Genomic DNA, 113,532 nt, shown 5'->3' with positions numbered 1-113,532 from the left:
TTGACATTGGACGCCACGGGACGTGCACCTCCGGCTGCCTGCCTGTTGCTTAACACTTTGCGTATCTGCTGTTGAGCAGACTGCCACCAAGGTGCTTTCTACCGCTGGGAAATGGTGGATATGCGGCGCGTACGCGTCAGTTCGCCAGGGAGCGCCACCCGATGGGGTGCCATGAACGCAGTCGAGCGGGGCGGCGAGACCACAGGAGTCTCACCGCCCCGCTCCGACCAGCGGCTCCCGAACCTGGCCGTGGGGACCTGGGTTACGGCTCAGTGGGCCGAGGCGCGTGCCATGGATCCGCGGTGCGGCTGCATCGGAACCCCGCGTGCGGGTTCCGCCGCGGGCCGGGCGCCGGCCGGGCCCTGCCGGCCGGTGGCGGCCGGACCGCGGCGCGGCTGCGCGACCGCACCGTTCTGCACGTCCATCACGGCGTGCGCGACAAGACCGCCCATGGGGTCGTGCCGGATCAGATCCCGCAGCCGGGAGCGCGAGGACCGGCCCTCGTTCCCCGGATACAGGTGCTTGCCGAGTCCGACGGCGTGCGCCAGGGCGGCGAGCGCCGCGGTCCGCGGGTCCGGCGGTACGCCGGTGCGGATCGCGGAATCCAGCCGGGAACGGATCTCCCGGCTGATGGCGGTGTCCGTCGCCTGATAGCGCGTCGTCGGCAGCACCCCGCACATCTGTCCCGGCACGGCGGCGACCATGCCGCACCGCTCCAGATGCGAGAGGTAGACCTGCCTGAGCCCCAGCCGGGGCCCGCCGATCCAGTGGACGGCGCGCACCGGAGCGCCGCGCCTGCGCAGCAGCTCCAACGCACAGTCCAGAGTCGGATCTCCTGTCGGCCGTGGCACCACCACGGCGATACGATCCCCGTCTGGGGCTATCCGTCCGGCCAGCGCCAGCTCCACTAGCTGTGCACCGGCCAGACCGAGGTCGAGCGACTGCGGCTGCGCAGTGGTACCCGTGGCCGGGTCCAGTGCGAGCAGCAGAAGCTCCTCCGGAATTGTTCTGCGGCTCCTGCCCATCCATGCCTCCCCGCGTGGATGAATGACAGGGTGACCCCTCTCACATTGGTCTGTCGAGGGTGCGTGACCGGTTCGTGAGGGAACCGGTAGGTATGTCGTTCTCGTCTTCGGCAGGGGCCAAGCCCTCACACAGGACACTGGTACATGGTTCGGACAGGGCGCGCGCGGGAGCGTGCGGCGCATGGAGGAGGCATCGGTGGCGGGCGAGTCCCCCGACAAGTCGAAGCAGCGCGAGTCGTCGGCAGAACCGACGTCGGGGAGCGCGGGTCCGGTTCCCGAGGCGCGCGATCCGCGGGTCACGGTCGCCCGCGAAAAGGATTCCTCGCCGGGGGGCGTGGACACCTCGACGAAGATCCTGTCGATACGTGATGCGCGGACCACCGCGAAGACCGACATGCCGGAGCCGGAGGCCGGGGAGACCCCGGCGGAGGACGCGGCGCTCCGCGAGGCGGTGTCGGCCTGGGTACGCAGCGCCGACACCACCGGCCCCGCAAACAACTCCGACACGTCTGCAAACACCGGCGCGGAGGGGGAGACCGCGCCGGCGGCGACGAACGCCGACGCGGAGGTAGAGGAAGAGGAACAGGCCGAGGCCGAGGAGAAGCCGCCCGCGGCCCCCGAGACCAACGCGGCCGCGAAGCCCGAATCCGAGTCTGCCGCTGCGGCTGCGGCTGCGGCTGCCGCCGAGGCGAAGACCAAGGCCGCCGAAGCCGAACCCGAGGCACCGGAAACCAAGGACGAGCCGAAGGCCGAGGACGGGTCCAAGACCGAGGGTGCGCCGAAGGCCGAGCACGAGCCGGGGGCCAAGGACGAGCCGCAGGCCGAGCACGCGCCGAGGACCGGGAACAAGCCGCAGGCCAAGGACCAGCCGGAAGCCAAGGACGAGCCGAAGGCCGACAACGGGTCCAAGACCGAGGGTGCGCCGAAGGCCGAGCACGAGCCGGGGGCCAAGGACGAGCCGGAAGCCAAGGGCGAGCCGCAGGCTGAGCGTGAGCCGAGGACCGGGAACAAGCCGCAGGCCGGGGGCAGGCCGCGGGTCGAGGACGGGCCCGCGGACGCCGATGGTGGGGACGCCCCACAGGGGCCACCCGCAGCCGATGACGAGAGCCGCACGGGTGGTGCGGGTGGGGACGACGCGGACGCCGACGGCGAAGCCGAGGCGGACGCCCCCCGCGCCAAGACACCGCCGGCCCCCGTCGATCAGCCCACCGCCATCTTCAAGACGCTCAAGCCCAAGCAGGTCGACCAGCCGACGACCATGCTCAAGCTCGGCGGAGCCTCGGCCACCCCCAGGGCTCCGGAGTCCGACTCCGAGCGCACCAGCAAGTTCGTCGCGCTCAAGAACGACATGGCGCCGGCCACCAAGCCGGCTGCCAGGCCGAGCGCCAAGCCGACCGACAAGCCGGACGTCACCACCCCCGTCCCCCAGGTCGGCCCCGAGCGCACCACCCAGCAGCCCCTGCCCCCGAAGCCCCCGCTGGATCTGCTGGCGGAGCTGACGAACACGCCCCCGCCCCCGGAGACCGCGGTCCGCACGGCCGTGCGCCGGGTCAAGATCTGGACCCCCCTGGTCCTGCTCCTGGTGATCATCTTCGCGGTCGTACAGGCGGTGCGCCCGCTGCCGTCCCCCACCCTCGTGCTGTCGGGCAAGGACACCTACGCCTTCGACGGCGGCAGCACGAGCCTGCCCTGGCCCGGCGAGGGCCAGGGCAGGATCGACGCCGACGGCATCGGCACGATCGGCGAGTTCGGCAAGCAGACGCCCGTGGCCATCGGCTCGGTCGCCAAGACCATGACCTCGTACATCGTCCTCAGGGACCACCCGCTCAAGCCGGGGCAGGAAGGCCCGAAGATCAAGATCGACTCGAAGGCGGAGACGGAGGGCGGCTACGACAAGGACGGCGAGTCCACGCTGAACACCATCAAGGCCGGCGACTCCCTCACCCTGAAGCAGGCCCTGTCGGCGGTCATGATCCCTTCCGCCAACAACATCGCGCGGCTGCTCGCGCGCTGGGACGCGGGGTCCGAGGCGGCGTTCGTGAAGAAGATGAACGCCACCGCCAAGGAACTGGGGATGGCCCACACGACGTACACCGACCCCTCGGGCCTGAAGGAGACCACCGTCTCCACGGCCGCGGACCAGGTGAAGCTCGGCCGCGCCTTCGTCAAGGTCCCGGCCCTGGTCGCCATCACCAGCGCGGCCAGCTGGACCGACCCCTCCGGCCACTACTGGAACAACTACAACGAGCTGCCGTTCAGCATGGGCGCGATCGGCATCAAGACCGGCAGCACCACCGCGGCCGGCGGCAATCTCCTCTTCGCCTCCCGCAAGCAGATCGGCGGCCAGACGGTGACGATCGTCGGCGCGGTCCTCGGCCAGCACAAGCCGAAGATCCTCGCGACGGTCAACAAGGTCAGCAAGACCGCGCTGCTCGCCGCCCAGTCCGCGCTGACCTCGGCGAAGATCCTGAAGAAGGGCGATGTGGTCGGCTATGTGGACGACCAGCTCGGCGGCCACACCCCGATCGTGGTCACCAAGGACGTCGTCGCGGCCGGCTGGGCGGGGCTGAAGGTGAAGCTGTCCTTCGCCGGGGGCGAGGTGCCGCACACCGCGAAGGCCGGCACCCAGGTGGGATCCCTCACCGTGGGCGACGGCTCGGCCGGTGCCGTGAAGATCCCGGTGGCCCTGCAGAAGGACCTGGCCCAGCCCGGATTCGGCGCGAAACTGACCCGTCTGGGCTGATCGCCGCGGCCCCGCCGCACACCCCGCGCACCCCGTCGCCGAAGGCCCCACCCGGGAGCCGCGCGACGGGGTGCATGCTAGCGTCACGAATCGGGGCAGGTCGCCGGTCACGGGGCATGATCGCGAACTGGACGGGAAGAGGCCGGGAACACCGTGGAAAGCGGCCGAGAACAGAAGACGGGATACGGGGAGTGCCTTCAGGTGGCAACAGTGGAGCCGACACGCGCGGACGACACCGATCCGGGCCCGGGAGCCGGCCCTCGAATACGCCTGCCCGAATCCGGTCCGCAGGCTCGCACCGGTAACACCGGCGGCGCTGACCCCGACGACCGCTCTGACGACGGCCCTGACGACCGCCACGACGACCGTCCCGACGCGCCTCCGAGCCGGCTCGCGCGGCTCCTCGCCGCCGCCGAGCCCCTCCGCCGGCGGCTGCTGCGGCACCCCGTGCTGTCCATAACGGCCCTCGCCGGGGTCCTGCACATCATCTGGTTCTTCACGTTCGCGAACAGCGGCGGCGATCTCGCGGCGCAGGACGCCTGGGCGGAGTTCGTCGGCCGGCACCCGGACTCGGCGTACAACCTCGCCTGGTACGGCGGCATGCACCCGGTGTCGTACAGCGTGGTGTCGCCGTATCTGATGGCCGTCCTCGGCGTCCGTACGACGATGATGATCGCCGGCACGGTGTCGGCGGGCCTGCTGACGCTGGTCCTGATCCGCAGCCGGGCGGTGAGGAACCCGCTGTGGGCGTCGCTCGCCGGGGTCGTCGCGCTGCTGTGCAACGCGATCTCGGGCCGGGTGACCTTCGGGCTCGGCACGATGTTCGCGCTCGGCGCCGTCGCGGCCGTCTTCTGCTGGCCCTACCGCTGGCGGCACAAACGCTGGGCGAAGGCGGCGGTGGCGGGCCCGCTGGCCGGTCTGTCCACCATGGCCTCGCCCGTCTCGGGGCTGTTCGTCGGCCTGGTCGCGGTCGCGCTGTTCCTGCAGAAGCGGCGGCCGGGCGCCTGGGCGCTGGGGCTCGCCCCGACGGTGGTGGTCGCCGCCTCGTACTTCCTCTTCCCGTTCTCCGGTACCCAGCCGATGACGATCGGCTCGGTGATCCTGCCCCTGCTGTACGGCCTGCTGTGCCTGTTCCTGGTCCCCAGGGAGTGGGTGACGGTCCGGCTGACGGCCGCCGTGTACAGCGTCGGCGTGGTCCTGGTGTGGCTGATCAACTCGCAGATCGGGTCGAACATCTCCCGGCTGCCGATGGTGTTCGCGGGGGCGACGCTGCTGGCCGCGCTGCCGTTCACGGTGCGCAAGTCCCGCAAGTGGTACGTGGCCGTGCTGGCGCTGGCCGGCTTCACCGGCTGGGTCGGCTTCAAGACGGTGGACGACATCATCCATACGACCCCGGCCGCGTCCTGGGCCCGGGAACTGGCCCCGCTCGTCCACCAGCTGCAGAAGGCGGGCGCCGAGAAGGGCCGGGTCGAGGTCGTCCCGGCGCGCTCGCACCGCGAGGCGTCCGCGCTCGCGCCGTACGTCAATCTGGCCCGCGGCTGGAACCGGCAGGCCGACATGGAGCGCAACCCGCTCTTCTACGACGACACCCTCAACTCGGCGAACTACCACGAGTGGCTCCAGCGCTGGGCGGTGCACTTCGTCGTCCTGCCGAAGGACAACCCGGACGGCGACGGCGGCCAGCGCGAGCGGGAACTGCTGCGGCGCGGGATGCCGTATCTGAAGCAGGTCTGGGGCGACAGCAACTGGCAGCTGTTCCAGGTCACCGATCCGACGCCGCTCGCCGAGCCCGACGCGGTGGTGGACCGCGCGGGGCAGGGCGAGATGACGCTCCAGGTGCGCAAGGCCGGGCGGATCCTGATCAGGATCCCGTACTCGCCGTGGCTGAGCATCGTCGACGAGCACGGCAAGAGCCTGAAGGCTCCGCAGCAGACGTCGGCGAAGACGTACGTCAACACCAACGGCTGTCTGATGGAGACGCCGCAGGACGCCAAGGGCGACAAGTGGACGATGCTGGTGGCGCCGAAGGCGGGCACCTACCGGCTGGCGGCGCCGTACCAGTTCCCCCGGGGCACGCCCTGCCCGGACGCGTTCAAGACGCGCTGAGGCCCGGGGCCGACAGGACCAGCAGGACCAGCGGGGCCTGAGCCTCAGCGGAGCCGGTCCACATAGGTGTCGGTGCCCGGGATCGTCGGGATGAACGGCGCCACCAGCTCCACCCTGCCCAGCCCGGCGTCCGAGACATCCGCGGCCGGCGCCGCGAAGTGCTCCGCCCAGCACGCCCGCGGGTCGCTCTCCAGGAACCACAGCAGGGTGAGCCGGGTGTCCACGCCCTCGACCTGTTTGACGTAGGTCATGCGGTCGCCGGGCAGCGGGGTGGGCCGGAAGACGGTCACCAGGGCGGCCGGGGAGCCGGCCAGGCGGCGGCGCAGCCGCCGGTCGCGCAGCCACGCGAGCAGTTCCGTCCGCTGTGCGGCCGACTCGCTGTCGATCACCTCCAGGACGAGCCCGGCGTAGGGGTGGTCGAGGGCGTGGAAGTCCCGGGGGCCCGCCGCGCCGTCCCGGTACACCGTCGTCTCGTGGTCCTGGAAGGACGTGAAGACGTGGGTGCGTTCGTGGTGGACGCGGGCGTCGCGGCCCAGGCGCTTGTTGATGGCGACGGTCCACTTCATGTGGTCGTCGTAGCGGCCGTCGGTGATCCAGTAGGTGGAGAGGTAGCAGCCGGCGGTGACCGGCTGGGCGACGGCCGACTTCTCGGGATAGCGCAGGAGCTGCAGCTCACGGGTCGCCACCCAGCGGCGGCCGGCGTACATCCAGGGCATGGCCATCGCGCCGGCGTAGTAGTGGTCGTCCTCGTACCAGCGGTTGTAGGCGTACTCGTGGCCGGGGTGCGGCTCGACCATGGTGATCAGGGCGTGGCCGGGGCGGACGCCGTACGGTCCTACGGCGGCCAGTTCGGCGTACGTCTCACTGCGGGTGTCCTCGCTCATACGGTTCCCCTTCCGTCCCCTTCCGCCCTCCGGCGGACGCGCATACTCTGACGCTCCGTCAGATAATTCGCCAGACTCCGGGAGGCCGCCTTCATGTCACCGCTCACCGGAAAGTCACCGCTCACCGGAAAGACCGTCGTCGTCTCGGGGGTCGGCGCCGGACTCGGCCATCAGGTGGCCGCGGCCGTCGTACGGGACGGCGGGAACGCGGTGCTCGGGGCGCGCACCGAGGCGAACCTCGCCAAGAGCGCGGCCGAGATCGACCCCGAGGGCACACGGACGGCGTACCGGGCGACGGACATCACCGACGAGGGCCGGTGCGAGGAGCTGGCCGCGCTGGCGCTCGACCGGTTCGGCGGTATCGACGCGGTGGTCCATGTCGCGGCCTGGGACTCCTACTTCGGCGGGCTCCAGGACGCGGACTTCGCGACCTGGCAGTCGGTCATCGACGTGAACCTGCTGGGCACCCTGCGGATGACGCGGGCGTGCCTGCCGTCGCTGAAGGCGGGCGGGGGCGGTTCGGTGGTCCTCGTCGGGACACAGTCGGCCGTGGCCGCGCCCTCCCAGGTGCGGCAGGCCGCGTACGCCGCCTCGAAGGGCGCGCTGACCAGCGCGATGTACTCGATGGCGCAGGAGCTCGGGCCGTACCGGATCCGGGTCAACACCGTGCTGCCGGGCTGGATGTGGGGACCTCCGGTGCAGGCGTACGTCCAGTTCACCGCGCATACGGAAGGGGTGCCGGAGGAGGAGGTGCTCGGGCGGCTGACCCAGCGGATGGCACTGCCGGACCTGGCGACGGACGGGGATGTGGCGGATGCGGCGGTGTTCCTGGCCTCGGACCGGGCGCGGGCCATCACGGGGCAGTCGCTGCTGGTCAACGCGGGGGAGCTGATGCGGTGACGCCCGCTCGGGCACCTCTCCGGATGTTCAGGTGAGTGAACTATGGCCATCAAGTCGAACACCTTTGCTTTGACTTGACCTTACGCTTGCTTGTCGCGTTCATGTGACCGCACTCACGATCGAGCACATGAACAGTCTCGACTGGGCCGTACTCATCGGCTACTTCGGTGTGATGGTGGCGATCGGCGTCTGGTCGCACAAGCGCGTGGACGACGTCTCGGACTTCTTCACGGCCGGCGGCAAGATGCCCTGGTGGCTGTCCGGCATCTCGCACCACATGTCGGGCTACAGCGCGGTCATGTTCACCGGGTACGCGGGCATCGCCTACACCTATGGCGTCACCTCCTTCGTCACCTGGTCCTTCCCCATCGCGCTCGGCATCGCCATCGGGTCGAAGCTGTTCGCGCCCCGGATCAACCGACTGCGTTCCCGGCTCCATGTGGCCTCCCCGCTGGAGTATCTGAAGAACCGTTACAACCTCCCGACCCAGCAGGCGCTCGCCTGGTCCGGCATGATGCTGAAGATCGTGGACGTGGCCGCCAAGTGGGCGGCGATCGCCACGCTGTTGTCGGTGTTCACCGGGGTCACGCTGAACCAGGGCATCCTCATCACCGGCGCGATCACCGCCGTGTACTGCACGATCGGCGGCCTGTGGGCGGACGCGCTGACCGAACTCGGCCAGTTCGTCATCCAGTTGCTCGCCGGCGTCTCGATGTTCGTGGCCGTCGTACTGAAGCTGAACGACAAGCACATCGGCTTCTTCGACGCCTGGAACCAGCAGGCGCTGCACGGCCATGGCAAGCCGCTGGTCGGGCCCTACGGCACGGTCTTCCTCCTCGCCTTCCTGTTCATCAAGCTCTTCGAGTACAACGGCGGCATGCTCAACCAGGCGCAGCGGTACATGGCGACGGGCAGCGCGCACGCGGCGGAGCGCTCGGCCCGGCTGTCGGCGGCCCTGTGGCTGGTCTGGCCGGCCGTCCTGTTCTTCCCCATGTGGATGTCCCCGCTCCTGGTGCACGCCCAGAAGCCGGACGGCTCCGACTCCTACGGCCTGATGACCGAACAGCTGCTGCCGCACGGTCTGCTGGGCCTGGTCGTCGTCGGTTTCTTCTCGCACACGATGGCCATGTGCTCCTCCGACGCGAACGCGATCGCGGCGGTGTTCACCCGGGACGTGGCGCCGGTGCTGTCCGCTCGCGCGCGGGACTGGAACCAGCGCTCGGGCCTGATCGCGGCACGGGTGACGACGGTGGTCTTCCTGGGTCTGTCGATGGCCGTGGCCACCCAGGTCAACTCGCCCACGTTCAAGGACATCATCACCGTCGTCATCAAGTGGGTGGCCGGGCTCATGGGTCCGATCGCGATCCCGATGATGCTGGGTCTGCTCCGCCCGCTGCGCCGCTCCGGCCCTACGGCGGCGCTGACCAGCTGGGCGGCCGGCCTGCTGGCGTTCTGGCTGGTCAACTACCCCGTCGACGAGAACATCTCCGGCGGAGTCCCCCTCCAGTACCAGGTCTCGATCCCGCTGGCGGTCTCCCTGGTCCTGTACATCGTCATCGGCTGTGTGAAGCCGGAGGCGACACCGGAGCGACTGGCGGTCATCGAGAAGGTCAACACCGACGGGGACGCGGCGGCCGCGGTGCCGGTACCCGCCAACGCAGGCGACGACGTGATCGGGACACCGGCAGTGGACTAGGGCACGCGCCGGGAGTGCGCCTAGCGCGGATAGCGTGTCAGCCAGCCCGGGGCGGAGCCCGCGGGGCCGTGCAGGGCCGGGCCCTGGGTCATTTCCATCGCGAAGTCGTCGGCGAGTTCCAGCAGCGTCGGGCGGCCCTCCAGCTCGGCCAGCCAGCCCGGCGGGAGGGCCGTCTCGCCGTGCAGGGCACCGAGGAGCCCGCCGGTCAGCGCGCCCGCCGCGGCCGAGGGCCCGCCCTGGTTGACCGCCAGACACAGTCCATGCCGTACGTCCTCCCCCACCAGCGCGCAGTACACGGAGGCCGCCAGCAGCCCGTCCGCCGTACCGTCCCCGGCCAGCTCCTCCACCCGTGTCGGGCTGGGTATCCCCTGCCGCACCGCCCCGAGGGCGTGCTGCAGGGCGTCCGAGACGGGCTGGTGGCCGGGGCGGGCGGCGAGCAGGGCGAGGGCCCGCTGCACGGCACCGTCCAGGCTCTCGCCCCGGGCCAGCGCATGCACGATCACGGCGTACGCGCCGGCCGCCAGATAGGCGAGGGGATGGCCGTGGCTCTGCGCCGCGCACTCCACCGCCAGCTGCACGACGAGCTGCGGCTCCCAGCCGACCAGCAGCCCGAACGGCGCGGAGCGGGCCACGGCCTCCGGGCCCAGCTCACCGGGGTTCTTCGGGGACTCCACGGTGCCCATGGTCTCGTCGCCGAACCCGACGAGCAGGGCCCGGGTCGGCTCACGGCGGGCGTAGAGCCACTCCTCGCGGGCGAGCCAGCCGTCGTCCTTGCGGCGCTCGTCGGGCCCCCAGTCCCGCTGGGTGGCGGCCCAGCGCCGATACGCCCGGTGCAGATCGGTCGGCGGATGCCAGGCGCCGGTGTCGCGGCGCACCTGGGCGCGTATCAGGCCGTCCACCGTGAACAGCGTGAGCTGGGTGTGGTGGGTGACCGTGCCGCGCCGGCCGTGGCCGAAGGCCAGGTCGAGCAGCCCTTCGGGGCCGTAGGCGGCCCGGATCTCCTCCAGGGACAGCGCGTCGGCGGGGCCGCCGAGCGCGTCGCCCACGGCGATGCCGAGCAGGGTGCCGCGCACCCTGCTGCGGAAGTCCTGCTGTTCGGCTCGACCCCAGACGGCGCCGGATGTCGCACCCATCCAGACCTCCTCACGGCACCGTCCGTCCGTACGACGCTCAGCACTGTAATCGACGGCGAACGGTCCGTTCACGGGGGCAAATCGTCCTCCATGGGTCATTCCCGCCCAGCCGTGAGCGCTTCGACCCCGTCGAGAATCCGGTCGAGCCCGAATGTGAGCGAATCGATCCCGTTCGGTGCGAAGGCACCCTCGGCGACGGCCTTGGTGAGGGCCGGGAAGCGGTCGGCGTGCCGCGCGAGCACGTCAGCGGCGAGCCGGTCCCACTCCCGCTCCTGCTCCTCGTCGTAGTCGTCGCGCTGCTGGGCGAGGTTGCGGACGAGCCCGATCAGGAGCAGGAAGACCTGGTGGCGCCGGGCTCCGTCGAGACCGGTCGGCTCCAGCGCGGCGAGCGCCGCGTCCAGCCAGGCCAGCTGGCAGGGCCCCATGAGCCGGCGGCGCATCGCGGTGGCGTGCAGCAGCCAGGGGTGGGCGGCGTAGACACGCGCGCACTGCCGGGTCCACTCCCCCGCGGCCGCCCGCCAGTCCCCTTCCGGCACCGCGGTGAGGTCCGGGCCCTTTGCCAGCACCGCTTCCACCATCAGCTCGACCAGTTCGGCCTTGCCGGGGACATACCGGTACAGGGCCATCGCCGACACCCCGAAGCCGCCCGCCACCTTGCTCATGGAGACGGCCTCCAGGCCCTCCGTGTCGGCGAGTTCGGCGGCGCTCGCGGCGATGCGCTGCGGGGACAGCTTCGGCTTGGGCCCTCGGGTGGGCCGCTCCTGCTCGCCCCACAGCAGCGCGAGACCCGCTCCCGGGTCGCGCGGTACGTCCTGCTCCTTGCTGGTCCGCCCCGCCATGGCGGCCCCCCTTCTACGTCGGTTCCGCGAAGCCCGTTGACTCCGCCGGACAACTGTATATACCGTAAACCCACCAGAACAGCTGACGGAATAAACAGTTTAGGGGGAACGCCATGCTGCTGACCTACCGCGCCCTCAAGCGCCGCGCCCTCGCGAAGAAGCTCGCGATCACCACCCCGAACGGCATCGGCGAGTCCTCGTACGTCCGTATCGGCGGCATCGACCAGTGGATCTCGGTGCGCGGCGAGGACCGGGCGAACCCCGTGGTCCTGGAGCTCCACGGCGGCCCCGGCGCCTCCAACCACGTCTTCGTGCCGCGCACCCGCGCCTGGGAGCGGCACTTCACGATCGTCCGCTGGGACATGCGCGGCGCCGGGAAGACCTTCGCGGCGGGCGGCCCCGAGGGCCAGGGCGAGATGACCCTCGACCGCGTGTACGCCGACGCCCTGGAGGTGACCCACCACATCCGCACCCGCCTCGGGGTGGACAAGCTCCTCCTGGTCGCCAACAGCTTCGGCACCGTCACCGGCCTGCGCCTGGCCCGCAACCACCCCGAGCTGTACTCGGCGTACGTCGGCACCGACCAGAACATCATCGGCGGCGGCCGGGACACCTCCGCCTACGAGGCGCTGCTGGCCCGGCTGGCGCAGGCCGGCAAGAAGAAGGAGCGGGCGAAGATCGCGGCGATGGGCCCCGACCGTTCCGCCTGGAGCGCCGGGCAGTGGTCCGAGTACGCCAGGACCGTGGTCACGACCGACCCGCTGACCTACGACACGATGAAGACGGTCGTGATGCGCTCCCTGTGGTTCTCCCCGTCCCACAACCTGCGCGGCCTGCGCGCCTACCTGAAGGGCATGACCTTCTCCGAGCAGCTCGGCCCGCAGGCCATGACGGTCGACGAGTACGCCGAGGGCACCGCCTTCCGCCTGCCCTTCTTCGTCTTCCAGGGCGAGAGCGACGTCCTCACCCCGCCGGAGCCGGCCCGCCGCTTCCACGACGACGTCACCGCCCCGGTGAAGGGCTTCGCCCTCATCCGGGAGGCCTCCCACTTCGCGGCGTTCCGCCACCCCGACCGGTTCCTGGACCTGATGCTGACGAAGGTCCGGCCGGTGGTGACGGGCGCGGCCGCCGGACGCTGAGGGGAGATCATGACCCGCGCCCGACGGCGGACGTTCCACTCCCGTTCGCGCACCCGCCCCATGGCCACCGAACGATCTCGGCCATGCCGAACAGGACACGTGTCAGTGCCGCCGTCCGCACCCTGGCGGCCGCCGCCCTGTTCACCGAGAGAGCTGCCCGCTTCAGTTGACGGAGGACGGGTGGTGGCGCGGGGGCGGGGGTGAGGGTGCGGACAGCCGGGCGGCGTGTGTCTCGTCCGCCGTGGCCAGGTCCTCCGCGCCGAGCCGGCGGTGCACGGCCGCCCGCCGCTCCAGCGCCCACACGTACACCGGGTTGAGCAGCAGCGCGCGGTCGAGGTCGGCGAGGGCCTCGGGGAGCCGGCCGAGGTTGGCCCGGGAGGCACCCCGGCTCGCGTAGGCCCCCGCGTAGTCGGGGTCCAGGGCGAGCGCCCGGTCGTAGTCGACGAGGGCCTCCTCGTCCCGGCCGGCCCGCCGGAGCACGTCACCGCGTTCGCAGCGGCCCCAGGCCCAGTCCGGGTGCAGGGCGAGGGCCCGGTCCAGATCGACGAGCTGCCGGGTGCGGTCACCGCGGGCCCGCCACAGCCGGCCGCGCCGGGCGAGCGCCCACGCGTAGTCGGGGTCGAGGTCGAGCGCCCGGTCCAGATCGGTCTGCGCCTCGTCCAGCTCGCCGCGCGCGAGGCGGGCGGCCCCCCGGGAGGCCCAGGCCGGCGGCTGGGCGGGGTCGAGCCCGACAGCGCGGTCGAGCTCGGCCAGCGCCTCCGCGTACCGGCCGAGCATCCGCAGTTGCTCGCCCACCAGGAACAGGTTGTAGGCGCTGTCCGGCTCCAGCTCCAGCGCCCGGCACAGACCCTCCAGGGCCGCGCCGTGGTCCCCGAGCGAGCTGCGCGCCAGGGCCTCGCCGCGCACGGCCCGCACCAGCGAGGGGTCGAGCGCCAGGGCCCGCTCGTACGCCTCCCGCGCCCCCTCGTGGTCGCCGCCGCGGGCCAGGGCGTCGCCCCGCACCGCGTACGCCGTCGCCCGCCAGGGCTCCTCGGCCCGCGCCCGGTCCAGCAGCAGGGCCGCCACACCGGCCGCCGCGTCCGCCGCGAAGTCCTCCGTGAGCGCGCTCCCCCAGCCCTCCGGGTTCCGCGCGCCCGTGGCGCCCGCGTCCTCGCCCGCCTCGACCAGCAGCCGCACCCAGCGCCACAGCACCTCGTCCCCGTGGTCGCAGGCGGCGACGACGTCGGCCAGGACGCCGGGCAGCGCGGTGCGGGGATCCGCGCACAGGCGGTGGTAGGACTCGGCGAGGCGCAGCTCCCGCCAGCGCTCCTCCTTCCAGAACTCACCCGGTTCCAGGGCCGCTTCGGCCTCCGTGCGCCACCGGGCGAAGGTCTGCGCGAGCCGCCGGTGCCGCTCGGCCCAGCCCCTGGGCGACTGCCGGCGCTGGAGCCGCAGCATCGGCGCCCGGACGAGATCGTGGTAGCGCATCCGGTCCCCGCGCTCGCTGACGAAGGGCAGGCCGCGCAGCCAGGCGTACAGCCCGTCGAACTCGTCCTCCGGGCACTCGGCCACGGCTCTGCACACGTCCGCGTCCAGCGTCCGGGGCAGCGCACAGGCCAGCGCCACCGACCGCCGTACCGGATCCGGCTCCCACTTCAGGAACCGCTCCACCGCCGTGGCGCTCGGGTCGCCCACATCGTCCGGGTCCGCCGGGCGGGCCTCGGCCAGGGTCGAGACGAGCACCGGCAGGCCCCCGGTCAGCCGCAGCACCTCGGCGACGACCGGCTCGTCCCGGACGCCCCGGTCCGCGAGGAGTCCGCGCGCCTCCGCCTCGGTGAACGGGCCGAGCGGCACCTCGGCCACGAAGTCCGCGAATCCGCCCCAGCGGGCCGGGGCGAGCGGGAGCTGACCCGCGGTCACCAGGACGACGTTGGCCGGCAGGGTGCCGTGCCGGTCGGTCGTCATGATCTCGTGCAGCCAGCCGTCCAGGAAGCGGCCGGTACGTTCGTAGGTGTCGAAGAGCAGCACGATCCACGGTACGGCGCCGGCGGCGGCGGCGAGTTCGCCGAGCAGCGTCGGCGTCAGGACCCGCTCCGGCGACAGCACCAGGTTCACGTCCTCCTGGGTGCGCAGCCGCGCGCTCAGCCCCGCCCGCAGCCGGTCGGCGCCCTCGGCGAGCCGGTCGGCGTCGAGCGCGCCCGCGAACGGTCCCACGCCGGGCACCATGCCGAGCCCGACGAGCCCGGCCCGGGCCGCGGCCAGTGCGCCCGCCGAGGGGTGCGGCGCCGCCTCCGGGTCGAGGGCGAGGGCCGCGGCCTCGGCCTCGTGCCGCCGCTCGCGGTAGGCGGCCAACTGCCGCTCCAGTTCCCTGCACCGGTGGCCCTGCCGGGCGAGCCGGCCGCCGATCGCCGCCAGCGCCTCCGGCACGCTGCCCGCGCTCTCGTCGACGTAGGCGGTCAGCGCCCCGCGCTCGCGCGCGAGCTGTTCCAACTCCCGGACCAGGAAGGTCTTTCCGACGCCGGCGTTGCCGTGGACATGGAAAAGGAAGCGGTGGCGTTCGTCCTCGGGGGACAGCTCCAAGTTCTCCCGGAACGCGGCCCGTTCCGCGGCGCGGCCGACGAATCCCGCCCGTCTGCGCCGCGCGATCAGCTCCTGCATCGACTGCCGTGCCCGCGCCATCCCCACGCCCCTCCCGCACCCGACTTCTCATTCTGGCGCAATGCCCACGCGATAACCGGGTCTCGGGCAGGAGAGAATCCAGCCATGACCACCACCCCCACGCGTCACACCGGCCTCGCGCTTGCCGCCGGCGTGCTCACCGGCATACTCGCCCTCTACATCGCTCTCGTCGCCTTCGGGAACATCACGGACTTCGGGACGAACCAGCAGTTCGTACGGCATGTGCTGGCGATGGACACCACGTTCAAGGACGACAGTCTGATGTGGCGGGCCATCACGAGCACCGCCCTGCAAGACACGGCCTACGTCCTGATCATCGCGTGGGAGACACTGTCCGCACTCGTCCTGATCTGGGGCACGTATCTGTGGGCGCGGCGCCGGGGCGACCTCGCGCGGCGCGTTTCCACCTATGGCCTGCTGATGCTGTTGCTGCTCTTCGGTGCCGGGTTCATCGGGATCGGCGGTGAGTGGTTCTCGATGTGGCAGTCCAAGGCGTGGAACGGCCTGGAGGCCGCGACCCGGATCTTCACGCTCAGCGGCATCGCCCTGATCGTCAACCAGCTTCCCCGCCAGAGAGACGACGTCAGCTGACGACCGTCACCCTGATGCCCTGATCGCCGAAGGACCACAGGGCGGCGCCGTCCTCCTTGTGCATACGGATGCCGCCCAGCTTCTTGCCGTCCGCCGGCGGCGGCGAGGAGCCGTCCAGGGCGTTGGAGAAGGCTATGTTCACGCCGGACGCGACGGTGAAGTACATGACGTGCTCGATCTCCACGCCGTCCGAGCCCTTGAGGGACTGGATGCGCTTGATGACCGAGTAACGGCCGGGCCGCGGGCCGACCGTGCCCGGCCACACCGCGAACGTGCGCGACGCCTTGCCGGTCGCGTCGACCAGCCACAGCCGCTTGGCGCCGAGCGAGTAGACGATCCGGCGGCCCTCGCCCGACGCGGCGGGCACCGCGGGCGCGGCCGAGGGCTTCGGGGCCGTGGACGCGTGGGCGCCCGCGGACGCCGACGCGCCGGGTTTCGCCACGGCGGCCGTGGGATGCGGCCCGTGGTCCGCCTGGACGGCGAGGGCGACGACGGCCGCGGTCGCTCCCGCCGTCAGACCGGAGACCCAGGCCCACGAGGGCAGTCGGGCAGCCACGGGTACGCATCTCCTCCGCTAGGGGGCGCTAGGGCCCTTCTTTCGGACCTTGCCGGGGTCGCAGGGTCTGGCACGCACATCTGCCGCGTTGTCGTCGGTCGCCGACGCGCCGCGTCGACTCTCTCCTCCGCCTTGCATCTGCACGCACCAGACCCCGCTCGGGTCGGCCGCAAGGCGCTGTCGCCTGAAGCCGGCCCGATCCGAAAGAAAGGCCCTGGTCCCCTTCTCGGTACGGGGTCGGATCATCGTACTCAGTCCAGGACCGGCAGCAGTTCCGGCAGGTGCCCGTCGGAGGCCCGCGCCGCCCGCTGCCGCTCGGCGGGGACCTCGCCGTAGAGCGTGGTGCGCGGCTTCGCCGGACGCCCGGCCGCCTCGGCCACGGCCACCAGGTCGCGGACCGACTTGTACGAGCCGTACGACGAGCCCGCCATCCGGGAGATCGTCTCCTCCATCAGCGTGCCGCCCAGGTCGTTCGCGCCCGAGCGGAGCATCTCCACCGCACCCTCCGCGCCCAGTTTGACCCAGCTTGTCTGGATGTTGGGGATCCAGGGGTGGAGGAGGAGACGGGCCATCGCCGTCACCGCGCGGTTGTCGCGGGTCGTCGGGCCGGGCCGGGAGATGCCCGCCAGGTACACCGGCGCGTTCGTGTGGATGAACGGCAGCGTCACGAACTCGGTGAAACCGCCCGTCTCGCGCTGGATGCGGGCCAGGGTACGCAGATGGCCGAGCCAGTGGCGGGGCTGGTCGACATGGCCGTACATCATCGTCGAGGACGAGCGGATGCCCAGCTCGTGCGCCGTCGTGATCACCTCGATCCAGGTGGCCGCCGGCAGCTTGCCCTTGGTCAGCACCCAGCGGACCTCGTCGTCGAGGATCTCCGCCGCCGTGCCCGGAATAGTGTCCAGGCCCGCTTCCTTCGCGGCGGTGAGCCACTCCCTGACCGGCATACCCGTACGGGTGGCGCCGTTGACGACCTCCATGGGCGAGAAGGCGTGCACATGCATGCCCGGGACCCGCTCCTTCACCGCCCTCGCGATGTCGAAGTACGCGGTGCCCGGCAGGTCGGGGTGGATGCCGCCCTGCATGCACACCTCGACCGCGCCCACGTCCCAGGCCTGCTGGGCGCGGTCGGCGACCTGTGCCAGGGAGAGGGTGTAGGCGTCGGCGTCCGTGCGGCGCTGGGCGAAGGCGCAGAAGCGGCAGCCGGTGTAACAGACATTGGTGAAGTTGATGTTGCGCGTGACGATGTACGTCACCTCGTCGCCGACCGCCGACTTCCGCACCTCGTCGGCCACCCGGCACAGCGCGTCCAGCGCCGGGCCGTCCGCGTGCAGCAGGGCGAGCGCCTCGGCGTCGGTCAGCCTCGTGGGGTCGTCGGCCGCGGTGCGCAGCGCCTGGCGCACATCCGTGTCGATGCGCTCGGGTGCCATGCCGGGGGCGGCGGCCTCGCGCAGCGCCTCCCAGTCGCCGTACACCTCGTCGAAGTCGTCCCGCCGGTCGCCGCTGCGCCCCTCGGTGTCGATGGTGCGGTGCAGGTCCGTGCGGCCGGCCGGTACGAAGGCCTCCTCCGGCTCCTGCCACGGACGGCCCTCGACCACCGCGTCCGGGAGGGCCAGCCCGGTCTCCGGGTCGGCGAGCGCGGCGACGTGCGGGCGCAGCCGGGGGTCCAGCCAGGGTTCGCCGCGGCGGACGAACTCGGGGTAGACGCAGAGGCGTTCGCGCAGCTCGAAGCCGGCGGCGCGGGAGCGCTCGGTGAGTTCCTCGATCTGCGGCCAGGGGCGCTCGGGGTTGACATGGTCGATGGTCAGGGGCGACACCCCGCCCCAGTCGTCGATGCCGGCGCCGATCAGCCGCTCGTACGCGGAGTCGACCAGGTTCGGCGGGGCCTGCAGACAGGCGGCCGGGCCCATGACGTGCCGGGCGACGGCCACGGTGGCGACCAGGTCGTCCAGTTCGGCGTCCGGCATGCCGCGCATCGCCGTGTCCGGCTTGGCGCGGAAGTTCTGGATGATCAGTTCCTGGATGCCGTGGTAGGCGCGGGAGACCTTGCGCAGGGCGAAGAGGGACTCCGCGCGCTCCTCGTAGGTCTCCCCGATGCCGATCAGCAGGCCCGAGGTGAAGGGGACGGAGGAGCGGCCCGCGTCCTGAAGCACCCGCAGGCGTACGGCCGGTTCCTTGTCCGGGGAGCCGAAGTGCGGGCCGCCGGGCTCGGACCAGAGCCTTTCGGCCGTCGTCTCCAGCATCATGCCCATGCTCGGCGCCACCGGCTTCAGGCGCTGGAAGTCCGTCCACGTCATCACGCCCGGGTTGAGGTGCGGGAGCAGGCCCGTCTCCTCCAGGATGCGGACGGAGATGGCGCGGACGTAGGCGATGGTGTCGTCGTAGCCGTGCGCGTCGAGCCATTCGCGCGCCTCGGGCCACCGGTCCTCCGGCTTGTCGCCGAGGGTGATCAGGGCTTCCTTGCAGCCGAGGACCGCGCCCTTGCGGGCGATGTCCAGCACCTCGTCCGGGGACATGAACATGCCGTGCCCGGCCCGCCGCAGCTTGCCGGGGACGGTGACGAAGGTGCAGTAGTGGCATTTGTCCCGGCACAGCCGGGTGAGGGGGATGAAGACGCTCTTCGAGTACGTGATGACACCCGGCCGGCCCGCCTGTTCGAGACCCGCGTCGCGCACCCGGCCGGCCGACGCGGCGAGGTCGGCCAGGGCCTCGCCGCGGGCCTGGAGCAGCACCGCCGCCTCGGCGACGTCGAGGGCGACGCCGTCCCGGGCGCGTTTGAGGGCGCGACGCATGGAGTTCTCGGTCGGGCCGGTCCCAGGGGTCGCGGAAGTCGTCATCCCACCACCATACGTTCGGCGTGATCAGTGCTTACGGCTCCATCCGGCCTACAGGAACCTCGCGTATTCATCCAGCATCCCCAGCACCTCCTTCTCCCCCGCCGACGGCAGTTGCAGGACGGCCTCGTCGATGCCCAGCTCGGTGTAGTGGGCGAGCTTGCCCGGGGTCGGCAGGACCGCGTACGGGACCACCTGGAGGGCGGCCGGGTCGCGGCCCGCGTCCGCCCACGCCGTGTGCAGCACCGGCAGGGACTCCGTCAGACCGCGCCCGCCGATCGGCAGCCAGCCGTCGGCGTACTCGGCGATGTGCGCGAACAGCTTCGGCCCGGCGGCGCCGCCGACGAGCGTGCGCGGGCCGGTGACCGGGCCGCGCGGCCGCTGCGCCGGCTTGGGGTGGGCGTGGCTGGCCCGGACCGCGCCGAACTCGCCGTCGTAGGCCGTCGGTTGCTCGGCCCACAGCGCCTGCATCAGCCGCATCCGGTCCCGGACCAGCTCCCGGCGGGCGCGCCAGGTGACACCGTGGTCCGCGGCCTCCTCGACGTTCCAGCCGTAGCCGAGGCCGAGCGTGAAGCGGCCCTCGGACAGATGGTCCAGGGTGGCGATCTGCTTGGCGAGGGCGATGGGGTCGTGCTGGGCGACCAGGGTGATGCCGGTGCCGAGCGTCAGCCGCTCGGTGACGGCCGCCGCCTGGCCCAGGGCGACGAAGGGGTCGAGGGTGCGGCCGTATTCGCGGGGGAGGTCGCCGCCGGCCGGGTACGGGGTCGTCCGGTCGACGGGGATGTGGGTGTGCTCGGGCAGATAGAGGCCGCTGTAGCCGCGCTGCTCCAGTTCGCGGGCGAGTCGGACCGGGGTCACGGTCTCGTCGGTGAGGAAGATGGTGACGGCGATACGCATGGATCATCTGTACCGGGTGCGGCCCCAACCGTCCATACCAACCGGTCGGCAGGATCTCGGCAGGTTCCTGACTGGCTGAGAGACAGCTGCCGATTCCCTTGTGGTGTACGGGAGTTCACTCATGAGGGGAAGGGTGGCGGTATGTGCGAAGACACTCACGACACCGGACACGCTCCCGCCAGACGCGCCGTGCTCGTGACGGGCGCGGCCGTCGCGCTTACGTTGGGAGGCGTGACCTTCGCGAGCGGCGCTCGGGCCGCGGACGGCGAGCAGGAGACCCGGACGGTGGGCGCAACGCTGCCGCCCGGCTCCCCCGACTTCGTGTACGTACCGGTCGAAGTCCCGGCCGGCGTGCAGGAGATCAAGGTCTCCTACACCTACGACAAGCCCTCGGTGCCGCTCGGCACCATGGGCAACGCCCTCGACATCGGCCTCTTCGACCAGCACGGCACCGAGCTGGGCGGCCGGGGCTTCCGCGGCTGGTCGGGCGGAGCGCGTACGGAGTTCTTCGTCCGCGCCGACGACGCCACCCCGGGCTACATCCCCGGCCCGGTGCGCGAGGGCACCTGGTACGTCGCGCTGGGCCCCTACACGGTGGCGCCGCAGGGGCTGACGTACGAGCTGACGATCACGCTGACCTACGGCGCGCCGGGCCGGACCCCGCACCCGGTGTATCCGCCGTCCCGGGCGAAGGGCCGGGGCCGGGACTGGTACCGGGGCGACTGCCATCTGCACTCCTGGTACTCCGACGGCCGCCGCACCCCGGCCGAGATCGCGGCCCTGGCGCGGGCGGCGGGCCTGGACTTCATCAACTCCTCGGACCACAACACGCACTCCTCCCACCCCCACTGGGCGGACCAGGCGGGCGACGACCTGCTGATCATGCTGGGCGAGGAGGTCACGACCCGCAACGGCCATGTGGTGGCGCTCGGCACGGAGCCCGGCACGTTCGTGGACTGGCGCTACCGCGCCCGGGACAACCGCTGGGCCCGCTTCGCCCGGGACGTCCGCCGCGCCGGGGGCCTCGTCGTCCCCGCCCACCCGCACGCCACCTGCGTCGGCTGCGGCTGGAAGTTCGGCTTCGGCGAGGCGGACGCCGTGGAGGTGTGGAACGGCCCGTACACCCCGGACGACGAGGTGACGCTGGCCGACTGGGACAACCAGCTGGTCGCCGCCGTGCGGCAGGGGCGGGACTGGCTCCCGGCGATGGGCAACAGCGACGCCCACCGCGACCCGGACCCGGTCGGCAGCCCGCAGACGGTCGTCCTCGCCGACGATCTGACCCGGGAGGCGATCCAGGAGGGCATCCGCGCCGGGCGCTCGTACGTGGCCGAGTCGAAGAACGTCGTCCTCGGTTTCACGGTGACGGGCGGGCGCGGGCAGCAGGCGGGCATCGGGGAGCGGCTGGAGGTGGCCGCCGACACCCCGGTGACCGTGCGGCTGGAGGTCGCGGGCGCCCCGCGCTGCTCGGTCCGCTTCGTCACCGACCAGGGCGTGCTGTTCACCAGCGATCCGCTGCCGGTGTCGGGCGCGGGCACGGTCGAGTGGCGTACGACGCCCGCCTACGCGGCGTACGTGCGCGCCGAGGTCCGGCACGAGACGGCGCTCGGGCCGGTGCCGGGGGCACTGACGGCCTTCACCAACCCGGTCTTCCTCGGCACCAGGTGACCGGGGCCGGGTGACCGGCGCTACTTGATCTGCTGCGCCGCCCACTCGGCCCACTCCCGCCGCATCGCGTTGAAGCGCAGCCCGTACTCCAGCGCGATGCGGCCGTACACCGACAGGTTGCCGTCGTCCCAGTCGATGGAGTCGTGCAGCTGCCGCAGCTGCTCGTACCCCGACTGGGACATGTCGACCAGGTCGGTCAGATAGGCGCGCGCCTGCTCGGGGCTGAGCACGCCGAGGAAGAAGACGCGCAGCAGGACATCGCTGCGGATGACGCGCTGCGGTGTCACCTCGGTCAGCCAGTGGCGCAGCTCCGCCAGGCCCTCGTCGGTGATCTCGTACTCCTTGCGGCCGCGCGGGCCCTCGGCAGCGACCGTGATCAGCCCGGAGCCCGCCAGCTTGGTCAGCTCGGTGTAGATCTGGCTCTGGTTCGCCGGCCAGACGTTGGCCAGTGAGGTCTCGAACGTCTTCAGCAGGTCGTAGCCGCTGGCGCGGCGGTCCGAGAGCAGGCCGAGCAGTGCGTGTTTGAGGCTCATGACCCCCAGCCTACATTCCACTGTTGACATGTCGAGAGCCGACCTTCTACTTTTGACATGTCGAAACCGGAATCCACATCCAGACCGGAATCCACATCCAGACCGACCGGGGGTCCCCATGTCGTACCTGCGCACGTTCCTGCCGTGGATCGTCTTCGCCGTCATCCCCTCCGGGGACTGGCAGTGGGGCGCGCTCGCCGCCCTGATGCTGGCCATCGGGGTCATCGCGCAGCAGTTGCGGGCCGGCGCGGGCCCCGACGCCCTCGTCATCGAGGCCGGCTCGGCGGTCTTCTTCGCGGTCCTCGCGGCCATCGCCTTCGCCGACCCGCACTCGGGTGTGCACGACTACTCGGCGGCCCTGTCCTCCGGCATCCTCGCCGTGATCGCCGGTCTGTCGCTGGCCGTCGGCCGGCCCTTCACGCTGGGCATCGCCAAGCGCACCACCCCGCGCGAGTACTGGACCATGAAGCCGTTCATCCGGGTCAACGTCGTCCTCACCGCCGTGTGGACCGCGGCCTTCGCCGTGACGGCCGTCGTCCTCACCGTGCTGGACCACGCCGGACACGCCCACACCACGCCCGCGACCGTCGTCCAGATCGCCGGCTTCGCCGTCCCGATGGCCTTCACGGTCCGCTACGTCGCCCACGTCCAGGCGAAGGCCCGGGCCGCCGCCGGTCAGATGCCCCGCTGAACCCCGCCTCCTACACTGCTGCCACAGCTTCCACCCGAGTTGGGCCCGGCACCGAGAGCAGGAGACATGGCAGGCAGCAGCGACCTCAAGCACCGCCTCGTGACCCGTTTCCAGCGGTATGTCGCCAATCCGCTGAACCGGCGGCTGCCGTTCCAGACCCTGCTGGAGACCACCGGCCGCACCTCCAAGCTGCCCCGGCAGACACCGGTCGGCGGGCGCCGCGACGGCGACTCCTTCTGGCTGGTCTCCGAGTTCGGCGTCAAGTCGCAGTACGTGCGCAACATCCAGGCCGACCCGAAGGTCCGCGTCCGGATCGCCGGCCGCTGGCACCAGGGCACCGCGTATCTCCTGCCCGACGACGACCCGGTGGCCCGGCTGCGCTCCCTGCCCCGCTTCAACAGCGCGGCGGTACGGGCGTTCGGCAACAACCTGCTGACGATCCGGGTGGACCTGGAGAAGTGACGCCGGACCCTCACCCCGGCCAGACGAGGGCCTGCACCTCGCTGTAGGCGTGCAGGGCGTAGGAGCCCACGTCCCGGCCGACACCGCTCTTCTTGAACCCGCCGAACGGGGCCTCCATGTTGCGGCCGACGGTGTTGATCCCGACGCCGCCGGCCCGCAGCCGCCGGGCCACCCTGAAGGCCCTGGACACATCGCCGGACCAGACGTAGTCGATGAGTCCGTAGTCGGAGTCGTTGGCGAGGGCCACCGCCTCCTCCTCGTCGTCGAAGGGCACGACCACGACGACCGGCCCGAAGATCTCCTCCCGGACCACCCGCATGTCAGGGGTGCAGTCGGCGAGGAGCGTGGGCGGGACATAGAAGCCGGTGTCCTGCGCGGGGCGTTCCCCGCCCGCGACGAGCGACGCGCCCTCCTTGCGGCCGAGTTCGACGTACGACTCGACCCGCGCCCGGTGCTCGGCCGAGATCACCGGGCCGACGACCGTGTCCGGCTCCCTTGGGTCCCCCACCTTCAACCGGCTCGCGTATCCGGCCAGTTGCTCGACCAGCCGCCCGTACACCCCGCGCTGGGCCAGCACCCGTGTCGGAGCCGTGCAGATCTGCCCGCTGTAGAAGGAGAACGTGGTGCCGATGCCGGCGACGGCCGAGGAGAGGTCGGCGTCGTCGAACACGACCGCCGCGCCCTTGCCGCCGAGCTCCATCAGCTGGCGTTTCATGTCCCGCCCGCACACCTCGGCGATCCGCCGGCCGACGGCCGTGGACCCGGTGAAGCTGACCATGTCGACGTCGTCGCAGGCCACCACCGCCTCGCCCACGGCCGCGTCCCGCCCGGAGACGACGTTCACCACGCCCGGCGGCGCCCCGGCCGCCTGAAGCGCCTGCGCCATCTTGTACACCGACAGCGGGTCCTGCGGCGCGGGCTTCACGACCACCGTGTTGCCCATGGCCAGGGCCGGGGCGACCTTGCCGGCCGGGTTGGCCCACGGGTTGTTGTAGGAGGTGACGCAGGCGACGACGCCGACGGGCTGGCGCACCGCCAGCGCGCCCATCACGGCGGCCCTGCCCATCGGCCCGGCCTCGTTGATCTGCGGGGCGATCGCCCACTCGGCGCTCTCCACGCTCGCGTACCGGCGGAACCGGGCGACGGCCACCCCGACCTGCATCGCCCGGGCGGTCCCGGTGGTCGCGCCGGTCTCCGCGCGGGCCAGCTCGGCGTACGGCTCGATCGACCCCCGGATGATGTCGGCGGCCCGGCCCAGTACCGCCGCCCGCTCCTCGGGCCGGGTCCGCGACCATGCCGTGAACGCCTCCCGGGCCGCCGCGCAGGCCGCCCGCGCCTGGTCCGGCGAGGCCTCGGGCGCCCAGCCGACGGTCTCCTCGGTGGCCGGGTCGGTCACCGGGTAGTGCCCGCCGTCCGGCTCCGCCCAGGCGCCGCCGACGAACAGCCGCTGCCCCTCGCTCACCGCGTGCTCACCGTGCGGGTGTCGGTCCCCGAGCGCAGCACCTTGCCCGGTACGGCCCCGGTCACCACGTCGTCCCGGATCGCCTCGACGCCGTTGACCCACACCGCCCGCACCCCGATCGCCGCCGAGTCCAGGCGCGGACTGTCACCCGGCAGGTCGTGCACCAGCCGGGCCTGTCCGGCGTCGATCCGCTCCGGGTCGAACAGGACGAGGTCCGCGTGCCAGCCCTCCCGCACCTGCCCGCGCTCGCGCAGCCCGAAGAGCCGGGCCGGATCGTCGGTGAGCATCTTCACCGCCTGCTCCAGACCGACGAGTTTCCGCCTGCGCAGACAGTCCCCGAGGAACCGGGTGGTGTACGGCGCCCCGCACATCCGGTCCAGATGCGCGCCCGCGTCGGACCCGCCCAGCAGCACGTCCTCGTGCTGCCAGGTCTCCGCGCGCAGCGCCCAGGACGCCGGGTCGTTGTCGCTGGGCATGGGCCACAGCACCGTACGCAGCCCGTCGCTCGCGCAGATCTCCACCAGGCAGGCGAAGGGGTCGAGACCCCGCTCCTCGGCGATGTCCCGCACCACCCGGCCGGTCAGGCCCTCGTTGGCCTCGCTGTAGGTGTCCCCGATGACATAGCGCCCGAAGTTCGCCAGCCGCCGGAAGACGCCGGCCTCCTTGGACTGGGCCCGGCGCAGCATCTCCGCCCGGACGTCCGGGTCCCGGAGCCTTTCGATCCGCTCCGGCACGGGCAGCGAGAGGACCGGCCCCCAGCCGGGGATCAGGTTGAGGGCGCAGAAGGTGCCCAGGGACATGTTCATCGGGGTGAGGATGGGCATGGTGAGCGCCACGATCCGCCCGCCGGCCTTGCGGGCCCGTTCGCTCGCGCCGAGCTGCCGGGGTACCCGCTCCGGAACGGCCGCGTCGACGGTGAGCACGTTCCAGTTGAGCGGCCGCCCGGCCACCGCGCTCATCTCCACCAGCAGATCGATCTCGTCGTCGCTGAACTGGTCCAGGCAGCCGGCGACGATCGCCTCGATCTGGGTGCCCTCGTGCTCGCCGACGGCCTTCGACAGCGCGAGCAGCTCCGCCGGCTCCGCGAACCGCGAGGCGACCGGCTGTCCGTCCCCGTCGTTGTGGGTACGGGACTGGGTGGTGGACAGCCCCCAGGCCCCGGCGTCCATGGCCTCGTGCAACAGCCGTACGATCTCGGCCAGTTGCTCCGCACTGGGCTGTCCGCCGATGGCCTCTGGCCCCATCACGTACCGGCGCAGCGCGCAGTGGCCGACCATGAAGCCCGCGTTGACCGCGATGCGGCCGTCGAGGGCGTCCAGATAGTCCCCGAAGGAGCTCCAGTTCCAGGGCGCCCCCTCCTCCAGCGCCACCAGGGACATCCCCTCCACCTTGGACATCATCCGCCGGGTGTAGTCGGCGTCGTCCGGCCGGGAGGGATGCAGGGGCGCCAGTGTGAACCCGCAGTTCCCGCCGGCCACGGTGGTCACTCCGTGGTTCAGCGAGGGCGTGGCGTACGGATCCCAGAACAGCTGGGCGTCGTAGTGGGTGTGCGGATCGACGAACCCGGGGGCGAGGACGAGCCCGGCGGCGTCCTCGCTGGTGCGGGCTTGCTCGGTGACGGTACCGATGACGGCGATCCGCCCGTCGCGTATGCCGACGTCGGCGGTGAAGGCGGGTGCGCCGGTGCCGTCCACGACGGTGACGCCCTTGATCAGGTGGTCCAGCATGCCGGGAACCCCCTCAGACAGCCTGACGGAACCGGGACGTCCGATGCACCGGATCCGTGTCGATCTTCGGAATCACCTGCTCGCCGATGAGCCGGATCGTCTGCAGCGTCTCCTCCTTCGGCACCCCCACCGGCAGCCCGAAGCTCAGCTGGTCCGCCCCCGCCTGCTCCCACCGCTTGCACTGGCGCAGCACCTCGTCCGGATCCCCGCAGATGAGGAGTTCCTCCGCGATGAGCAGTTCCACGAACTCCGGTGTGTACTCGGGCAGCGTCTCCGGCCACTCCGGGAAGCCCTCCGGCCGGGGAAACGTGTCGTGGTAGCGGAAGACGAGCGAGGGCAGATAGTGCAGCCCGCCGTTCACGGCGATCTCGATCGCCTCGGCGTGCGTGGGCGCGCAGATCGCCGTGGTCGTCACCATCACGTTGTCGTTGACGAAGTCGCCCACCGGTTCCGCGTTCACGACCGCCGTCTTGTACTGCTCCAGCACCCACTCCATGTCAGAGACCTTCTGGATGCTGAAGCCGAGCACGCCGAGTCCCTTCTTCGCGGCCATGGCGTACGACGGCGGCGACCCGGCCGCGTACCACATCGCCGGGTGGGACTTCCCGTACGGCTTCGGCAGGACCTTGCGCGGCGGCAGCTGCCAGTGCTTGCCCTGGAAGCCGGCGTACTCGTCCTGGAGCCACATCTTCGGGAACTCGGCGATCGTCTCTTCCCAGATCTCCTTGGTGTAGTTCATGTCGGTCACCCCCGGGATGAACCCGAGGATCTCGTGCGATCCGGCGCCCCGCCCGCTGCCGAACTCGAAGCGGCCCTCGCTGAGGTGGTCCAGCATGGCGACCTTCTCGGCGACCTTCACCGGGTGGTTGACCTGGGCCAGGGGATTGAAGATCCCGGAGCCCAGGTGGATGCGCCCGGTGGCGTGGGCCAGATAGCCGAGGAAGACGTCGTTGGCCGACAGATGCGAGTACTCCTCCAGGAAGTGGTGCTCGGAGGCCCAGGCGTACTTGAAGCCGGACTGGTCCGCCTGGATGACGTACTCGGTCTCCTCCATCAGCGCCTTGTGCTCGGCCAGCGGGTCGGTCTCGGCACGCTTGCCCACGTATCCCTGTACAAAGAGCCCGAATTCCAAGGCGGTTCACCGTCCCAGTCCAGGTGGTTCCTTCGCGTCCTATGAACTTTCTGACGTGGCGTCAGATTCGTCAATAGATGACGGACCGTCAGATGATGCTGACACCCGCCAGCCAGCCGCCGTCGATCACGAACGGCTGTCCGGTGATGTACGAGGAGTCCGCCGAGGTGAGGAAGAGGGCGAGGCGGGCCACCTCCTCCGGCCGGCCGATCCGGCCGAGCGGTACGAGCCTCCGGTACAGCTCGTCCAGGGCCCGGCTCATCTCCTCCGGGTCCGCGTCCGGGTCGAGGCGGGCCGGGTTGGCCATCGCGGTGTCGATGGCGCCCGGGCAGATCGCGTTGACCCGGATGCCCCGGTTCGCCAGCTCCAGCGCGGCCACCCGGGTCAGTCCCAGCACGGCGTGCTTGGTCGCGGCGTACGTGCCCACGGCCGCCATGCCGGTCAGCGCCGTGTAGGAGGCGGTGTTGACGATCGTGCCGCCGTCGGCCAGCTCCGGCGCCACCGTCTTCATGCCCAGGAAGCAGCCGACCTGGTTGACCTGGACGACCTGCATGAACTCGTCCAGCGGGGTGTCCACGAGGGCGTTGAAGCGCAGGATGCCCGCGTTGTTGACGAGCCCGTCGAGGTGTCCGTACGCCGCCTTGGCCGCGGCCACGGCCTCCTGCCAGCCCTCCTCGGTGCCGACGTCGAGATGGACGTACCGCGCGCCTATCTCCTTGGCCAGGGCCTCGCCCTGGTCGTCCAGCACATCGCCGATCACCACGCGCGCGCCCTCCGCCCTGAAGAGCCGCGCCTCCTGCTCGCCCTGTCCACGTGCCGCCCCGGTGATGATGACGACCCGCCCGTCCAGCTTGCCCATCAGGCCTCCTCAGCCCAAGAGGGGCGCGACCTCCGCCCCGAACAGCCCGACCTGCTCGACCAGTTCGACCCGGCCCCGACTGCGCAACCACACCTGAACCTGGTCCACACCCATCACCCAGAAGGCCCACAGCGACTCAGCGATCCCCCGCGACGCCCCGAGGACGGCGCCCCGCCCGACCCGCTTACCCATCAGACCCCCTCAACCCAAGAGAGGCGCAACCTCCGCCCCGAACAGCCCGACCTGCTCGACCAGTTCGACCCGGCCCCGACTGCGCAACCACACCTGAACCTGGTCCACACCCATCACCCAGAAGGCCCACAGCGACTCAGCGACCTCCCACGGCACCCCGAGGACGGCGCCCCGCCCGACCTGCCTGCCCATCAGACCCCCTCAACCCAATAGGGGCGCAACCTCCGCCCCGAACAGCCCGACCTGCTCGACCAGTTCGGCCCGGCTCCGGCTGCGCAGCCGGACCTGGATCTGGTCCACGCCCATCGCCCGGTAGGCCCGCAGTGACTCGGCGATCTCCCGCGGTGCCCCGGTGAGGGTGCCGCGGCCGACCTCCCAGCCGGCCCGGCCGACGTACACGGGCTCGGTGATCGCGCCGACCGTGAACGGCCCCTCGGCGCCGGCCTCCGCGCGCAGCCGGCGCAGCCGGGCGATCTGCGCGGGCAGCCGGTTACGCGGGTCGCCCTGGGGCAGCCAGCCGTCGCCCTTCAGCGCGGCCCGGCGCACGGCGGCGGGCGAGGAGCCGCCCACCCACACCGGGACCTCCGGCTGCGCCGGGCGGGGCCGCTGCCCCAGCCCGGCGAAGTCGTGGAACTTGCCGTGGTGCTCGGGGAACTCCTCGGGCCCGAGGGCGGCCCGCAGGGCGTCGATCGTCTCGTCGAGCACCGCCCCGCGCCGCTCGAAGTCCGCCCCGAGCACCTCGAACTCCTCCCGCACGTGCCCGGCCCCGACCCCGAGGACCAGCCGGCCGCCGGAGAGATGGTCGAGGGTGGCGTACTGCTTGGCGGTGAGCAGCGGGTGCCGCAGCCCCACCACGGCGACATGGCTGAGCAGCCGGACCCGCTCGGTGACGGCGGCCAGATGGGCGAGGGTGGCGACGGGGTCGTACCAGACGGTGCTCATCGCCGGGGCGAGCCGGCGCGGGACGCCCACGTGCTCGCAGGCGGCGAGATAGGCGAACCCGGCGGCGTCCACGGCCCGCGCGAGCGCCACCAGGTCCGCGGGACCGGCGTCCGCCTCCCAGCTCTCCGCGAACAGGGCGCTCTGCGCCTGGACGGGCAGCTGGATGCCGTACGCCAGACTCACGTCGCCGCCTTCCACAGGCCGTCCGGCGTCAGCCCCAGCAGGTCGATGGCGTTGCCACGGACGATCCGCTCGACCACGTCGGCCGGCAGATGCCCCATCTGTGCCACGCCGACCTCACGGGACTTCGGCCAGGTGGAGTCGGAGTGCGGGTAGTCCGTCTCGTACAGGACGTTGCCGACGCCGATGGAGTCGAGGCTCTTCAGCCCGAAGGCGTCGTCGAAGAAGCAGCCGAAGACATGTCCGGCGAAGGTCTCGGACGGCGGCCGGGTGACCTTGTCGGCGACCCCGCCCCAGCCCCGGTTCTCCTCCCACACGACGTCGGCGCGCTCCAGGATGTACGGGATCCAGCCGATCTGGCCCTCGGCGTACATGACCTTCAGGTTCGGGAAGCGCTCGAACTTGCCGCTCATCAGCCAGTCGACCATCGAGAAGCAGCAGTTGGCGAAGGTGATGGTGGAGCCGACGGCGGGCGGCGCGTCGGCGGAGGTGGAGGGCATCCGGCTGCTGGAGCCGATGTGCATGGCGACGACCGTGCCGGTCTCGTCGCAGGCCGCGAGGAAGGGGTCCCAGTCGTCGCCGTGGATGGACGGCAGGCCGAGGTGCGGGGGGATCTCGGAGAAGGCGACGGCCCGCGCGCCCCGCGCCGCGTTGCGCCGCACCTCGGCGGCGGCCAGTCCGGCGTCCCACAGGGGTATGAGGGGAAGCGGTATCAGCCGGCCCTGTGCCTCGCGCCCGCACCACTCCTCCATCATCCAGTCGTTGTAGGCGCGCACGCACAGCAGGGCAAGGTCCCGGTCGGCGGCCTCGGAGAAGGTCTGTCCGCAGAAGCGCGGGAAGGTGGGGAAGCAGACGGCGGACTGGACGTGGTTGACGTCCATGTCGGCGAGCCGGGCGGTGACGTCGTACGAGCCGGGCCGCATCTGCTCGTAGGTGATGACCTCCAGCTTCACCTCTTCCCGGTCGTAGCCGACGGCGGTGTCGAGCCGGGTGAGGGGGCGGCGCAGGTCCCCGTACACCCACCAGTCGCCGAGCGGTCCGTCCGTACTGCCCGGTTCGCCCATGACGGGCCGGAAACGCCCGCCCAGGAAGGTCATCTCCTTGACCGGGGCGCGCACGATCCGGGGCCCCTCGTCCAGGTACTTCCTCGGCAGCCGGTCCTGCCAGACGGTGGCGGGCTCCACGGTGTGGTCGTCGACGGAGATGATCAGCGGGAACTGTGTGGTCTCCATACCCCTCACGGTAGCGCCGATCTGACGGTCCGTCAGCTCCCGAGTCGGACACGACCCCGTGCGAAGAGGTGTGAGGGATTTACGGGCCGACGTGTGAGGGGTTTGTGCACTGAATTGCGTCACCCTGTGATCGGCGTCTCCCACGGCTGACGGAACCGGCCGGAACAAGGCAAACTGACGGGGTTGTCCGTAGACGCCGAGGGGGCCGAACGCATGGACGGTGGGCCGCGAGTGCCTGAGCAGCGGCGTCCCGTTTCCGTGACCGACACGGAAACGGAGGCGCTGCACTTCGGCGTGCTCGGTCCGGTACGGGCCTGGCGCGGCGCGGAGCAGCTCAGCACGGGCTCCCCCCAGCAGCGCGCCCTGCTGGCCGCCCTGCTGCTGCGCGAGGGCCGTACGGCGACCGCGGCGGAGCTGATCGACGCCCTCTGGGGCGCCGAACCCCCCTCGCAGGCACTGGCGGCGCTGCGCACCTACGCCTCCCGCCTGCGCAAGATCCTCACGCCCGGCGTCCTGGTCAGCGAGTCCGGCGGCTATGCGATCCGCGGTCTGCGCGACGGCGCGCTGGACCTGGCCGCCGCCCAGGACGTCACCGCGCAGGCCGAGAAGGCGCGGGCCGCCGGCGATCTGCGCCGCGCCCGGACGCTGCTGAACCAGGCGCTGGCCGTGTGGGAGGGCGAGGTCCTCGCCGGCGTCCCCGGCCCGTACGCCGAGACCCAGCGGGTCCGCCTGGAGGAATGGCGCCTGGGCCTGCTGGAGTCCCGCCTGGACATGGACCTGGAGCAGGGCTGCCACGCCGAGGCAGTCTCCGAGCTGACCGCCCTGACCGCCGCGCACCCCCTGCGGGAGCGGCTGCGCGAACTGCTGATGCTCGCGCTGTACCGCAGCGGACGGCAGGCCGAGGCCCTGGCGGTCTACGCCGACACCCGCCGTCTGCTCTCCGAGGAACTGGGCGTCGACCCCCGCCCCGGCCTGCGCGAACTGCAACAGCGCATCCTCCAGGCGGACCCGGCGCTGGCCGAGCCCTCCTCCCCCGCCACCGAACCCGCGGTGCTCCCCGTCCGCCCCGCCCAGCTCCCCGCCTCCGTGCCGGACTTCACCGGCCGCAACGCCTTCGTCGACGAGCTGAGCGAGGTCCTCTCCTCCGCCTCGGAGGCGGCCGGCCGCGTCATGGCCGTCTCCGCGCTCGCCGGCATCGGCGGCGTGGGCAAGACGACCCTCGCGGTGCATGTCGCCCACCGGGCCCGCGGCGCCTTCCCGGACGGCCAGCTCTACGTCGACCTCCAGGGCGCGGGCCCCCGCCCCGCCGAGCCGGAGACCGTACTGGGCTCGTTCCTGCGGGCGCTGGGCACGGCGGACTCCGCGATACCCGACTCCCTCGACGAGCGCGCGGCCCTCTACCGCTCCGTCCTGGACGGCCGCCGGGTCCTGCTCCTGCTGGACAACGCCAAGGACGCGGCCCAGATACGCCCGCTGCTGCCCGGCACGGAAGGCTGCGCCGCCCTGGTCACCTCCCGTGTCCGCATGGTCGACCTGGCCGGCGCGCACCTGGTCGACCTGGACGTGATGTCGCCCGAGGAAGCCCTCGCCCTGTTCACGAAGATCGTGGGCGAGGAACGCGTCGCGACGGAACGGGAATCGGCCCTGGACGTGGTCGCCGCCTGCGGCTTCCTGCCGCTCGCCATCCGCATCGCGGCCTCCCGCCTCGCCGCCCGCCGCACCTGGACGGTCTCCGTCCTCGCGGCGAAGCTGGCCGACGAGCGCCGCCGCCTCGACGAGCTCCAGGCCGGTGACCTCGCCGTCAAGGCCACCTTCGAACTGGGCTACGGCCAGCTGGAACCGGCCCAGGCCCGCGCGTTCCGCCTCCTCGGCCTCGCCGACGGCCCCGACATCTCCCTGGCCGCCGCGGCCGCCGTCCTCGACGTCCCCCCAGAGGACACGGAAGACCTCCTGGAAGCCCTGGTCGACACCTCCCTGCTGGAGTCGGCGGCCCCCGGCCGCTACCGCTTCCACGACCTGGTCCGCCTCTACGCGCGCGCGTGCGCGGAACGCGACGAACAGCCGCTGAGCGAACGGGACGCCGCGCTGTCGCGGCTGCTGGACTTCTATCTGGCCACAGCCGCCCGGGTCTTCGCCATCGAGCGGCCCGGCGACCGGCTGGTGGACCACCTGGAGAAGACCGCCGTCCCCGGCCTGGTCTTCGCCGACCGCCAGGCCGCCCGGGACTGGCTCTACTCCGAGGCCGTACCGCTGCTGGCCTGTGTACGGCAGTCGTCCACCGGCGCCTCGCTGCGCCGCGCCGTCGACCTGCTGTGGGCCGCGGTCGACCTCGCCGAGTCCGGCGCGAACTTCAAGGAGTACGAGGCGGCCGGCACCGCCCTGCGCGACGCCTCGCGCGAGGCCTCCGACATCCGGGCCGAGGGGCGGGCCATGCTGGTACTGGCCAACGCGCGGCACTGGTCGGGGCAGTTCGCCCAGGCCGACGAGGAGGCCCGGCAGGCCCTCGCCCTCTCGGAGGCCGCCTTCGATCCGCTGCCGTGCTGCTGGGCCGGCAACATCCTCGGTGTCTTCGCCTACTACCAGGGCCGCTACGCCGAGGGCGAGGAATTCCTGGTACGTGCGATAGCGGACTTCCGCGCCTGCGGCGACCTGTCCGGCGCGGCGGCGGCGCTGTGCAACCTCTCACGGCTGCATCTGCAGACCGGCCGCGCCGACAGCGCCGTGCATCTCGCCCGCCAGGGCACCGAGATGTACGAGGAGCTGGGGCACTCCCTGAAGGCGGCCAACGGCCACTACGCGCTCGGGCTCGCCCTCGGCAAGAGCGGACAGCTCACCGACGCCGGGGCCCATCTCGGCCAGGCCCTCCAGGTGTTCCGCGCCAGCCGGCAGCGCCTGTGGGAAGGCATGACGCTCTTCCGGCTCGCCGAGGTGGACCTGCAGGCCCAGCGCCCGGCCCAGGCCGCGGCCAACGCCGAGATGGCCCTGACCCCGCTCAAGGAGATCGGCGGCGAGTGGCGCCGCGGCAATGTGCTGACCGTCCTCGGCAAGGCGCTGAACGGAATCGGCCAGACCGGCCGGGCCCAGGTCTGCTGGCGGGACGCGCTGGTGATCTACGAACGCCTCGGTTCCCCGGAGGCGACCGACGTCCAGGCCCTTCTGACCCCGGCCGCGGCGGCCTGACCTGGCCGCTGTCCAGGCGTTCATCGATCGTTTATCGCCACAGGACACTCTTCTTCTTACCGGGACGTCCTGTCGGGGGGCAGACGGACCAGTCGGCGGGGCCGCCGCACTCGCGATCTAGAGTGGGCGGCTCCAGTGGCCCATCCAGCCACACTCGGGGGAGTGTCTGGATGGGCCGCCACAGCTGCAACGCACTTTCCAAGGGGAGCACCTGATGAGCGACGCCAACGACAAGCCGGTCGTCAAGCCGGACAACACGCACATCACCGAGGCCGAGGCCGGCACCGAGGTCAAGCCGCTCAACACGCACATTACCGATGCGCCGGCCGGCTCCGGCATCAAGCCGATGAACACCCACATCACGGACGCCCCCGCGGCAGCGGCCGCCGAGGCCAAGGTGATCGGGGACAACACCCACATCACGTCCGACCCCAGCTGAGCCAACACCCACAGGGGGACAGGCCGCGACGGCACCGAGGGGGAGCCGTCGCGGCCGAGGTGTGTCCGGGTACATTCACCGCGCCTCCGCCAGCTCGCACCACACCGTCTTGCCGTCCACCCCCTGCTCCACGCTCCACCGCAACGCCAACGCCTCCAGCAGGGCGAGACCGCGCCCTTCCTCGTCGTCGGCCGTACTGGTCACGGATTCAGGCAGCGCCTGCGCCGCCGGGTCCGTGACCTCGACACGGATACGACCCCCGTCGCACCGGGCCACCCGCACCCGCACCGGCGTCCCCTCCCCCACGTGCCGGATCACATTGCTGACGAGTTCGGTGACACAGAGCTGGACATCGGGGCAGGGCGCGTCCAGATAGCGGCGGACGGTACGACGGAGGCCCTGGAGGGCCCTCGGTACGGCGGGGAGGTCGATGTCCAGGGGCGGCCGGCCCGCCGACTTGTCAAAGCTTCGGAGCACCGCCACGAGCCTGCGTGCCGTGGCGGCATTGCAGTTACCGAGCGCGACCAGACCGGCCGGGGGCCGGTAGGTGCCGGCGAAGCTCGCGAGGTCCACCCGGAGCGAGGGCAGCGTGATGCCGTGGGCGGACAGGGCGGCGCGCAGGTCATCCACGCAGAGGGTGATGTCGAAGACGGAGTTGCCCGGGCCGGTGGGGGTGGGGGTTGAGGTCGACACGGCTGCGTACACCCTTCCTGTGCGCTCTGTGACGAAACAGTCACACATTGACGTGGGTTGCCGTACCGTGAAAGACGTTTGAGTTGCGCACGGTAACTGGCAAAGGGCGGTGGTGCGTTGTGCCTCCCAAGAAGGACCCCGATGCTTCGGTGAGCGTCCCCTGCTTCTACGGCGCGGAGTTGCGCTACAGGAGAGAGCAGGCGGGGATGACGCTGGAGCAGTTGGTGGAGGGCAGCTTTCGGGGGATCTCGTTCCTCAGCCAGATCGAGCGCGGGGAACGACGGATGCCGATGGATCTGGCCCGGCATGTGGACCAGAAGCTCGGGACGGACGGGTTCTTCGAGCGGCGTTGTGAAGACGCGGCGAAGGCGCGGCAGGTGGGGCACGCGTGGTACTACGCAGACGTCCCCGACATGGAGAAGCAGGCGCAGACGGTGGAGGAGTGGGCGCCCAATGTCCTCCCGGGGCTGCTGCAGACCGGAGCGTACTTGCGGGGAATGATTCAGCACATGGATCCGGAAGTGCCACAGGAGGTGGTCGAGAAGCGTGTCCGCGCACGATTGGCGCGTGCGGAGTTGTGGAAACGCGAGGACCGGCCCACGTATTGGGGGATCCTGCGCGAGTCGGTCATCCGGAGAACGCCGCTTCCCCCAGCAGTGATGACCGAGCAGGTGGAGCACATCCTCGACGTGATCCGGTCCACGCAGAGCATTCTCCAGATCGTTCCGGAAACGACCCCCTGGCACCCGCTCAGTCACGCCATGGCAAAGATCATGACCTTCGCGGACGCCCCGCCGATGGTGTACTCGGAGGGCGACTTCACCGCGCAGATCGTCGACTATCCGGCCCATGTGAAGGAGTACCGTCGTAGATACGATTTGCTCAGGGCCGTCGCGCTGTCACCCGGGGCGTCCCTGGCCTTGATGGACGACGTGGCGAGGACCTACAGAGATGAAGCGCGGCAAGGGGATTGACCCAGACTCCGTCGGCTGGCGCAAGAGCAGCTACAGCAACAACGACGGCGGCGACTGCGTCGAAGTAGCCACCCCCCTCCCCGGCGCCGTCCCCGTCCGCGACTCGAAGCAAGCCGACAACGGCCCCGTACTCCTCTTCCACCCCACCTCCTGGACGGCGTTCGTGGAAGGCATTGGCAGGCGCATTCCATAACCCTCTGCCATTTTCCCTGGTCAGCGGCCCGCCACCACGGAACCGATCCCCCAATCCCCCTCCCGCCAGGCCACGCGCCGGAGTTATCCACAGGCCTCAGCGCCGGGCCGGCGGTTCGGGCATCGTAGGGGCATGGGGCGGGGTGAACTGAAGGGGCTGGTCGAGGGGGGTGTGTTGCTCACCTCGCGGGCCGTGGCGGCGGGGTGGCCTCGGGTCACGCTTTTTCGGCGGTTGGAGGCGGAGGGGTGGACGCGGATCAGGAGCGGGGCGTGGGCGGAGCCGGGGCAGGAGGTCGGGGTCGTACTGCGGTTGCGGGCGGCGCAGTTGCTCAAGCCGGGGCTTGTGGTGAGTCATCGGTCGGCGGCTCGGTTGTGGCGGGTCGAGACGCTTGCGGTGGGAGGATTGGGCACGCTTGAGTTCACTGATCCGGGGCTGCGGGCACGGCAGGGGCTCGCGGAGGTGCGTATTCACCGGATTCCGCTGCCGAGGAGTGACACGGTGAAATGGGCGGGGCTGCAGGTCACCCGGGTGCCGCGTACGCTCGCCGACCTGCTCCGGGGCGGGCCACGGGACGATGCCGTCGTGGCCGTGGAGTCGGCGCTGACCTACCGTCGGGTGGAGGGGCAGCGCAGGGCGCCGGTCACCACCCCGGCCGCCGTGTCCCTCGCGCTCCAAGCTCCGCTGCTAGGGTCCACCCGGGCCCGGGACTGGCTGCGGCTCGTCGACCTTCAGGGGGGCTCGCCTGCCGAAACGGTGGCACGCCTGAGGATGTTCGACGCCGGGCTGCGGCCGGAGTCGCAGGCCGAGGTCCGTACCCCGGAGGGCCGTCGGCGCTACCTCGACTTCCTGTTCCGGGCGGCAGGTCTGGCGGTCGAGATCGAGGGGTACGCCTATCACGGCTCCCGTGATGCCCACCGCCGGGACGTCGCCCGCTTCAACCAGATCCTCCAGTGCCCCGAGGTCCGCAGCCTGCTCCGCTTCAGCGCGCAGGATGTCTTCCACCGGGCAGACTGGATGGTTCGGGAGATCGAGAGTGCGTTGGCCGCCCTGAGAGCCTGAGGGCCGCCTGAAAGCCCGAGGGCCTAAAGGCTGCCCCTCAGTACGCCCTTGACCACCTTTCCGCTCGCGTTCCGGGGAAGTTCCGTCAGGAACTCCACCGACCTCGGCACCTTGTAGTTGGCCATCTCGCGGCGGGACCAGGCGATCAGGTCGTCCGAGGTGAGGAGTGAGCCCGGCCTGCGGACGACGAACGCCTTGGCGACCTCGCCGAGGCGGGGGTCGGGGACGCCGATCACGGCGACGTCGGCCACATCGGGGTGTGTGCCGAGCAGTTGCTCTATCTCCGCCGGGTAGGCGTTGAAGCCGCCGACGATGATCATGTCCTTGATACGGTCGGTGATGCGCAGGTTGCCCATGTCGTCCAGGACGCCCACGTCGCCCGTGCGCAGCCAGCCGTCCGGGGAGATCACCTCGGCGGTCGCGGGGGCGTCGTCGTCGTAGCCGCGCATGACGTTGAAGCCACGGACCTGGATCTCGCCCGCTGTACCGGGCGGCACCGGCTCGCCCTTCGTGTCCGCCACCCGCACCTCCGTGCCCGGGATCGCGCGGCCCGAGGTCGACGCGATGACCGACGGGTCGTCGCCGCGGCGGCACATGGTGACGAAACCGCTCGCCTCCGAGAGGCCGTAGGCCGTGAGGACCGTGTCGACGCCCAGTTCCCCGCGCAGGCGTTCCACCAGGAGGAGCGGCACGACCGCCGCGCCCGTCACCACCAGCCGCAGCGCCGAGAGGTCGTGGGTGTCCCGGGCGGGGTGGTCCAGGAGCGACTGGTGGAGGGTCGGCGGGCCGGGCAGGACCGAGACCCGTTCCGCCGCGATGTTGGCGAGGGCCGTGTCCACGTTGAACACCGGCTGCGGGATCATCGTCGCCCCCCGCATCAGACAGGCGATCACCCCGGCCTTGTAGCCGAAGGTGTGGAAGAACGGGTTGACGATGAGATAGCGGTCCGTGCCGCGCAGGCCCGCGAGGTCGGCCCAGATGTCGTACGCCCGCAGGGTCTGCTCGTGGGTGATCACGGCGCCTTTCGGGCGGCCCGTCGTACCCGAGGTGTAGATGATGTCCGAGACGGATCCGCCCGCCAACTCGCGTGAACGGTCCCGTACTTCGGCCTCCGGTACCCCCTCCCCCGCCGCCAGGAAGTCCTTCCAGGTGCGGAAGTCCGGGGGTGCGTCCTCGGACAGGACCACCACCTGGTCCAGTGCGGGCAGTCCGGGGAGCGGGCCCCGGCCGGCCGGTACCCCCTCGCCGGCCGCCCGGCGCAGGGACGCCACGTACGAGGTGCCCAGGAAGGTGCCGGTGACGAAGAGGAGGCGGGCTCCGCTGCGGCGCAGTACGTCTGCCGCCTCCGCGCCCTTGAAGCGGGTGTTGAGCGGCACCAGGACCGCGCCCGCCGACACCGCGCCCAGGGCGGCCACGATCCAGTCCAGGGAGTTGGGGGCCCAGACCGCGACCCGGTCGCCCGTCTGCACCCCGCTCGCGAGACAGGCCGCCGCCGCGCGTTCCACGCGCGCGCCCAGTCCGGCGTAGGTGAGCCTCGTACGGCCCTCGACCACGGCCTCGGCGTCCGCGTACCGCTCGGCCGACCACCGCACCAGCTCCGGGATGGTGTTCCACTCGCCCACGGCAACCCCTTCCCGAACATCCCGCACCCGAACGCATAGCTGACTGACCGTCAGATTAGCGGTAATCTGACTGACTGTCAGGAGAGGGGGAGGCCATGACAGGGACCGGGCTGAAGGACGCCACCGCCATCGTCGGGATCGGGCAGACCTCGTTCGCCAGGCGGCTTCCGGAGGACGAGAAGACGCTGGCCTGCCGGGCCGTGCTCGCGGCGCTGGAGGACGCGGGGATCGCGCCGGGCGAGGTCGACGCCCTCGCCTCGTACACGATGGAGGAGACCGACGAGGTCGAGCTGGCGAAGGCCGTGGGGTTCGGGGATCTGACGTACTTCAGCAAGGTGGGGTACGGCGGCGGCGGGTCCTGTGCGACGGTCGCCCATCTCGCCGCCGCTATCGCGGCCGGGCAGGCCACGGTCGGGGTCGCCTGGCGGTCGCGGAAACGGGGCAGCGGGCCGCGGCCGTGGACGGACACCACCGTCCAGCTGCCCACCCCCGCCCAGTGGACCAGGCCCTTCGGGCTGCTCCGGCCCGCCGACGAGATAGCGATGCTCACCCGTCGCTATATGCACGAGTACGGGGCCACCCGGGACCATCTCTTCAACGTCGCCCTCGCCTGCCGTAACCGGGCCAACCAGAACCCGGCGGCCGTGATGTACGAACGGCCGCTGACCCGCGAGATGTACATGACCGCGCGCTGGATCAGCGAGCCGCTGTGCCTCTTCGACAACTGCCTGGAGACGGACGGGGCGCTCGCGTGTGTGATCGTCGGGCGGGAGCGGGCGCGGGACTGCCGCCGCAGACCGGTGTACGTCCACTCCGCCGCGCAGGGGCTGCCCGCCCAGCACCACGGCATGGTCAACTACTGGAACGACGACCCCCTGACCGGCCCCGCCTGGACCACCGCCCGGCATCTGTGGAAGCACGCCGACCTCACCCCGGACGACGTGGACGTGGCCCAGATCTACGACGCGTTCACCGCCCTCGTCCCACTCTCGCTGGAGGGGTACGGCTTCTGCGGACGCGGCGAAGGGGGTGCCTTCACCGAGGGCGGGGCGCTGGAGATCGGGGGGCGGCTTCCGGTCAACACCGGCGGCGGCGGGCTCAGCGAGGCCTATGTGCACGGCTTCAACCTCATCAACGAGGGTGTGAAGCAGCTGCGCGGCACCAGTACCGCCCAGGTGCCCGGCGCCGCCGCCTGTCTGGTCACGGCGGGCGAAGGCGTGCCCACCTCCGCCCTTCTCCTGAGGAGCTGAAGGAGCCGATCATGCTGACTCCCGTCACCGACGCCGCCGGCGCGCCCTTCTGGGAGTACGCCGCCCGGGGCGAACTGCGCGTCCAGGCCTGCGGCGACTGCGGCGAGCCGCGGTTCCCGCCCCGGCCCTGCTGCCCGCACTGCCAGTCCTTCGCGGCAAAGTGGCGGCCGGTGTCCGGGCAGGGGCGGGTGTGGTCGTACGTCGTGCCGCATCCGCCGCTGCTGCCCGAGTACGCGGCGCAGGCGCCGTACAACGTGGTCGTGGTGGAGCTGGCGGACGCGCCGCGGATCCGGCTGGTCGGCAATGTGGTCAGCCGCGCGGGGGCACCGCTCGGCTCCGTCGATCCGGGGCGGCTGCGGATCGGCGCCCGGGTGCATGTCGTCTTCGGGGACGGCGGGCTGCCGCAGTGGGTGCTGGCGTGAGCACCGTGCGGCTGGCGGCCGACAAGGACAGCGGGGTCGCCGTCGTCACCCTGGAGCGGCCCGCGCGGCTCAACGCCGTCGATCTGGACATGGTGCGCGAACTCACCGGGATCTGGCGGGCGTTGCGGTTCGACGACTCGGTGCGGGCGGTCGTGCTGACCGGGAGCGGGGAGCGGGCGTTCTGCACCGGGATCGACCGGGACGTCGTCGTGCCGCAGCCCTCCTCGCCGTACATGCTGGACGATCCGCTGCTGACCGTCGGGCCGAAGGCGAACGGCCTGTGGAAGCCGGTCGTGGCCGCCGTGCGCGGGATGGCCTGCGGGGGTGCCTTCTATCTGCTGGGCGAGTGCGAGTTCGTCGTCGCCGATCCGACGGCCGTCTTCTTCGATCCGCATACGACGTACGGCATGGTCAGCGCGTACGAGTCCATGCTGATGGCGGGGCGGATGCCGTACGGGGAGGCGGCCCGGATGACGCTCATGGGGACCGCCGAGCGGCTCTCGGCCCGGCGGGCGCACGAGATCGGGCTGGTCAGCGAAGTCACCGAGGAGGGCGGGGCGTTGGCCGCCGCCGTGCGCTGCGCCGCCGTCATCGCCGGGTATCCGCCGGAGGGGGTGCAGGGGACCGTACGGGCGCTGTGGGCGGCGAAGGAGGCGGCCCGCGCGCAGGCGTTCGCGCAGGCACCGCATCTGATCGCGCTCGGCAATCTGCCGGCCGAGCGGCAGACGGAGCTGTTCCGCGGCAGGGACCGCACCGAGCCGCGGACCCGGTGAGTGACCGCGTGGCGGAGAACGCGCGCCGGGGGTAGCGTCAGCCCTGGGACGGCCGCCGTCTGGAGCCCTTCCGTGACACACCGGTACGACGGCCGTCGCACCAGCCCTCGCACGGTTACGCCGTGCGGGCCGTGCCCGTCCCCTTCTCCGCGTCCAGCGCGTACACGCACCGGTCCTTGCTGCACGCGTACACCACGCCGTCCTTGACCACCGGGGCGCCGGTGATCTCGCCGCCCGTCGCCAGCTTCCAGCGCAGCCGGCCGTCGTCGGACTTCAGGGTGTAGAGGAGGTGGTCGGTGGAGCCGAAGTGGATGCGGCCCTCCGCCACCGTCGGGGCGCCCACGACGTCGCCGCCCGCCTGGAAGCGCCACTTGGGAGTGCCGGTGACCGCGTCCAGCGTGTACAGGCCCTTGCCGCTGCCGACGTGCACATGACCGGCCGCCACCAGCACCGGCTCGACGGAGGAGCGGGCCTCGGTCGCGATCCGCCAGCGGTCACGGCCGTCGGTGGCGTCGAGGGCGTAGACCGTGCCGAGGTAGTCCGCCAGATAGACACCGCCGCCCGTCACCGCCGGGCCCGGGGCGAAGGCCGGCGGGCACAGGAAGACGGCCGGCGCCTCGAAGTGCCAGCGGACCATCCCGCTCGCCGCCTCGATGGCGAGGACGCGGGTGCCCGCGGAGACGTACACATAGCCGTCGGCGGCCGGGGCGAGGCGGACCGGCACACCGCCGCAGGAGGCCGCGTCGCCGACCGGGTACGACCAGCGTTCCTCGCCGGTGCGGGCCTCCAGGGCGCGCAGCCGGGCGTCCTGCCAGACATAGACCGTGCCGTCGTGGACGAGCGGGCCCGCCTCGGGCGACTCGAAGTCGGTCTGGCAGCCGGCGATCTCCCACAGCTTCTGCCCGTTCGCGGCCTCCCAGGCCTGGACGCCGCCGCCCCGGGTGCCGGTGACGACCGTGCCGTGGTCGGCCTTGAGGGCGTACACCCAGGCGTCGACGGACAGCCGCCACAGATCGGTGCCCTCGCGGGCGTCCAGGGCGAACAGGGACGGCCCGTCGGAGGCGTGGATACGGCCGTCGGACACCGCCATCGACCAGGCGACGTCCCGCGTCTTGAAACGGCGCCGGCCGGTGGCCACGTCCAGGGCATGCACCTCGAAGGAGTTCACATAGACCAGGTCGCCGTCGACGGACGGGGTGCCCCAGACCTCGTTCGACATGCGGAAGCGCCAGGGCCGCCAGCCGTTCGCCGTCTCCGGCGGCTGGGGCGGGGCGGCCGGCAGGGCGGTGTCGGCGCCGGCGACACCGGGGCGCGGGCGGGACCAGCTGGCGACCAGGCCGGCCTCCGGCGGCGGGGCCTTGACGGCGGCGGCGCGGGCATCGGCGACGCGCGGGCCGGGGCCGATGGGCACCTGGGCGCCGGCCAGCCGGACCGGGCCGTTGTCGGGGGCGCCCACGGAGACGGGCGGGGCCTGCGGGACCGGTGCGACGGACGGGTCGTACGAGGACGGCGGGCCGGCCGGGCGGGCTGTGCTGCGCGGGCCGCCTGCGACGGCGGCCGGGGCCGGGGCCGGCTTGGCGGCACGGCCGCCGCGCCGGGTCTCGATGAGGGCGACCGCCTTCTCGGGCAGCCAGGCGGAGGCGGTGCCGCTGTCGTCGGTGCCGGAGCCGAAGAGGTGGGGGGCCAGCTGGGCCTGGAGGTCGGCCGGGCTCGGCCGGGCCGAGGCCTCCATCTGCATACAGACCTCGATGAGCGGGCGCAGCTCGTCGGGCAGGCCGGTGAGGTCGGGGCCCTCGCGCAGCAGCATGAAGACCGTCTCGACCGGGTTGGCGCCATGGAAGGGCGGGTGACCGGTGGCCGCGAAGACCAGCATGGAGCCGAGCGAGAAGACATCGCTGGCGCCGGTGACGCTGCGGGAGTCCTTGGCCTGCTCGGGGGACATATAGGCGGGGGTGCCGACGGCGACGTTCGTCATGGTCAGGCGGGTGTTGGAGACACCGGAGGCGATACCGAAGTCGATCACCCGCGGGCCGTCCTCGACCACGAGGACGTTGGACGGCTTCAGGTCGCGGTGGACCAGCCCCGCGCCGTGGATGGACTGGAGGGCCTCCGCCACGCCCGCGGCGAGCCAGCGCACGGCCTGGGCCGGGAGCGGCCCGCAGTCGTTCACTATTTCCTCGAGGGAGGGCGCGGGGACGTACGCGGTCGCGAGCCACGGCACGGCGGCGCGCGGGTCGGCGTCGACGACGGCCGCCGTGTAGAAGCCGGAGACCGCGCGGGCCGCCTCCACCTCACGGGTGAAGCGGACCCGGAAGAGCTGGTCCTCGGCGAGTTCGGTGCGCACCGTCTTGATCGCCACGCGCCGGCCGGACGCCGAGCGCGCGAGATAGACCAGCCCCATGCCGCCGGCACCCAGCCGGCCCAGCACCTCGAACGGCCCGATCCGCCGCGGATCGTGCTGCGTCAGCTGATCCACCACTTGCCTGCCACCTCCCCGTACGAGCCGCGCCACCCACATATGTACGCGGCCGAAGTGCAGCGTCTCACCACCGCTCCGCCATATCGGCGCACACCCCGATTCTTCCTGGCCGGGCGCCCGGTTGCGAACCCGGTGACAATCGGGGTGTCACGTGACTAATCCATCTAAAGCGGACTAATCACCGCTGTAGCAGTGCGAACGACGCCCCCTGATTGTCGGTGACGACGGCCACTGCTCCGTACGAGGTGTCGAAGGGTGGCGCCTGCACCCGGCCGCCGAGCCGCTGTACGGCCCCCAGCGCGGCGTCGAGGCCGTCGACCCGGAAGTGGGCGAGGAAGTGCGGGGGCATCTCGGCCGGGAAGACCTCGGTCACCTCGGCCCGGCCGAAGTCGGGCCGGGCGCCCTCGCCGAACAGGGCCTCATGGAAGAGACCGCCGTAGAAGGTGTTGGCGACGGCCGTGTCCCGCGCGTACAGCTGCGCCCAGACGAAGCTGCCGGGCCGGTGGCGCCGCCCGAACCCGCGGTGCGTACCCGCCTGCCACAGCCCGAACACCGCGCCCTCGGGGTCGGCGGCGAGGGCGGCCACCCCGAGGTCGCCGACCGGGAACGGGTCCAGGACCAGCCGCCCGCCGGCCGCGGTGATCCGCCGGCCGAGGGCGACGGCGTCCGGGGTGGCGAAGGACACCGTCCAGACGGTGGGCATCCGGCCGTCCATCTTGGGCGCCAGTGAGGCGACCGGCACCCCGCCCAGCAGGGCCCACACGGAGGAGCCGTAGGCGTCCTCGAAGGTCCACCCGAAGAGCTCGCCGTAGAACCGCTTGCCCGCCTCGACATCGGCGAGCTGGGCGTCCACCCAGCAGGGCACACCCTCCCCGTACGCCTCGTCCTTCTCGCCCGCCTCCACCACTTCCCCCTCAAACACTTCTTCCCCCACTTCCTCCCCCTCCGCCACTTCTGCCTCTTCGTTCGGGGATGCCCTGTTTTCGGCCATGCCGCAAAAGTAACCGGGCCGCGCGCACCGCGCAGACCAGGCACACCCCTCTCAGAGCACCCATGCACCCCATTTGCACTCGGCCGAATCGCGCTCCGATCACCCCTCGGTAAGCTGACGGCATGACAGGACAAGTGCGTACCGTCGACGGCCGCGTGGCCGGCCGGCGTGGGCAGGCGACCCGGCAGAAGCTGCTCGACTGCCTCAGCGAGATGCTCAGCTCCTCCCCGTACCGGGACGTCAAGGTCATCGATGTCGCCCGGAAGGCGGGCACTTCGCCCGCGACCTTCTACCAGTACTTCCCGGACGTCGAAGGCGCCGTCCTGGAGATCGCCGAGCAAATGGCGGCCGAGGGCGCCGGTTTGACCGAACTGCTCGAAGGGCGGTCCTGGGCCGGGAAGTCCGGATGGCAGACGGCGCAGGAACTCGTCGACGGGTTCCTGGAGTTCTGGCGCAAGAACGACGCCATCCTCAGGGTCGTCGACCTCGGCGCGGCCGAGGGGGACAAGCGGTTCTACAAACTCCGCATGAAAATCCTGAACTCGGTGAACAACTCCCTCGCGGACGCCATCACCGCATTGCAGGACAAGGGCAGGGTGGACAAGGACGTGAACCCGGCGGCGGTGGCCGGCTCACTGGTCGCGATGCTCGCGGCCGTGGCGGCACACCAGAAGGGTTTTTCGTCCTGGGGTGTGAAACAGGCCGAACTGAAGCCGAACCTGGCGCTGTTGGTGCACCTTGGTGTGACCGGAAAGAAGCCGACGAAGTAGGCAAGCGCCTCTCCTTTTTCCCGGCTCCTCTCCGGCCTCTCCCCGGGCTCTCCCCGGGCTCTCCCCGGATTTCCTGGCCCCAAGTCCTGTCTGGCAGGCGGTGGTTGACCCGCATCGCGCGGTCGAGCCACCGCCTGCGCCGCTATGCGCACTCATACGCGCTCATGCGGGCAGCGGACGGTCCCGTACGACGTGCTTCATCACCAGCGTCGAGGTGAGTCGCTGCACCCCGGGCAGGGTCGCGAGGCGCTCGTCGTACAGCCGCTGGAAGGCCGCGAGGTCGGCGGTGGCGATACGCAGCAGATAGTCGGGCTCGCCGAACAGCCGCTGGGCGTCGAGGACGTGCTCCAGCTCGCCGACCGCCCGCTCGAACTCGGCGACCGTGTCCCGGTCCTCCTGCCGCATGGACACGAAGACCAGCGCCTCGAAGTTCAGCCCGAGGGCGCCCGCGTCCACCACGGCCCGGTATCCCTGGATGGCCCCGGAGCGCTCCAGCTCGCGCAGCCGGCGGTGACAGGGCGAGACGCTCAGGCGCACCCGGGCGGCCAGCTCGGTCACGGTCAGCCGCCCGTCCTGCTGAAGCTCGGCAAGGATTTTCCGGTCCACGTCGTCCATGGGGAAGATTCTCCCCCAGAACTTCGGATCATGGGCAAACTTCGGAAACACTTTCGGGCCAATCGCGCCTAATGTCCCCGATATGGACTCGGGACTCCTTTTCTCCTTCCTCGCCGTGGACCTGCTGCTGGTGTGTGTGCCGGGCGCCGACTGGGCGTATGTCATCGCGACCGCGCTGCGCGGCCGCTCGGTGCCGCGCGCGGTGGCCGGCCTGGTCTCCGGCTACGCCCTGCACACCGTCCTGGCGACAGCGGGCCTCGCGGTCCTGGTGGCGGGCTCCCCGAAGCTTCTGACGGCCCTGACGGTCGCCGGCGCGGGCTATCTCCTCTGGCTGGGCTGGAGCGTGCTGCGCCGCCCGGCGATCCCGGGCCCGGACGAGGCCGCCACGCAGTCCGGCCGGTCCGGGCACTCCGGCCGGTCCGGCCGGTCCGGCGAGGGGCGGCTCTTCCTGCGCGGCGCGACGATCAGCGGCCTGAACCCCAAGGGCCTGCTGCTCTACCTCTCCGTCCTCCCCCAGTTCCTCACCCTCCACGGCCCCCACCTGCCCGTCCCCGCCCAGACGGCGGCACTGGGGCTGCTGCACATGGCGTGCTGCGCGGCGGTGTACCTCACGGTCGGCGTCCTGGCCCGCGCACTGCTGTCCGCGCGGCCCGCGGCGGCTCGGGCGGTGACGAGGACGTCGGGGGCGGCGATGCTGGGAATCGGAGCGGTTCTCCTGGCGGAGCGCCTGGCCACGTTGTGAGTTCGGCTGTTTTTCGGGTGCGGGTGCGTTGGGGCTGGTCGCGCAGTTCCCCGCGCCCCTTCAGGGCGCTTCGGTGAGCCGGAACAGGCGGAGCCGGCGTGTCACCCGGGACTGGTACGTGGCGTACGGGGGCCAGAAGAGCAGGAGTGCGGCCCAGGCGGCGGCCCGCTCCTCGCCGGTGAGCAGCCGGGCCGTGACCGGGATGTCCCGTCCCCGCCAGTTGATCGAGGCCTCGGGGTGGGACAGCAGGTTGTGGGTCCAGGCGGGGTGCCCGGTCCGCCCGAAGTTGGAGCCGACCAGGAGCCAGGTCCCGCCGTCCTTCTCCGGCATGCACGCGAGCGGGGTACGGCGGGGCTGTCCGCTGCGGGCGCCGGTGGACGTGAGGATCACGCCGGGCAGCATCCGGGCGCTGAGCAGGATCCGGCCGCCGGTCAGGCGGTGCACGCCCCGGTCGAGCGCGGGGATCATGTGCGGGGCGACCTTCGCGAAGGCGCGGGTGGACGACATCCGCTGCACGAGGCGCACACCGAGGCCGGCCATCAGACGGCCGCCTCGCCGCCCGCGAAGAGACCGGCGACCTCCGCGGCCCGGTCCCGCAGCCGGTGCACCGGCCCGAACAGCAGCTCGTCCCCGGCCGCCCGCTTGAAATACAGCTGCGCCTCGTGCTCCCAGGTGAACCCGATCCCCCCGTGCAACTGGATCCCCTCGGCCGCGGCCCCCCGCAGTGCCTCCAACGCCTGGGCGAGCGCGAGCCCCCCGACCCGCTCTCCATGTGCCGGGGCGAGCGTCGAGCGCGGGCCGGAAGCCGCCGACGGCGGGGCCGAGGCGGCGGCCCACGCCGCGTAGTACGCCGCCGACCGTGCCGCCTGCACCGCCACATACACATCGGCCAGCCGGTGCTTGACCGCCTGGAAGGAGCCGATCGGCCGGCCGAACTGCTCGCGCTGCCCAACGTACTCCACGGTCCGCTCCAGCACCCGGTCACCCGCCCCGACGGCCTCGCAGGCGAGCACCGCGGCAACGCGGTCACCGAGCGCGGCGAGCGCGGGGAGCACGTCGGCCTCCTCCTCGCCCAGCAACTCGGAGCGCACGTCCCGGAGTTGGACCCGTGCCTGCGGACGCGTCGCGTCGAGCGCGGTCTGCCGGGTCCGTACGACACCGGGCGCGTCCCCCGCGACCAGGAAGAGCCGGGTCCGGGCCCGGGCGAAGCCCCCGGTGTGCGCGGCGACGAGCAGCAGCCCCGCACTGTGCCCGTCCAGCACCTGGTCGACCTGCCCGTACAGCAGCCAGCCGCTCTCCGCCCGCCGCGCCTGGACCCCGCCGGCCCGCCCGCCACCGGCGCTGAACGCCTCGTTGTCGCAGGTCAGCGCGAGCGCGGTGGTGAGGGAGGGGGCGGTGACGGCAAGCGCTGCGGTGCAGCTGCCGGCCGCCAGCCGGGGCAGCAGCTCCGCGCGCTGCGCGTCCGTCCCGAGGGCGAGGACCAGCGGGGCGACGAGGACGGACGTGGCCAGCAGCGGGGAGGGGGCGAGTGCCCGGCCGGTCTCCTCGCAGGCGAGGGCCAGCTCGGTCACCGAGCAGCCGACACCGCCGTACCGCTCGGGCAGGGCGAGCCCCGGCAGGCCGAGCGGGTCGGCGAGCGCGGACCACAGAAGGGGGTCGTGCCCGGCGGGGCTGTCGACGGCGGTCCGCAGCTCCGCCGGGCCGCACCGCTTGTGCAGCAGCTCGCGCAGGGTGCGGCGGATCTCGTCCTGCTCGGCGGTGAGGCGCGTGTCCATGGCCTTCCCTCCATATCTGACGGTGCGTCATATTAGGAGGGCCGCAGCGATATGCCCAGGGGGAGGAGCCCTTCATGAGTCGCGGAAGCCGGAAAGTCGCCGTGGTCGGTGTGGCCCTCTCCGACTGCGGGCGCGTCGACGACGCCACCGCGTACGCCCTGCACGCACAGGCGGCCCGCCGCGCCCTCGCGGACGCCGGTCTGGACCGCGCCGTGGTCGACGGCTTCGCCTCGGCCGGCCTCGGCACACTCGCCCCCGTGGAGGTGGCCGAGTATCTGGGCCTGCGCCCCACCTGGGTGGACTCCACCTCGGTCGGCGGCTCGACCTGGGAGGTCATGGCGGCGCACGCGGCGGACGCGATCGCGGCGGGCCACGCCGAAGCCGTCCTCCTCGTCTACGGCTCCACCGCCCGCGCCGACATCAAGGCGGGCAGGAGGACCGGCGACCTCTCCTTCGGCGCCCGCGGCCCCCTCCAGTTCGAGGTCCCCTACGGCCACACGCTGATCGCCAAGTACGCGATGGCGGCCCGCCGGCACATGATCGAACACGGGACGACCATCGAGCAGTTGGCGCAGGTGGCGGTCCAGGCCAGGGCCAACGCGGCGCTGAACCCGGAGGCGATGTTCCGGGACCCGGTCACCGTCGACGACGTCCTGGCCGGCCCGATGATCGCCGACCCCTTCACCAAGCTGCACTGCTGTCTGCGCTCCGACGGCGGAGCGGCCGTGCTGCTGGCCGCCGAGGAGTACGTACGGGACTGCCGTACGGCCCCCGTCTGGATCCTCGGTACCGGCGAGCACGTCTCGCACGCGGCGATGTCCGAGTGGCGGGACTTCACCGTGTCCCCGGCGGCGGTGAGCGGTCGGCTGGCCTTCGAGCGGGCCGGGGTGGGGCCCCAGGAGATCGACTTCGCGGAGATCTACGACGCCTTCACCTATATGACCCTGGTGACGCTGGAGGACCTGGGGTTCTGCGGGAAGGGCGAGGGCGGGGCGTTCGTGGAGAAGGGCCGGCTGCTGGTGCGCGGCGGGGACCTGCCGGTGAACACGGACGGCGGCGGCCTCTCCGCCCAACACCCCGGGATGCGGGGGCTGTTCCTGCTGGTCGAGGCGGTGCGACAACTGCGCGGAGAGGCCGGGCAGCGGCAGGTCCGGGCCCGGGACGGTCAGCCGCCGAGGCTGGGCGTGGCCTCCGGGACGGGCGGCTGGTTCTGCTCCTCCGCGACCATGGTCCTGGCCCGCTGAGCGGACAGCCGTGGTCCGAGCGCCCCGGGGTCCGCGCGAGGCGGGCCTCGAACGGGCCGGGGCGGGCCGGGCCGGGGCGGGCCTGGCGGTGCCTCGCCCCACGGGGCTCAGACGAGGGCGGCGACCAGCAGGGTGAAGGCGGCGATGATGACGGCGACGCGGACGTAGTGGTAGCGGTCCCAGCGCTTCATCTGCTGCTTCCAGTCGGCAGGCCGGTTGTCGGGGGTCCAGGTCCTGCCCCGGTTGTTGATCGGGACGAGCAGCAGGACCGACATGATCACGCTGAGGAGCAGCAGCGCTGCGGCGGTGACGACGAGGCCGGTGCCGTGGTGGTGCCATCCGGCGACGGTCCAGATCGCGACGAGGACGAGTGAGCCGATGTACCAGACCGGCATCACGGCGCCGAGCATCCGGCCCCCGTGGGAGCGGGCCTGCTGGTCGCTGTCCTCCGGGAGGGCGTTGAAGATCGGGTTCATGACGAAGGCGACGGAGAACTCCACCCCCACCATCAGACCGACGACCACGGTGGTGACGACCTGAAGTGCGTTGAGCATGATGACCCTCCCGATTTCTAGCATTGCTAGCCGATGAGGCAACGCTAGACCTGCCACCGCTCGATTGTCTAGCGGTGCTAGGATACGAATCATGTCGGTACAGGAACGCAAGCAGCGCGAACGGGCGGAGCGCGAGCGCCTCATCGTGGCGACGGCCCGCGAACTCGCCGAGCAGCAGGGCTGGGACGCGGTCACCACCCGCCGGCTCGCCGAGCGCATCGAGTACAGCCAGCCCGTCCTCTACGGCCACTTCCGCGGCAAGCGCGAGATCATCGGCGCCGTCGCCCTCCAGGGCGCCACAGAGATGGCCGCGGCGGTGCGGGCCGCGACCGCCACCGTGGACGGCCCGCGCGAGCGGGTCGCCGCCCTCGCGCGCGCCTACCTCGACTTCGCCGCACGCAACCCGGCGGTCTACGACGCCATGTTCCAGCTCGACGGCGGCCTCGCGTTCGCGCGGGAGGACACCCCGGAGCCGCTGAAGGACGCCTTTGCCGCGCTGCTGGAGAGCCTGGGCGAGGTCGCCGGGGACGGCGTCGACCCGGCGCTGTTCACCGAGGTGTTCTGGGCGTGCCTGCACGGCATCGCGACCCTGACCCGGACGGGACGGATGCCGCCGGAGTACACCGAGCGCAGGGTGGAGCTGTTGATGGACCGGCTCGCCAAGGTCTGACCGATACGCGGGTTTTGCCGACAGGACCTGGTCCGGCCTGGTGCCCTGGCAGGCGGGACTTTCGCAACACGCCCTAGTCCGAGTCCCGCAGGCTGCGCCAGATGCGGGTGCGGTGCAGGACGTAGAGGGAGACGAGCAGGATGATCGCCTGCAGGCCCACGGCGAGCAGCCAGAACTCGTCCCTGGTCTCCAGCTTGTCCGTCAGGAAGGTGAAGTTCATGCCGAAGAACCCGGTCAGGAAGGACAGCGGCAGGAAGATCACCGACACGATGGCAAGCCGGTTGATCACGCCGTTCTGCTCCCCCGCCACCAGCGAGGAGTAACTGGCGAAGGCCCGGCGGGTGGCGTCCTGGAGGGACTCGATGTCGGCGAGCACCATCCGGCCGGCGGTCTGGAACGCCTCGGCGCCCTGGCGCCGCTGCTCGGGGAAGGCGGGGCTCATCATCCGGCGGGCGAGGATCTCGTCGATCACCTGGAGGTAGGGCAGCAGCGCGTGGTGCAGGAGGGCGGAGCGCCGGCGCAGCCGGGCCAGCCGGTAGACCTGCTCGGGACGCCGGTCCTCGAACATGTCGTCCTCCAGCTCCTCGGTCTGCAGCAGCGCCTGCACCGCGGCCCGGCGGAAGGTGGCCAGGGCCTCCTGGAGCACGAGGAAGAGCACGGCCACCGTGTCGTCGGGCCGCTCGTGCCGCAGCGCCGCGCCGATGCCCCGCGCCAGCCCGGCCTGGCCCCGGTGCACGGAGACCAGGAACCGCTCGGTCACCACCACATGGAGGTGCGCGATCTCCTCCCCGTGGACCACGGGCACGACGAAACCGGCCCGGTCCCCCAGGAACTCCGCCCGCGCGGGCTCGTCCCGTCCGCCGAGCCAGTCCAGCTCCCCGGCGTCCAGGCCCAGCTGCTCGGCGATCGGCGGCACCGGCTCCGGCGCCTCCTCGGGCAGCTCGATGTCGACGAGCAGAAAGCGGTCCGCGGCCAGCCGCCCGGCCGCGTCCGCGACATCCGTGCGGGCGATCGTCACCTCTGGCATCGACACCACCGTTACGATCATCGCCCCTCACCGTCAGTCCCGAAGCCCGTGGCTCCGAGCGTCCCCGCGCTCCGGCCGGCGCGCACCCGGAGGCACTCGTGTGCGCCGCGGGACCGCCGCCGAACGGACGACGCGGCCCGGCCGGAACCGATCGGCCGGCGGGCCCGGCGGGAAGACCGCCCGTGCCGGCCGCTGTTGTCGCCGGCCACGGACGAACCGCAGGAGGAGACCGACATGGCGTTGACCCGCGCAGAGCGAGAGGCGTTCCTGGCCGAGCCGCACATCGCCGCGCTGGCGGTGGACGCGGGCCCGGGGCGGGCGCCGCTCAGCGTGCCGATCTGGTACGGGTACGAGCCCGGCGGACACGTATGGATCATGACGGGGCTGGAGTCCCGTAAGTACGGCCTGATCAGCGAGGCGGGCCGGTTCACGCTGATGGTCGACCGGCTGGAGCCGACGATCCGGTACGTGTCGGTGGAGGGACCGGTGATCAGTACGACCCCGGCGACGATCGAGGAGCTGCGGGAGATCGCGGCCCGCTATCTGCCGGCCGAGAAGGTGCCCGGCTATGTCGACTTCGCCTGGAAGAACCACGGGGAGCAGGTGGTCGTCCACATGCGTCCCGAGCGGTGGGTGTCATCGGATCTCGGCCGGGTGTGAGCACGCCGGGCCGGATGTGACCATGGGGGCATGGGAACTGATCTCCCGGCCCTGCTGAGGTCGCTGCGGGTGTGGGACGCGAAGACGACGACGCTGCCCGCCTTCGACCCGGACACCGCCCCGCCGACGCCGCTGGTGCTGTTCACCGGCTGGTTCGCGGACGCGGTGGCGGCCGGGCAGCCGGAGCCGCACACGATGTCGCTCGCCACGGTGGACGAGGCGGGCGAGCCGGACGCGCGGATCGTGATGCTGCACGGCGCCGACGCGGGCGGCTGGTCCTTCGCCTCGCACGCCACCAGCCGCAAGGGCCGGGCCCTGGCCGCCCACCCGTCCGCGGCCCTGGTCTTCTACTGGCCGGTGCTGGGCCGCCAGGTGCGGCTGCGCGGGCCGGTGACGGCGGCCCCGGCCGAGGAGAGCCAGGCGGACCTGCACGCCCGGTCCACGGGTGCCCTGGCCGCGGCGCTCACCGGCCGGCAGAGCGCGGAACTGCCCTCGCTGGACGAGCTGCGGCGGGTGTCCGAGGCCGCCTGGCAGCGGGCCCGCGAGAACCCGGCCGAGCCGTCCCCGACCTGGACCCTGTACCGGCTGCGGCCGCGGACGGTGGAGTTCTTCCAGGGCGACCCGGACCGCCGGCACGTACGACTTGAGTACCGCAGCACCGAGTTCGGCTGGCGCCGGGAGCTGCTGTGGCCGTGAGCGGGAGCGCAGCTCCCGGAGTCGCGTGAGCCGGGCGGCGCCGCGCGGTCACTCGAAGACGTGACGGTTCTGCCGTACGAAATCGGCGAAGCCGAGGGGGGCGCGGCCGGTGAGGTCGGCGACCGTGGACGTGACGGTGTCGGCGCCGCCGTCGCGGTAGGCGCGGGCGACCTCGATCAGGGCGTCGGCCTGGAACCGCGGCATACCGCGGCCGAGCATCATCGCGCGCGCCTCGTCGTCGGCCGGACCCACATAGCGCACCGGCCTGCCGAGTACCTCGGAGAACTGCTCCGCGGCCTCGGCGTAGGTCAGCGCCCGCGGCCCGGTGAGGTCGTAGACGCGGCCCTCGTGGCCGTCGGTGGTGAGCACCCGCGCGGCGACCCGGGCGACGTCGTCCACGTCGATGAAGCTGATGGGCGCCGTGACCAGGGGCAGGGTGAACTGCCCGGCCTCGCGGACGGACGACTGGCGCAGGAAGTTCTGCAGGTAGAAGTTGGGCCGCAGGACGGTCCAGGGCAGCCCGGACGCGAACAGCGCCTCCTCGACGGGGCGATGCAGCCGGGCGATCGGCGTCAGTTGCTCGTCGGCCCGCCAGACCGACAGCTTGACCACCCGGGCGCCCGCCGCCCGGGCGGCCTCCACCATGGTGAGTTCGAGCGTCGTCTGGGCGGGGCCGGTCGGGGCGAGAAGGAACACCGTGTCGATCCCGTCGAGTGCCGGGCCGAGCGTGTCCGGATCGGCCAGATCGAGCGTCACCGCCTGCCCGCCCGCCCCGATCACCCGCTCCGTCCTGCGCGGATCACGGTACGCCGCCCGCACCGCCGCACCGGCGCCCCGCAGATGCCCGAGAAGCGCCCCGCCGACATTCCCGCCCGCCCCGGTCACCAGGATCATCGTCGCTCTCCCCCCTTTCATCCATGATCGGGCTCAACTCCACCCATGATCGGGCTCAACCGCCGGGCTCGAACACCGGTTTTCCGTCCTGGAAGGTCAGGCGCAGGGCCATCCCGGCCGTCAGTGTTCCTTCCGCGCAGTGCACGACCTGCGTCATCATCCGCGGCCCCTCCGCCAGATCGACGACCGCGGCCACATAGGGCGTACGGTCGCCGAAGGGCGGCAGGTCATTGCGGTGGACCGTGGACCAGGTGTAGAGCGCGGCCCGGCCGCTCGCCTCCTCCCAGGTCACCTGCTCGCTCCAGCAGTGCGGGCAGAACTCGCGGGGGTAGTGGTGGGCCCGGCCGCAGGCGGCACAGCGGCGGATCAGCAGCCGGCCCCGCGCGGCCGCCTCCCAGTAGGGGCGGGTGAAGGCGTCGGGCTCGGGGACGTCGTACCGTACGGCGCCCATCAGAACCATCCCAGCCAGGCGTCGAGCGACCAGGTCTGCCAGGACATGGCGAAGAAGCCGACGAGCGAGATCAGCGCCATCATCGAGTTCTGGCCCTGCTCCGCCCAGTCGTGGATCATCAGCACGAAGTAGATCGCGTTCAGCAGCAGCCCGCCGATCAGCGCGACCGGGGTCAGGAAGCCGAGGATCAGGCCGAGGCCGAGGGCGAGTTCGGCGTAGGCGACGATGTACGCCATCAGCCTCGGGTGCGGCTTCACCATCGTCTCGAAGCCGGTCCGCACCGGCGCCCAGCGGTGTTTCTCCGCAACCCCCGCCGCCCAGGCGATGCCGCTGCCGCGCTCGAACCAGGCCTTCTTGTCCTTGTGCCGCCAGCTCTCCAGCCACCACAGACCGAGGCCGATCCGCAGCACCGCGAGCCATTCCGCGCCGTCGAGCCATATCGAGTCCATGGATCTGACGGTACGTCAGATAGCGGGCGAAGCACACCTGTGGGTCCGCCGTGAATCGGCCCTGAATCGCCACCGCGCCAAGAAGCGTGAGCAGCCGCGCACTTCCCCCTCATACGCGTGCGCTACGTCACCTGTAGCGCACGCTTCTCCACACACGTGATCAATCCGCAACCAATTCCGGTCTTGACCGAGACCCATCAACCGAGTGCGTGGTTACGCTCCGGAGCATGGCCGTCTCGCATTCCGCATCAGTGCAGCTCTCCGCCACCCCCGCCGCCCGCCCGGTCTATGTCATCGGTGCCGGTCCGGGCGGGCTGGCCGCCGCGTACGCGCTGCGGGCACGGGGCATACGGGCCGTGGTGCTGGAGCGGGCCGACCGCGTCGGCGCCTCCTGGCGCGGCCACTACGACCGGCTGCGGCTGCACACCACCCGGCGGCTGTCCGCCCTGCCGGGCCTGAAGATCCCCCGCGGGTTCGGGCGCTGGGTCGCCCGGGACGACGTGGTGCGCTATCTGGAGACGTACGCCGAGCACCATGAGCTGGAGATCGTCACCGGCGTGGAGGTCTTCCGCGTCGAGCCCGCCGGCGACGGCACCGGCTGGCTGCTGCACGCCTCCGGCGGGCGCGAGCTGACCGGCAGCGCGGTGGTCGTCGCCACCGGCTACAACCACACCCCGCATCTGCCCGACTGGCCGGGCCGCACGGAGTACACCGGAGAGCTGCTGCACGCCGGCGCCTACCGGGACGCCGGGCCGTACGCCGGCCGGGACGTCCTGGTCGTCGGCGCCGGCAACACCGGCGCCGAGATCGCCGTTGACCTGGTGGCGGGCGGCGCCGCCCGGGTGCGGCTGGCCGTGCGCACCGTGCCGCACCTCGTGCGCCGCTCACGGCTCGGCTGGCCCGCGCAGTACTCGGGCGTGCTGGTACGGCGGCTGCCGGTGCGGCTCGTGGACCGGCTGTGCCGGATCCAGGCCAAGGTCGATGTGCCGGACCTGTCCGCCCGGGGGCTGCCCCGCCCGGACACCGGCCTGTACAGCAGGGCCGCGGAGGGCGCCATCCCGGTCCAGGACGTCGGCCTGATCAACGCCGTGCGCAAGGGGAAGGTGGAGATCGTGGCCGCCGTCGAGTCCTTCGAGGGCGGCACCCCCGGAAAGGTCGTCCTCGCCGACGGCAGCCGCATCGAGCCGGACGCCGTGATCGCGGCGACCGGCTACGCACGGGCCCTGGAGGGTCTGATCGGGCATCTCGGGGTGCTGGACGACCGGGGCCGGCCGGTGGTGCACGGCGGCCGTGCTCCCGCCGGGGCGCCCGGTCTGTACTTCACCGGATTCACCAATCCGATCAGCGGAATGCTCCGGGAGATGGCGCTCGACGCCGGCAAGATCGCGAAGGCGCTGGCGGGCCACCTGCGTACCCATCGGTGACTCTCCCGCACCCCCATCGCGACCCCCCTGCGCACCCATCGGTAACTTTGCGGCTCCGACCAGTTCCTGACATTGCGTCAGTTCAGTAATCTGACAGAGCGTCAGTTTCACTTGTGCTGTCTCACAGGAGCGGGCGGACCGATGCTTGGATCAACCCACGGCACCCTCACCACCGACTCCCGCCGGGCCCGCGTGATCGCCTGCGGCGAGCAGCGGCCCGGCCCCGTCGTGCAGAGCCAGGTCGACGACCTGGACGTCAGCGGACGGCCGCTGTACGCGGACGTCCCGGACCTGAGCCGCTTCTTCAGGCCCGAGTCGGTCGCCGTGATCGGCGCCTCGGACACGGAGGGCCGGCCGAACACCGGGATCACCCGGCAGCTGCTGGCGTGGGCCGAGCGGGTGGGCGCGCGGGTGCACCCGGTGCATCCGACCCGCCCGTCCGTCTTCGGCATCCCCTGCACCGCCTCCGTCGCCGGCCTGCCCGAACAGGTCGACCTGGCCGTGCTGCTGGTCGCCGACCCGCTGCCGGTGGTCGAGGAACTCGCCGAGGCCAAGGTGAGGTTCGCGGTCGCCTTCGCCTCCGGGTTCGCCGAGACGGGCGAGGCGGGCGCCGCGGCACAGGAGCGGCTGGCGGACGCCGTACGCCGCTCGGGCCTGCGGCTGCTCGGCCCGAACACCAACCTCAACGCCTTCGAGGACTTCCGCCAGGACCTGACCGGCCCGGCGATCGCCCTGATCACCCAGTCCGGCCACCAGGGCCGCCCGGTGTTCTCGCTCCAGGAGCTGGGCATCCGGCTCTCCCACTGGGCGCCCACCGGCAACGAGGCCGACCTGGAGACCGCCGACTTCCTCTCCTGGTTCGCCGAGCAGCCCGAGGTCGGCGCCATCGCCGCCTATGTGGAGGGCCTCAAGGACGGCCGCGCCTTTCTGCTGGCCGCCGACCGCGCCGCCCGCCGGGGGGTGCCGGTGGTCGCGGTGAAGGTGGGCCGCACCGAGGCCGGCGCCCGTACGGCCGCCTCGCACACCGGCAAGCTGACCGGCGCCGATGACGTGGTGGACGCGGCGATGCGCCAGTTCGGGGTCGTACGCGTCGACGGACTCGACGAACTCCAGGACACCGCGGCCCTGTTGGCGCGGGCGCGGGCGCCGCTGGCGGACGGGGTCGCGGTGTACTCGATCTCCGGCGGCACCGGCGCCCACACCGCCGACCTCGCCACGGCGGCCGGGCTGTCGCTGCCCCGGCTGTCCGAGGCGAAGCAGGCGGAGCTGCACCAGTGGATACCGGAGTATCTGAGCGTGGCCAACCCGGTGGACAACGGCGGGCACCCGGTGGGCGACTGGCGCGGCCGCAGGATCATCGACGCGATCCTCGCCGACCCCTCGGTCGGGGTGCTGGTCTGTCCCGTCACCGGGCCCTTCCCTCCCCTGAGCGACAAGCTCGTGACGGACCTGGTCGAGGCCGCCGAGGAGACGGACAAACTGGTGTGCGTGGTGTGGGGCTCACCGGTCGGCACGGAGGCCGCCTACCGCGAGGTCCTGCTCGGCTCCTCCCGCGTGGCGACCTTCCGCACGGTCGGCAACTGCCTGACCGCCGTGCGCGCCTGGCTCGACCACCACCACTTCGTCGGCGACTACCGCTCCCCCTTCGACGAGGCCCCGCGCACCCCGTCCCCCTCCTTCCGCAAGGCCGAGGCCCTGATGCGCCCCGGCCGGCAGCTCAGCGAGCACGCGGCCAAACAGCTGCTGCGCGCCTACGGCATCCGGGTGCCGCGCGAACAGCTGGTGACCAGCGCGGCGGCGGCGGTACGGGCGGCCGCGCAGGTCGGCTACCCGGTGGTGATGAAGGCCTCCGGCGCGCAGATCGCCCACAAGACCGAACTGGGCCTGGTGAAGATCGGGCTGACCTCGGCCAGCCAGGTGCGCGACGCCTACCGCGAGCTGATGGACATCGCCCGCTACGAGGGGGTCTCGCTGGACGGGATCCTGGTGTGCCAGATGGTCGAACAGGGCGTGGAGATGGTCGTCGGCATGACCCACGACGAGCTGTTCGGCCCGACGGTGACGGTCGGCCTCGGCGGAGTGCTGGTGGAGGTCCTCAAAGACGCGGCCGTACGGGTCCCGCCGTTCGGCGAGGACCAGGCCCGCGCGATGCTCCGCGAACTGCGCGGCCGCGCCCTGCTGGACGGCGTCCGCGGCCGGCCGCCCGCCGACCGGGAGGCGCTGGTGGAGGTGGTCCTGCGGGTCCAGCGCATGGCCCTCGAACTCGGCGACCACATGGCGGAGCTGGACATCAACCCGCTGCTGGTGCTGCCCCGGGGCCAGGGCGCGGTCGCGCTGGACGCGCTGGTGGTGTGCAAGTGAGCGATCTGCTGGTGTCGGCCCGCGACCAGGTCCTGCGTCTGACCCTGAACCGCCCGGAAGCCCTGGGCGCCCTCACCCCGGACCTGCGGGACGACCTGATCGCGCGCCTGTCGGAGGCGTCGGCGGACCCGGAGGTGCGGGCGGTGATCCTGACCGGCACGGGCCGCGGCTTCTGCACGGGCGCGGACCTGCGGACCGACTCTGGCTCTGTCTCCGGCGAGCGGATCCCCGGTGATGTGGCGCGCACCATCCGCCTCGGCGCCCAGCGGCTGATCGCGGCGGTCCTGGACTGCGAGAAGCCGGTACTGGCCGCGGTGAACGGCACGGCGGCCGGCCTCGGCGCGCATCTGGCGTTCGCCTGCGACCTGGTCCTGGCCGCCGAGTCGGCCCGTTTCATCGAGGTGTTCGTACGACGCGGGCTGGTGCCGGACGCCGGCGGCGCCTACCTCCTGCCCCGCCTGCTGGGTCCGCACCGGGCGAAGGAGCTGATGTTCTTCGGCGATGCCCTCCCGGCACCGGACGCGGAACGCCTGGGCCTGGTCAACAGAGTCGTGCCCGACGCCGAGCTGGGAAAGACGGCTGACACATGGGCGGCCCGGCTGGCCGCCGGCCCCACCCGCGCCCTGGCCCTGACCAAGCACCTGGTGAACACCTCCCTGGACGCCGACCGCGCGACCGCCTTCGCAGCGGAGGCCTGGGCGCAGGAGATCAACATGACGACGGAGGACGCCCGGGAGGGACTGCGGGCGTTCACGGAGCGGCGCGGGCCGCAGTTCCGGGGGCGGTGAGGGTCAGCCGCCCGCGCGGTCCAGGATCCGCAGGGTGGCGTCGTCCGGGTCGCCGCCCATGAGGGCGAACAGCCGGGGCGCGGACTCGGTGCCGCTGACCGACCAGTGGGTGTCGAGTCCGCAGTCGTCGTCGAGGTGCAGGAGGATGCCCGCGCGGTCGGTGCCGAACGGATCGGCGTCGGACTTCCAGGTGCCGGAGCCCGCGCACACGACGTAGTCCTTGACGTCGCCGGACGTCCAGTGGCTCTCGGGGGGTTCGGCCGGCAGCGCGCGGGCCGTGGCCCGGCCGCCGGGATCGAGCCGCAGCTCGGCCCCGTCCGCACCGCGCCAGACTCCGGCGAGCCGGGCGGAGGTCAGCCTGGGCGGCTCGTACTGCTCGATCAGACCGGTCACGGTGGCCAGGATCCCGCCGCCGAGGGCCAGCGCGAACAGGCCCGCGCAGGCGAGCGCCGAGCGCCACCACACCCCCCACGACGACCAGGACCGTCCGCGGACATAGACGACGCCGAGCGCGGGCAGCACCCCCAGCGCGGCGAGAACCACGACCGTCGTGCCGAACGCCCAGTGCCACAGCACTGTCGTCACCGCACCCCAGCCGACGGCCGTGACCACCGCCCCGGCCAGCCGCCAGGCCCACTCCGGCCCGGCGAAGCGCCGCAGCGCCTGCCGGGCGAGCGCGCTCGCGGGCAGCGTCAGCGGCACCGAGACGAGCAGACCCAGCAACGGCAGCAGCAGTGGCGCGAAGACCATCAGGCAGAACACCCCGAAGGCGCCGCCGTAGCCCGTGTCGTACTGGTCCTGGGTGGCGGTCCAGATCCACCACAGCACCCCGGCCGCCGGCAGCTGCGCCGCGTTCACCGGAACCACCGCGGACACCTCGCCCCACAACGACCGGCCGCCCGCGCGCACGTTTTCCCACCCCATTCCCGCACCCTATGAACCGCCTGCGCGGAGCCGTCCACCAGGCTTCCCATCTGACATACCGTCAGCTTCAATGGAGGGCATGATGGGACATGCGGGGGCGGCGGCGGCAGCAGTCCGGTATCTGAGGCCGCGGTCCGTGGAGCCGCTGCCACGGCCGGAGTTGCGGTGCGTACGGCAGGACGAGCGGGCGCCGGTCGACCCGGCCGAGTTCCGGCGGGTGCTGGGCGCCTTCGCCAGCGGCGTGACCGTGATCACAGCACCGGCGCCCGACGGGGAAGGGAGCCCCGCCGGTTTCGCCTGCCAGTCCTTCGCCTCCCTCTCCCTCGAACCGCCCCTCGTCTGCTTCATGGTCGGGCGTACGTCGACGACCTGGCCCCGTATCGCCCGCGCCGGCGTCTTCTGCGTCAACGTCCTCGCCGCCGGCCAGGACGAACTGTGCCGCGCCTTCGCGGTGAGCGGCGCCGACAAGTTCGCCGGGGTGCCCTACGACCCGGCCCCCGCCTCCGGCTCCCCCCGCCTGACCGGCACCGCCGCCTGGATCGACTGCACGATCCACGCCGTCCACACCGGCGGCGACCACCTCATCGTGGTGGGCCGGGTGACCGCACTCGACGCGCAGGAGGGGGGCGAGCCTCTGCTCTTCCACCGGGGGCGGTTCGGCCGGCTCAGCCCCTGAGGAGCAGGCGGACGGCACCTTCAGGCCCGCCTTCTCGATCGCCCCGAGCAGGTCGGCGCGGGTGCGCGGACCCAGGCCCCCGGCCAGCTTGACCGGGGGCCTTCGCACACCCTGCTCACTTTTGCCGCTTACGGCACTTGCGAACCCCCCAGACTGCGAGCGCGGTGACAGCCGCAGTCAGCAGGCTGGCGGGCAGTTGGGTGAGCAGACCCTCAGCTACGAGTGCCAGCGCGTTGTCCAGCATTCCCTTCCTCCTTGGTGAGTTCCGGCATCTCTCACCCAGGCTGTGCTTGCAAAAGGGCCCGTTGACGCGACCTGACGACTGTGGACAACTCAACGCGCATTCATACGAGTTCGGACGCTGTACCTTGTCCATCGGACACAATCTGACGCTTCTGGACACTCGGCTGGGACTGCTGATGGCAAGACTCACACCCCCCGCGCTGGCTCCCGGGCCACGCAAGCGGCTGAGCGATGAGCTTCACACGCTCCACCGGAAGGCAGGGTGGCCGTCGGTGCGCGACCTGTCTCGCGGTCTCGGTGTCGGCGTCGCCAGTTCGAGCAGGATCCACGACGCGTTCACCAAACCCCGCCTGCCCGCCTGGGGCCTTCTGCAGCTGTTGGTGGTGGAACTCGCCGGCCGGGCTCCGGACATCGAGCCGGAAGACGAGATGAAGCGGTTCCACCGTCTCTGGGACACGGTCGCCGAGGAGGCCGAGGCTAGGGCTGCAGGAGATGAGGAGCCACCTCCCCTCCATGAGGTCCACGTCAGCCGCGCCCCCGCACCACGAGCCCGGTGGGCCAAGATCTCTCGCCGCCCGGAACCCGGGCAAGTAACCGGCCACTCATTGCCACCCGAGATCAAACGCGTCCTGGTCGACACGCTCGCCGAGCTGTACCGCACCCAGAACCAGGCCGAGGAACTGCTGGAGGACATGGACTTCCCGCCGCAGACCCGGCCCCGCTGGGACGCGACACAGGACATCGTCACCTACTGGCGGCAGGTGGTGCGCGCCCTCGAACTGGGCGCCGTACAGCGCGGCGGCGTACGGCAGTTGCTGGAGACGATGCTGCGGCGCTGGCCCGGCAACCAGGAGCTGCACAAGATCCGCGAGTTCCTCGGCGAGGAGCGGCAGCAGCCGGGCGGCGCCGCCGGGAACGCCGACACGCTGTACCGGACGGTGGAGTTCGTGGGCAGCGAGGAGTACCCGGAGCTGCTCCGGCTGGTGCGCGAACTGGTCGACGCCGACGCCGTCCAGCTGTACGCCGATCACCGGCAGGCCGCCTACCGGGTCACCGAGATGCCCGCGCATCGGCTGGACCGGCTGCGCGAGCGCGCCGCGCACATCGCACCCGGCGTCGAAGTCCTCTACGGCGAGTACGACTTCCGCCCCGCCCTGTACACCCGCCTGGAGGTCATGGGCCCCGACGGCCAGCAGTTCGAGATCCCCTACGTGCCCAACACGACCCTGCCGAGCGAACTGGTCCCCGCCGTCTGGGCGCAGTACCGGACGGAGGCGGCCCAGGACGCCAACGGGCATCTGCTGCACACCGTCGTCGACTACCGCGACGAGAGCGGCGAGGCCCATCGACTCGACCCGGAACGGCCGCTGTACAACCAGGGCGTACGCGACGGCGGCCAGTTGGGCGTCACAACCGCCTAGCGGGTCACGCGAGAGGTCCTCCGCCGGGCCCGACCTCGTGGGTGGCTGGTGTGACGTGCCCGCCGGAGTTTCCCGGCGGGCGGGGTATCAAGGGGACGCGACCCTGACCCTGCGGTCGCCATGGGGGTGCGTCAGCCGGATGTCCGCGCCAGCACCAGGACGAGGACCGGGGCGGAGACGATCGCCATGTGCATGAGCAGGCCGGTGATCGCCTTCATGGCCGGGCGCTCATGGCTGCTCCGCGCGCAGGTTCTCGTAGTGGTCGCACAGGGCTTTGACACAGCGGGCGAGCTTCCGCGCCACGGCCACGCGGACGGGCGGCGTGCAGCCGTCTCCGAGTCTCAGTTTCCTGGTCGCTTCACCGACACAGGCGAGTGCGCAATAGCGAGGGGCGCTGTCTTTCGGTAGCCGTTCGGCCTTCGCCTTCACCTCGGGGATCAGCAGATCCAGGTGACCGCGCAGCATCGCGGTGAGCGTGTTCAGCTCGCATGAGGCTGGAGTCAGGACGTCGGGTGCGTCGTCGGGGCCGAGCAAGATGGCCGCCGTCTCGCGGATCGTCGCGATGTCCAGGGGGAGGGTGGCGGCCCGGGGGCCGGAATCGGATGAGGCGGTAACGTTCGCCATGTCGACGCTCCTCAGCAGCGTTGGCCGTGCCCGGGGCCGTGTCAGCGGTCGCCGGGCTTCGTGATGTCCGCAGCCGGGCACAGCAGAGCCGCTTTCGCGGCGTGCTGACGCGGCGCAAGAAAGAGACTGGACCGGTGGACCGGTCCAGTCAGCTGCTCAAGTGAGCTACTACCCCATCGGGTATGTCTCGATCTCCTCGAAGACGTGCGACGGCGTGACGCCCTCTTCGCACACCAACGGAAGACGGTCCTGGTCATAGGCCGTGTGGACGACGACGGCCACGGCGGCCGGCTGCTCCACCTCAAGGATCCGGGCCTCCTCGTCACTGGCCAGGCGGACCGTGGTGATGTCGACACCTTCGCAGGGCGAGCGGCCGGTTTCACGGCGCACGTAGTGCGTGGTGCCCTCGGCGATCGGGCCCGGCAACGCCAGCCGAGGGGCCACATCGGCGATGCCGAGCGGGAACCATGCGGAGACGACCGTCCCCGGCGAACCGTCGTCGAGCAGCACCAGACGCATCCGACGCAACGCGGTCTCGCCGGGCTCAAGACCGAGGGCTTCCGCCACGTATGCGGGCGGCATGAGCCGGTCCGGCATGCCCAGTCGCCGGTACGGTGCACCACCCATGACACGGCTGGAACCGGCCCGGCGACCGCCCGCGGGCCGCGCGATCGGCGTCTCCACAACCGTGAATCCGGTGCCCTGCCGGGCCGCGACCACACCGTCGGCCCTCAGCACGTCATACGCCTTGACCAGGGCATAAGGCATGTTTCCGATCACTGGACTGGTCCACTGCTCGCGAACCAGAATGCCCGCATGACACTTCCCGAGCCAGCGCCGGAGATCGTGAGGTTCTACACCGAGACCATCGACGAGGCGGACCGGCTGACCACCACGGCCGACGGACGCCTGGAGATGGTGCGCACCCAGGAACTGCTGCGCAGGTACCTGCCGACGCCGCCGGCCCGCGTTCTCGACGTCGGCGGCGGTCCCGGTGCCCATGCGCGATGGCTGATCGAGGACGGCTACAGCGTGCATCTCGTCGACCCGATCCCCCGGCACGTCGAACAGGCCAGGGCCACCGGTGCCACCGTCGAGATCGGCGATGCCCGGGGGCTCACCGCCGAGGACGGCTCGGCCGACGTCGTCCTGCTGCTCGGCCCGCTGTACCACTTGCTCGACCGCGACGACCGCGATCAGGCGCTCGCCGAGGCCTACCGCGTCCTCAAGCCGGGCGGTCTGCTGGCAGCAGCCGGTATCAACCGGTACTCCAGCCTCTTCGAGCACGCCGCGTTCGCGCACCTCCACAAGGAGCAGATGCGAAAGAGCATCAGTCAGATCCTCGCCTCCCAGATCCACGACGGTAAGAAGGCGTTCACAGCCGCCTACTTCCACAGCGGTGAGCAACTGCGTGACGAGGTGGCTACGGCCGGATTCGACGATGCCCGTGTCTTCGGAGTCGAAGGCCCGACCTGGTCCATGCTCGCGGCGGCCGAACGGAACACCGGGGGCGACTTCCGGGACACGCCCTTGTTCGAGTCGGCACTGACTGCCGCACGTATGGCCGAGCCGTACCCCGAGCTGCTGGCGGCGAGTTCGCATCTGCTGGCGGTCGGCCGACGGCCGGTCTGACGCCAGAAGGCGATACGACGGGCCCCCGCCGCCCACTCAAGACGATTCGCGGGCAGGCCCGTCAGGAAGGGCGTGCAGCGGGTGTTTCAACTTCCCTTTCGTCGAGCGTAGGTTCACGATACGGCCGGTATCAGGGTCGCCGGCCGCCGCCTGATCACCAACGACATCAGCGCCGCCGCCGCGCACAGTGTGCCGGCGGCGTACCAGACGAGGTCGTAGGAGCCGAAGACGTCGCGGGCGAGGCCGCCGAGGTAGGCGACGAGGGCCGCGCCGATCTGGTGGGAGGCGAGCACCCAGCCGAAGACGATGGCGCTGTCCTCGCCGAACTGCTCCCGGCACAGGGCCAGGGTGGGCGGGACCGTGGCGACCCAGTCGAGGCCGTAGAAGACGATGAAGAACAGCATCGGAGGGTGGACCGCGGGGCCCAGGAGCATCGGGAGGAAGAGCAGGGAGAGGCCGCGCAGGGCGTAGTAGACCGCGAGGAGGCGGCGCGGTTCGAAGCGGTCGGTGAACCAGCCGGAGGCGATCGTGCCGACGACGTCGAACACGCCGATGACCGCGAGCAGCGAGGCCGCCGTCGTGACCGGCATGCCGTGGTCGTGCTCGGCGGGCACGAAGTGGGTCTGGACCAGTCCGTTGGTGGAGGCACCACAGATCGCGAAGGTGCCGGCGAGCAGCCAGAACGTGCCGGTGCGGACGGCGGTGGAGAGGACGTTCAGAGTGCGGCGGGCGGCGCCGGTCACCGGGGGCGGCTTGGGTATGAACTCGGCCGCGCCGTACGGCTTCTGGCCGATGTCGGCCGGGTGGTCGCGCAGCAGGAGCCATACGAAGGGGACGACGGCGAGGGCGGCCAGGGACACGGTCACGGCCGCCGGGCGCCAGCCGTGGTGCTCGGACAGCCAGGACAGCAGCGGCAGGAAGATCAGCTGGCCGGAGGCGGAGGCGGCGGTGAGGATGCCGCTGACCAGCCCGCGCCGCTCGGTGAACCAGCGGTTGGTGACCGTCGCCGCGAACGCGAGGGCCATCGAGCCGGAGCCCAGGCCGACCAGCAGGCCCCAGCACAGCCACAGCTGCCAGGGCGCCGTCATCCACACGGTCAGCCCGGAGCCGACCGCGATCACGATCAGCGCGACCGCGACCACCCGGCGGATGCCGAAGCGGTCCATCAGCGCGGCGGCGAAGGGGGCGGTGAGTCCGTAGAGCGCGAGGTTGACGGAGACGGCCGCGCCGATCGTGCCGCGTGACCAGCCGAACTCCTGGTGCAGCGGGTCGATGAGCAGGCCGGGCAGGGAGCGGAAGGCGGCCGCGCCGATGATCGTGACGAACGTGGCGGCGGCGACGAACCAGGCGCGGTGCACACGGTGGCGCCGGGTGGGCGGGGCGGCCTGGACGGGGGCTGCGGCTGGGCTTGTCTGAGTCACGTCATAGAGCGTCCGATACCTCGCCCTTCCGTTCGAGTGGCCCGAAGGCCAGCATTCGCTAGGATCGGGCCATGGATGCTCTCACCCCGGGTGCTCTCACCGAGGATTTCCGTCCGCATCGCGTCGTCGTCCTCGCCCTCGACGGGCTGCTCCCCTTCGAACTGGGCATCCCGCACCGCATCTTCGGCCGCCCGAAGGACGAGCGGGGCCGGCCTCTGTACGAGGTGGTGACCTGCTCGGTACGGCCGCCCGGCCCGGTCCGGACGGACGCCGACTTCGCCGTGCACGTGCCGAACGGCCCGGAAGCCCTGGCCGAGGCCGACACGGTGATCGTCCCGGCGTCGTACGAACTGGGCCCGCTCTTCGAGGAGGGCCGGCTCACCGGGGAACTGGCCGCCGCCCTCGCCCGCATCCGCCCCGGCACCCGGCTCGCCTCCATCTGCACCGGTGTCTACGTCCTCGCCGCCGCCGGCTACCTCGACGGCCGCCCGGCGACCACGCACTGGGCCGACGCCGAGCGCTTCCAGCGGCTGTTCCCGAAGATCGAGGTCGACGCGGACGTGCTGTTCATCGACGACGGCGACGTGCTCACCTCGGCGGGCGTGGCCGCCGGGATCGATCTGTGCCTGCACATGGTGCGCCGTGACTTCGGTACGGCGGTCGCCAACGACGTCGCCCGGCGTACGGTCGTCCCGCCGCACCGCGACGGCGGCCAGGCCCAGTACATCCACCGCCCGGTCCCCGACCCTCAGCTGGCCACCACGACCGCGGCCCGCGCCTGGGCGCTGAGCCGGCTGCACGAGCCGATCCAGCTGCGCGACATGGCCGAGCAGGAGGCCATGTCGGTGCGCACCTTCACCCGGCGCTTCCGCGAGGAGGCGGGGGTCAGCCCCGGCCAGTGGCTCACCCAGCAGCGTGTCGAACGCGCCCGCCATCTGCTGGAGACCACGGATCTGTCCATCGACCAGGTGGCCCGCGCGGCCGGCTTCGGCACGGCCCAGTCGATGCGCCAGCATCTGCAGCAGGCCCTCGGGGTGACGCCGACCGCCTATCGCCGGACGTTCCGGGCCGGCGTCAGAACGTGAGCACCGCCCGCGCCACCCGGCCGGCCTCCGCGTCCGCGCGGGCCTTTTCGAAGTCCTCCACGGGATAGACCTCCGTCACCAACTCGTCGAGCAGCAGCCGCCCTTGGCGGTACAGCTCGGCGTACAGGGCGATGTCCCGCTGGGGCCGCGAGGAGCCGTACCGGCAGCCGAGGACCGACTTGTCCAGGTAGAGGGAGGAGACCAGGAAGGACGCCTCCGCGGCGGCCGGCGGGACGCCGAGCAGGACCGCCTGGCCGTGCCGGTCGAGGAGGTCGATCGCCTGCCGGATCAGCTCCACCCGGCCGACGCACTCGAAGGCGTGGTCGGCGCCCGTGGGCAGCAGGTCCCTGACGCCCTCCGCCGAGGTCAGGAAGTCGGTGGCACCGAACTGCCGGGCCGCCGACTCCTTGGCCGGATCGGCGTCCACGGCGATGATCCGGAGCGCCCCCGCGAGCCGCGCGCCCTGCAGTACGTTCAGCCCGATGCCGCCGGTCCCGATGACGACGACGCTGTCCCCGCGGTCCACCCGCGCCCGGTTCAGCACCGCGCCGACACCGGTGAGCACCCCGCACCCGATCAGCGCGGCGGCCCGAAGGGGGATGTCCTTCGGGATCGGCACGGCCTGTACGGCCTTCACGATCGTGCGTTCCGCGAAGGCGGAGTTGGAGGCGAACTGGTACACCGGGTCCGCGGCGCCCCGGGTGAACGGCTTCCCCGGACGCCCGATCGCCTCCCGGCACATCGTCGGCCGGCCCCGGTCGCACTCCGGGCAGGTGCCGCAGTTGGCGAGCGTGGACAGCGCCACATGGTCACCGGGCCCGACATGGGTGACCCCCGCACCGACCGCCTCCACCACCCCGGCGCCCTCGTGCCCGAGCACCACCGGCACCGGGAACGGAATGGTGCCGTCCACCACGGACAGATCGCTGTGGCACAGCCCCGCCGCCGCGATGGCGACCAGCACCTCACCGGGCCCCGGCTCGCGCACGGCCAGATCCTCCACCACCCGTACCCGCTTGCCGTCGAACACCACACCACGCATCACAGGGCCCCCTTGGGCTCTCTGGGCAGACCGAGCACACGCTCGGCGATGATCGTGCGCTGCACCTGGTCCGAGCCGCCGTAGACGGTGTCGGCCCGGGAGAAGAGGAACAGCTGCTGGCTCGCGTCGAGTCGGTACGGCGCCGAGGGCGACCAGTCCTCGGGTCCGGCCGTGGCCGCCGCGCCCCTCACCTGCATCGCCAGCTCGCCCAGCCGCTGATGCCAGCCGGCCCACAGCAGCTTGGCCACACTGGGCGCGCCGGGGCCGGCCGGGCCGCCGAGGGTGCGCAGGGCGTGCCGGCGCATGGTGCCCAGCTCGGCCCACTGCCGTACGAGCCGCGACCGTACGACGGGATCCCGCACGGCGCCGTTCTGTACGGCGGTCCGCACGACAGCCGCCAACTCCTCGGCGAACCCGATCTGCTGGGCCAGCGTCGACACCCCCCGCTCGAACCCGAGCAGGCTCATGGCCACCCGCCACCCCTGCCCCTCTCCCCCGACGACGTGCTCCGCGCGCGCGTAGGCCCCGTCGAAGAAGACCTCGTTGAAGTCGCTGGTGCCGGTCAGCTGCCGGATGGGGCGGACCTCGATGCGGCCGGGCTGGTCCATGGGGACGAGCAGGAAGCCGAGCCCGTGATGACGGCGGGAGTCGGGGTCGGTGCGGGCCAGCACGAAGCACCAGTCGGCCTCATGGGCGAGGGAGGTCCAGATCTTCTGGCCGCTGATCCGGTACCCCTCCCCTTCCCGCACCGCCGCGGTCCGCACCCCGGCCAGGTCCGACCCGGCACCGGGCTCGCTGTACCCCTGACACCACAGCTCCGCACCGGCCGCGACCGGGGGCAGGAAACGGGACTTCTGCTCCTCGGTGCCGTGCGCGATGAGCGTGGGAGCGAGCAGATTCTCCCCGATGTGCCCGGACCGCGGGGGCGCGCTCGACCGGGCGTACTCCTCGGCCCAGACGACCTGCTGGGTGAGCGTGGCCGTCCGATTCCCGTATCCGGACTCCGCCCACCCGATCCCTATCCAGCCGGCTTTTCCGAGGGCGCGTTCCCAAGTACGCCTGTCTGTCGATGAGTTGGCGTGCTCGGCCAACCAGGCCTGAGCCTCGGCACGGAATCCCTCGTCCTCTTCACTGAACCCGAAGTCCATGGTGAACCACCTTCGACAGGGCGCGAATGCGACATGGCTGACTGCAACTCCCCAAGGGGCGCGGGGCTGTATCGATATGCGGCTCCGCCGCGTGGGCGCGACCAGCCACGACGCACCCGCAGCCGCCCGACCACAACGCCCCCCGAGCCACTAGGCGTTCGGCCGGAACCCACCCCGCGCCGCCGTTTCCATCGCCGAAAGCCGGGACAGCATCGGCATCGGATCCACCCCCACCTCCCCCGGCAGCACCTCCGCGACCCGCTCCGGCGTCCAGCCGCCCTCCGCGTGCACCGAACGGAGTTCCCTCGGCTGGGCCCACACCGCGATCTTCGGGCCGGCGACCGTGTACACCTGCCCGGTGATCCCCTGCTCCGCCGCCCCGGCCGACAGCAGGTACACCACCAGCGCCGCCACATCCTCCGGCTCGCCGATCTCCGCCAGCTCCATGGGGACGTTCGCCGACATCCGCGTACGCGCCACCGGCGCCACCGCGTTCGCGGTCACCCCGTACTTGTGCAGGCCCAGCGCCGCGCTCCGCACCAGCGAGATGATCCCGCCCTTCGCCGCGCTGTAGTTGGCCTGGGACACCGACCCCTGGTGGTTGCCGCTGGTGAAGCCGATCAGCGTGCCCGAGCGCTGCTTCCGCATCACCGCGGACGCCGCCCGGAAGACGGTGAACGTGCCCTTGAGGTGGGTGGCGATCACCGGATCCCACTCCTCCTCGGTCATGTTGAACAGCATCCGCTCCCGCAGGATCCCGGCCACGCACACGACGCCGTCGAGCCGGCCGTACGACGCCAGGGCCGTGTCGACGACCCGCTGTCCGCCCGCCATCGCGGAGATGTCGTCGGCCACCGCGACCGCTTCCCCGCCCGCCGCCTCGATCTCCTTGACGACGGCCTCGGCGACCTCGCTCGTGGGCGAGGCGCCGTCCATGGCGACGCCGTAGTCGTTGACGACGACCTTCGCGCCCTCGGCGGCGGCCGCGCGCGCGACCGCCCGGCCGATCCCGCGCCCCGCGCCGGTCACGGCGACGACCTTTCCTGCCAAGAAGTTCCCCACGCCCGGCCCCTTCCCGCGGTTTCTGACGGTCCGTTAGATTTTATGGCGCGTCGAGCGTACGGACACAAGCCCCGGGAGGCACCGGATGGCACTGCCACAGGAGTTCCACGAGATCGCGGGGCGCGTGAACAACTGGGGGCGCTGGGGGGCGGACGACGAGATCGGGACCCTGAACCTCATCACCGACGAGGTCGTACGCGCGGCCGCGGCCGAGGTCCGTACCGGGCGCCGGATCGCGCTCGCCGTTCCCCTCCGGCAGGACGGCATCCAGACCGGCCTGATCCCCGGACGCGTCAACCCCCTGCACGCCATGGTCCAGATCAACCAGGAGCTCTTCGGGCCGGGCACGGTGGCCTGCAGCGACGACGCGGTGACCATGGGCCTGCAGGCGGGCACGCACTGGGACGCGCTCACCCATGTCTCGCACTCGGGCAGGCTCTACAACGGCCGTCCGGCGCACACGGTCACCGCGCACGGCGGCGCGGAGTTCAGCGGGATCGACAAGGCGCGGCACGTCGTCTCGCGCGGGGTGCTGCTGGACGTGGCACGCGCGCGTGGCGTGGACCGGCTGGACGGCGGCCACGCGGTCACACCGGAGGACCTGGACGCGGCAGAGGAGTTCGCCGGGACCAGGGTGCGGGCCGGGGACATCGTGCTGGTGCGCACGGGGCAGATCCAGGTGTGCCTGGCCGGGGACAAGCACGGGTACGGCTATCCGTCGCCGGGGCTGTCCATCCGTACACCGGAGTGGTTCCACGCGCGCGATGTCGCGGCGGTCGCGAACGACACGCTCACTTTTGAGATATTTCCGCCCGAGTCGGAGAATCTCTGGTTGCCCGTGCATGCCCTGGACCTGGTGGAGATGGGGATGCTCCAGGGCCAGAACTGGAATCTCGAAGAGTTGTCCACAGCCTGTGGAGAAGAAGGGCGGTACGCGTTCTGGCTGTCGGCGATGCCGGAGCCGTTCGTCGGCGCGACGGGCACACCGGTGGCCCCCGTGGCCGTCCTCTGAGATCCCTCGCACGCGGCAGTCGACCGGCCGGGCGGCGCGCCTCCCCCCACGGCCTTGCGCACGCGCCGCCCACCGGGTGCGACCCACACTCGGCGAGGACCGCCGTCAGCCATGGCCCTCGCCGTCCCCTCGCGGCGAATCGTCGCCCACAAGCGTGTTCAGGAGGTCATGGCGCGTCAACGCCGGTACGGAGATTTGTTACGTACGCCCGGATCGTGGCACCCGCGCACGGATGCACCCCCGGCGCACCGCCGCGCCGGCCGCTAGGGCTTGTCGTCAAATTCCCGTCGTCCGCCCGGAGGGCGGGCCCGGTGGCGTCTGGCGCGTGCAGCTGCAAGGCGGAGGAGGGAGTCGACGCGGGCGTCGGCGACCGACGACAACGCCGCTGGGGGTGCCCCCTCTGGGGGAGTGCGTGCCAGACGCCACCGGGCAGCCGGGAATTTGACGACAGGCCCTAGACCGCTTCGAAGGCGAGACCCTCGTACGCGGGCAGTCCGCTCCCGTACGCCATCGGCGCGCTCTGTCCGGCCGGCGAACAGCGGTCCAGTTCGCACCAGATGCTCTTGCCGGCGCCTTCCGGGCTCCAGCCCCAGCGATCGGCCAGGCAGTCGACGAGCGCCAGGCCCCGGCCGCCGGTGGCATCACCGCCGGCGCAGCGCGGCACGGGTGCGCGGGAGCTGTTGTCGGCCACCTCGACGCGCACCGTGGCCACCGCGAGCGGGTCGTCCTGCGCGGACTGCGCGGACTGCGCGGACTGCGCGGACTGCGCGGACTGCGCGGACTGCGCCGGCCCCTCGGACTCCTCCGACTCCTGGGCGCTCTCGGGCGGTTCGATCCTCGCGAGCGCTTCGGCTTCCATGCCCGGCAGGGAGAGCCGCAGCACGGCCGCGCGGCCGGTGTGCACCACCGCGTTGGTCACCAGCTCGGAGACCAGCAGGATCAGGTTCTCGGCCAGCGGCTCGTCGGCCGCTATCCCGAGCCCGGCGAGCCGCGAGCGGGCCCACCTCCTCGCCCGGCCCACCTCCGTGGGGTCGGGCCGGATCTCCAGCTGCACTTGAAGCACCTGCACCGCTCACACCATCCGAACCGGCGGACACATGAACCCACGCCGTCCCGCCGCCACGGCAGAAGCCGGACCGACGAGCGCGAGGGCCACGATCGTAGCCATTTTCTGCATGGCCAGAACAACGGCCAGAGCAAGGGTCACGGAACGTGATTCCCTTTGGAGCCAGCATGGTTGACGTACAGTCACCCCAACAAGCGCTTCGGGCATATTCCAGCGCGAAGGAGTACGTGTGCGCCATACTGTGCGACGCTCGTGCCGGGGTCTCGAACAGGCGGCGGCCGAAGCCGTCACCGCACCGCGAGCAGCGACGCGCACCGCGCGAACCGGCACTGCCCCAGGGGCACCGCCGGCCCGGCCCGCGCTCGCAGCCACTCGCATCCCACACAAGGTACCGGAGCGGACCCCCGACTCCGGGTCGTGACGAGTCACGCGAAGGACACAACCGGGTATCGACGCTCAGTGATAGCGACATGCCACGATCCGCGACATCTTGGGCCATGGCTTTCCCGCAGCCGCAGCCCAGGCCGGTGCCACGCCCTCAGGCCGCCAGACGCGCGGCGAGCAACTCCTCACTCTCCGTGCCCCCTCCGCCACGACGGGCCCGCACCCAGGCCCGTTTCAGATGCAGATGCACATCCGCCTCCCAGGTGAACCCCATGCCGCCGTGCACCTGGAGGCAGTCACGGGCGCCGCGCACGGCGGCCTCGTCGGCGAGCAGCCGGGCCGCGGCGATGTCGGCCGGGTCGGCGGTGACGGCGGCCGCGTAGACGGCGACACGTGCGATCTCGGTGCGGGCCAGGAGGTCCGCGCACAGATGCTTGACCGCCTGGAAGGCGCCGATCGGCTGTCCGAACTGCTCTCGCGTCCGGGCGTGTTGCACGGCCAGCTCGCCCACGCGTACGGCGGTGCCGAGCTGCTCGGCCGCGGTGAGCAGCACGGCCACGGGGTCCGCGGCGGCGACACCCCGGGCATCGGGCACCCGGTGCAGGGGCGTCAGCGGGTCCAGTGAGCGCAGCGGCAGGGCGGCCTGGGCATCGCCCAGCACGGTGTCCGCCTCGTCCAGCCACTCCACCAGCTCCCCGTCGACCGCCGTCACGACCGTCTCGCCGCCGGCCGCGCCCGGTACGGTCCCGGCGGCGAGATGGGTCGCGACGAGGGGGCCGGGCAGCAGGGCCCGCCCCGCCTCCTCGAAGACCAGCACCGCCTCCGCCAGGCCCAGTCCGACCCCGCCGGCCCGCTCGGGCAGCCGCAGCGCGAAGAACCCGGCGTCCCCGAGCGCCCGCCACAGCTCCCGGTCGAGCCGCCCCGGCGTGTCCACGGCCCGCCGCACCGCCTCCCGCCCGAACCGCCGCTCCAGCAGCTCCCGCACGCCCGCCTTCAACGCCCGCTGATCGTCGGTGAGTTGGAACCGCACGCTCATCTCCCCTTCGGCAGGCCGAGGATCCGTTCGGCCACGATGTTCCGCTGGATCTGCGAGGTGCCGGCGGCGATCGTGTACGACAGGGACGACAGGCGGTCGAGGACCCACGGCCGGTCCAGGTCGAGGGCGTCCGGGCCGAGGACGTCGGCAGCGGCGTCGTACAGCTGCTGGCGGGCGTGCGAGTAGCGGAGCTTGAAGACCGAGCCGCCGGCGCCGGGCACCCCGCCGCTCGCCTCCGCCGCGCTCACGTTCCACTGGGTCAGCCGCCACAGCGCCCGGAACTCCGCCTCCAGCCGGCCGAGCCGGCGCCGCAGCACGGGGTCGTCCCAGCGGCCGCTCCGCTGTGCGGCCGCGGCGAGTTCGCCGAGGACGCGGCGGCAGGCGACGACCTCGCCGACGAAGGCGGTGCCGCGTTCGAAGGACAGCGTCACCATGGTCACGCGCCACCCGTCGTTCTCCGCGCCGACCCGGCCCGCCGCCGGCACCCGCACCTCGTCCAGGAACACCTCGGCGAACTCCGCCGACCCGGCGAGCGTGCGCAGCGGCCGTACGGTGACGCCGTCGGCGTCCATGGGCATGGCGAGCCAGGTGATCCCCCGGTGCCTGGGCGCGTCCGGGTCCGTGCGGACCAGCAGTTCGCACCAGTCGGCGACCTCGGCGTGCGAGGTCCAGATCTTGGACCCGGTGACCACGTAGTCGTCGCCGTCGCGCCACGCGCGCGTGCGCAGCGCGGCGAGGTCGGAGCCGGCGCCGGGCTCGCTGAACCCCTGGCACCACACCTCCTCGCCGCGCAGGATCGGCGGCAGCCAGCGCGCCCGCTGCTCGTCGGTGCCCTCGGCGGCGATGGTCGGCCCGGCGTGCAGCAGCCCGACGAAGTTGGCGCCCACGTAGGGGGCGCCCGCCTTCTCCGTCTCCTCCAGGAAGATCAGCCGCACGGTCGGCGAGGCGTCCCAGCGGACGTCGGCGTACCCGGCGTCGTACAGCATCCGCTGCCAGCCGAGGTCGTAGGCGCGCCGGCCGGGCCAGTCGTCCGGGGCCGGCTTCGCGGGCAGCGTGGGCAGCACCTTGGCGAGCCACTCCCGCAGCCGGCCCCGGAACTCCTCCTCCTGCGGCGTGTACGAGAGGTCCGTCACCTGTCGAGGTCCAGGCCGAGCATGCGGATGGCGTTGCCCCGCATCAGCTTGTACACGGTCTCGTCGTCCAGGCCCTTCACATGGTCGAGGGCGACCTCTTTGGTGTGCGGGAAGGTCGAGTCGACGTGCGGGTAGTCGGTCTCGAAGGTGGCGTTGTCGCGGCCGACGACGTCGATCGAGGCGACCCCGTGCTTGTCGCGGAAGAAGCAGCAGAAGATCTGCCGGTAGTAGTACGTCGACGGCGGCTCCGGGATCAGGTCCCGCACCCCGCCCCAGGCGCGATGCTCCTCCCACACGTCGTCGGCGCGCTCCAGGGCGTACGGGATCCAGCCCATCTGGCCTTCGGAGTAGGCGAGTCTGAGGGCCGGGAACTTCACCAGCACGCCGCTGAACAGGTAGTCCATCATCGAGGCCATCGCGTTGTTGAAGCTGAGCGAGGCCTGGACGGCGGGCGGGGCGTCCGGGGAGGCGGCCGGCATCTGCGAGCTGCTGCCGATGTGCATGTTGACGACCGTGCCGGTCTCCTGGCAGGCGGCGAAGAAGGGGTCCCAGTAGCCGGAGTGGATGGACGGCAGCCCGAGATGGGTGGGGATCTCCGAGAAGGTCACCGCCCGCACCCCGCGCTCCGCGTTCCGCCGGATCTCCGCGACCGCCAGCTCCACGTCCCACAGGGGGATGAGACACAGCGGGATCAGCCGCCCCCCGCTTCCCCCGCACCACTCCTCCACCATCCAGTCGTTGTAGGCGCGTACGCAGGCGAGGGCGACCTCCTTGTCGTGCGCCTCGGCGAAGGTCTGCCCGCAAAACCGCGGGAAGGTCGGGAAGCAGAGGCTGGCCTCGACGTGGTTGAGGTCCATGTCGGCGAGCCGCGCCTTCGGGTCCCAGCAGCCGCGCCGCATCTGCTCCCGGGTGATCCCCTCCAGCGTCATCTCGTCCCGGTCGAAGCCGACGGCGGCGATGTTGCGTTTGTACGGGAACTTCAGGTCCTCGTAGATCCACCAGTCCGTCGGCTGGCCCGCCGGGTCCATGGTGATCTGGTACTTACCGCCGACGTAGGCCAGCTCCCCGATGCCGGCGGTCAGCTGCCTGGGGCCGCGGTCCCGGTACTTGGCCGGCAGCCAGGTCTCGAAGAGATGGGCGGGCTCGATCACATGGTCGTCGACGCTGATGATGCGGGGCAGTTCGGTCATGGTTCCCCTCCGCGTTCCCTGCCGCCGGACAGTGCGTGGCCGGACAGTACTTATCTGATGACCCGTCAGATAGCATGGCACCTGACGGTTCGTCAGCCAAGTCGGTCAGGGGGCATACATGGACCGGACCCCGCACTCCCTGGGGCACGCCCGCACACTGTGGGACCTGCTCGCCCGGCGCGCCGCGCTCACCCCCGACCGCCCGGTCCTGCTCCAGGGCGACCGCCGGCTCACCTTCGGCGAACTGCGCGCGCGGGCCGAGCGGGTGGCGGCCGGCCTGTACGGCATGGGCGTACGCCCCGGCACGGTGGTCGCCTGGCAGCTGCCCACCCGGATCGAGACCGCCCTGCTGTCCTTCGCGCTGGCCCGCCTGGGCGCCGTCCAGTCCCCGGTGATCCCCTTCTACCGGGACCGGGAGGTCGGCTTCGCGCTCCGGGAGTCGAAGGCGGAGTTCTTCGCGGTCCCGGGCGTGTGGCGCGGCCACGACCACACGGAGACGGCGCGACGCCTCGGTGCGAAGGGGATCTTCGAGGCGTACGACACCCTGCCAGACGGCGATCCGGCGACGCTCCCCGCGCCGCCCGCCGAGGGCACCTCGGTCCGCTGGATCTACTGGACCTCGGGCACCACCTCCGACCCCAAGGGCGTGCTGCACACCGACCGCTCGCTGATCGCGGGCGGCTCCTGCCTGGCGCACGCGCTGCGCCTGACGGCCGACGACGTGGGCTCGATCGCCTTCCCCTACGCCCACATAGGCGGCCCCGACTACATGGTGATGCTGCTGCTGTACGGCTTCCCGGCGGTGATGTTCGAGCACTTCGCGCTGCCGGACGCGCTGCCGGAGTACCGGCGGCACCGGGTGACGGTGGCCGGCGGCTCCACGGCCTTCTACTCCCTGTTCCTGGCCGAGCAGCGCAAACAGCCCGGCGACAAGCTGATCCCCTCTCTCCGGCTGCTCGCCGGCGGCGGCGCGCCCAAACCCCCCGAGGTCTACCACTGCGTGGTCCGCGAGATGGACGTCCAGCTCACCCACGGCTACGGCATGACCGAGGTCCCGATGATCACCATGGGCGATCCCCGGGACACCCCGGAGCACCTCGCGACGACCGAGGGCCGCCCCCCGGCCGGTATGGAGATCCGGATCACCGACGGAGAGGTGCGCCTGCGCGGCGAGGCCGTCTGCCGGGGCTATCTGGACCCCGCCCAGACGGCCGCCGCCTTCGACACCGACGGCTTTCTGCGCACCGGTGACCTGGGCCGGGTGACGGAATCCGGGCATCTGGTGCTCACCGGCCGGCTGAAGGACGTGATCATCCGCAAGGGCGAGAACATCTCGGCCAAGGAGATCGAGGACCTGCTCGCCGCGCACCCCGCGATCGCGGACGCGGCGGTCATCGGCCTGCCGGACGCCGACCGCGGCGAACTGGTCTGCGCGGTGGTGGAACAGCCGCCGGGCGCAGCCGGGTTGACGCTGCCGGAACTCGTCTCCTATCTGCGCGCGGCGGGCCTGTCCGTCCACAAGCTGCCGGAGCGGCTGGAGGTGGTGGAGGCGCTGCCGCGTAACGAGACCCTCCGGAAGGTCCTCAAGTACAAGCTGCGGGACCGGTATTCACGACCGCTGCCCTAGGGCGTGTTGCGAAAGTCCCGTCGTCCGCCCGGAGGGCGGGCCGAGCGGCGTCCGGTGCGTGCTCTGGGGGTCCCCCCGGCCGGAGGCTGGGGGAGTGCCGGGCGAAAGCCCTCGTACTGGTTGTACGTGGGTTTTCGCCCGGTGCGGCGAGAGTGCGTGCCAGGCGTCGGGCGGCAGGCGGGACTTTCGCAACACGCCCTAGGCCTGGCCCATCTCGGTGGTGTCGACGAGGGTGCCGAGGGCGCGGACGCGGGAGGGGCGGCGCCGGCCGCCGTCCCACAGCGACTCGACCGCGTCGCACCAGTTGTCGAGGTCGGGGGCGGCGCTCAGCTCCCGGGAGCGGGCCTTCGCGCGGCGGGAGGCGCGGGCCCAGTTGTCGGGGTCCTTCAGGGACATCAGGGCGTGGATCCAGGCGTTGACGTCGTCGCGGTAGGCGAAGATCCCCGCCTCGCCCATCGACTCGACGAGCCCCGGGGTGGGATGGGCGATCACCGGGATACCGGACGCGAACGCCTCCACCGCCACCCTGCCCCAGGACTCGTACAGGCTCGGCATCAGCACGACGCGTGCCCGGCCGTAGACGTGCTCGCGCATCTCCTTGCCCGGTACGCCGTCGACGACCTCGCAGTTGGGCAGCCGGGGCGGCGGCATGATCTGCTGCCCGTAGGCGCCGCGGACGCCGAGAAAGGTCCACTCGGGTGTCCACGCGGCCATCTGCCAGAAGAGGTCGCCGCCCTTGTCGGCGTTGAGGTTGACGAGGGTCGCGCAGTCGCCCGGCTCGGTGCGGTACTCCTCCGCGAGTACGGGAGGGCGGACGACGATCGAGTGCCTGGGCAGAAACTCCCGGGGGTAGCGGGCGTAGAAGATCTCGCCGTCCCGCCGGATCCACTCGCTGTTGTAGACGACGAGATCGGCGCCCGCCGCGTTGTGGAAGCTCGTGGCGAAGTTGTCGTGGCAGATCACGATCACGGGGATCCTGCGGGCGCCGGCGAGCCCCGTCACGAGCGGGACGTTCTCGAAGTGCGACAGGAGTACGTCCGCCTTCTGGGCGTGCGCCGCGAAGTCGGTCCCCTCCTGGTACGGGACGACCCGCACCCCGTCGATCTCGTACCTCCTGTCGATGGTCCCGGGGTGCGAGAGCCAGACCGCCACCCGGTGGCCGCGCTCGGCCAGCGGGCGCAGCATCGAGTGGAGCATCCACTCGGAGCCCGCGTTGTGGGCCGGCGGATATCCGTACACCCGGGCCACGATGGACATGGAACGTGAGATAGGGGTCGCGGCCAGCCTGTGCGGGCGGGATGCCACCGTGTCCACGTGCTCGAACTCCCTCTGGTCGGGGACTGTCGGAAACGTGTGCCGCGGGTGCCCGCCGGCGCGAGGACGCCGGCGGGCACCGGGGCCTCGGTCTACCGGTCGGTGATGTGGATGAGAGAGGAGGAGGACGCGGGCGGGCCGCCCACCAGGAAGCTCAGACTCGTGTCGCCCAGCATGGCGCCGGCCGACGCCTGCACCTCGACCAGGACCGCGGACTTCGAGCCCTTGCCGGTCAGTGCCAGGTCGACGTTCTTGACGGTGAGCACCCGCCCGTCCGCCGACAGGGTCCCGTCGGGCTGCTCGATCTGCACCCACTGCGAGCCCCGCATGACCCCCACGACCAGGCGGCCGGTGAACCGCAGCCCCTTGTCCAGGGGAAGGGTCACGGTGACCGTCTGCGCGGGGACCTTGCCGTCCCCGGTGGCCTGGATCACCACGCCGGGGTACTTGGTCTCGCCGGTGCGCGGCACCGTCACCGGATCTCCCGGCGACACCACGAACTGGCCCTGGGGCGCCGGGTCGATGCCGCCGGAGGCGGTGTAGCGGTAGTACACGCTGCCGAGCTGGAAGGCGTCCTCGGTCTTGGTCGGGTCCCAGCTGAGGTTGCTGACCGAGCCGTCGAAGTTGGCTGCCTGCGGCCAGACCAGGAAGCGGTAGTAGCCCGGCTTGTCGCCCTTCTGGCGGAGGTCGATCGCGGGCAGCATCGTCTTGTGGCTCAGATCGCCGCGGCCGGTGTGGCCTTCCGCCTTCCACGGCTGTGGCACCTGGGTCTCCAGGGACGGCGTGCCGTCCTCGTGCACCAGCTGGTAGTACACGGTGTCGCTGTGGTTGCTCGGGACGCCCTGCCGGCCCTCGCGCGGGTTGACCAGGTCGATGATGAACTTGTCGCCGGGGACGAAGCCGTTGTCCGAGACGTAGCCGAAGCCGGCCTGGCTGTTCGGTGATCCGCCCCAGTTGCTGTCGAAGGGCAGGCGGACGTAGGGGCGGCCCACGTCGGGGGCGTCGTCGGGGTCCCAGTCCGAGGCGAGGACGTCGATCTCCGGGGCCGCCCTGCGGACTTCGCCGTTGTCGAGGGTGACCCGCACATCGATCGCGTACTTGAGGCTGGAGTTGTCCGGACGGGGGTTCTTGTCGACGTCGAGGTCACCGCGGAGCGTGAAGGTGATCACGTCGAAGCCGTCGAGGCGGGCGTGCTCGATGACCTCGTACTGCTGGTCGACGCCGCTCTGGCCGCGCGGGACCTGGGTGGCCTGTACGTCGGTCTGGCCGTCGCCGCGGAAGGAGTACCTGACCTCCTTGATGTTCACGCCCATGGGGACGCGCATCCGGCCGTCGTAGCGGAACTCGGAGTCCCACCAGCCGAAGCGATTCGCGTGACCGAGCGTGCGGATCCCGGCCCATTCCGGATCCGTGTTGTCCCTGGGCGTCGCGGAAGTGGTCATTCCGTCTCCTTTTTCCAGGACCTTCGGATGAGCTGCGCAGCCCGATGACCGACTCACCTGATTCGCACGCGTTTGCCAGGTAATACGCCGATGTGCATCGAAGTGCGCCGGACAAGGCTCACCCGGCCGCCGCCGCCCGCGAAAGAGGGGGCTCGGGGGCGCGCGCGATTCCCTGCCACACGAGTGGCTCACCGCATTCCGCACCGGGCGCTCTCGCCTGCCCCACAGACACCACCGGGGCGCCGCGTCGCGCTCCCGCACGTCCCACAGCCCGGCTGCCCGCCCGCCCGTCACGCAGGGCGCCTCCCGCACGCCCCACCCACAATGACCGGGACCCACGCGGACCGAACAAGCCAATGCTTGTGCGCTCAACAACAGTGTCCGTGCCCCGCCCCGGGGCGGGCGTCCCACTCGGGAACGGTGAAGCCCCGCTCGGGAACGGTGAAGTCCTACTCGGGAACGGTGAAATAGCGGGCGAACGCCGGGATGACCTCCGCCTCGCCGATCGCGCCGTCGCCGTCGGAGTCGAGGTGGGCCGCGGTCGCCCGGGCGATGTCCTCGGGGACGTGGAAGACGCGCAGCGCGCGCTCGGCGTCGGCGGTGGTGACCCGGCCGTCGGCGTCCGGGTCCGCCACCGCGAGGGCCGCGTGCAGAAACGGGCGGGCGATCTCGGCGAAGCGGCCGGGGTTGTCACGCAGCCGCTTGACCGCGCCGGTGACGAACTCCGCACGGGTGATGCGCTGGTCGCCGTCCCGGTCCGCGATACCCGCCATGCCCTGCCAGAACGCCTCCGCTCCGGCGTACAGCGCCTGCCCCTTGTCGGAGCGGGCGGTCACGGCGAACTCGGCGAGGAGCGCCTTGGCCGCCGCGCTGAAGTCCTCGCGGTCGATCCAGCCGTTGCCGTCCTGGTCGAAGGTGGCGAACCGGGCCGCGATCCTGCGTTCGTACTCGCTGCTGACCATGTCTGTTCGGACCGCCTTATGTGTGCGTGACTGACCTGGCAGGGAGCGTATGACGCGGGTGGCCGCGGGACGGCGGAAATCCGGCGATTGTGCCAAGACCGGGGTAATTCTGCGACAACAGTGTGGCCTTGTCGCGAAGGCGCGGGTGCCGGGCGGCCGGTCAGGCGGAGAGCGGGTCCGCGTCGTCGGCCGTCGCGGCCGCCAGGTCGGGGCAGACGTCGAAGAGCCGGCGTACGCCGAGCGCGCCGAGGACCCGGTTGACATGCGAGCCGTCGTCGGCGCCCCGGTCGGGCAGGATGAGCCGGAGCCGGCCCTGACAGGAGCGGATCAGCCGGCGCGCGGCGACGAGGACGCCCACCCCGCTGGAGTCGCAGAAGAACACGTCCGAGAGGTCCACCACGAGGCGGTGGTGCCCCTCGGCGACGACGTCGTGCACACGTTGGCGCAATATCGGCGAGGTCATCAGGTCCAGTTCTCCGGACACCCGGAGCACGGCCCACTCGCCCTGTTCGACGCCGGTCACATTGAATGCCACGGCCATGCCCCTCCGCTCGCCGGAACTCACGGAACCGCCCAGAAACGGAAGCGATTCCTACGCTTGCTTCCGCAGCGGCTGCCCACCGGCGGTTCCCTGAAACGCCGGGCAGCAAACTAGACGTGATCGACAAGGGGCTTGTTTCGGTCACAGACGATCCTGTTCGATCAGACATGCACACCGCTTGCGTGAAGGTTATGTGAAGAGGGCACTATCACCTGCGGCGCTTGCAGGGGCGCACATTGACACAAAGGGGCGTGCACTGTCAGAGGTGCCGACTACATTCGAGAACACGGTGCAGACAGGCTGGACGGGCCGGACACGGGTGAGGGGAGGGGACCGCATGGCCACGAAGGACGTACCACCCCGCTGGGACCGCAAGATGCAGCAGCGGCTCGCCCGCGGCGAGGCGGCCGCCCTGGGCGAGCTGTACGACCGCTTCGCCTCGCTCGTACACGGCCTCGCCCACCGCGTCCTCGGCGACCACAAGGCCGCCGACACCCTCACCCGCGAGGTCTTCGCCCACCTCTGGGAACACCCCGAGACCTACGACCCGAAGAAGGGCCCGCTGCGCACCTGGGTCGCCGGGGTCACCCACCGGCTCGCCGTGCAGCGGCTGCGCGACAGCGAGACCGCCGCGCTGGGGCAGGGCGGCGGCTCCGTCGTGGAGCTGGAGCGCAGGGTGCGCCGCGCCTCGGTCGCCGCCCGCGCCGACTACATCGTCCACTCCATGCCCGCCCCGCTGCGCGCCGCCCTCGACCTCGCCTACTTCCAGCGCCGGGACTACCGCCAGGCCGCCCTCGACCTCGGCGTCACCGAGGACGAGGCCCGCCGCCGGCTCCGGCTCGGTCTGCAACTGCTCTCGACCGCCCATGACGCCGGGGCACCTCCGGAACCGGGGGGTGCCGGGTGAGCGGAGCGGGACGGTCCGACGCACACGACGAGCACGAGGGACGGGGAGAGCACGAGGGAGAGCACGGGGAACAGGGACCGGCGGACATGGGACGTGAGCGGGCCGCGGGCGGCACGGGCCGAGGTGGGAACGACCACACCGGCGGCGGCGCCGGAGGCGGCTTCGAGCAGCCGCCGGACGGGACCGGCGCACCCGGGCCGGACCGGACGCCGCGCATACCCACGCCCCGCGCCTCCGTCGAGGACGGCGGGCTTGTGCTGCCGGACCTGACCGGCCTGGCACCCGTGCCGCTCGACCTGCCGCACGAGGTCCTGAAGGCGCTCCTCGGCGCCTGGGCGCTGGCCGCCTGCTCCGCGGCCGAGACGGCGGCCGTCGAGGAACACCTGGGCGCCTGCGGAAGCTGCGCCGACGAGGCCCGCCGGCTGCGCGAGGCGGTCGGTCTGCTGCACCAGCCGGACAGCCTCGACCTGGATCCGGGGCTGCGCACCCGCGTCCTGGAGAGCTGTCTGGAGCGCCGGCCGCCGCGCATCCCGGTCCCGGAGTGGGCGGCGGCGTACGACGCCGAGACCGCCCGGCTGGACGCCCTGCTGCAGGACATCGGGGACGCCGAGTGGCATACGCCGGTGCGGCTGCGGTGGTTCGAGGACGACACGGCGAGAAGCCGGCGGACGACCGTGGCCGGGGTGATCGCGCATCTGATGTCCGTGGACGGCCTGGTCGCGGCCGCGCTCGGCCTGGAGGACCCGCTGGCCGAGATCGCCGGGACGGCGGAGCGGGAGGGTCTGGGCCCGGCCGGACGCACCGAGACGTTCTGGCGGACCTCCCGCTTCTCGCAGACCCTCCCCCACCCTTCGGGCGGGGGGACCCCCATCTCGCTTCGCTCGGTGAAGAAGCCCTGGCGTGAGCAGAGCCACAGCCTGGTGCGGACGGTGTCCTTCACCGGCGGCCACGCGGGCGGACTCGCCGTGTCGTACGGCGACTTCGCGCTGCCGCTGCACGACGCGATGCTGGACCGGGCCTTCGCGTGCTGGGTGCACGCCGACGACATCGCGGGCGCGGTGGACTACCCCTACCAGCCGCCCGCGCCCCGGCATCTGAACAAGATGATCGACCTCGCGGCCCGGATGCTGCCCGCCGCGCTGGCCAGGCGCCGGCGGGCCGGGCTGGCGGCACCGGCTCGCGGCCGCCACCTCGGCCTGGCCGGCGAGCCCGGCCGCAGCCTGCGCCTGGAGATCGAGGGCACCGGCGGCGGCGAGTGGCTGATCCCGCTGGACTCCCCCGCGGCGCTGGGCTCCGCGGATCTCGAAGTGGCGCATGTGGCGCTGGACGACACGGAGTTCTGCCAGTTGGCGGCGGGCCACGTGTCGCCGGAGGAGGCCGCGGTGGGTCAGCTCGGCGACCGGGAGGCGATCAGGGAAGTGCTGCTCGCGACGGCGGGGTTGAGCCGGATGTAGGGGCGGGCGCGGGCCCGTGGGCGACTGCGGGCGCCTCGTGGCTGGTCATGCCCGCAGCCGCCGGACGACCCGCTCGGCCCGAGCTGTCAGGCGAACACGACCGTCCGTCGCCCGTTGAGCAGGATCCTCCGCTCCGCATGCCACTTCACGGCCCGCGCCAGCGCCTGGCACTCCACGTCCCGGCCGATGGCCACCAGCTGGTCCGGGGTCACGTCGTGGCCGACCCGCTCGACCTCCTGCTCGATGATCGGCCCCTCGTCCAGGTCGGCGGTCACATAGTGCGCGGTCGCCCCGATGAGCTTGACGCCCCTGGCGTGCGCCTGGTGATACGGCTTCGCGCCCTTGAAGCTCGGCAGGAAGGAGTGGTGGATGTTGATGATCCGGCCGCTGAGCTGCTTGCACAGATCGTCCGAGAGGACCTGCATATAGCGGGCGAGGACGACCAGTTCGACGCCCTCCTCGCGGACGATCTCCAGCAGCCTCGCCTCGGCCTGCGACTTCGTGTCCCTCGTCACCGGAATGTGGTGGAAGGGAATGTCGTAGGAGCCCACGAGTTCCTTGAAGTCGGTGTGATTGGACACCACACCCACGATCTCCACCGGCAGCGCGCCGATCCGGGCCCGGAACAGCAGGTCGTTCAGGCAGTGCCCGAACTTGCTGACCATCAGCAGGATCCGCGTCTTCTCGTCGGCCCGGTTGAGCTGCCAGTCCATGTGGAAGGAGTCACCGATCGCCGCGAAGCTCGCGCGCAGCTTCTCCACGGTCACCGGCGCCTCGGCGGAGAAGTGGACGCGCATGAAGAACAGACCGGTGTCGTGGTCGCCGAACTGCTGGCTGTCCTCGATGTTGCAGCCGGTCATGAAGAGGTAGCTCGACACGGCGTGCACGATGCCCTGCTTGTCCGGGCAGGACAGGGTGAGGACGTACTGGTCGGCCGGTGCGGCGGCGGCCGCGGACTGCTCGTTCATGCACCACAGGTTCTCATGTCCGCACCCCCCGTAGCGCTGATGTCCGCTACGCGGACCGGGTCATGATGCGCAGCACTTCCAGGCTCCGGGGCGGCGTGTCCGGGTCCTCGGCGTCGCTCGTCGCCATCCGCACATGCGCGTCCCGCGCCGCCCGCACGGCCTCGGGCCACCCCTCGTGTTCGAGGTAGGCGGCGACCGGCGCGTCCGGACCGACCTGGTGCATGATCCGCAGCACCCGCAGCACGGCGGTGTCGACGAGCGCCGCCTCCTGCGAGTCGCGGAAGATCGTGCCGACGTATTTCTCCGCGGACCAGTTGTCCAGCCAGGTGTCCTCCACCAGCCGGTAGACGGCGTCGGTGACGTCGCCGTACCCGTCCACGCCGGCCAGCCAGACGTCCCGCTGGAACACCTGGTCGGAGAGCATGTGCAGCGCCGAGCGCACATTGCTGCGCCAGCGCCACCACGGCATGTCGCTTAGAGGCATGCCGCCCATGGTGGAGGAGCGACGGCCGCGACGGGAAGAGTTCTCCGAACCTTGCACGGTCATCGATCGTACGATCTCCCTTTCACACGTCCCACCCGCCCCTGTAATTCACCTGGGTGTCACCTTTCCGTGACCCGAGGTCACTCCCGGGTTAGCGGTGTGAGGGAATCGTGCGGACCCATGACCGGCAGGCGACGCACCATGAGTACCTTCCTCCGAACCACCTCCCGCCCCGGCAGAGCAACCGGCCTGACCGCGGGTGCCGTGGCTCTCTGTGCGTCGCTCACCGCCGGATGCGGGGTCATCCCCGGTGCCACGGGGGGCTCCGGGGACGACACCGTCAAGGTCATGACCTGGGCCCCGCAGGACACCGGATCCACCAACAAGCCCGGCATGCCCGCGATGGCCCTCGCCTACGCCAAGTGGGTCAACGCGCACGGCGGCATCAACGGCCACAAGCTCCAGGTCCTGACCTGCAACGACCACAACGACGCCGTGGACGCCGCCAAGTGCGCCCGGCGCGCGGTCGACGAGGACGTGGTCGCGGTGGTCGGCTCCTACAGCCAGTACGGCGACTCCTACCTCGCCCCGCTGGAAGGCGCCGGCATCCCCTACATAGGCGGCTACGGCGTCACCAACGACGAGTTCACCGGCCAGATGTCGTACCCGGTCAACGGCGGCCAGCCCGCCCTGCTGGCCGGTCTCGGCAAGGCCCTCGCCAACAGCTGCGGCAACATCTCCCTGGTCCGGCCGGACAGCATCGCCGGCGACGAGCTGCCGGTGCTGCTCGACTCCGGGCTGAAGGCGGGCGGGCACGCGAAGGCGGACGACCACCTCGCCGCCGAGGACTCCACCGAGTACAGCGGCCAGGCCGACCAGGCGCTGGCGTACGCCGCCAAGGGCCTGCCGAAGAAGGGCTGTGTGGTGCCCGCGCTCGGGGACCGCACCGACACCTTCATGGACTCCTTCCGGCGGGCCCGCGAGAACTACCCCGCCGTACGGCTCGGGACCGTGCTCGGCAATGTCGACCAGACTGTGATCAACGCCACAGGCGGCGCGTCGGGGCCTTACGAGGGCGCGTACATCACCGGCTGGTACCCCCCGGCGTCCGACGCCCGCTGGGGCCAGATGAAGAAGGTGATCAACGAGGAGGCCTTCGGCGACAACCGCATCGACCCCGCGGACGCCGGAGTGCAGACCACCTGGATCGCCTACACCGTGCTGAAGGCCGCCCTGGAGAAGATCGGCGCCGGCGAGGTGAGCGCGGACAGCGTGCGGCACACCCTCGACGAGGGTCTGCGGGTCTCCACCGGCGGTCTCACCCCGACCCTCCAGTGGTCCTACGAGGGCAAGCTCGCCTCGGTCGGCTTCCCGCGGATGGTCAACGCCGACGTCACCCTCCAGGTGGTGCAGGACGGCGAGCTGGTCGCGGCCCGCAGGGGCAACGGCGGCCTGAACGGCATCACCGACATGACGCAGACACTGCAGAGCGCCGACGTGCAGTGACGCCGGCGCCCGCGGTCACAGCTGGGTGGGCTGGCGCTGGGTCAGGCCGTACTTCCGCGCGATCGCGTTCCACAGCGCCGCCGCCTTGACCTTCTGCTCGCTGGCGGTGCCGCTCGCCCGGTTGCCGGCCTGGGCCTCGTTCGTGGAGCGGGCATGGCCCTTGCGGCAGACCTTGTGCTGCTTGGCCTGGCCGGCCCAGGCCGCGTAGTGGTTGTCGGCCGCGGCGGAGGCCTGCCAGGCCCTGGTCAGCGCGGCGGTCAGCGCGGCATTGTCCGGCAGCTTGTCGACGGACAGCTTGCCGAGCCGGGTGACCAGTCCGCTGCGCTGCGTGGCCGCGTCGTGCAGATTCGAGGCGGCCTCGTCGAGGTTGTCGCACCGCTTCACATCGGCCACGGACTTGATCACCGAGGCGCGGCTGCTGCCGCTGTCGGAGAGCAGCTTGTCCAGCTCGACCGCCTGCTGCCTGGCCGGGTCGGCGGCGGCCGAGCCGGACCCCTGGGTGGCCGGTGCGGTGGCCGCGACGGTCTTGCCGTCGGTGCCCTGGTCCTTGCCCCCGCCGTCGCTGAGCAGCACACCGGCGCCCACGCCGATGACGACGATGCCGACACCGACGGCGGCGATCAGCGGCACCCGCGACCGGCCGCGCCGCGGTTCGTCGTCGTAGTCGGCGTCGTACGACGGCTGCGGCGCGCCGTACGAGGGCTGCCGGCGGCCGTACGGCGGCTGCGCGGCGGCCGGGTAGGCCTCCGGCTGCCGCATGCGCGGCAGCTGCTGGGTGGAGCCGGCCGGGCTGTCACCGCCGGCCGGGCCGCCGCGGAAGAGGTTGTCGAACTCGGCCGGCGGCTGCCGGTCCCCGCCCTGTGCCTGCGCGGCGTAGGGCGGGATGTACTGGGTGGCCTCGGCGTCGGACGAGGCGGGCGCCGGCTGCTGCCGGTGGGGCGCCTGGCCGAGATACCGCGTCTCCTCGCCGGCCGACTCCGGCGGCAGCGCGCCGGGCGCCACCGGCGGGATGTACTGGGTCGCCCCCTCGTCGGCCGGGGCGGCCGGCACCGGCGGTATGTACTGGGTGGCGCCGTCCGCGGATCCCGTCGGCACCGGCGGGATGTACTGCGTCGCGCCCTCGTCGGCCGGGGGCAGCGGGGCGGCGGCCGGGTAGGCGTCCGGCAGGGCCGGCGGGAGCGGCGCGGCGGAGCCAGGCGGCTGCGGGTACTGCTGCTGGTGCTGGGGCTGCTGGTAGGGCTGGGGCGGCAGTTCCGGCCGCTGGTGATGCTGAGGCGGCAGCTCGGGCTGCTGGTACGGCTCGGGTACCGCGCCGTATCCGGGCTGCTGACCGGCGCCGTAGCCCCCGCCCTGGCCGATGCCCTGGCCCATGCCCTGGGCGCCGGGGTGGTCGTACGACGGAGACTGGCCGTATGACGGGGCCGGGGCGCCCTCCGGCGGCAGCGGACCCGGGTTCGCGGCCGGCGGCGGCTGGTGCGGGGCGTCCGGGGTGTGCCACTGCTGGGCGGCCGCCGGGGGCCAGCCCTGGCCGCCCTGCCGGTCCGCCTGCTGTTCGGGCCCCCACGAACCGCCCCAGGCCTGCCCGCCGGCCGGGGCGGCGGGGGCGGGCTCGCCGGACATGCCCGGCAGCAAGGGCTCGCCTCCGTCGGAGGGCAGCACGATGCCTTCGCGCGCGGGCCGCGCCGAGGGCTCCTCGCCCTGTCCGCTCTGCGTCACCGGGACTCCTACTAATGGGGGACCTTGTGAATCGGGCTCACGCTACCGGGTCCCCGGAGCCGGGTGCCACGCAGCTCAGGGCATGACCTTCCGCTCTGTGACAGCCGTAACAAAACCGTCCCGCGGCGCGCGGTCATGTGGCACCCTCCCGCCTCCTGGTGCCGTTCGCCGTGCGTTCACGCGGCCGCGGGTCCGGTGTTCAGGCCGCCTGCTGGAGATCGAGGCGCGCCCCGAACTCCCTTACCACCGCCTCCTCCCGGAAGGGTTCCAGGCGCTGTTGCAGGTCCTCCAGATATTCGGCGCCCCGGTTGGAACGCAGCGTCTCCAGCAGTTCCACCGCCTTCAGGCCGGTGCCGCAGGCCTGTTCGATCTCCCGCTGCTGCACCTGGGCCGTGGCGAGCAGCACATAGCCGATGGCGCGCCGGCGGGCCCGGGACTCGGGGTGCCCGGCCAGCGACTGCTCGGCGTACCGGGCCGCCTGCTCGGGCTGGCCGAGGTCGCGGTGGCAGTGCGCCAACTCGTCGGCCAGATAGGCCTCGTCGAAGTGCCGGATCCACACCGGGTCGTCCCCGGCGGAGTCCTCCGCCTGCTCCATCGCCGTGACCGCCCGCCCGGTGGACGCCTGTGCGGCGCGTACGTCGCCGAGCAGGGCGTGCCCGCGCGCCTCCGCCGCGTGGAACATCGCCTCCACGCGCGGGGTCACCTGCCCGCGCGCCCCCTCCTGCGCCGCCCGCGCCAACTGGGCGATCTCGCGCGGGTTTCCGAGCTGGGCGGCGAGGTGGCTCATGGACGCGGCGAGGATGTAACCGCCGTAGCCCCGGTCCCCGGCGGCCTGTGCGAGCCGCAGCGACTGGATGTAGTACCGCTGGGCCAGGCCCGGTTGCCCGGTGTCCACGGCCATGTAGCCCGCCAGCTCGGTCAACCGGGCGACGGCGGCGAACAGTTCACGCCCGGCCGTCTCCCGGTACGAGCCCGCGAGCAGCCCGGAGACGACGCTGTTCAGATAGTGCACGACCACCGGGCGGACATGCCCGCTGCCGAACTGGTGGTCCAGCTCGGTCAGCGCCTGTGTCATGGACCGCACGGCCGCCACATCGGCGTGCCCGACGCGCGGGCCCGCCTGCCGGGCCACCTGGGCGTCCGGCGCCGAGATCAGCCAGTCGCGGCTGGGTTCGACCAGCGCGGAGGCGGCGACGGAGGAGCCGGACAGGAAGTCCCGCCGGCCCACGTCGCTGCGCCACAGCTCACAGACCTGCTCGATGGCCCCCAGTACCGTCGGCGAGAACTGGAGACCGACCCCCGAGGCGAGGTTCTTGCCGTTGGCCATGCCGATCTCGTCGATCGTGACCGTACGGCCGAGCTTGCGGCCGAGTGCCTCCGCGATGATCGCCGGAGCGCGGCCCCGGGGCTGCTGTCCGCGTAGCCAGCGGGCCACGGACGTCTTGTCGTAGCGCAGGTCGAGTCCGTGCTCGGCGCCGCACATGTTGACCCGCCGGGCCAGCCCGGCGTTCGAGCACCCCGCTTCCTGGATGAGTGCCTGCAGCCGTTCGTTCGGCTGCCTCGCCACGAGAGGCCTTGCGGCCATGTGCTACCCCCTGCGTCGCGATCCCCTGGAGCAGACGATCAGTTCAGGAAGATCAGTGCCCAGCTGACATACCGCCAATGCTCGACATATGCCGTTTGCCGGGGTAACGGCGGGTGCCAACCCCACCCGTGGCTACCCAGCACACGCCGTCCTTCCTCCCGCGCGCCCCCGGCTGTGCACCCATGCGCCCCGACTGGCGAATCGATGCTCCTCCCCCGCGCGCGCTACAGCCGTAACTCCAGGTGGGTGCGGGAGTTGAGAGGAGCGTGGAAGAGACGATCGCGGGCGCCCCGAACACTCAGATTGCCGGTCAGATTCCGCAGCAGCGCGGGGAATCGCTGCTGGAGACCGCCGTACGCTATGCCGAGGAGCGGCACTGGGACGTGTTCCCGGGCACCTGGCTGGAAGCGGTCGCCGGAATGCAGCGCTGCTCGTGCAGCGATGCCTCCTGCCCTGCGCCGGGTGCGCACCCCGCGCGCCCCGACTGGGCGACGCAGGCGACCGGCAGCGCGACCGTCGCGCGCCGGATGTGGCAGAAGCAGCCGACGGCGTCGATCCTGCTGCCGACGGGGCGGACCTTCGACGCGCTGTCCGTCCCGGAGAGCGCCGGGTTCCTGGCGCTGGCCCGGATGGAGCGCATGGAGCTGACGCTCGGGCCGGTGACGCTCGCTCCCGACCGGCGGATGCATTTCTTCGTGCTGCCGGGAGGCTGCGCGAAGGTGCCGGAACTGGTGCGCAAGCTCGGGTGGTCGCTGTCGTCCCTGGATCTGGTGGCGCTGGGCGAGGGGTCGTACGTGGCCGCTCCGCCGACCCGGTTCGGGTCGCGTGGGGCCGTGCAGTGGGCCTGCCGGCCGACGCCGGCGAACCGGTGGCTGCCGGATGCGGAGGAACTGATCTCGCCGCTCGCCTATGCGTGCGGTCGGGATCGCTGACGTGCGCCCCCGCGGCGTCAGCCGCACATCGGGCCCAGCCCCGCGCCCCTAGAGGTCGGCATCGCCCCCCGTAGGGTGCATGCATGACCGAAGCTGCAGTACGCGTGCGGGGGCTCTGGAAGCGGTTCGGGCAGCAGGTTGCTGTCGGGGGAATCGATCTTGAGCTGCCCGCCGGGAAGTTCATAGGGCTCGTCGGACCGAACGGGGCCGGCAAGACCACCACCCTCTCCATGGTCACCGGGCTGCTCCGGCCCGACGAGGGCACCGTGGAGATCGTCGGCCACGACGTGTGGCGGGATCCGGTGGCCGTCAAGGCGCGGATCGGTGTACTGCCCGAGGGACTGCGGCTGTTCGAGCGGCTGTCGGGGCGCGAGCTGCTCGCATACTCGGGGCGGCTGCGCGGGCTGCCGGGGGCCGAGGTCGACAAGCGGGCCACACAGCTGCTGGACGTCCTGGACCTGGCCGGGGCGCAGCACAAACTCGTCGTCGACTACTCGACGGGCATGCGCAAGAAGATCGGACTCGCGGCCGCGCTGCTCCACAACCCCGAGGTGCTCTTCCTGGACGAGCCGTTCGAGGGCGTCGACCCGGTGTCCGCGCAGTCCATCCGGGGTGTCCTGGAGCGCTACACCGCCTCCGGGGCGACCGTCGTCTTCTCCTCCCATGTGATGGAACTGGTCGAGTCGCTGTGCGACTGGGTCGCGGTGCTGGCGGCGGGCCGGATCCGCGCGACCGGGACGCTGGCGGAGGTGCGCGGCGCGCATCCCACGCTCCAGGGGGCGTTCCTGGAGCTGGTCGGGGCGAGCGGCCGGGACGCCGGGTCCGATCTGGACTGGCTGGGCGGCGGGGCGGCGCGATGACCGACCTGACCTCCACCGTCGTACGGCTGAAGCTGTCCCTGCTGAGCAACGGGCTCAGGCAGTCCGGGGGCCGGCGGGCCGCGTTCGTCGTCTCCGCGGTCGTCGCGGTCCTGTTCGCGCTGCTGGAACTGCTCGGGCTGCTCGCGCTGCGCGGGAACGCGCACGCCGAGGCCGTCGCCGTACCGGGTACGGCCGTGCTGGCGCTGGGCTGGGCGGTGCTGCCGCTGTTCTTCCCGACCGGCGACGAGACGCTGGACCCGACCCGGCTGGTGATGCTTCCGCTGCGGCCCCGGCCGCTGGTCCGGGCGCTGCTCGCGGCCTCCCTGGTCGGTATCGGCCCGGTGTACACGCTGCTGGTGCTGGCGGGGTGCGCGCTGGCCGTGGCGCACGGGGCCGCGGGGTACGCCGTCGCGGTCCTCGGCGTCGCCCTCGCGCTGCTGGTCTGTGTGGCGCTGGCGCGGGCCGTGGCCACCGCCAACGTACGGCTGCTGACCAGCCGGAGGGGCCGCGATCTGGCCGTGCTGAGCGGGCTGGTGATCGCGATCGGGGCGCAGCTGGTCAACTTCGCGGCGCGGCAGCTGGGTTCGGCGGGCCTCGGACAGCTGCAGCCGGTCGCGGACGCGCTGGGATGGGTGCCGCCCGCGTCGGCGGTGGCCGCGGTGCGGTCGGCGAGCGAGGGGTCGTACGGCACGGCGGTCGCGCAACTCGCCGTCACCGCAGCCGGGTTGGCGGCGCTCATCGCCGTGTGGGCGCGCAGCCTGACCCGGCTGATGACCGCGCCCGACGGATCCACGCTGCAGGCCGCCGACGCCGGCGCCCAGGGCCGCGAGTCGGGCGGGCTCGGACGGCTGCTGCCGGGCGGGCGCACCGGTACGGTCATGGAGCGCAGCCTGCGCTACATCTGGCGGGATCCGAAGACCAAGGCCGCCTGGGTGACCTCGCTGGCGATCGGGCTGATCGTGCCGGTGTTCAACGCGCTGCAGGGCACCGGGTCGGTCTACTTCGCGTGCTTCGCCTCCGGGATGCTCGGCATCCAGATGTACAACCAGTTCGGGCAGGACACCTCCGCGTTCTGGATGGTGGCCATGACCATCTCCTCGCCCCGGGACGCCTACACCGAACTGCGCGGCCGCGCACTGGCCCTGCTGCTGATCACCCTGCCCTACACGGCGCTCGTGACGGTGGTGACGGCGGCCGTGCTGGGCTCGTGGCCGAGGCTGCCGGAGGTGCTGGGGCTGGCCTTCGCGGTGCTCGGGGCGATGCTCGCGACCGGCGCCTGGACCTCGGCCCGCTTTCCGTACTCCATCCCGCAGGAGGGCCACAAGAACGTCGCCGCGGGGCAGGGGGGCCTCGCCTGGCTCTCGATCTTCGGCGGCATGGTCGCCGCGGCCCTGCTCTGCGCCCCGGTGATCGCCCTCACCATCTGGCTGAATCTGAGCGCCGACGGCGCCTCCTGGCGCTGGCTCCTGCTCCCCGTGGGGGCCGGGTACGGCACGGCGCTGACCCTCCTGGGCCTCCGCCTGGCGGCCCCGGGAACGGCAGCACGGCTGCCGGAGATCCTGACGGCTGTCAGCAAGGGGTAACGGAAACCCCCTGAGGGGCGCGGGGCTGTATCGATATGCGGCTCCGCCGCGTGGGCGCGAGAACCACCCACTCACCCGCACACGCCAACGCACCGGACCCGGCAGATGTAAAGGCGCTCAATCCCCGAGCAACCCGTCAAGAAACCCCGACACAGCCCCCCGCCAAGCCAGCGGCAGCTCATAGTGGGCGAGATGCCCGGCATCCGGCACTTCGGCATACGCCCCCGCCGGCAGCACCCGGACCATCTCCTGCGCCTCCGCCCGCCCCAGCTCCCCGTCCAGCCCGCGCACCACGAGTGCCGGGCAGCGCACCTGGGCCAGCTCCTCCCAGTGCGCGTCGTACACCCAGCTCTCGCGGGTGCGGAGCATCTGTTCCGGCTCGAAGACGGGGCGCCAGCCGTCCGCGGCCTCGTGCATCACCTCGGCGTAGAAGGCGCCGCGGGCCGGGTTCGGCCGCTCCACCCAGGGATCGTCCTCACCGAACCATCTGCGTACGTCGGCCAGCGCGGCGAAGGGAACGGGCCAGGCCTTGAACCACTGCGCCCACTCGCGCTGCGAGGCGGCCCCCAGCGCGGAGGCCCGCATATCGCAGATGATCAGGCCCCGGACCAGGTCGGGGCGTTTCGCGGCGAGCTGCCAGGCGGTCAGGGCGCCCATGGCATGGCCGATGAGGACGGCGGGGGCGAGGCCCAGCTGTTCCACGGCGGCCTCGGCGTCCTCGACGTAGGCCTCACGGGTGTAGGCGGCCTGTGGGGACTTCTCGCTCTGGCCGTGACCGCGCTGGTCGAGGGCGACGGCGCGGTGCCGGGCGGCCAGCCAGCGGGCGGTCGGGGCCCAGTGGGAGGCGCGGCCCATCAGGCCGTGCAGTAACAGCACCCCCGGGGCGCGTGGCTCGGGGTCCGCCCGGCCCCGCGCCATGTCGAGATCCCTCTTGGGAGGGTCGGCGAACTCCCATGCGGCCAGGCGCACCCCGTCCGCTCCTGTCACGTCGATCCGCCGTGCCATGGGCCTGGCACCCCCAGCTCCGCCTGACTCGTACCGGTGTACTGCCGTACTCGCTCGTACTCGCTGCTGTCGCTGTCGTGCGCGTTCTGCCGCCGCAGACTATCGAATGGCCATTCGATAGATCCGTCTCCGCGGACAACACCCCTCATTCGAGTGACACCCCTTGAGGAATGATCGCCGCCGCGCAGGGGATCTCTTCTGCGGGAGGCGGACCGCTCGGGGAAAAGCGGTCCGAGGGGGATGACCCTGAGAGCTCGGGGCTCCGGGTCAGCACAGGGGAGGACAGGCCCCGGCGCCACACAGGCGCCGGGGCCCTCACATGCTCAGCGCTTGGCGACGAACACGTGGGAGGCGACGTCCGCCTCCAGCTCGGCCGCCTCGCCGCCGCTGCCCACGAGGACACCGCCGGCCGACTCCGTCACGCTCACCACGGAGCCGGGCTGCACACCCGCGCGCCGCAGTGTGTACATCAGCTGCGCGTCCGTCTGGATCGGCTCGCCGATCCGGCGGACCACGACCGTCTTGCCGTCCGAGCCCGGATTCAGGTCGGCCAGCGAGACCATGCCCTCGTCCAGGAACGGGTCGGCGCCGTCCTTCTCGCCCAGCTCCTCCAGACCCGGGATCGGGTTGCCGTACGGCGACTCGGTGGGGTGCCGCAGCAGCTCCAGGACGCGGCGCTCCACGGCCTCGCTCATCACGTGCTCCCAACGGCAGGCCTCGGCGTGCACCTGCTCCCACTCCAGGCCGATCACATCGACGAGGAGACACTCGGCCAGCCGGTGCTTGCGCATCACGCGCGTGGCGAGCCTTCTGCCCTCGTCGGTCAGCTCCAGATGGCGGTCGCTGGCCACGGACACCAGGCCGTCGCGCTCCATGCGCGCCACCGTCTGGCTCACCGTCGGCCCACTCTGGTCCAGCCGCTCCGCGATGCGGGCGCGCATGGGGACGACGCCTTCCTCTTCGAGTTCGAGGATGGTGCGGAGATACATCTCCGTGGTGTCGATCAGTCCGGACATACGTGCCCCTCGATTACCTCTGCCGGCAGCCCGGCGCGTGCGCTGGCCCTATCACCAATTCTGCCGGATCCCACTGACATCCGGGGGCCGTGGCGCAAACGGGTGGTCCCCGTGGGCGTTCCGGGCCGCCGGCCGTCCAGGTGCCGTATTGACACCGCGCTGGTCCAGACCGCACGGTGATCCGCGACACAGACGCTGCGACTGCGAAGGGGCACCGCATGAGCGACGGCACGGCCGCCGACCTGTTCTTCGACGCCGCCATCAACCTGCTGCGGCGGGTCCGCGAGGAGGAGGCCGAGGCGATCACCGCGGCCGGCACCCTGCTCGCCGACACCGTCGCCACCGGCGGCCGCCTGTTCGCCTTCGGTGCCGGGCACTCCTCGCTGGCCGCCCAGGACGTCGTCTACCGCGCCGGCGGCCTCGCCCTGATGAACCTGCTCGCCGTCCCCGGCGTCGTCGGCGTCGACGTCACCCCGGCCACCCTCGGCTCCGCCCTGGAGCGCGTCGACGGCCTCGCGAGCGCCGTCCTGGACACCTCGCCGCTCCGCTCCGGCGACGCCCTGGTGATCATCTCCCTGTCCGGCCGCAACGCCCTGCCCGTGGAGATGGCCCTGAACGCCCGCGCCCTCGGGGTGCGGGTCATCGGCGTCACCTCGGTCGCGTACGCCTCGCAGACCACGTCCCGGCACAGCTCCGGCACCTTCCTGAAGGACCACTGCGACATCGTCCTGGACTCGAAGATCGCGGTCGGCGACGCGGAACTGACCCTTGACTCCGTCCCGGCGCCCTTCGCGCCCGCCTCCACGGTCGTCACCAGCGCCCTGATGCAGGCCGTCATGGCGACCGCCGCCGCCGTCCTCGCCGAGCGGGGCATCGAACCCCCGCTGCTGCGCTCCGGCAACGTCGACGGCGGCCACGAGTGGAACGGCCGGGTGCTGCGGGAGTACGGCGACCGGATCTTCTACCGGCGCTGAGCCCCCATGGGCCCGTCCTCGCCCCCCGTCGCCTCCGCCAGGTCGAGGGCCGCCGCGATGCGGACCGCCACGTCCTCCGCGTAGGCGGAGTCGGCCCGTTCGAAGCGGTGCCGGCCGGCGTCGCGCAGGAAGGTCACCACGCCCAGCGTGCGCCCCCGGCTGCGCAGCACCGCGCACAGGGCGTGCACCGCGTCGCCGGGCCACTGCCGGGCGAGCGCCCACTCCTGCGCCTGGTCCGCCGCGATCGCGCCGGCGTCCGCGCGCACGGCACCGGCCCGCTCCACGCACTGCAGCGCCGGATGCCCCGGCTCGTAGCGCACGGGCAGCCCGGCCGCCCCGGTGAGCAGGCTCGGCCCCGGCGCGCCGGCGGGCGTCGCGGCGAGCCGGACGAGCCGCGGGGCCGCCTCCTCGCCGTTCTCCGGCGCGGCCGTCCGCGGGGCGGGCACCACCCGGTCGATCAGCGCGTGGTCGGCGAAGCCGGCGAGTGCGAAGTCCAGATGGACGGTGGCCGCCTCGACCGGGTTCTCGCATTCGGCGGCGGCGCGCGCGGCCCGGTGCAGCTGGTTGGTGCGGAACCGCAGCAGGGCCGCCTCCTGCTCGCTCTGCCTGGCCTCGGTGACGTCCAGGAACAGCCAGCCGACGCCGAGCGGCACCGGTTCCTCCGCGAGCGGCGAGGCCAGCCGCACGAAGCCGCTGCGCCAGCAGCGCCGTTTCTCGCCCTCCGGGGTGCGCAGGCTCACCCACATCTCGGCGGGCGCGGGCGGCGCGCCCTCGGCCAGCACATGGGTGAGCGCGGCCTCCAGCTCCTCCACGCCCTGCGCGAGCAGCTCGCCGAGCGGCCGGCCCAGCGCGGACGTACGCCCGATGCCGAGGGCGCGGGCCGCGTGGGCGTTGACGACGGCGGGCCGCAGATCGGCGTCGATGAGGACGACTCCCCAGGCGGCGTCCTCGAACAGCGCCTCGCTCAGCGCGATGGACCGCTCCAGGTCGATCTGCGCGTGCACCTCGCTGAACGCGCAGTACAGCCCGGCGGGCTTGCCGTCGGGGCCGCGTACGGCGGCGGACTGGGTGCGCACGAGCACCCGGCCGCCGTCCTTCGTGACCAGCGCGAACTCATGCACCTGCCGGCCCGTCGCGTGCATCGCCGACATCAGCCGGGACTGCACCTCCTCGGCGTCGGCGCTGCGCACCGCCCAGCCGGCGAAGCCGTGCCGGCCGACCGCCTCGGCGGCCGTCCAGCCGAGGATCCGCTCGGCCTCCCGGTTCCAGTGCGTGACGACCCCGTCCGCGTCGAACGCGCACAGGGCGGCGTCCATGCCGTCGAGCAGCGCGGCGAGCAGATCGGAACCGCCGGGATCACCGGACTCACCGGGCTCGTCGGGCCCCAGTTCGTCGGTGGTCCCACTCCGCCGGGAAGCACTCACCTGGACCCCCTGAAGGCTGCGTCGACGCGCACCGGACGCGCGGTTCGCACACTGGCCTCTCACTGCCCTTCATTCAACTGGAACGTGACCCAGCCCACATCCTGTTCCCGCAAGATGGAAGGAATCAATGCGCGCGGAAAAAGAGGTTGAGCGCCTCCCGTCGGCTTCCTAGGGTGTGGAGTACACGAGAAGGGAGGTGGTTCGGCAGATGTATGAATACCGGACGCGTGAGGTGGCTGCGGGCTAGCGGTCCGCCACCACATCCAGTGCGGTGCCGGACCAGCACGTGACAGACATGTGCAGCCGGCCCAATCCCAGCAGTCACCCGACCCGCGAGCTCGCCGGTACGTCCGGCCGGCTCTCCGCCGAGCGGCGGAGAACCCGAGCTCGCGGGTCGTCTGCGTTTCTCGCGGGTCGTCAGCGTTTGTCGTCTGCGTTTGCCGTCAGCGTCTTCCGGGCCGCTCAGGGGCTGAGGCGCTCGACCTGCCAGGTTCCGTCGGGCCGGGCGGCATACCGCAGACGGTCGTGCAGGCGGTTCTCGCGGCCCTGCCAGAACTCCATGGCCTGCGGGGTGATGCGGAAGCCGCCCCAGTGCGGCGGCACCGGGACCTGTTCGCCCTCGGGGTAGCGGGCCTCCAGCTCGGCGTACGCGGCGTCGAGTTCGGCGCGCGAGGCGATCACCGAGGACTGGGCGCTGGCCCAGGCGCCCAGCTGGGAGCCGTGCGGGCGGGTGCGGAAGTAGGCGGCGGTCTCGTCGCGGCCGGTGCGGCGGGCGGTGCCGGTGACGATGACCTGGCGGGCCAGCGGGTGCCAGGGGAAGAGCAGCGCGATGTGCGGGTTCTCGGCGAGGTCGCGGGCCTTGCGCGAGTCGTAGTTGGTGAAGAAGACGAAGCCCTCGGTGTCGAACTGCTTCATCAGCACGGTGCGCGAGCTGGGCCGGCCGGCCGCGTCCGCCGTGGAGACGACCATCGCGTTGGGTTCGTAGACCGTGCCGTGCAGGGACGCCCGCGCGGCGTCCTCGAACCAGCGGGCGAACTGGTCCATGGGGTGGGTGGCGAGGGCCTGTTCGGCGAGGCCCTCCGCGCGGTACTGCTTGCGCATGGCGGCGGGATCGAGGACGGGGTCCAGGAGCGGGTCGCGGTCGGTCACGCGGTCATCTTGCCGTACGAGCGGTGCGTCCCGTCCAGGCCAGGGGGACGGGACGGGACAGCCGGACAGGAAGCGGACGGAACGGCGGAACCGGTGACGTCGGCTGGCACTCAGTGCCGTGAGGACTCCCCATAGGTGGCACCGGGGGATATCGTGCTGGTTCCGCCCACGGTCTGGGTGACGACCTGCCGATCGGGGCATCACGGGGGTGACCGCCGCCGACCACATCACGAGGAGCCGCCTGATGTCCGATTTCGTACCCGGACTCGAGGGAGTCGTCGCGTTCGAGACGGAGATCGCCGAGCCGGACAAGGAGGGCGGCGCCCTGCGCTACCGGGGCGTCGACATCGAGGACCTGGTCGGGCACGTCTCCTTCGGGAACGTCTGGGGGCTGCTGGTCGACGGCGCCTTCAACCCCGGTCTGCCGCCCGCCGAGCCGTTCCCGATCCCGGTGCACTCCGGGGACATCCGGGTGGACGTGCAGTCCGCGCTCGCCATGCTGGCCCCGGTCTGGGGGCTGAAGCCGCTGCTCGACATCGACGAGCGGCAGGCGCGGGACGATCTCGCGCGGGCCGCCGTGATGGCGCTGTCGTACGTCGCCCAGTCCGCGCGCGGGCAGGGGCGGCCGATGGTGCCGCAGCGGGAGATCGACAAGGCGAAGTCCGTGGTGGAGCGGTTCATGATCCGCTGGCGGGGCGAGCCGGACCCCAAGCATGTCGCGGCCGTGGACGCGTACTGGACGTCCGCCGCCGAGCACGGCATGAACGCGTCCACGTTCACCGCGCGGGTGATCGCCTCGACCGGCGCGGACGTCGCCGCCGCGCTGTCCGGTGCCGTGGGCGCCATGTCCGGGCCGCTGCACGGCGGTGCGCCGTCGCGGGTGCTCGGGATGATCGAGGAGATCGAGCGGACCGGGGACGCGCAGGCGTACGTCAAGCAGGCCCTGGACCGGGGTGAGCGGCTGATGGGGTTCGGGCACCGGGTGTACCGGGCCGAGGACCCGCGGGCGCGGGTCCTGCGGCGTACGGCGCGGGAGTTGGGGGCGCCGCGGTTCGAGATCGCGGAGGCGCTGGAGAAGGCCGCGCTGGAGGAGCTGCACAATCGGCGGCCGGATCGGGTGCTGGCCACCAACGTGGAGTTCTGGGCCGCGATCACGCTGGACTTCGCCGAGGTGCCGGCCCATATGTTCACGTCGATGTTCACGTGCGCGCGCACGGCTGGGTGGTCTGCGCACATTCTTGAGCAGAAGCGGACGGGGCGCCTGGTGCGGCCGTCCGCGCGGTATGTGGGGCCGGGGGTGCGCAGTCCGCAGGACCTTGAGGGGTATGCGGATATCGCCCACTGAAGTGGTGCGTTCGGAGCGCGGGCGGCTGCGGGTCCGTTGCGGCTGGTCGCGCCCCGCGGCGGAGCCGCTGATGGACAGGGCCCCGCGCCCCTGAAAGACATGGCCCCTTCGGGGCCTGGCTTTCATCCTGCGACGAGCAAATCCGAATGATGCCGTTCCGCCACCAGCGGATGTGCCCTGAGCTTGCCCTTCAGTTCGTTGTAGCCGTACTCGGCGTACAGGGGGTTCGTCGGGTCGGTGGTGATGCCCGGGGCCTGTGCGGCGTGCGGGAAGGGCACCGGGGCGATGCGGGCGTCCAGGCGAGGGTTGTAGAAGAACGGGACCGAGAACCGTTCCGTCGCTCCCGGTGGGCTGACCACGCGGTGGTTGGTGGCGAGGAGATAGCCGTTGGTGGCGACCTCCAGGAGTTCGCCGAGGTTGACGACGAAGGCGCCCTCCAGGGGCGGGACGTCGTGGAAGCGGCCGTCCTCGCGGTGGACCTGGAGGCCGCCGACCCTGTCCTGGAGCAGAAGGGTGAGGAAGCCGTAGTCCTTGTGGGCGCCGACGCCCTGGTCGGTGCCGTCGCCCGCGCTGCCGGGGTAGCGGACGAGCTTGAGGTGCGGGTGGGCCTCCGCGCCGAAGATCGGGTCGTAGAAGCTCGCGGGGGCGCCGATCGCGGTCAGGAGCTCACGCAGCAGGCGCTCGGCGACCGCGCTGAGCCGGTCGATCCAGGCCAGGGCCGCCGTGCGCAGCTCGGGGAGGGCGGCGGGCCACTGGTTGGGGCCCTGCAGCCACCAGTACGGGGGCTCGCCGGGGCCGGGGGCGCGGGCGGGGCGTTCGGCGCCGATGTCGAGCTGGTCGCGCCAGTCCCGGGCGCCGGCGGTGCGTTCGTCGCCGGTGCGGGTGTAGCCGCGGAAGTGCGGCGAGTTCACGTTGTCGAGGGCGAGCCGGTCGGCCCCGGGCAGAGCGAAGAAGGCGCGCATGGCGCCGAGCAGCGCGTCGGTCTCGGCCCGGGTCACGCCGTGTCCGACGAGCTGGAAGAAGCCGACGTCGTGGGCCGCGCTGTGCAACTGGGCGTGGAGCAGGGCGCGGGCCTGTGTGCCGCGGTCGGCGGCCGACAGGTCGATGATCGGGAGCTGGTCGTACGACGGGGTCGCCGTCAGGGTGTGCGTGGTCATGGATGCGTCCACAAGGGTGTGTGGGCCACGAGCAGGCCGCCGAGGGTAGGGCGGCGCCCAGAATGCCCTAAGAAGAGGGAGAAAAAAGGGCTGAATCAGGCCGAAAGGCGACAGCCCATGCTCGTGACGCGCACGTAGTCCACGTGTCGGCGTCGAACGAGCATCGGAAGCATGCGGCAAGAGTACTGCCCCGCAGCGGATATGGATGTGGCTCGCCTCACTGGCCCGGAGCGGACTTCACCGGCCCGGAGCAGAGGAGAGCGGAGGGGAGCGGAGGAGAGGGGAGCGGAGGGCGGGCTCAGCCGAGCGCGTCCTCCAGCAGCGCGGCCCACTGGGTGACGACCCGGTCGCGGCGGGCGGTGTCGTCGGTGAGGAGGTTGGCGAGGCCGAGGCCGCGGGCCATGTCCAGGAAGCCCTGGACGGTCTCGCGGACGCCGGGGCGGGACTCGTCGGCACCGAGGAGGTCGACGGCGATGCGGTGGGTCTCCCGGCCGACGCGGGCCTCCAGCTCGGTCACGCGGGTGCGCAGCTGGTCCTCGTTGGAGGCGGCGACCCACAGGTGCAGGGCGGCCCGGAAGAGGGGGCCGGTGTAGAGGTCGACGAGGGCCGCGACGACGGCCCGGCGCTCGGCGGGGCCGCCGGGGAAGAGCGCCCGCAGTGCGGTGGAGCGCTCCTCGGCGACGTACTCGACGGCGGCCGTGAACAGGTCTTCGCGGGTCGGGAAGTGGTGCTGGGCGGCGCCGCGCGAGACCCCGGCGCGTTCGGCGACGACCGCGACGGTGGAGCCCGCCCAGCCGTGTTCGGCCAGGCAGGCCACGGCGGCCTCCAGGAGCCGCTGCCGGGTGGCGCGGCTGCGGTCCTGCTTGGGCGCGCGATCGCGTTCCCGGGGCACGGGGCCCTGTTCCGTCGTCGCGCTCATCCGCTCACACCACCCATGCCGCGTCCCGCTTCCCCAGGAAGGCCGTCATCCCCTCCCGGGCCTGGTCGGAGGCGAACAGCCGGGCCGAGAGCGCGGTCAGGTCCGCCGCGTCCCGGTCGAATGTCTCCAGCACCCTAGCTGTGAGCAGCCGTTTCGTCTCGGCGAGGGCCTGCGGGCAGGAGCGGCGCAGTCCGTCGAGGATCGGGGCGAGTGCCGCGTCCACGTCGTCGGCCGTCGTGGTGAGCAGGCCGAGGCGTACGGCCTCGGCCGCGTCGAAACGTTCGCCGGTGAGGTAGTAGCGGGCCAGGGCGCGGGGGTCGGCGCGTGGGACGATCGGCAGGGAGATCACCGCCGGGGCGACGCCGATGCGGACCTCGGTGAAGGCGAAGGTGGCCGTGCCGGCGGCGGCCGTGATGTCGCAGGCGGCGAGCAGGCCGAGGCCGCCCGCGCGGACATGCCCGGTGACCCGGGCGACGACCGGTCTGGGCAGCTCGACCAGCTGGCGCAACAGGCCCACCAGCGCGTCCGGGTGCGGGGGGTCGCGCAGGTCGGCGCCGGCGCTGAAGGTGCCGCCGGTGTGGGTGAGGACGACGGCCCGGACCTCCGGGTCCTTGCCGCAGTCGGCGAGGGCGTCCGCGAGGCCGGTGACGAGGGCCGCCGAGAGCGCGTTGCGGGTGTCGGTCGCGTCGAGGCTGAGGGTCTCGACGCCACGCGCGCGTGAGCGGCCGATCAATGCGGTCATGTGTGCTCCCCGAGCGGAGTCGGTACGGTCATGTGCGCTCCCTGAGCTGCCGGCGCAGGATCTTGCCGGAGACGGCGCGCGGGACGGAGTCGATGAAGGTGACCCGGCGGACGCGTTTGTAGGGGGCGACGCGTTCGGCGACGTGGAGGAGGATCTCGTTCTCGCCGAGGTCCCCGGCGTCGGCGCGGCGGACGACGAAGGCGTGCGGGACTTCGTTGCCGTCGTCGTTGTAGCTGCCGATGACGGCGGCGTCGGCGATGCCCGGGTGCGTCAGCAGCAGGGCCTCCAGTTCGGCGGGGGCCACCTGGAAGCCCTTGTACTTGATGAGTTCCTTCACCCGGTCCACGACGAACAGCCAGCCGCCCTCGTCGACGTGCCCGATGTCCCCCGTGTGCAGCCAGCCGTCGGTGTCGATCATGGCGGAGGTGGCGTCGGGGCGGCCCAGGTAGCCCTTCATCACCTGGGGGCCGCGGATCAGGATCTCGCCGGCCTCGCCGGTGCCGAGGTCCTTGCCGGGGTCGTCCAGCGACACGATCCGCATCTCGGTGCCGGCGATGAGCCTGCCGACGGTGCCGGCGGGGGCGTCGTGCAGCCGGTCCACGGGGACGACGTGCGTGCCCGGGGACAGTTCCGTCATGCCGTAGGCCTGGCCGATCGGGGGCAGGCCGAGCCGGGCGGAGCAGGCGCGGGCCAGCTCGGCGTCCAGCGGGGCGGCGGCGCTGATGACGTACCGCAGCGAGGAGAGGTCGTAGCGGGTGACCGCCGGGTGCTTGGCGAGGGCGAGGACGATCGGCGGGGCGACGTACAGGCCGGTGATGCGGTGGTTCTCGATGGCGGCGAGGAAGGTCTCCAGGTCGAAGCGGGGCAGTACGACGACCGTGGCGCCCTTGCGCAGGGGCGCGTTCATCAGGGCGGTCAGGCCGTAGATATGGAAGAACGGCAGGACGGCCAGGATGCGCTCGCCGGGTGCCAGGGTGACGGCGGGCTCCAGCTGGGCGAGGTTGGTGGCGATCTGCCGGTGGGTGAGCATCACGCCCTTGGGGACGCCGGTGGTGCCGGAGGAGTACGGCAGTGCGGCGATGTCCTCGGCCGGGTCGAACGCGAGCCGTGGCTCGGGGGCGGTGGTGGCGAGCATGTCGATCAGCGACCGGTGCCCGCCGGCGCTGTCGCAGACGAATATCTCCTCCACCCCGCCCGCGATTTCGGCGGCCCTGCGGGCCGTCTGCAGCAGGGGCGAGACGGTGACGATCCAGCGGGCGGCGCTGTCGCCGAGCTGTTTGGCGAACTCCTCCGGTGTGGCGAGCGGATGCACCGTGGTGACGGAGGCACCCGCGCGCGTGGCCGCGTAGAAGGCGGTCGGGAAGGCGATGGTGTTGGGGCTGTGCAGGGCGAGGACGTCGCCCTTGCGGACGCCCGCGTCGGCGAGACCGGCGGCGACCCGCCGGTGGAACCGGTCCACCTGCTCGTACGTGAGCGTGGTGCCGTCCGTGCCGTCGATGAGGGCGGGCCGGTCGCCGAACTCGGCTGCATGGCCCAGAACGGCGTCGTGGATGGGGAGTTCTACGGGCGGGACGTCTGCGTACGCGCTGCGGAACACGGTTCCTCCAAGCGGCTGCCGGTGCCGGACGGGCCCTGGGGCCGGACAGTCCCTAGTACGACTTGGGCAGGCCCAGGGTCTGGTGGGAGACGTAGTTGAGAATCATCTCCCGGCTCACCGGAGCAATACGAGCCACACGTGCGGCCGTTATCAACGAGGCGAGACCGAACTCGCGGGTGAGGCCGTTGCCGCCGAGGGTGTGCACGGCCTGGTCGACGGCCTTCACACAGGCCTCGCCGGCCGCGTACTTGGCCATGTTGGCGGCCTCGCCCGCGCCGAGGTCGTCCCCGGCGTCGTAGAGGTGGGCCGCCTTCTGCATCATCAGCCGGGCCAGCTCCAGGTCGATGTGGGCCTGGGCGAGGGGGTGCGCGATGGCCTGGTGGGCGCCGATGGGGGTCTTCCAGACGGTGCGGTCCCGGGCGTACGCGATCGCCTTGGAGAGCGCGTAGCGCCCCATGCCGATCGCGAAGGCGGCGGTCATGATGCGCTCGGGGTTCAGCCCGGCGAACAGCTGGAGCAGACCCGCGTCCTCTCCCCCACTGCCGAAAGCGTGGGAGGTGCCCCCACCCACAAGCGCATCGGCGGGCAGCCGTACGTCGTCCAGGACCAGCTCGAACTGCTTCTCCGCGGCGTTGAGCTCCATGTCGATCGGCCGCTTGTCGAAGCCCTCGGCGTCCGTCGGGACGATGAAGAGACAGGGCTTGAGGCGTCCGGTGCGGGCGTCCTCGGTGCGGCCGACGATCAGGACGGCGTCGGCGATGTCGACACCGGAGATGAAGACCTTGCGGCCGGTGAGCAGCCAGTCGGTGCCGTCGCGGCGGGCGGTGGTGGTGATGCGGTGGGAGTTCGAGCCCGCGTCGGGTTCGGTGATGCCGAAGGCCATGAGGCGGGTGCCGTCGGCGATGCCGGGGAGCCAAGTCTGCTTCTGGGTCTCGGTACCGAAGCGGGAGATCACCGTGCCGCAGATGGCGGGCGAGACCACGAGCATCAGCAGGGGTGAACCCGCTGCGCCCAACTCCTCCAGGACTATGGAGAGTTCGGTGATGCCCCCGCCTCCGCCCCCGTACTCCTCCGGGAGGTTGACGCCGAGGTAGCCGAGTTTGCCGGCCTCGGACCAGAGTTCGGCGGGGGGCTTTCCCGCGGCCACGGTCTGGACGAGATAGTCGCGGCCGAAGCGTTTGCCGAGGGCGGCGACCGCGGATCGCAGGGCCTTGTGTTCGTCGGATTCGATGTGGGTGGTCATGGGGCTCCTTCGGGCTGCGGGTGATCCGTGGCTGGGCGCGCAGTTCCCCGCGCCTAGCTTTCCTGCACCACCGCCAGCAACATGCCCGGCTCCACCTGCTGGCCGGTTCTGGCGTGCAGGGCCGTCAGCGTTCCGGTGACCGGTGCCGAGATCTGGTGCTGCATTTTCATCGCCTCCAGCCAAATGAGTCCTTGACCGGCGTGAACCGTTGCCCCTTCCGTCAGGCCCTCGGCGATGCGGACCACCGTGCCCGGCATCGGGGCCAGCAGGGAACCGGGGGCGAGCTGGGCGGTCGGGTCGGGGAAGCGGGGCAGGGCGGTGAGGCGGGTGGAGTCGACGTGGATCTCGTCGCCGTAGCGTGTGACCGAGAACGTGCGCTGCACGCCGTCCACTTCGAGGACGACCGCGCGCGCGTCCGCGTGCACGACCCGCACCCCGTCGGCCGCGAGGCCCTCGCGCGTGTGCCGGTATCGGACCTCGTGCTCATGCCCCGCCAGCCGGTACCGCTTGACCTGCGGCTGCGAGGGCAGATTGCGCCAGCCGCCGAAGCGGGAGCGGCCGTGGGCGTCGGCGAGGGCGGCGGCCAGGAGGGTGAGGGGGTCGGGAGCCGACTCGGTGAGCTGGCCGAGGTGGCGGTCGTAGAAGCCGGTGTCCATGCGGCCGTCCGTGAACTCCTCGTGGCGCAGTGAGCGCACGAGCAGGTCCCGGTTGGTGGCCGGGCCGTGCAGGTCCGCCCTCTCCAGGGCGCCCGCGAGGGTGCGGATCGCCTCCGCGCGGGTGGGCGCGTGGGCGACGACCTTGGCGAGCATCGGGTCGTAGTGGACGCCGATGGTGTCGCCGTCGGTGTAGCCGGTGTCGAGGCGGACGCCGGACGGTACGGCGAGGTGGTGCACGGTGCCGGTCTGCGGGGCCCAGTCGCGGGCGGGGTCCTCGGCGTACAGGCGGGCCTCGATCGCGTGGCCACGCGCGCGTGGCGGTTCTTCCGGCAGGGCGTGGCCCTCGGCGATGCGGAGCTGTTCGGCGACCAGGTCGAGGCCGAACAGCTCCTCCGTGACGGGGTGTTCGACCTGGAGGCGGGTGTTCATCTCCAGGAAGTGCGCGCGGCCGTCGGCGACCAGGCACTCGACGGTGCCGGCGCCCACATAGCCGACGGCGCACACGGCCTGCACGGCCAGCGCGTACAGACTCTCCGTGAGCCCCTCGGAGAGGCCGGGCGCCGGGGCCTCCTCGATGACCTTCTGGTGGCGGCGCTGGAGGGAGCAGTCGCGGGTGCCGAGCGTCCAGATCGTGCCGTGGGTGTCGGCGAGGACCTGCACCTCGACATGGCGGCCGTGCTCCAGGTACGGCTCCACGAAGACCTCGCCGTCGCCGAAGGCGCTCAGCGCCTCGGCCCGCGCGGCCCGCAGCGCGGCGCCCAGCTCCTCCAGACGGCGCACGATCCGCATCCCGCGCCCTCCGCCGCCCGCGGCCGCCTTCACCAGCACCGGCAGATCGGCCTCGGTGACCTTGTACTCCGCGAGGGGCACGAGGCCCATCAGGTCCTTCGCGCGGGTCTTGGACGCCATTGTCTCGATGGCCTCCGGGGACGGGCCGATCCAGGTCAGGCCGGCGTCGAGGACCGCGCGGGCGAAGTCGGGGTTCTCGGAGAGGAAGCCGTAGCCGGGGTGCACGGCGTCCGCGCCGGCGGCCAGGGCCGCCTTCACGATCAGATCACCGCGCAGATACGTATCGGCGGGCGCCGCGCCCGGCAGCCGTACCGCCGTGTCGGCCACGCGCGCGTGGAGCGCGTTCTGGTCGGCGTCCGAGTACACCGCGACCGTCCGGATGCCCAGCTCACGGCAGGTGCGGACGATCCGGCAGGCGATCTCGCCGCGGTTGGCGACCAACAGAGTCTGGATCATGGACCTCACTGGACCTCACATCCGGAAGACGCCGAAGCCACCGCGCGCGCCTTCGTAGGGCGCGGTGTGGATCGCGGACAGGCACAGGCCGAGGACGGTGCGGGTGTCGCGCGGGTCGATGACACCGTCGTCGTACAGCCGCCCGGACAGGAACATCGGCAGCGACTCGGACTCGATCTGCTGCTCCACCATGGCACGCAGGGCCGCGTCCGCGTCCTCGTCGTACGGCTGCCCCTTCGCCACGGCCGACTGGCGGGCGACGATCGACAGCACGCCGGCGAGCTGCTGCGGGCCCATGACGGCCGACTTGGCGCTGGGCCAGGCGAACAGGAAGCGCGGGTCGTAGGCACGCCCGCACATGCCGTAGTGGCCGGCGCCGTACGACGCGCCCATGAGCACCGACAGATGCGGGACGCGGCTGTTGCTGACCGCGTTGATCATCATCGAGCCGTGCTTGATGATCCCGCCCTGCTCGTACTCCTTGCCGACCATGTAGCCGGTGGTGTTGTGCAGGAAGAGCAGCGGGATGTCGCGCTGGTTGGCGAGCTGGATGAACTGGGCGGCCTTCTGCGACTCGGCGCTGAACAGGACGCCCTGGGCGTTGGCCAGGATGCCGACCGGGTAGCCGTGCAGGGCGGCCCAGCCGGTGACCAGGCTGGTCCCGTACAGCGGCTTGAACTCGTCGAAGTCGGAGGCGTCCACGATCCGGGCGATGACCTCGCGCGGGTCGAAGGGGACCTTGAGATCGCCGGGGACGATCCCGAGGAGTTCCTCCGGGTCGAACTTGGGCGGGGCCGCCGGGCCCGGATCGTCGTACGCCTTGCGGTGGCCCAGGCGGGCGACCACCCGGCGCGCCTGGCGCAGCGCGTCCTGCTCGTCCACGGCGAAGTAGTCGGCGAGGCCCGACACGCGCGCGTGCATCTCGGCGCCGCCCAGGGACTCGTCGTCGCTCTCCTCGCCGGTCGCCATCTTCACCAGCGGCGGCCCGCCGAGGAAGACCTTCGCGCGCTCCTTGACCATGATCACGTGGTCGGACATGCCGGGGATGTAGGCGCCGCCGGCGGTGGAGTTGCCGAAGACGACCGCGACGGTCGGGATGCCGGCGGCGGACAGCCGGGTGAGGTCGCGGAAGACGGCGCCGCCCGGGATGAAGATCTCCTTCTGGGAGGGCAGGTCGGCGCCGCCGGACTCCACCAGGGAGATGCAGGGCAGGCGGTTGGCGAGGGCGATGTCGTTGGCGCGCAGGGCCTTCTTCAGCGACCAGGGGTTGCTGGCGCCGCCGCGCACGGTCGGGTCGTTGGCGGTGATCAGGCACTCCACGCCCTCGACCACCCCGATGCCGGTGACGAGCGAGGCGCCGACGGTGTAATCACTGCCCCACGCGGCCAGCGGGGACAGCTCCAGGAAGGGCGTGTCCGGGTCGAGGAGCAGCTCGATCCGCTCGCGGGCGAGCAGCTTGCCGCGCTCGCGGTGCCGTCGGACGTACTTCTCGCCGCCGCCCGCGAGCGCCTTGGCGTGCTCGGTGTCGAGTTCGGCGAGCCTCGCGAGCATGGCCTCGCGGCGCGCCCGGTGGTCGGCGCCGCCCGGGTCCAGGGCGGAGGTCAGGGTGGTCACAGCAGGGCCTCCGGGATGTCCAGGTGGCGGGAGCGCAGCCATTCGCCGAGGGCCTTGGCCTGCGGGTCGAAGCGGGCCTGCGCGGCGACGCCCGCGCCGAGGATGCCCTCGACTACGAGGTTGACCGCGCGGAGGCCCGGCAGCAGGTGCCGGGTGACGGGCAGGTCCCGGCTTTCGGGGATCAGCTGCCGGAACCTTTCGGCGGTCAACTCGTGGGCGAGCCACCGCCAGGCGTCCTCGGTACGGGCCCAGACGCCGACGTTGGCGTTGCCGCCCTTGTCCCCGCTGCGGGCCCCGGCGACCAGCCCGAGGGGCGCCCGCCGGGTCGGCCCGGCCGGCAGCGGCTCGGGGAGAGCCGGTTCCGGTACGGCTTCCAGGGGCCGGGTGTCCTGGGGCGGCGCCACAGGGATACGGCGTCCGTCGTGGAGGACGGCCCTATGGTCTACGGCGCCATGGGGGACGTACACATCCTCGAAGACCCCATAGGGGGCGCCCTTTCCAGGTGGGGACAGCACATGGAAGCCCGGGTAGCTGGCCAGCGCCAGTTCCACGGCGGCCCCGCTCAGCGCCCGCCCGACGACCCGTTCGTCCGCGTCCCGTACGACGAGCCGCAGCAGGGCGCTCGCGGTCTCCTCGGTGTCGGCGTCGGCCCGGTCGGTGCGGACCAGCTCCCAACGCACCTCGGCGGGCGGCGCCTTGGCGAGCACGTCGGTCAGCTGGTGGCGCACGAGGTCGGCCTTGGCCTCGATGTCGAGTCCGGTGAGGACGAAGACGACCTCGTTGCGGAAGCCGCCGAGCCGGTTGCGGCCCACCTTCAGGGTCGGCGGCGGCGCCTCGCCCCGCACCCCCTCGATGCGCACCCGGTCCGGCCCGTCCTGGCTCAGCCGTACGGTGTCCAGCCGGGCGGTGACATCGGGTCCGGCATAGCGGCCGCCGCCGGTCTCGTACAGCAGCTGCGCGGTGACCGTGCCGGCATCGACCAGGCCGCCGGTGCCGGGGTGCTTGGTGATGACGCTGCTGCCGTCGGCGTGGATCTCGGCGAGCGGGAAACCGGGCCTGCGTACGTCCCCCTCCCGGAAGAACGCGTAGTTCCCGCCGGTGGCCTGCGTCCCGCACTCCAGCACATGTCCGGCGACGACGGCGCCCGCGAGCCGGTCGTACTCCCTGGGCTGCCAGCCGAAGTGGGCGGCGGCGGGCCCGGTGACGAGGGCCGCGTCGGTCACCCGCCCGGTGACCACGATGTCCGCACCGGCCCGCAGACATGCGGCGATGCCGAAGCCGCCGAGGTAGGCGTGGGCGGCGAGGGCCCCGGGGTGGGAGGCGGTGAGGTCGTCGCCCTCGACATGTGCGACATCGGCCGGGATGCCGAGCCGCTCGGCCAGCTTCCGCACCGCGGCGGCCAGTCCGGCCGGATGGAGGCCTCCCGCATTGGTGACGATCTTCACGCCCCGCTCGTGGGCGAGGCCGAGGCAGTCCTCCAGCTGGCGCAGGAAGGTGCGGGCGTATCCCGCGGAGGGGTCCTTCAGCCGGTCGCGGGCGAGGATCAGCATGGTGAGTTCGGCGAGGTAGTCACCGGTGAGGACGTCGAGTTCCCCGCCGGTGAGCATTTCGCGCAGGGCGTCCGCGCGGTCGCCGTAGAAGCCGGAGAAGTTGCCGATGCGCAGGGCTTTCACCGCTCGGTTCCCTTCGGTGGACGGCCGGTGCCGGGCGGGCCCGCGAAGGCCTGTGCGATGTCCAGCCAGCGGTCGGCTTCGGGGCCGACGGCGGTCAGGGCGAGGTCGGCGCGGTGGGCGCGCTGGGTGACGAGGAGGCAGAAGTCGAGGGCGGGGCCGGTGACGCGCTGCGGGGCGTCTTCGGGGCCGTACGCCCACACCTCGCCCGTGGGTGAGGTGAGTTCCACCCGGAACTCGTCGGCGGGCGGGGTGATCCCGTGGACGGTGTGGGCGAAGTCCCGGGTGCGGACCCCGAGCCGGGCCACATGCCCCAGCCGGTCGGTGGGTGCGCGGACCACACCCAGTGCGTCGGCGATGTCCAGGCTGTGGGCCCAGGTCTCCATGAGTCGGGCGGTGGCCATGGAGGCGGCGGACATGGGCGGGCCGTACCAGGGGAACCGGGCGCCGGGCGGCGCGGCACGCAGCGCCCGGTCGAGGGCCTCGCGTCCGGCGCGCCAGGTCCGCAGCAGCTCGGCGG

Annotated in this window: 103 protein-coding genes (2 of these 103 only partly in view); 40 read left to right on the top strand and 63 right to left on the bottom strand. The window is 72.0% G+C overall.

The features are described from left to right. Together IE277_RS07830 and IE277_RS07825 are read right to left on the bottom strand one after the other, a co-directional pair. Positions 1–17, bottom strand: the 5' end (the start) of a protein-coding gene (locus tag IE277_RS07830; protein WP_189949832.1) for a helix-turn-helix domain-containing protein. Its footprint begins 841 nt before the window's first position; the window shows 17 of its 858 coding nt (coding positions 1–17); the start codon lies at positions 15–17; its stop codon lies beyond the left edge, outside the window. A 252-nt stretch (positions 18–269) separates the two neighbouring features. After that, a complete protein-coding gene (locus IE277_RS07825; protein WP_189949831.1) occupies positions 270–1,025 on the bottom strand; it encodes a GOLPH3/VPS74 family protein in 756 nt (251 codons plus the stop codon). Between the two features lie 181 nt (positions 1,026–1,206). On the opposite strand from IE277_RS07825, the gene IE277_RS07820 reads away from it, so the two are divergent. Together IE277_RS07820 and IE277_RS07815 are read left to right on the top strand one after the other, a co-directional pair. Next, a complete protein-coding gene (locus IE277_RS07820) occupies positions 1,207–3,768 on the top strand; it encodes a D-alanyl-D-alanine carboxypeptidase (RefSeq protein WP_189949830.1) in 2,562 nt (853 codons plus the stop codon). A 201-nt stretch (positions 3,769–3,969) separates the two neighbouring features. After that, positions 3,970–5,874 (top strand): DUF8823 domain-containing protein, encoded by a 1,905-nt coding sequence (locus tag IE277_RS07815; RefSeq protein WP_189949829.1) that lies wholly within the window; start codon positions 3,970–3,972, stop codon positions 5,872–5,874. 44 nt (positions 5,875–5,918) lie between these two features. Here the strand turns inward: IE277_RS07815 and IE277_RS07810 are convergent, their stop codons facing one another. Next, positions 5,919–6,758: a hypothetical protein gene (locus IE277_RS07810; protein ID WP_189949828.1), complete on the bottom strand. Its 840-nt coding sequence runs from the start codon at positions 6,756–6,758 to the stop codon at positions 5,919–5,921. Between the two features lie 93 nt (positions 6,759–6,851). On the opposite strand from IE277_RS07810, the gene IE277_RS07805 reads away from it, so the two are divergent. Both IE277_RS07805 and IE277_RS07800 read left to right on the top strand, forming a co-directional pair. After that, entirely contained in the window at positions 6,852–7,658 is an 807-nt protein-coding gene (locus IE277_RS07805; protein ID WP_189949827.1) for an SDR family oxidoreductase, read from the top strand. Between the two features lie 127 nt (positions 7,659–7,785). Further along, positions 7,786–9,354: a sodium:solute symporter family protein gene (locus IE277_RS07800; protein ID WP_189949825.1), complete on the top strand. Its 1,569-nt coding sequence runs from the start codon at positions 7,786–7,788 to the stop codon at positions 9,352–9,354. A gap of 20 nt (positions 9,355–9,374) precedes the next feature. On the opposite strand, the gene IE277_RS07795 is transcribed toward IE277_RS07800, so the two are convergent. Both IE277_RS07795 and IE277_RS07790 read right to left on the bottom strand, forming a co-directional pair. Then, positions 9,375–10,487, bottom strand: a complete 1,113-nt coding sequence (locus IE277_RS07795) for an ADP-ribosylglycohydrolase family protein (RefSeq protein ID WP_189949823.1) — start codon at positions 10,485–10,487, stop codon at positions 9,375–9,377. A 95-nt stretch (positions 10,488–10,582) separates the two neighbouring features. Next, positions 10,583–11,326 (bottom strand): TetR/AcrR family transcriptional regulator, encoded by a 744-nt coding sequence (locus tag IE277_RS07790; protein WP_189949821.1) that lies wholly within the window; start codon positions 11,324–11,326, stop codon positions 10,583–10,585. A 113-nt stretch (positions 11,327–11,439) separates the two neighbouring features. Between IE277_RS07790 and IE277_RS07785 the strand changes: the two genes are divergently transcribed. Next, on the top strand, positions 11,440–12,465 hold the full coding sequence (locus tag IE277_RS07785; protein ID WP_189949820.1) for an alpha/beta fold hydrolase: 1,026 nt from the start codon (positions 11,440–11,442) through the stop codon (positions 12,463–12,465). Positions 12,466–12,627: 162 nt separating this feature from the next. Here IE277_RS07785 and IE277_RS07780 read toward each other — a convergent pair whose 3' ends face one another. After that, on the bottom strand, positions 12,628–15,123 hold the full coding sequence (locus tag IE277_RS07780; protein ID WP_189949818.1) for a tetratricopeptide repeat protein: 2,496 nt from the start codon (positions 15,121–15,123) through the stop codon (positions 12,628–12,630). An 84-nt stretch (positions 15,124–15,207) separates the two neighbouring features. On the opposite strand from IE277_RS07780, the gene IE277_RS07775 reads away from it, so the two are divergent. Further along, entirely contained in the window at positions 15,208–15,714 is a 507-nt protein-coding gene (locus IE277_RS07775; protein ID WP_189949816.1) for a DUF2165 domain-containing protein, read from the top strand. Here the strand turns inward: IE277_RS07775 and IE277_RS07770 are convergent. From IE277_RS07770 to IE277_RS07760, 3 genes are all read right to left on the bottom strand, one after another. Continuing rightward, positions 15,707–16,270, bottom strand: a complete 564-nt coding sequence (locus tag IE277_RS07770; RefSeq protein ID WP_189949814.1) for a hypothetical protein — start codon at positions 16,268–16,270, stop codon at positions 15,707–15,709. The genes IE277_RS07775 and IE277_RS07770 overlap by 8 nt on opposite strands. Positions 16,271–16,521: 251 nt before the next feature. Further along, positions 16,522–19,107 carry a bifunctional FO biosynthesis protein CofGH gene (locus IE277_RS07765; RefSeq protein WP_189949812.1) on the bottom strand — a complete coding sequence of 862 codons (2,586 nt, stop codon included), beginning with the start codon at positions 19,105–19,107 and terminating at the stop codon, positions 16,522–16,524. Positions 19,108–19,155: 48 nt separating this feature from the next. Continuing rightward, a complete protein-coding gene (locus IE277_RS07760) occupies positions 19,156–20,001 on the bottom strand; it encodes a TIGR03619 family F420-dependent LLM class oxidoreductase (protein ID WP_189949810.1) in 846 nt (281 codons plus the stop codon). A gap of 141 nt (positions 20,002–20,142) precedes the next feature. Between IE277_RS07760 and IE277_RS07755 the strand changes: the two genes are divergently transcribed. Continuing rightward, positions 20,143–21,669, top strand: coding sequence for a CehA/McbA family metallohydrolase (locus IE277_RS07755; RefSeq protein WP_189949808.1), 1,527 nt, complete (start codon positions 20,143–20,145; stop codon positions 21,667–21,669). A 20-nt stretch (positions 21,670–21,689) separates the two neighbouring features. On the opposite strand, the gene IE277_RS07750 is transcribed toward IE277_RS07755, so the two are convergent. Then, positions 21,690–22,202 (bottom strand): PadR family transcriptional regulator, encoded by a 513-nt coding sequence (locus IE277_RS07750; RefSeq protein WP_189949807.1) that lies wholly within the window; start codon positions 22,200–22,202, stop codon positions 21,690–21,692. 118 nt (positions 22,203–22,320) lie between these two features. Between IE277_RS07750 and IE277_RS07745 the strand changes: the two genes are divergently transcribed. Together IE277_RS07745 and IE277_RS07740 are read left to right on the top strand one after the other, a co-directional pair. Continuing rightward, complete coding sequence (locus tag IE277_RS07745) at positions 22,321–22,893, top strand: hypothetical protein (protein WP_189949805.1); 573 nt, start codon at positions 22,321–22,323, stop codon at positions 22,891–22,893. Between the two features lie 66 nt (positions 22,894–22,959). Beyond that, positions 22,960–23,355, top strand: coding sequence for a nitroreductase/quinone reductase family protein (locus IE277_RS07740; RefSeq protein WP_189949803.1), 396 nt, complete (start codon positions 22,960–22,962; stop codon positions 23,353–23,355). A 10-nt stretch (positions 23,356–23,365) separates the two neighbouring features. Here IE277_RS07740 and IE277_RS07735 read toward each other — a convergent pair whose 3' ends face one another. The 8 genes from IE277_RS07735 to IE277_RS07700 form a co-directional block, all read right to left on the bottom strand. Then, a complete protein-coding gene (locus IE277_RS07735) occupies positions 23,366–24,817 on the bottom strand; it encodes an aldehyde dehydrogenase family protein (RefSeq protein WP_189949800.1) in 1,452 nt (483 codons plus the stop codon). Then, positions 24,814–26,544 carry an N-acyl-D-amino-acid deacylase family protein gene (locus IE277_RS07730; RefSeq protein ID WP_189949798.1) on the bottom strand — a complete coding sequence of 577 codons (1,731 nt, stop codon included), beginning with the start codon at positions 26,542–26,544 and terminating at the stop codon, positions 24,814–24,816. Before IE277_RS07730 ends, IE277_RS07735 begins: the two co-directional genes overlap by 4 nt. A 13-nt stretch (positions 26,545–26,557) precedes the next feature. Then, entirely contained in the window at positions 26,558–27,676 is a 1,119-nt protein-coding gene (locus IE277_RS07725) for an LLM class flavin-dependent oxidoreductase (RefSeq protein ID WP_189949796.1), read from the bottom strand. An 88-nt stretch (positions 27,677–27,764) separates the two neighbouring features. Then, entirely contained in the window at positions 27,765–28,535 is a 771-nt protein-coding gene (locus IE277_RS07720; protein WP_189949795.1) for an SDR family NAD(P)-dependent oxidoreductase, read from the bottom strand. A gap of 9 nt (positions 28,536–28,544) precedes the next feature. Then, positions 28,545–28,727, bottom strand: coding sequence for a hypothetical protein (locus IE277_RS07715; RefSeq protein WP_189949794.1), 183 nt, complete (start codon positions 28,725–28,727; stop codon positions 28,545–28,547). A gap of 9 nt (positions 28,728–28,736) precedes the next feature. Then, complete coding sequence (locus tag IE277_RS07710; protein WP_189949793.1) at positions 28,737–28,919, bottom strand: hypothetical protein; 183 nt, start codon at positions 28,917–28,919, stop codon at positions 28,737–28,739. Between the two features lie 9 nt (positions 28,920–28,928). Beyond that, positions 28,929–29,852 carry an LLM class F420-dependent oxidoreductase gene (locus IE277_RS07705; protein WP_189949792.1) on the bottom strand — a complete coding sequence of 308 codons (924 nt, stop codon included), beginning with the start codon at positions 29,850–29,852 and terminating at the stop codon, positions 28,929–28,931. Then, positions 29,849–31,081 (bottom strand): amidohydrolase family protein, encoded by a 1,233-nt coding sequence (locus tag IE277_RS07700; RefSeq protein ID WP_189949791.1) that lies wholly within the window; start codon positions 31,079–31,081, stop codon positions 29,849–29,851. Before IE277_RS07700 ends, IE277_RS07705 begins: the two co-directional genes overlap by 4 nt. Positions 31,082–31,294: 213 nt before the next feature. Here IE277_RS07700 and afsR point away from each other — a divergent pair, with 213 nt between their 5' ends. Further along, a complete protein-coding gene (gene afsR, locus IE277_RS07695) occupies positions 31,295–34,261 on the top strand; it encodes an SARP-family global regulator AfsR (protein WP_189950153.1) in 2,967 nt (988 codons plus the stop codon). Between the two features lie 214 nt (positions 34,262–34,475). Continuing rightward, a complete protein-coding gene (locus IE277_RS07690) occupies positions 34,476–34,700 on the top strand; it encodes a hypothetical protein (RefSeq protein WP_189949790.1) in 225 nt (74 codons plus the stop codon). Positions 34,701–34,775: 75 nt separating this feature from the next. On the opposite strand, the gene IE277_RS46980 is transcribed toward IE277_RS07690, so the two are convergent. After that, entirely contained in the window at positions 34,776–35,393 is a 618-nt protein-coding gene (locus IE277_RS46980) for an ATP-binding protein (RefSeq protein WP_229880929.1), read from the bottom strand. 119 nt (positions 35,394–35,512) lie between these two features. Here IE277_RS46980 and IE277_RS07675 point away from each other — a divergent pair, with 119 nt between their 5' ends. The 3 genes from IE277_RS07675 (at position 35,513) to IE277_RS46975 (ending at position 37,619) form a co-directional block, all read left to right on the top strand. Next, positions 35,513–36,367 carry a helix-turn-helix domain-containing protein gene (locus tag IE277_RS07675; protein ID WP_189949789.1) on the top strand — a complete coding sequence of 285 codons (855 nt, stop codon included), beginning with the start codon at positions 35,513–35,515 and terminating at the stop codon, positions 36,365–36,367. Continuing rightward, positions 36,345–36,560, top strand: coding sequence for a DUF397 domain-containing protein (locus IE277_RS07670; RefSeq protein WP_189949787.1), 216 nt, complete (start codon positions 36,345–36,347; stop codon positions 36,558–36,560). Before IE277_RS07675 ends, IE277_RS07670 begins: the two co-directional genes overlap by 23 nt. A 498-nt stretch (positions 36,561–37,058) precedes the next feature. Beyond that, a complete protein-coding gene (locus tag IE277_RS46975; RefSeq protein WP_229880926.1) occupies positions 37,059–37,619 on the top strand; it encodes a putative endonuclease domain-containing protein in 561 nt (186 codons plus the stop codon). 23 nt (positions 37,620–37,642) lie between these two features. Here the strand turns inward: IE277_RS46975 and IE277_RS07660 are convergent, their stop codons facing one another. After that, positions 37,643–39,241 carry a FadD3 family acyl-CoA ligase gene (locus tag IE277_RS07660; RefSeq protein WP_189949783.1) on the bottom strand — a complete coding sequence of 533 codons (1,599 nt, stop codon included), beginning with the start codon at positions 39,239–39,241 and terminating at the stop codon, positions 37,643–37,645. Between the two features lie 95 nt (positions 39,242–39,336). On the opposite strand from IE277_RS07660, the gene IE277_RS07655 reads away from it, so the two are divergent. The 3 genes from IE277_RS07655 to IE277_RS07645 are packed head-to-tail and all read left to right on the top strand — an operon-like array spanning position 39,337 to position 41,686. Further along, entirely contained in the window at positions 39,337–40,491 is a 1,155-nt protein-coding gene (locus tag IE277_RS07655) for a lipid-transfer protein (RefSeq protein WP_189949781.1), read from the top strand. An 11-nt stretch (positions 40,492–40,502) separates the two neighbouring features. Beyond that, complete coding sequence (locus tag IE277_RS07650; protein ID WP_189949779.1) at positions 40,503–40,913, top strand: Zn-ribbon domain-containing OB-fold protein; 411 nt, start codon at positions 40,503–40,505, stop codon at positions 40,911–40,913. Continuing rightward, positions 40,898–41,686 (top strand): enoyl-CoA hydratase/isomerase family protein, encoded by a 789-nt coding sequence (locus IE277_RS07645; RefSeq protein WP_189949778.1) that lies wholly within the window; start codon positions 40,898–40,900, stop codon positions 41,684–41,686. Before IE277_RS07650 ends, IE277_RS07645 begins: the two co-directional genes overlap by 16 nt. A 115-nt stretch (positions 41,687–41,801) precedes the next feature. Here the strand turns inward: IE277_RS07645 and afsK are convergent, their stop codons facing one another. Both afsK and kbpA read right to left on the bottom strand, forming a co-directional pair. After that, positions 41,802–44,165 (bottom strand): protein serine/threonine kinase AfsK, encoded by a 2,364-nt coding sequence (gene afsK, locus IE277_RS07640; protein ID WP_189949776.1) that lies wholly within the window; start codon positions 44,163–44,165, stop codon positions 41,802–41,804. A 178-nt stretch (positions 44,166–44,343) separates the two neighbouring features. Beyond that, positions 44,344–45,018, bottom strand: a complete 675-nt coding sequence (gene kbpA, locus IE277_RS07635) for an AfsK-binding protein KbpA (protein ID WP_229881016.1) — start codon at positions 45,016–45,018, stop codon at positions 44,344–44,346. Between the two features lie 272 nt (positions 45,019–45,290). Here kbpA and IE277_RS07630 point away from each other — a divergent pair, with 272 nt between their 5' ends. Beyond that, entirely contained in the window at positions 45,291–45,926 is a 636-nt protein-coding gene (locus IE277_RS07630) for a TetR family transcriptional regulator (RefSeq protein ID WP_189950149.1), read from the top strand. Positions 45,927–46,088: 162 nt separating this feature from the next. Here IE277_RS07630 and IE277_RS07625 read toward each other — a convergent pair whose 3' ends face one another. Next, positions 46,089–46,541 (bottom strand): Lrp/AsnC family transcriptional regulator, encoded by a 453-nt coding sequence (locus IE277_RS07625; RefSeq protein WP_189949772.1) that lies wholly within the window; start codon positions 46,539–46,541, stop codon positions 46,089–46,091. Positions 46,542–46,623: 82 nt separating this feature from the next. On the opposite strand from IE277_RS07625, the gene IE277_RS07620 reads away from it, so the two are divergent. After that, entirely contained in the window at positions 46,624–47,283 is a 660-nt protein-coding gene (locus IE277_RS07620) for a LysE family translocator (RefSeq protein ID WP_189949770.1), read from the top strand. Positions 47,284–47,343: 60 nt separating this feature from the next. Here IE277_RS07620 and IE277_RS07615 read toward each other — a convergent pair whose 3' ends face one another. Then, positions 47,344–47,823, bottom strand: a complete 480-nt coding sequence (locus IE277_RS07615; protein ID WP_189949769.1) for a nitroreductase family deazaflavin-dependent oxidoreductase — start codon at positions 47,821–47,823, stop codon at positions 47,344–47,346. Beyond that, the gene (locus tag IE277_RS07610; RefSeq protein ID WP_189949767.1) at positions 47,823–49,058 is read right to left on the bottom strand and encodes an acyl-CoA dehydrogenase family protein; all 1,236 of its coding nucleotides are present in this window, start codon (positions 49,056–49,058) and stop codon (positions 47,823–47,825) included. Before IE277_RS07610 ends, IE277_RS07615 begins: the two co-directional genes overlap by 1 nt. 74 nt (positions 49,059–49,132) lie before the next feature. Here IE277_RS07610 and IE277_RS07605 point away from each other — a divergent pair, with 74 nt between their 5' ends. Continuing rightward, a complete protein-coding gene (locus IE277_RS07605) occupies positions 49,133–50,302 on the top strand; it encodes a thiolase C-terminal domain-containing protein (protein ID WP_189949765.1) in 1,170 nt (389 codons plus the stop codon). A 107-nt stretch (positions 50,303–50,409) separates the two neighbouring features. Here IE277_RS07605 and IE277_RS07600 read toward each other — a convergent pair whose 3' ends face one another. Then, positions 50,410–50,856 carry an anthrone oxygenase family protein gene (locus tag IE277_RS07600; RefSeq protein WP_189949763.1) on the bottom strand — a complete coding sequence of 149 codons (447 nt, stop codon included), beginning with the start codon at positions 50,854–50,856 and terminating at the stop codon, positions 50,410–50,412. 91 nt (positions 50,857–50,947) lie between these two features. On the opposite strand from IE277_RS07600, the gene IE277_RS07595 reads away from it, so the two are divergent. Next, positions 50,948–51,526, top strand: coding sequence for a TetR/AcrR family transcriptional regulator (locus tag IE277_RS07595; RefSeq protein WP_189949761.1), 579 nt, complete (start codon positions 50,948–50,950; stop codon positions 51,524–51,526). Positions 51,527–51,599: 73 nt separating this feature from the next. Here the strand turns inward: IE277_RS07595 and IE277_RS07590 are convergent, their stop codons facing one another. Next, positions 51,600–52,553, bottom strand: coding sequence for a CorA family divalent cation transporter (locus IE277_RS07590; protein ID WP_189949760.1), 954 nt, complete (start codon positions 52,551–52,553; stop codon positions 51,600–51,602). A gap of 234 nt (positions 52,554–52,787) precedes the next feature. On the opposite strand from IE277_RS07590, the gene IE277_RS07585 reads away from it, so the two are divergent. Both IE277_RS07585 and IE277_RS07580 read left to right on the top strand, forming a co-directional pair. Continuing rightward, a complete protein-coding gene (locus IE277_RS07585) occupies positions 52,788–53,213 on the top strand; it encodes a pyridoxamine 5'-phosphate oxidase family protein (protein ID WP_189949758.1) in 426 nt (141 codons plus the stop codon). A 30-nt stretch (positions 53,214–53,243) separates the two neighbouring features. After that, positions 53,244–53,909 (top strand): pyridoxine/pyridoxamine 5'-phosphate oxidase, encoded by a 666-nt coding sequence (locus IE277_RS07580; RefSeq protein ID WP_189949756.1) that lies wholly within the window; start codon positions 53,244–53,246, stop codon positions 53,907–53,909. Positions 53,910–53,957: 48 nt separating this feature from the next. Here IE277_RS07580 and IE277_RS07575 read toward each other — a convergent pair whose 3' ends face one another. From IE277_RS07575 to IE277_RS07565, 3 genes are read right to left on the bottom strand one after another with little or no spacing between them, the layout of a single operon-like run. Continuing rightward, entirely contained in the window at positions 53,958–54,803 is an 846-nt protein-coding gene (locus IE277_RS07575; protein ID WP_189949754.1) for an NmrA family NAD(P)-binding protein, read from the bottom strand. Positions 54,804–54,858: 55 nt separating this feature from the next. Next, on the bottom strand, positions 54,859–55,254 hold the full coding sequence (locus IE277_RS07570) for a Zn-ribbon domain-containing OB-fold protein (protein ID WP_189949752.1): 396 nt from the start codon (positions 55,252–55,254) through the stop codon (positions 54,859–54,861). After that, positions 55,254–55,703, bottom strand: a complete 450-nt coding sequence (locus IE277_RS07565) for a DoxX family membrane protein (RefSeq protein WP_189949750.1) — start codon at positions 55,701–55,703, stop codon at positions 55,254–55,256. The genes IE277_RS07570 and IE277_RS07565 overlap by 1 nt, the downstream gene beginning before the upstream one ends. A gap of 227 nt (positions 55,704–55,930) precedes the next feature. Here IE277_RS07565 and IE277_RS07560 point away from each other — a divergent pair, with 227 nt between their 5' ends. From IE277_RS07560 to IE277_RS07550, 3 genes are all read left to right on the top strand, one after another. Further along, a complete protein-coding gene (locus tag IE277_RS07560) occupies positions 55,931–57,127 on the top strand; it encodes a flavin-containing monooxygenase (protein ID WP_189949748.1) in 1,197 nt (398 codons plus the stop codon). A gap of 141 nt (positions 57,128–57,268) precedes the next feature. Continuing rightward, positions 57,269–59,488: an acetate--CoA ligase family protein gene (locus tag IE277_RS07555; RefSeq protein ID WP_189949746.1), complete on the top strand. Its 2,220-nt coding sequence runs from the start codon at positions 57,269–57,271 to the stop codon at positions 59,486–59,488. Beyond that, positions 59,485–60,276 carry an enoyl-CoA hydratase/isomerase family protein gene (locus tag IE277_RS07550; protein ID WP_373310738.1) on the top strand — a complete coding sequence of 264 codons (792 nt, stop codon included), beginning with the start codon at positions 59,485–59,487 and terminating at the stop codon, positions 60,274–60,276. The genes IE277_RS07555 and IE277_RS07550 overlap by 4 nt, the downstream gene beginning before the upstream one ends. Positions 60,277–60,279: 3 nt before the next feature. On the opposite strand, the gene IE277_RS07545 is transcribed toward IE277_RS07550, so the two are convergent. Continuing rightward, on the bottom strand, positions 60,280–61,200 hold the full coding sequence (locus IE277_RS07545; protein WP_189949742.1) for a hypothetical protein: 921 nt from the start codon (positions 61,198–61,200) through the stop codon (positions 60,280–60,282). A gap of 82 nt (positions 61,201–61,282) precedes the next feature. Between IE277_RS07545 and IE277_RS07540 the strand changes: the two genes are divergently transcribed. Then, positions 61,283–61,876 (top strand): flavin reductase family protein, encoded by a 594-nt coding sequence (locus IE277_RS07540; RefSeq protein ID WP_189950147.1) that lies wholly within the window; start codon positions 61,283–61,285, stop codon positions 61,874–61,876. A gap of 115 nt (positions 61,877–61,991) precedes the next feature. Here the strand turns inward: IE277_RS07540 and IE277_RS48755 are convergent, their stop codons facing one another. Next, entirely contained in the window at positions 61,992–62,120 is a 129-nt protein-coding gene (locus tag IE277_RS48755) for a hypothetical protein (protein WP_268252229.1), read from the bottom strand. Positions 62,121–62,391: 271 nt separating this feature from the next. Between IE277_RS48755 and IE277_RS07535 the strand changes: the two genes are divergently transcribed. After that, entirely contained in the window at positions 62,392–63,540 is a 1,149-nt protein-coding gene (locus IE277_RS07535) for an effector-associated domain EAD1-containing protein (protein ID WP_189949740.1), read from the top strand. Between the two features lie 228 nt (positions 63,541–63,768). On the opposite strand, the gene IE277_RS07530 is transcribed toward IE277_RS07535, so the two are convergent. Both IE277_RS07530 and IE277_RS07525 read right to left on the bottom strand, forming a co-directional pair. Then, positions 63,769–64,164, bottom strand: a complete 396-nt coding sequence (locus IE277_RS07530; RefSeq protein WP_189949738.1) for a DUF6415 family natural product biosynthesis protein — start codon at positions 64,162–64,164, stop codon at positions 63,769–63,771. A gap of 168 nt (positions 64,165–64,332) precedes the next feature. Further along, positions 64,333–64,932 (bottom strand): UTRA domain-containing protein, encoded by a 600-nt coding sequence (locus IE277_RS07525; RefSeq protein ID WP_189949736.1) that lies wholly within the window; start codon positions 64,930–64,932, stop codon positions 64,333–64,335. Positions 64,933–64,980: 48 nt separating this feature from the next. On the opposite strand from IE277_RS07525, the gene IE277_RS07520 reads away from it, so the two are divergent. Next, entirely contained in the window at positions 64,981–65,796 is an 816-nt protein-coding gene (locus tag IE277_RS07520; RefSeq protein WP_189949734.1) for a class I SAM-dependent methyltransferase, read from the top strand. Positions 65,797–65,909: 113 nt separating this feature from the next. On the opposite strand, the gene IE277_RS07515 is transcribed toward IE277_RS07520, so the two are convergent. Further along, complete coding sequence (locus IE277_RS07515) at positions 65,910–67,217, bottom strand: MFS transporter (RefSeq protein ID WP_189949732.1); 1,308 nt, start codon at positions 67,215–67,217, stop codon at positions 65,910–65,912. Positions 67,218–67,288: 71 nt separating this feature from the next. Here IE277_RS07515 and IE277_RS07510 point away from each other — a divergent pair, with 71 nt between their 5' ends. Then, positions 67,289–68,302: a GlxA family transcriptional regulator gene (locus tag IE277_RS07510; RefSeq protein WP_189949730.1), complete on the top strand. Its 1,014-nt coding sequence runs from the start codon at positions 67,289–67,291 to the stop codon at positions 68,300–68,302. Here the strand turns inward: IE277_RS07510 and IE277_RS07505 are convergent. The 3 genes from IE277_RS07505 to IE277_RS07495 form a co-directional block, all read right to left on the bottom strand. Continuing rightward, positions 68,292–69,344 carry a Zn-dependent alcohol dehydrogenase gene (locus IE277_RS07505; RefSeq protein ID WP_189949727.1) on the bottom strand — a complete coding sequence of 351 codons (1,053 nt, stop codon included), beginning with the start codon at positions 69,342–69,344 and terminating at the stop codon, positions 68,292–68,294. The genes IE277_RS07510 and IE277_RS07505 overlap by 11 nt on opposite strands. Further along, positions 69,344–70,492, bottom strand: coding sequence for an acyl-CoA dehydrogenase family protein (locus tag IE277_RS07500; RefSeq protein ID WP_189949725.1), 1,149 nt, complete (start codon positions 70,490–70,492; stop codon positions 69,344–69,346). Before IE277_RS07500 ends, IE277_RS07505 begins: the two co-directional genes overlap by 1 nt. Before the next feature lie 150 nt (positions 70,493–70,642). Further along, on the bottom strand, positions 70,643–71,554 hold the full coding sequence (locus tag IE277_RS07495) for an SDR family NAD(P)-dependent oxidoreductase (RefSeq protein WP_189949724.1): 912 nt from the start codon (positions 71,552–71,554) through the stop codon (positions 70,643–70,645). Positions 71,555–71,639: 85 nt separating this feature from the next. On the opposite strand from IE277_RS07495, the gene IE277_RS07490 reads away from it, so the two are divergent. Next, complete coding sequence (locus tag IE277_RS07490) at positions 71,640–72,566, top strand: cyclase family protein (RefSeq protein ID WP_189949722.1); 927 nt, start codon at positions 71,640–71,642, stop codon at positions 72,564–72,566. Positions 72,567–73,020: 454 nt separating this feature from the next. Here IE277_RS07490 and IE277_RS07485 read toward each other — a convergent pair whose 3' ends face one another. From IE277_RS07485 to IE277_RS07470, 4 genes are all read right to left on the bottom strand, one after another. Beyond that, positions 73,021–73,620 carry an ATP-binding protein gene (locus tag IE277_RS07485; protein ID WP_189950145.1) on the bottom strand — a complete coding sequence of 200 codons (600 nt, stop codon included), beginning with the start codon at positions 73,618–73,620 and terminating at the stop codon, positions 73,021–73,023. A 550-nt stretch (positions 73,621–74,170) separates the two neighbouring features. Continuing rightward, complete coding sequence (locus IE277_RS07480; protein WP_189950143.1) at positions 74,171–75,046, bottom strand: acyl-CoA dehydrogenase family protein; 876 nt, start codon at positions 75,044–75,046, stop codon at positions 74,171–74,173. A 2-nt stretch (positions 75,047–75,048) separates the two neighbouring features. Next, positions 75,049–76,185 carry an acyl-CoA dehydrogenase gene (locus IE277_RS07475; RefSeq protein ID WP_189949720.1) on the bottom strand — a complete coding sequence of 379 codons (1,137 nt, stop codon included), beginning with the start codon at positions 76,183–76,185 and terminating at the stop codon, positions 75,049–75,051. Then, complete coding sequence (locus IE277_RS07470) at positions 76,182–77,375, bottom strand: amidohydrolase family protein (protein WP_189949718.1); 1,194 nt, start codon at positions 77,373–77,375, stop codon at positions 76,182–76,184. The genes IE277_RS07475 and IE277_RS07470 overlap by 4 nt, the downstream gene beginning before the upstream one ends. A gap of 118 nt (positions 77,376–77,493) precedes the next feature. Here IE277_RS07470 and IE277_RS07465 point away from each other — a divergent pair, with 118 nt between their 5' ends. Further along, the gene (locus tag IE277_RS07465) at positions 77,494–79,002 is read left to right on the top strand and encodes a class I adenylate-forming enzyme family protein (protein WP_189949716.1); all 1,509 of its coding nucleotides are present in this window, start codon (positions 77,494–77,496) and stop codon (positions 79,000–79,002) included. Positions 79,003–79,200: 198 nt separating this feature from the next. Here IE277_RS07465 and IE277_RS07460 read toward each other — a convergent pair whose 3' ends face one another. From IE277_RS07460 to IE277_RS07445, 4 genes are all read right to left on the bottom strand, one after another. Beyond that, entirely contained in the window at positions 79,201–80,259 is a 1,059-nt protein-coding gene (locus IE277_RS07460; protein ID WP_189949715.1) for a glycosyltransferase family 4 protein, read from the bottom strand. A gap of 149 nt (positions 80,260–80,408) precedes the next feature. Beyond that, positions 80,409–81,758: a hypothetical protein gene (locus IE277_RS07455; RefSeq protein ID WP_189949713.1), complete on the bottom strand. Its 1,350-nt coding sequence runs from the start codon at positions 81,756–81,758 to the stop codon at positions 80,409–80,411. A gap of 449 nt (positions 81,759–82,207) precedes the next feature. Beyond that, complete coding sequence (locus IE277_RS07450) at positions 82,208–82,720, bottom strand: EF-hand domain-containing protein (protein ID WP_189949711.1); 513 nt, start codon at positions 82,718–82,720, stop codon at positions 82,208–82,210. 160 nt (positions 82,721–82,880) lie between these two features. Continuing rightward, on the bottom strand, positions 82,881–83,261 hold the full coding sequence (locus tag IE277_RS07445) for an STAS domain-containing protein (RefSeq protein WP_189949708.1): 381 nt from the start codon (positions 83,259–83,261) through the stop codon (positions 82,881–82,883). A gap of 337 nt (positions 83,262–83,598) precedes the next feature. On the opposite strand from IE277_RS07445, the gene IE277_RS07440 reads away from it, so the two are divergent. Both IE277_RS07440 and IE277_RS07435 read left to right on the top strand, forming a co-directional pair. Further along, on the top strand, positions 83,599–84,168 hold the full coding sequence (locus IE277_RS07440) for a sigma-70 family RNA polymerase sigma factor (protein WP_189949706.1): 570 nt from the start codon (positions 83,599–83,601) through the stop codon (positions 84,166–84,168). Continuing rightward, complete coding sequence (locus IE277_RS07435; protein ID WP_373310736.1) at positions 84,165–85,622, top strand: zf-HC2 domain-containing protein; 1,458 nt, start codon at positions 84,165–84,167, stop codon at positions 85,620–85,622. Before IE277_RS07440 ends, IE277_RS07435 begins: the two co-directional genes overlap by 4 nt. 86 nt (positions 85,623–85,708) lie before the next feature. Here the strand turns inward: IE277_RS07435 and purU are convergent, their stop codons facing one another. Further along, on the bottom strand, positions 85,709–86,590 hold the full coding sequence (gene purU / locus IE277_RS07430; protein WP_189949703.1) for a formyltetrahydrofolate deformylase: 882 nt from the start codon (positions 86,588–86,590) through the stop codon (positions 85,709–85,711). 46 nt (positions 86,591–86,636) lie between these two features. Next, positions 86,637–87,137 (bottom strand): SCO4402 family protein, encoded by a 501-nt coding sequence (locus IE277_RS07425; RefSeq protein WP_189949701.1) that lies wholly within the window; start codon positions 87,135–87,137, stop codon positions 86,637–86,639. Positions 87,138–87,254: 117 nt separating this feature from the next. Here IE277_RS07425 and IE277_RS07420 point away from each other — a divergent pair, with 117 nt between their 5' ends. After that, complete coding sequence (locus IE277_RS07420; RefSeq protein WP_189949700.1) at positions 87,255–88,580, top strand: ABC transporter substrate-binding protein; 1,326 nt, start codon at positions 87,255–87,257, stop codon at positions 88,578–88,580. A 15-nt stretch (positions 88,581–88,595) separates the two neighbouring features. On the opposite strand, the gene IE277_RS07415 is transcribed toward IE277_RS07420, so the two are convergent. Together IE277_RS07415 and IE277_RS07410 are read right to left on the bottom strand one after the other, a co-directional pair. Beyond that, complete coding sequence (locus IE277_RS07415; protein WP_189949697.1) at positions 88,596–90,296, bottom strand: hypothetical protein; 1,701 nt, start codon at positions 90,294–90,296, stop codon at positions 88,596–88,598. Positions 90,297–90,495: 199 nt separating this feature from the next. After that, positions 90,496–91,881: an NsdA family TPR-like regulatory protein gene (locus IE277_RS07410; RefSeq protein ID WP_189949695.1), complete on the bottom strand. Its 1,386-nt coding sequence runs from the start codon at positions 91,879–91,881 to the stop codon at positions 90,496–90,498. A gap of 266 nt (positions 91,882–92,147) precedes the next feature. Between IE277_RS07410 and IE277_RS07405 the strand changes: the two genes are divergently transcribed. The 3 genes from IE277_RS07405 to IE277_RS07395 all read left to right on the top strand — a co-directional run bounded on the left by IE277_RS07405 (position 92,148) and on the right by IE277_RS07395 (position 95,256). Further along, positions 92,148–92,813: a bifunctional DNA primase/polymerase gene (locus IE277_RS07405; RefSeq protein ID WP_189949693.1), complete on the top strand. Its 666-nt coding sequence runs from the start codon at positions 92,148–92,150 to the stop codon at positions 92,811–92,813. Positions 92,814–92,896: 83 nt separating this feature from the next. Next, positions 92,897–93,673, top strand: coding sequence for an ABC transporter ATP-binding protein (locus tag IE277_RS07400; RefSeq protein WP_189949691.1), 777 nt, complete (start codon positions 92,897–92,899; stop codon positions 93,671–93,673). Continuing rightward, positions 93,670–95,256 (top strand): transporter, encoded by a 1,587-nt coding sequence (locus tag IE277_RS07395; protein ID WP_189949689.1) that lies wholly within the window; start codon positions 93,670–93,672, stop codon positions 95,254–95,256. Before IE277_RS07400 ends, IE277_RS07395 begins: the two co-directional genes overlap by 4 nt. A 117-nt stretch (positions 95,257–95,373) precedes the next feature. On the opposite strand, the gene IE277_RS07390 is transcribed toward IE277_RS07395, so the two are convergent. Further along, positions 95,374–96,261 (bottom strand): alpha/beta fold hydrolase, encoded by an 888-nt coding sequence (locus tag IE277_RS07390; RefSeq protein ID WP_189949687.1) that lies wholly within the window; start codon positions 96,259–96,261, stop codon positions 95,374–95,376. A 323-nt stretch (positions 96,262–96,584) separates the two neighbouring features. Further along, positions 96,585–97,277: an iron-dependent transcriptional repressor DtxR gene (locus IE277_RS07385; protein ID WP_189949685.1), complete on the bottom strand. Its 693-nt coding sequence runs from the start codon at positions 97,275–97,277 to the stop codon at positions 96,585–96,587. Between the two features lie 218 nt (positions 97,278–97,495). Here IE277_RS07385 and IE277_RS07380 point away from each other — a divergent pair, with 218 nt between their 5' ends. Next, a complete protein-coding gene (locus IE277_RS07380; protein ID WP_189949683.1) occupies positions 97,496–98,251 on the top strand; it encodes an SIS domain-containing protein in 756 nt (251 codons plus the stop codon). Here IE277_RS07380 and IE277_RS07375 read toward each other — a convergent pair. Together IE277_RS07375 and pdxH are read right to left on the bottom strand one after the other, a co-directional pair. After that, a complete protein-coding gene (locus IE277_RS07375; protein ID WP_189949681.1) occupies positions 98,239–99,675 on the bottom strand; it encodes a PAS domain-containing protein in 1,437 nt (478 codons plus the stop codon). The two genes, IE277_RS07380 and IE277_RS07375, sit on opposite strands and share 13 nt — an antisense overlap. 462 nt (positions 99,676–100,137) lie before the next feature. Next, on the bottom strand, positions 100,138–100,824 hold the full coding sequence (pdxH, locus tag IE277_RS07370) for a pyridoxamine 5'-phosphate oxidase (RefSeq protein WP_189949679.1): 687 nt from the start codon (positions 100,822–100,824) through the stop codon (positions 100,138–100,140). 244 nt (positions 100,825–101,068) lie between these two features. Here pdxH and IE277_RS07365 point away from each other — a divergent pair, with 244 nt between their 5' ends. Next, the gene (locus IE277_RS07365; protein ID WP_189949677.1) at positions 101,069–102,169 is read left to right on the top strand and encodes a citrate synthase 2; all 1,101 of its coding nucleotides are present in this window, start codon (positions 101,069–101,071) and stop codon (positions 102,167–102,169) included. 122 nt (positions 102,170–102,291) lie between these two features. Here the strand turns inward: IE277_RS07365 and IE277_RS07360 are convergent, their stop codons facing one another. The 9 genes from IE277_RS07360 to IE277_RS07320 all read right to left on the bottom strand — a co-directional run. Beyond that, positions 102,292–103,326, bottom strand: a complete 1,035-nt coding sequence (locus IE277_RS07360) for an isopenicillin N synthase family dioxygenase (RefSeq protein ID WP_189949675.1) — start codon at positions 103,324–103,326, stop codon at positions 102,292–102,294. 298 nt (positions 103,327–103,624) lie between these two features. Then, entirely contained in the window at positions 103,625–104,245 is a 621-nt protein-coding gene (locus IE277_RS07355; RefSeq protein ID WP_189949673.1) for a TetR/AcrR family transcriptional regulator, read from the bottom strand. Between the two features lie 4 nt (positions 104,246–104,249). Beyond that, a complete protein-coding gene (locus tag IE277_RS07350; RefSeq protein ID WP_189949671.1) occupies positions 104,250–104,987 on the bottom strand; it encodes an enoyl-CoA hydratase family protein in 738 nt (245 codons plus the stop codon). Positions 104,988–105,015: 28 nt separating this feature from the next. Next, entirely contained in the window at positions 105,016–106,584 is a 1,569-nt protein-coding gene (locus tag IE277_RS07345; protein WP_189949669.1) for a 4-coumarate--CoA ligase family protein, read from the bottom strand. Positions 106,585–106,636: 52 nt separating this feature from the next. Beyond that, the gene (locus tag IE277_RS07340; RefSeq protein ID WP_189949667.1) at positions 106,637–107,827 is read right to left on the bottom strand and encodes an acyl-CoA dehydrogenase family protein; all 1,191 of its coding nucleotides are present in this window, start codon (positions 107,825–107,827) and stop codon (positions 106,637–106,639) included. Between the two features lie 53 nt (positions 107,828–107,880). Then, complete coding sequence (locus tag IE277_RS07335) at positions 107,881–109,728, bottom strand: ATP-binding protein (protein WP_189949666.1); 1,848 nt, start codon at positions 109,726–109,728, stop codon at positions 107,881–107,883. A gap of 15 nt (positions 109,729–109,743) precedes the next feature. Further along, on the bottom strand, positions 109,744–111,342 hold the full coding sequence (locus IE277_RS07330; RefSeq protein WP_189949664.1) for an acyl-CoA carboxylase subunit beta: 1,599 nt from the start codon (positions 111,340–111,342) through the stop codon (positions 109,744–109,746). Further along, entirely contained in the window at positions 111,339–113,015 is a 1,677-nt protein-coding gene (locus IE277_RS07325) for an acyclic terpene utilization AtuA family protein (RefSeq protein ID WP_189949662.1), read from the bottom strand. The genes IE277_RS07330 and IE277_RS07325 overlap by 4 nt, the downstream gene beginning before the upstream one ends. Continuing rightward, positions 113,012–113,532: the 3' portion of a TIGR03084 family metal-binding protein gene (locus tag IE277_RS07320; protein WP_189949661.1), read on the bottom strand. The gene runs 274 nt beyond the window's last position; only the last 521 of its 795 coding nucleotides appear in the window; its start codon lies off the right edge, out of view — the gene reads right to left on this strand; the stop codon is at positions 113,012–113,014. The genes IE277_RS07325 and IE277_RS07320 overlap by 4 nt, the downstream gene beginning before the upstream one ends.

The organism is Streptomyces alanosinicus (assembly GCF_014650595.1).
Classification (GTDB): Bacteria; Actinomycetota; Actinomycetes; order Streptomycetales; family Streptomycetaceae; genus Streptomyces; species Streptomyces alanosinicus.
The sequence above is the reverse complement of the archived record's forward strand: the minus strand, read 5'-3'. Positions and strand labels throughout refer to the sequence as shown.

Bases quoted from the DNA above. Each gene is read 5' to 3' on its own strand.
- IE277_RS07365 (WP_189949677.1), top strand. From the start codon at position 101,069: ATGTCCGATTTCGTACCCGGACTCGAGGGAGTCGTCGCGTTCGAGACG.
- IE277_RS07760 (WP_189949810.1), bottom strand. From the start codon at position 20,001: ATGCGTATCGCCGTCACCATCTTCCTCACCGACGAGACCGTGACCCCG.
- IE277_RS07565 (WP_189949750.1), bottom strand. From the start codon at position 55,703: ATGGACTCGATATGGCTCGACGGCGCGGAATGGCTCGCGGTGCTGCGG.
- IE277_RS07390 (WP_189949687.1), bottom strand. From the start codon at position 96,261: ATGGCACGGCGGATCGACGTGACAGGAGCGGACGGGGTGCGCCTGGCC.
- IE277_RS07380 (WP_189949683.1), top strand. From the start codon at position 97,496: ATGAGCGACGGCACGGCCGCCGACCTGTTCTTCGACGCCGCCATCAAC.
- IE277_RS07360 (WP_189949675.1), bottom strand. From the start codon at position 103,326: ATGACCACGCACACCCTGACGGCGACCCCGTCGTACGACCAGCTCCCG.
- IE277_RS07335 (WP_189949666.1), bottom strand. From the start codon at position 109,728: ATGATCCAGACTCTGTTGGTCGCCAACCGCGGCGAGATCGCCTGCCGG.
- IE277_RS07670 (WP_189949787.1), top strand. From the start codon at position 36,345: ATGAAGCGCGGCAAGGGGATTGACCCAGACTCCGTCGGCTGGCGCAAG.
- IE277_RS07730 (WP_189949798.1), bottom strand. From the start codon at position 26,544: ATGCTGGACCACCTGATCAAGGGCGTCACCGTCGTGGACGGCACCGGC.
- IE277_RS07470 (WP_189949718.1), bottom strand. From the start codon at position 77,375: ATGACCGAACTGCCCCGCATCATCAGCGTCGACGACCATGTGATCGAG.
- IE277_RS07340 (WP_189949667.1), bottom strand. From the start codon at position 107,827: ATGACCACCCACATCGAATCCGACGAACACAAGGCCCTGCGATCCGCG.
- IE277_RS07620 (WP_189949770.1), top strand. From the start codon at position 46,624: ATGGACTCGGGACTCCTTTTCTCCTTCCTCGCCGTGGACCTGCTGCTG.
- IE277_RS07400 (WP_189949691.1), top strand. From the start codon at position 92,897: ATGACCGAAGCTGCAGTACGCGTGCGGGGGCTCTGGAAGCGGTTCGGG.
- IE277_RS07600 (WP_189949763.1), bottom strand. From the start codon at position 50,856: ATGCTCAACGCACTTCAGGTCGTCACCACCGTGGTCGTCGGTCTGATG.
- IE277_RS07455 (WP_189949713.1), bottom strand. From the start codon at position 81,758: ATGACCACTTCCGCGACGCCCAGGGACAACACGGATCCGGAATGGGCC.
- afsR (WP_189950153.1), top strand. From the start codon at position 31,295: ATGGACGGTGGGCCGCGAGTGCCTGAGCAGCGGCGTCCCGTTTCCGTG.
- IE277_RS07745 (WP_189949805.1), top strand. From the start codon at position 22,321: ATGTCGTACCTGCGCACGTTCCTGCCGTGGATCGTCTTCGCCGTCATC.
- IE277_RS07605 (WP_189949765.1), top strand. From the start codon at position 49,133: ATGAGTCGCGGAAGCCGGAAAGTCGCCGTGGTCGGTGTGGCCCTCTCC.
- IE277_RS07540 (WP_189950147.1), top strand. From the start codon at position 61,283: ATGGGACATGCGGGGGCGGCGGCGGCAGCAGTCCGGTATCTGAGGCCG.
- IE277_RS07590 (WP_189949760.1), bottom strand. From the start codon at position 52,553: ATGCCAGAGGTGACGATCGCCCGCACGGATGTCGCGGACGCGGCCGGG.
- IE277_RS07465 (WP_189949716.1), top strand. From the start codon at position 77,494: ATGGACCGGACCCCGCACTCCCTGGGGCACGCCCGCACACTGTGGGAC.
- IE277_RS07355 (WP_189949673.1), bottom strand. From the start codon at position 104,245: ATGAGCGCGACGACGGAACAGGGCCCCGTGCCCCGGGAACGCGATCGC.
- IE277_RS07395 (WP_189949689.1), top strand. From the start codon at position 93,670: ATGACCGACCTGACCTCCACCGTCGTACGGCTGAAGCTGTCCCTGCTG.
- IE277_RS07710 (WP_189949793.1), bottom strand. From the start codon at position 28,919: ATGGGCAGGCAGGTCGGGCGGGGCGCCGTCCTCGGGGTGCCGTGGGAG.
- IE277_RS07800 (WP_189949825.1), top strand. From the start codon at position 7,786: ATGAACAGTCTCGACTGGGCCGTACTCATCGGCTACTTCGGTGTGATG.
- IE277_RS48755 (WP_268252229.1), bottom strand. From the start codon at position 62,120: ATGCTGGACAACGCGCTGGCACTCGTAGCTGAGGGTCTGCTCACCCAA.
- IE277_RS07500 (WP_189949725.1), bottom strand. From the start codon at position 70,492: ATGGACTTCGGGTTCAGTGAAGAGGACGAGGGATTCCGTGCCGAGGCT.
- IE277_RS07650 (WP_189949779.1), top strand. From the start codon at position 40,503: ATGCTGACTCCCGTCACCGACGCCGCCGGCGCGCCCTTCTGGGAGTAC.
- IE277_RS07700 (WP_189949791.1), bottom strand. From the start codon at position 31,081: ATGGAGACCACACAGTTCCCGCTGATCATCTCCGTCGACGACCACACC.
- IE277_RS07425 (WP_189949701.1), bottom strand. From the start codon at position 87,137: ATGACCGTGCAAGGTTCGGAGAACTCTTCCCGTCGCGGCCGTCGCTCC.
- IE277_RS07750 (WP_189949807.1), bottom strand. From the start codon at position 22,202: ATGAGCCTCAAACACGCACTGCTCGGCCTGCTCTCGGACCGCCGCGCC.
- IE277_RS07525 (WP_189949736.1), bottom strand. From the start codon at position 64,932: ATGCCTTATGCCCTGGTCAAGGCGTATGACGTGCTGAGGGCCGACGGT.
- IE277_RS07555 (WP_189949746.1), top strand. From the start codon at position 57,269: ATGCTTGGATCAACCCACGGCACCCTCACCACCGACTCCCGCCGGGCC.
- IE277_RS07460 (WP_189949715.1), bottom strand. From the start codon at position 80,259: ATGTCCATCGTGGCCCGGGTGTACGGATATCCGCCGGCCCACAACGCG.
- IE277_RS07445 (WP_189949708.1), bottom strand. From the start codon at position 83,261: ATGGCCGTGGCATTCAATGTGACCGGCGTCGAACAGGGCGAGTGGGCC.
- IE277_RS07820 (WP_189949830.1), top strand. From the start codon at position 1,207: ATGGAGGAGGCATCGGTGGCGGGCGAGTCCCCCGACAAGTCGAAGCAG.
- IE277_RS07805 (WP_189949827.1), top strand. From the start codon at position 6,852: ATGTCACCGCTCACCGGAAAGTCACCGCTCACCGGAAAGACCGTCGTC.
- IE277_RS07350 (WP_189949671.1), bottom strand. From the start codon at position 104,987: ATGACCGCATTGATCGGCCGCTCACGCGCGCGTGGCGTCGAGACCCTC.
- IE277_RS07560 (WP_189949748.1), top strand. From the start codon at position 55,931: ATGGCCGTCTCGCATTCCGCATCAGTGCAGCTCTCCGCCACCCCCGCC.
- IE277_RS07810 (WP_189949828.1), bottom strand. From the start codon at position 6,758: ATGAGCGAGGACACCCGCAGTGAGACGTACGCCGAACTGGCCGCCGTA.
- IE277_RS07755 (WP_189949808.1), top strand. From the start codon at position 20,143: ATGTGCGAAGACACTCACGACACCGGACACGCTCCCGCCAGACGCGCC.
- purU (WP_189949703.1), bottom strand. From the start codon at position 86,590: ATGAACGAGCAGTCCGCGGCCGCCGCCGCACCGGCCGACCAGTACGTC.
- IE277_RS07785 (WP_189949820.1), top strand. From the start codon at position 11,440: ATGCTGCTGACCTACCGCGCCCTCAAGCGCCGCGCCCTCGCGAAGAAG.
- IE277_RS07740 (WP_189949803.1), top strand. From the start codon at position 22,960: ATGGCAGGCAGCAGCGACCTCAAGCACCGCCTCGTGACCCGTTTCCAG.
- IE277_RS07490 (WP_189949722.1), top strand. From the start codon at position 71,640: ATGGCACTGCCACAGGAGTTCCACGAGATCGCGGGGCGCGTGAACAAC.
- IE277_RS07775 (WP_189949816.1), top strand. From the start codon at position 15,208: ATGACCACCACCCCCACGCGTCACACCGGCCTCGCGCTTGCCGCCGGC.
- IE277_RS07610 (WP_189949767.1), bottom strand. From the start codon at position 49,058: ATGGACACGCGCCTCACCGCCGAGCAGGACGAGATCCGCCGCACCCTG.
- IE277_RS07720 (WP_189949795.1), bottom strand. From the start codon at position 28,535: ATGGGCAAGCTGGACGGGCGGGTCGTCATCATCACCGGGGCGGCACGT.
- IE277_RS07690 (WP_189949790.1), top strand. From the start codon at position 34,476: ATGAGCGACGCCAACGACAAGCCGGTCGTCAAGCCGGACAACACGCAC.
- IE277_RS07615 (WP_189949769.1), bottom strand. From the start codon at position 47,823: ATGGCCGGCCTCGGTGTGCGCCTCGTGCAGCGGATGTCGTCCACCCGC.
- IE277_RS07585 (WP_189949758.1), top strand. From the start codon at position 52,788: ATGGCGTTGACCCGCGCAGAGCGAGAGGCGTTCCTGGCCGAGCCGCAC.
- IE277_RS07520 (WP_189949734.1), top strand. From the start codon at position 64,981: ATGACACTTCCCGAGCCAGCGCCGGAGATCGTGAGGTTCTACACCGAG.
- IE277_RS07575 (WP_189949754.1), bottom strand. From the start codon at position 54,803: ATGATCCTGGTGACCGGGGCGGGCGGGAATGTCGGCGGGGCGCTTCTC.
- IE277_RS07825 (WP_189949831.1), bottom strand. From the start codon at position 1,025: ATGGGCAGGAGCCGCAGAACAATTCCGGAGGAGCTTCTGCTGCTCGCA.
- IE277_RS07795 (WP_189949823.1), bottom strand. From the start codon at position 10,487: ATGGGTGCGACATCCGGCGCCGTCTGGGGTCGAGCCGAACAGCAGGAC.
- IE277_RS07580 (WP_189949756.1), top strand. From the start codon at position 53,244: ATGGGAACTGATCTCCCGGCCCTGCTGAGGTCGCTGCGGGTGTGGGAC.
- IE277_RS07570 (WP_189949752.1), bottom strand. From the start codon at position 55,254: ATGGGCGCCGTACGGTACGACGTCCCCGAGCCCGACGCCTTCACCCGC.
- IE277_RS07625 (WP_189949772.1), bottom strand. From the start codon at position 46,541: ATGGACGACGTGGACCGGAAAATCCTTGCCGAGCTTCAGCAGGACGGG.
- IE277_RS07655 (WP_189949781.1), top strand. From the start codon at position 39,337: ATGACAGGGACCGGGCTGAAGGACGCCACCGCCATCGTCGGGATCGGG.
- IE277_RS07765 (WP_189949812.1), bottom strand. From the start codon at position 19,107: ATGACGACTTCCGCGACCCCTGGGACCGGCCCGACCGAGAACTCCATG.
- IE277_RS07530 (WP_189949738.1), bottom strand. From the start codon at position 64,164: ATGGCGAACGTTACCGCCTCATCCGATTCCGGCCCCCGGGCCGCCACC.
- IE277_RS07715 (WP_189949794.1), bottom strand. From the start codon at position 28,727: ATGGGTAAGCGGGTCGGGCGGGGCGCCGTCCTCGGGGCGTCGCGGGGG.
- IE277_RS07410 (WP_189949695.1), bottom strand. From the start codon at position 91,881: ATGGCCGCAAGGCCTCTCGTGGCGAGGCAGCCGAACGAACGGCTGCAG.
- IE277_RS07420 (WP_189949700.1), top strand. From the start codon at position 87,255: ATGACCGGCAGGCGACGCACCATGAGTACCTTCCTCCGAACCACCTCC.
- IE277_RS07505 (WP_189949727.1), bottom strand. From the start codon at position 69,344: ATGCGTGGTGTGGTGTTCGACGGCAAGCGGGTACGGGTGGTGGAGGAT.
- IE277_RS07450 (WP_189949711.1), bottom strand. From the start codon at position 82,720: ATGGTCAGCAGCGAGTACGAACGCAGGATCGCGGCCCGGTTCGCCACC.
- IE277_RS07790 (WP_189949821.1), bottom strand. From the start codon at position 11,326: ATGGCGGGGCGGACCAGCAAGGAGCAGGACGTACCGCGCGACCCGGGA.
- IE277_RS07780 (WP_189949818.1), bottom strand. From the start codon at position 15,123: ATGGCGCGGGCACGGCAGTCGATGCAGGAGCTGATCGCGCGGCGCAGA.
- IE277_RS07385 (WP_189949685.1), bottom strand. From the start codon at position 97,277: ATGTCCGGACTGATCGACACCACGGAGATGTATCTCCGCACCATCCTC.
- IE277_RS07440 (WP_189949706.1), top strand. From the start codon at position 83,599: ATGGCCACGAAGGACGTACCACCCCGCTGGGACCGCAAGATGCAGCAG.
- IE277_RS07545 (WP_189949742.1), bottom strand. From the start codon at position 61,200: ATGGGGTGGGAAAACGTGCGCGCGGGCGGCCGGTCGTTGTGGGGCGAG.
- IE277_RS07595 (WP_189949761.1), top strand. From the start codon at position 50,948: ATGTCGGTACAGGAACGCAAGCAGCGCGAACGGGCGGAGCGCGAGCGC.
- IE277_RS07510 (WP_189949730.1), top strand. From the start codon at position 67,289: ATGGATGCTCTCACCCCGGGTGCTCTCACCGAGGATTTCCGTCCGCAT.